General features: G+C 55.0%; 99 protein-coding genes, 2 pseudogenes and 1 riboswitch. Of the genes and pseudogenes, 54 read left to right on the plus strand and 47 right to left on the minus strand.

Annotation, left to right across the window (positions count from 1 at the left end):
* Nucleotides 1-245: 245 nt before the first annotated feature.
* Together murI and btuB are read right to left on the minus strand one after the other, a co-directional pair.
* Nucleotides 246-1,097 (minus strand): glutamate racemase, encoded by an 852-nt coding sequence (gene murI, locus V5P19_RS19020; RefSeq protein ID WP_334406428.1) that lies wholly within the window; start codon nucleotides 1,095-1,097, stop codon nucleotides 246-248.
* Entirely contained in the window at nucleotides 1,042-2,889 is a 1,848-nt protein-coding gene (gene btuB, locus V5P19_RS19025; protein WP_334406430.1) for a TonB-dependent vitamin B12 receptor BtuB, read from the minus strand. Before btuB ends, murI begins: the two co-directional genes overlap by 56 nt.
* Nucleotides 2,890-2,954: 65 nt before the next feature.
* Nucleotides 2,955-3,131, minus strand: a riboswitch (cobalamin riboswitch).
* Nucleotides 3,132-3,235: 104 nt separating this feature from the next.
* On the opposite strand from btuB, the gene trmA reads away from it, so the two are divergent.
* Nucleotides 3,236-4,336, plus strand: a complete 1,101-nt coding sequence (trmA, locus tag V5P19_RS19030; protein WP_334406432.1) for a tRNA (uridine(54)-C5)-methyltransferase TrmA — start codon at nucleotides 3,236-3,238, stop codon at nucleotides 4,334-4,336.
* 54 nt (nucleotides 4,337-4,390) lie between these two features.
* Here the strand turns inward: trmA and V5P19_RS19035 are convergent, their stop codons facing one another.
* Entirely contained in the window at nucleotides 4,391-4,750 is a 360-nt protein-coding gene (locus tag V5P19_RS19035; protein WP_334406434.1) for a YijD family membrane protein, read from the minus strand.
* Nucleotides 4,751-4,759: 9 nt separating this feature from the next.
* Complete coding sequence (gene fabR / locus V5P19_RS19040; RefSeq protein WP_334406437.1) at nucleotides 4,760-5,398, minus strand: HTH-type transcriptional repressor FabR; 639 nt, start codon at nucleotides 5,396-5,398, stop codon at nucleotides 4,760-4,762.
* A 196-nt stretch (nucleotides 5,399-5,594) separates the two neighbouring features.
* Between fabR and sthA the strand changes: the two genes are divergently transcribed.
* Entirely contained in the window at nucleotides 5,595-6,995 is a 1,401-nt protein-coding gene (sthA, locus tag V5P19_RS19045; RefSeq protein WP_334406439.1) for a Si-specific NAD(P)(+) transhydrogenase, read from the plus strand.
* On the opposite strand, the gene oxyR is transcribed toward sthA, so the two are convergent.
* From oxyR to argC, 4 genes are all read right to left on the minus strand, one after another.
* Nucleotides 6,969-7,895, minus strand: coding sequence for a DNA-binding transcriptional regulator OxyR (gene oxyR, locus V5P19_RS19050; protein ID WP_134347538.1), 927 nt, complete (start codon nucleotides 7,893-7,895; stop codon nucleotides 6,969-6,971). The genes sthA and oxyR overlap by 27 nt on opposite strands.
* A gap of 291 nt (nucleotides 7,896-8,186) precedes the next feature.
* Complete coding sequence (gene argH, locus V5P19_RS19055; protein ID WP_334406441.1) at nucleotides 8,187-9,560, minus strand: argininosuccinate lyase; 1,374 nt, start codon at nucleotides 9,558-9,560, stop codon at nucleotides 8,187-8,189.
* Between the two features lie 74 nt (nucleotides 9,561-9,634).
* Entirely contained in the window at nucleotides 9,635-10,411 is a 777-nt protein-coding gene (gene argB / locus V5P19_RS19060) for an acetylglutamate kinase (protein WP_334406443.1), read from the minus strand.
* A gap of 6 nt (nucleotides 10,412-10,417) precedes the next feature.
* A complete protein-coding gene (gene argC / locus V5P19_RS19065; protein ID WP_334406445.1) occupies nucleotides 10,418-11,422 on the minus strand; it encodes an N-acetyl-gamma-glutamyl-phosphate reductase in 1,005 nt (334 codons plus the stop codon).
* An 88-nt stretch (nucleotides 11,423-11,510) separates the two neighbouring features.
* On the opposite strand from argC, the gene argE reads away from it, so the two are divergent.
* The 5 genes from argE to V5P19_RS19090 all read left to right on the plus strand — a co-directional run bounded on the left by argE (nucleotide 11,511) and on the right by V5P19_RS19090 (nucleotide 18,285).
* Complete coding sequence (argE, locus tag V5P19_RS19070) at nucleotides 11,511-12,662, plus strand: acetylornithine deacetylase (RefSeq protein WP_334406447.1); 1,152 nt, start codon at nucleotides 11,511-11,513, stop codon at nucleotides 12,660-12,662.
* A gap of 247 nt (nucleotides 12,663-12,909) precedes the next feature.
* The gene (gene ppc, locus V5P19_RS19075; RefSeq protein ID WP_334406449.1) at nucleotides 12,910-15,561 is read left to right on the plus strand and encodes a phosphoenolpyruvate carboxylase; all 2,652 of its coding nucleotides are present in this window, start codon (nucleotides 12,910-12,912) and stop codon (nucleotides 15,559-15,561) included.
* A 52-nt stretch (nucleotides 15,562-15,613) separates the two neighbouring features.
* Entirely contained in the window at nucleotides 15,614-16,378 is a 765-nt protein-coding gene (locus V5P19_RS19080; protein WP_334406451.1) for a helix-turn-helix transcriptional regulator, read from the plus strand.
* 128 nt (nucleotides 16,379-16,506) lie between these two features.
* Nucleotides 16,507-17,169, plus strand: coding sequence for a fructose-6-phosphate aldolase (gene fsa / locus V5P19_RS19085; protein WP_334406453.1), 663 nt, complete (start codon nucleotides 16,507-16,509; stop codon nucleotides 17,167-17,169).
* A 12-nt stretch (nucleotides 17,170-17,181) separates the two neighbouring features.
* Nucleotides 17,182-18,285 (plus strand): glycerol dehydrogenase, encoded by a 1,104-nt coding sequence (locus tag V5P19_RS19090; protein ID WP_334406455.1) that lies wholly within the window; start codon nucleotides 17,182-17,184, stop codon nucleotides 18,283-18,285.
* 40 nt (nucleotides 18,286-18,325) lie between these two features.
* Here the strand turns inward: V5P19_RS19090 and katG are convergent, their stop codons facing one another.
* The 4 genes from katG to metB form a co-directional block, all read right to left on the minus strand.
* The gene (gene katG, locus V5P19_RS19095) at nucleotides 18,326-20,506 is read right to left on the minus strand and encodes a catalase/peroxidase HPI (RefSeq protein WP_334406457.1); all 2,181 of its coding nucleotides are present in this window, start codon (nucleotides 20,504-20,506) and stop codon (nucleotides 18,326-18,328) included.
* Between the two features lie 208 nt (nucleotides 20,507-20,714).
* Nucleotides 20,715-21,605, minus strand: a complete 891-nt coding sequence (metF, locus tag V5P19_RS19100) for a methylenetetrahydrofolate reductase (protein ID WP_334406459.1) — start codon at nucleotides 21,603-21,605, stop codon at nucleotides 20,715-20,717.
* A gap of 227 nt (nucleotides 21,606-21,832) precedes the next feature.
* Nucleotides 21,833-24,265 (minus strand): bifunctional aspartate kinase/homoserine dehydrogenase II, encoded by a 2,433-nt coding sequence (locus V5P19_RS19105; protein ID WP_334406461.1) that lies wholly within the window; start codon nucleotides 24,263-24,265, stop codon nucleotides 21,833-21,835.
* A gap of 2 nt (nucleotides 24,266-24,267) precedes the next feature.
* Complete coding sequence (gene metB, locus V5P19_RS19110; protein WP_089599282.1) at nucleotides 24,268-25,428, minus strand: cystathionine gamma-synthase; 1,161 nt, start codon at nucleotides 25,426-25,428, stop codon at nucleotides 24,268-24,270.
* Between the two features lie 276 nt (nucleotides 25,429-25,704).
* Here metB and metJ point away from each other — a divergent pair, with 276 nt between their 5' ends.
* A complete protein-coding gene (gene metJ / locus V5P19_RS19115) occupies nucleotides 25,705-26,022 on the plus strand; it encodes a met regulon transcriptional regulator MetJ (protein WP_007369220.1) in 318 nt (105 codons plus the stop codon).
* Nucleotides 26,023-26,071: 49 nt separating this feature from the next.
* On the opposite strand, the gene rpmE is transcribed toward metJ, so the two are convergent.
* Entirely contained in the window at nucleotides 26,072-26,284 is a 213-nt protein-coding gene (gene rpmE / locus V5P19_RS19120) for a 50S ribosomal protein L31 (protein ID WP_003862040.1), read from the minus strand.
* A 200-nt stretch (nucleotides 26,285-26,484) separates the two neighbouring features.
* On the opposite strand from rpmE, the gene priA reads away from it, so the two are divergent.
* The 7 genes from priA to rraA all read left to right on the plus strand — a co-directional run bounded on the left by priA (nucleotide 26,485) and on the right by rraA (nucleotide 34,431).
* The gene (gene priA / locus V5P19_RS19125) at nucleotides 26,485-28,680 is read left to right on the plus strand and encodes a primosomal protein N' (protein ID WP_334406467.1); all 2,196 of its coding nucleotides are present in this window, start codon (nucleotides 26,485-26,487) and stop codon (nucleotides 28,678-28,680) included.
* Between the two features lie 118 nt (nucleotides 28,681-28,798).
* Entirely contained in the window at nucleotides 28,799-29,824 is a 1,026-nt protein-coding gene (cytR, locus tag V5P19_RS19130) for a DNA-binding transcriptional regulator CytR (RefSeq protein ID WP_334406469.1), read from the plus strand.
* 93 nt (nucleotides 29,825-29,917) lie between these two features.
* Complete coding sequence (gene ftsN / locus V5P19_RS19135) at nucleotides 29,918-30,898, plus strand: cell division protein FtsN (RefSeq protein WP_334406471.1); 981 nt, start codon at nucleotides 29,918-29,920, stop codon at nucleotides 30,896-30,898.
* A gap of 94 nt (nucleotides 30,899-30,992) precedes the next feature.
* Nucleotides 30,993-31,523, plus strand: coding sequence for an ATP-dependent protease subunit HslV (gene hslV, locus V5P19_RS19140; protein ID WP_042322674.1), 531 nt, complete (start codon nucleotides 30,993-30,995; stop codon nucleotides 31,521-31,523).
* 9 nt (nucleotides 31,524-31,532) lie between these two features.
* Nucleotides 31,533-32,864: an HslU--HslV peptidase ATPase subunit gene (gene hslU / locus V5P19_RS19145; protein WP_334406474.1), complete on the plus strand. Its 1,332-nt coding sequence runs from the start codon at nucleotides 31,533-31,535 to the stop codon at nucleotides 32,862-32,864.
* Nucleotides 32,865-32,926: 62 nt separating this feature from the next.
* The gene (menA, locus tag V5P19_RS19150) at nucleotides 32,927-33,853 is read left to right on the plus strand and encodes a 1,4-dihydroxy-2-naphthoate polyprenyltransferase (RefSeq protein ID WP_334406622.1); all 927 of its coding nucleotides are present in this window, start codon (nucleotides 32,927-32,929) and stop codon (nucleotides 33,851-33,853) included.
* Between the two features lie 92 nt (nucleotides 33,854-33,945).
* Complete coding sequence (gene rraA, locus V5P19_RS19155; RefSeq protein WP_334406476.1) at nucleotides 33,946-34,431, plus strand: ribonuclease E activity regulator RraA; 486 nt, start codon at nucleotides 33,946-33,948, stop codon at nucleotides 34,429-34,431.
* 58 nt (nucleotides 34,432-34,489) lie between these two features.
* Here the strand turns inward: rraA and zapB are convergent, their stop codons facing one another.
* Nucleotides 34,490-34,729: a septal ring assembly protein ZapB gene (zapB, locus tag V5P19_RS19160; protein ID WP_064328207.1), complete on the minus strand. Its 240-nt coding sequence runs from the start codon at nucleotides 34,727-34,729 to the stop codon at nucleotides 34,490-34,492.
* Between the two features lie 399 nt (nucleotides 34,730-35,128).
* Here zapB and V5P19_RS19165 point away from each other — a divergent pair, with 399 nt between their 5' ends.
* The 4 genes from V5P19_RS19165 (at nucleotide 35,129) to fpr (ending at nucleotide 39,475) form a co-directional block, all read left to right on the plus strand.
* A complete protein-coding gene (locus V5P19_RS19165) occupies nucleotides 35,129-35,974 on the plus strand; it encodes an MIP/aquaporin family protein (RefSeq protein WP_334406480.1) in 846 nt (281 codons plus the stop codon).
* A 21-nt stretch (nucleotides 35,975-35,995) separates the two neighbouring features.
* Nucleotides 35,996-37,504 (plus strand): glycerol kinase GlpK, encoded by a 1,509-nt coding sequence (gene glpK, locus V5P19_RS19170; protein WP_334406482.1) that lies wholly within the window; start codon nucleotides 35,996-35,998, stop codon nucleotides 37,502-37,504.
* 117 nt (nucleotides 37,505-37,621) lie between these two features.
* Entirely contained in the window at nucleotides 37,622-38,632 is a 1,011-nt protein-coding gene (glpX, locus tag V5P19_RS19175) for a class II fructose-bisphosphatase (RefSeq protein ID WP_334406484.1), read from the plus strand.
* A 96-nt stretch (nucleotides 38,633-38,728) separates the two neighbouring features.
* Nucleotides 38,729-39,475 (plus strand): ferredoxin--NADP(+) reductase, encoded by a 747-nt coding sequence (gene fpr, locus V5P19_RS19180; protein WP_334406486.1) that lies wholly within the window; start codon nucleotides 38,729-38,731, stop codon nucleotides 39,473-39,475.
* On the opposite strand, the gene V5P19_RS19185 is transcribed toward fpr, so the two are convergent.
* Nucleotides 39,476-39,895, minus strand: a complete 420-nt coding sequence (locus V5P19_RS19185; protein ID WP_334406487.1) for a DUF805 domain-containing protein — start codon at nucleotides 39,893-39,895, stop codon at nucleotides 39,476-39,478.
* Nucleotides 39,896-40,007: 112 nt separating this feature from the next.
* Between V5P19_RS19185 and V5P19_RS19190 the strand changes: the two genes are divergently transcribed.
* Both V5P19_RS19190 and tpiA read left to right on the plus strand, forming a co-directional pair.
* Nucleotides 40,008-40,598: a DUF1454 family protein gene (locus V5P19_RS19190; RefSeq protein WP_334406489.1), complete on the plus strand. Its 591-nt coding sequence runs from the start codon at nucleotides 40,008-40,010 to the stop codon at nucleotides 40,596-40,598.
* A 111-nt stretch (nucleotides 40,599-40,709) separates the two neighbouring features.
* On the plus strand, nucleotides 40,710-41,477 hold the full coding sequence (gene tpiA / locus V5P19_RS19195) for a triose-phosphate isomerase (protein WP_334406492.1): 768 nt from the start codon (nucleotides 40,710-40,712) through the stop codon (nucleotides 41,475-41,477).
* Nucleotides 41,478-41,524: 47 nt separating this feature from the next.
* Here tpiA and V5P19_RS19200 read toward each other — a convergent pair whose 3' ends face one another.
* The 6 genes from V5P19_RS19200 to cpxP all read right to left on the minus strand — a co-directional run bounded on the left by V5P19_RS19200 (nucleotide 41,525) and on the right by cpxP (nucleotide 47,572).
* Complete coding sequence (locus V5P19_RS19200; RefSeq protein WP_334406494.1) at nucleotides 41,525-42,829, minus strand: SLC13 family permease; 1,305 nt, start codon at nucleotides 42,827-42,829, stop codon at nucleotides 41,525-41,527.
* Nucleotides 42,830-42,902: 73 nt separating this feature from the next.
* The gene (locus V5P19_RS19205) at nucleotides 42,903-43,646 is read right to left on the minus strand and encodes a CDP-diacylglycerol diphosphatase (RefSeq protein WP_334406497.1); all 744 of its coding nucleotides are present in this window, start codon (nucleotides 43,644-43,646) and stop codon (nucleotides 42,903-42,905) included.
* Nucleotides 43,647-43,757: 111 nt separating this feature from the next.
* The gene (locus V5P19_RS19210) at nucleotides 43,758-44,747 is read right to left on the minus strand and encodes a sulfate ABC transporter substrate-binding protein (RefSeq protein ID WP_334406499.1); all 990 of its coding nucleotides are present in this window, start codon (nucleotides 44,745-44,747) and stop codon (nucleotides 43,758-43,760) included.
* Nucleotides 44,748-44,881: 134 nt separating this feature from the next.
* Nucleotides 44,882-45,844 (minus strand): 6-phosphofructokinase, encoded by a 963-nt coding sequence (gene pfkA, locus V5P19_RS19215; protein ID WP_334406501.1) that lies wholly within the window; start codon nucleotides 45,842-45,844, stop codon nucleotides 44,882-44,884.
* Between the two features lie 174 nt (nucleotides 45,845-46,018).
* A complete protein-coding gene (gene fieF / locus V5P19_RS19220; protein WP_334406503.1) occupies nucleotides 46,019-46,912 on the minus strand; it encodes a CDF family cation-efflux transporter FieF in 894 nt (297 codons plus the stop codon).
* 153 nt (nucleotides 46,913-47,065) lie between these two features.
* Complete coding sequence (gene cpxP, locus V5P19_RS19225; RefSeq protein WP_334406505.1) at nucleotides 47,066-47,572, minus strand: cell-envelope stress modulator CpxP; 507 nt, start codon at nucleotides 47,570-47,572, stop codon at nucleotides 47,066-47,068.
* Between the two features lie 150 nt (nucleotides 47,573-47,722).
* Here cpxP and cpxR point away from each other — a divergent pair, with 150 nt between their 5' ends.
* Complete coding sequence (cpxR, locus tag V5P19_RS19230; RefSeq protein WP_003862004.1) at nucleotides 47,723-48,421, plus strand: envelope stress response regulator transcription factor CpxR; 699 nt, start codon at nucleotides 47,723-47,725, stop codon at nucleotides 48,419-48,421.
* Nucleotides 48,418-49,791 carry an envelope stress sensor histidine kinase CpxA gene (gene cpxA, locus V5P19_RS19235; protein ID WP_334406507.1) on the plus strand — a complete coding sequence of 458 codons (1,374 nt, stop codon included), beginning with the start codon at nucleotides 48,418-48,420 and terminating at the stop codon, nucleotides 49,789-49,791. The genes cpxR and cpxA overlap by 4 nt, the downstream gene beginning before the upstream one ends.
* Nucleotides 49,792-49,820: 29 nt before the next feature.
* Here cpxA and yiiM read toward each other — a convergent pair whose 3' ends face one another.
* The gene (yiiM, locus tag V5P19_RS19240; RefSeq protein ID WP_334406509.1) at nucleotides 49,821-50,558 is read right to left on the minus strand and encodes a 6-hydroxyaminopurine reductase; all 738 of its coding nucleotides are present in this window, start codon (nucleotides 50,556-50,558) and stop codon (nucleotides 49,821-49,823) included.
* A 7-nt stretch (nucleotides 50,559-50,565) separates the two neighbouring features.
* Nucleotides 50,566-51,186 carry a superoxide dismutase [Mn] gene (gene sodA / locus V5P19_RS19245; protein WP_010436906.1) on the minus strand — a complete coding sequence of 207 codons (621 nt, stop codon included), beginning with the start codon at nucleotides 51,184-51,186 and terminating at the stop codon, nucleotides 50,566-50,568.
* Between the two features lie 288 nt (nucleotides 51,187-51,474).
* Between sodA and rhaT the strand changes: the two genes are divergently transcribed.
* The gene (gene rhaT / locus V5P19_RS19250) at nucleotides 51,475-52,509 is read left to right on the plus strand and encodes an L-rhamnose/proton symporter RhaT (RefSeq protein WP_334406512.1); all 1,035 of its coding nucleotides are present in this window, start codon (nucleotides 51,475-51,477) and stop codon (nucleotides 52,507-52,509) included.
* Here the strand turns inward: rhaT and rhaR are convergent, their stop codons facing one another.
* Entirely contained in the window at nucleotides 52,510-53,358 is an 849-nt protein-coding gene (gene rhaR, locus V5P19_RS19255; RefSeq protein WP_334406514.1) for an HTH-type transcriptional activator RhaR, read from the minus strand. It abuts the gene before it with no gap.
* A 73-nt stretch (nucleotides 53,359-53,431) separates the two neighbouring features.
* Nucleotides 53,432-54,268 (minus strand): HTH-type transcriptional activator RhaS, encoded by an 837-nt coding sequence (rhaS, locus tag V5P19_RS19260; RefSeq protein WP_334406516.1) that lies wholly within the window; start codon nucleotides 54,266-54,268, stop codon nucleotides 53,432-53,434.
* Nucleotides 54,269-54,568: 300 nt separating this feature from the next.
* On the opposite strand from rhaS (V5P19_RS19260), the gene rhaB reads away from it, so the two are divergent.
* The 9 genes from rhaB to rhaM all read left to right on the plus strand — a co-directional run bounded on the left by rhaB (nucleotide 54,569) and on the right by rhaM (nucleotide 64,241).
* Nucleotides 54,569-56,038 carry a rhamnulokinase gene (rhaB, locus tag V5P19_RS19265; RefSeq protein WP_334406518.1) on the plus strand — a complete coding sequence of 490 codons (1,470 nt, stop codon included), beginning with the start codon at nucleotides 54,569-54,571 and terminating at the stop codon, nucleotides 56,036-56,038.
* On the plus strand, nucleotides 56,035-57,294 hold the full coding sequence (rhaA, locus tag V5P19_RS19270; protein ID WP_334406520.1) for an L-rhamnose isomerase: 1,260 nt from the start codon (nucleotides 56,035-56,037) through the stop codon (nucleotides 57,292-57,294). The genes rhaB and rhaA overlap by 4 nt, the downstream gene beginning before the upstream one ends.
* A 35-nt stretch (nucleotides 57,295-57,329) precedes the next feature.
* Nucleotides 57,330-58,160, plus strand: coding sequence for a rhamnulose-1-phosphate aldolase (gene rhaD / locus V5P19_RS19275; RefSeq protein ID WP_334406522.1), 831 nt, complete (start codon nucleotides 57,330-57,332; stop codon nucleotides 58,158-58,160).
* An 81-nt stretch (nucleotides 58,161-58,241) separates the two neighbouring features.
* Complete coding sequence (rhaS, locus tag V5P19_RS19280; protein ID WP_334406524.1) at nucleotides 58,242-59,228, plus strand: rhamnose ABC transporter substrate-binding protein; 987 nt, start codon at nucleotides 58,242-58,244, stop codon at nucleotides 59,226-59,228.
* A gap of 14 nt (nucleotides 59,229-59,242) precedes the next feature.
* On the plus strand, nucleotides 59,243-60,745 hold the full coding sequence (locus V5P19_RS19285; RefSeq protein ID WP_334406526.1) for a sugar ABC transporter ATP-binding protein: 1,503 nt from the start codon (nucleotides 59,243-59,245) through the stop codon (nucleotides 60,743-60,745).
* Nucleotides 60,745-61,749 carry an ABC transporter permease gene (locus V5P19_RS19290; protein ID WP_334406528.1) on the plus strand — a complete coding sequence of 335 codons (1,005 nt, stop codon included), beginning with the start codon at nucleotides 60,745-60,747 and terminating at the stop codon, nucleotides 61,747-61,749. Before V5P19_RS19285 ends, V5P19_RS19290 begins: the two co-directional genes overlap by 1 nt.
* The gene (locus V5P19_RS19295) at nucleotides 61,746-62,750 is read left to right on the plus strand and encodes an ABC transporter permease (protein ID WP_334406530.1); all 1,005 of its coding nucleotides are present in this window, start codon (nucleotides 61,746-61,748) and stop codon (nucleotides 62,748-62,750) included. The genes V5P19_RS19290 and V5P19_RS19295 overlap by 4 nt, the downstream gene beginning before the upstream one ends.
* A 31-nt stretch (nucleotides 62,751-62,781) precedes the next feature.
* Nucleotides 62,782-63,930, plus strand: a complete 1,149-nt coding sequence (gene fucO, locus V5P19_RS19300; protein WP_334406532.1) for a lactaldehyde reductase — start codon at nucleotides 62,782-62,784, stop codon at nucleotides 63,928-63,930.
* The gene (gene rhaM, locus V5P19_RS19305) at nucleotides 63,927-64,241 is read left to right on the plus strand and encodes an L-rhamnose mutarotase (protein ID WP_334406534.1); all 315 of its coding nucleotides are present in this window, start codon (nucleotides 63,927-63,929) and stop codon (nucleotides 64,239-64,241) included. The genes fucO and rhaM overlap by 4 nt, the downstream gene beginning before the upstream one ends.
* Here rhaM and V5P19_RS19310 read toward each other — a convergent pair.
* The 4 genes from V5P19_RS19310 to V5P19_RS19325 form a co-directional block, all read right to left on the minus strand.
* Nucleotides 64,229-65,506 (minus strand): MFS transporter, encoded by a 1,278-nt coding sequence (locus tag V5P19_RS19310; RefSeq protein ID WP_334406536.1) that lies wholly within the window; start codon nucleotides 65,504-65,506, stop codon nucleotides 64,229-64,231. The genes rhaM and V5P19_RS19310 overlap by 13 nt on opposite strands.
* Before the next feature lie 44 nt (nucleotides 65,507-65,550).
* Entirely contained in the window at nucleotides 65,551-67,674 is a 2,124-nt protein-coding gene (locus V5P19_RS19315) for an alpha-galactosidase (RefSeq protein ID WP_334406538.1), read from the minus strand.
* Between the two features lie 104 nt (nucleotides 67,675-67,778).
* Nucleotides 67,779-68,774, minus strand: a complete 996-nt coding sequence (locus V5P19_RS19320; protein ID WP_334406540.1) for a LacI family DNA-binding transcriptional regulator — start codon at nucleotides 68,772-68,774, stop codon at nucleotides 67,779-67,781.
* 17 nt (nucleotides 68,775-68,791) lie between these two features.
* A complete protein-coding gene (locus V5P19_RS19325; protein WP_334406542.1) occupies nucleotides 68,792-69,340 on the minus strand; it encodes an XRE family transcriptional regulator in 549 nt (182 codons plus the stop codon).
* Nucleotides 69,341-69,443: 103 nt separating this feature from the next.
* Between V5P19_RS19325 and V5P19_RS19330 the strand changes: the two genes are divergently transcribed.
* A complete protein-coding gene (locus V5P19_RS19330) occupies nucleotides 69,444-70,103 on the plus strand; it encodes an AzlC family ABC transporter permease (protein ID WP_045404237.1) in 660 nt (219 codons plus the stop codon).
* Nucleotides 70,103-70,426, plus strand: a complete 324-nt coding sequence (locus V5P19_RS19335; protein WP_334406544.1) for an AzlD domain-containing protein — start codon at nucleotides 70,103-70,105, stop codon at nucleotides 70,424-70,426. The genes V5P19_RS19330 and V5P19_RS19335 overlap by 1 nt, the downstream gene beginning before the upstream one ends.
* Before the next feature lie 41 nt (nucleotides 70,427-70,467).
* Here the strand turns inward: V5P19_RS19335 and V5P19_RS19340 are convergent, their stop codons facing one another.
* Nucleotides 70,468-70,680: a DUF1471 domain-containing protein gene (locus tag V5P19_RS19340; RefSeq protein ID WP_334406546.1), complete on the minus strand. Its 213-nt coding sequence runs from the start codon at nucleotides 70,678-70,680 to the stop codon at nucleotides 70,468-70,470.
* Between the two features lie 202 nt (nucleotides 70,681-70,882).
* On the opposite strand from V5P19_RS19340, the gene V5P19_RS19345 reads away from it, so the two are divergent.
* The gene (locus V5P19_RS19345) at nucleotides 70,883-71,848 is read left to right on the plus strand and encodes a hypothetical protein (protein ID WP_334406548.1); all 966 of its coding nucleotides are present in this window, start codon (nucleotides 70,883-70,885) and stop codon (nucleotides 71,846-71,848) included.
* 39 nt (nucleotides 71,849-71,887) lie between these two features.
* Here the strand turns inward: V5P19_RS19345 and V5P19_RS19350 are convergent, their stop codons facing one another.
* Both V5P19_RS19350 and fdhD read right to left on the minus strand, forming a co-directional pair.
* Nucleotides 71,888-72,100: a DUF1471 domain-containing protein gene (locus tag V5P19_RS19350; protein ID WP_334406546.1), complete on the minus strand. Its 213-nt coding sequence runs from the start codon at nucleotides 72,098-72,100 to the stop codon at nucleotides 71,888-71,890.
* 114 nt (nucleotides 72,101-72,214) lie between these two features.
* Entirely contained in the window at nucleotides 72,215-73,051 is an 837-nt protein-coding gene (gene fdhD, locus V5P19_RS19355; RefSeq protein ID WP_334406550.1) for a formate dehydrogenase accessory sulfurtransferase FdhD, read from the minus strand.
* A 371-nt stretch (nucleotides 73,052-73,422) separates the two neighbouring features.
* Here fdhD and fdnG point away from each other — a divergent pair, with 371 nt between their 5' ends.
* Genes fdnG through fdhE form a run of 4 tightly spaced genes read left to right on the plus strand, consistent with a single transcriptional unit; the run spans nucleotide 73,423 to nucleotide 78,946 of the window.
* Nucleotides 73,423-76,473, plus strand: a complete 3,051-nt coding sequence (gene fdnG, locus V5P19_RS19360; protein WP_334406552.1) for a formate dehydrogenase-N subunit alpha — start codon at nucleotides 73,423-73,425, stop codon at nucleotides 76,471-76,473.
* Nucleotides 76,474-76,485: 12 nt separating this feature from the next.
* Nucleotides 76,486-77,388, plus strand: coding sequence for a formate dehydrogenase subunit beta (fdxH, locus tag V5P19_RS19365; protein WP_014172231.1), 903 nt, complete (start codon nucleotides 76,486-76,488; stop codon nucleotides 77,386-77,388).
* Complete coding sequence (fdoI, locus tag V5P19_RS19370) at nucleotides 77,385-78,020, plus strand: formate dehydrogenase cytochrome b556 subunit (RefSeq protein ID WP_096758858.1); 636 nt, start codon at nucleotides 77,385-77,387, stop codon at nucleotides 78,018-78,020. Before fdxH ends, fdoI begins: the two co-directional genes overlap by 4 nt.
* A complete protein-coding gene (gene fdhE / locus V5P19_RS19375; protein WP_334406559.1) occupies nucleotides 78,017-78,946 on the plus strand; it encodes a formate dehydrogenase accessory protein FdhE in 930 nt (309 codons plus the stop codon). Before fdoI ends, fdhE begins: the two co-directional genes overlap by 4 nt.
* 41 nt (nucleotides 78,947-78,987) lie before the next feature.
* On the opposite strand, the pseudogene V5P19_RS19380 reads toward fdhE, so the two are convergent.
* Nucleotides 78,988-79,276: pseudogene (locus V5P19_RS19380) on the minus strand (helix-turn-helix domain-containing protein).
* Nucleotides 79,277-79,381: pseudogene (locus V5P19_RS19385) on the minus strand (type II toxin-antitoxin system RelE/ParE family toxin); the annotation flags it as partial.
* A 278-nt stretch (nucleotides 79,382-79,659) separates the two neighbouring features.
* On the opposite strand from V5P19_RS19385, the gene V5P19_RS19390 reads away from it, so the two are divergent.
* The gene (locus V5P19_RS19390; protein ID WP_334406561.1) at nucleotides 79,660-80,577 is read left to right on the plus strand and encodes an alpha/beta hydrolase; all 918 of its coding nucleotides are present in this window, start codon (nucleotides 79,660-79,662) and stop codon (nucleotides 80,575-80,577) included.
* A gap of 11 nt (nucleotides 80,578-80,588) precedes the next feature.
* On the opposite strand, the gene fabY is transcribed toward V5P19_RS19390, so the two are convergent.
* From fabY to V5P19_RS19420, 6 genes are all read right to left on the minus strand, one after another.
* On the minus strand, nucleotides 80,589-81,530 hold the full coding sequence (gene fabY / locus V5P19_RS19395; RefSeq protein WP_334406563.1) for a fatty acid biosynthesis protein FabY: 942 nt from the start codon (nucleotides 81,528-81,530) through the stop codon (nucleotides 80,589-80,591).
* Nucleotides 81,531-81,574: 44 nt separating this feature from the next.
* Nucleotides 81,575-82,012, minus strand: coding sequence for a D-aminoacyl-tRNA deacylase (gene dtd, locus V5P19_RS19400; protein ID WP_334406565.1), 438 nt, complete (start codon nucleotides 82,010-82,012; stop codon nucleotides 81,575-81,577).
* Nucleotides 82,009-82,890: a virulence factor BrkB family protein gene (locus tag V5P19_RS19405; RefSeq protein WP_334406567.1), complete on the minus strand. Its 882-nt coding sequence runs from the start codon at nucleotides 82,888-82,890 to the stop codon at nucleotides 82,009-82,011. Before V5P19_RS19405 ends, dtd begins: the two co-directional genes overlap by 4 nt.
* On the minus strand, nucleotides 82,884-83,483 hold the full coding sequence (yihX, locus tag V5P19_RS19410; RefSeq protein ID WP_334406569.1) for a glucose-1-phosphatase: 600 nt from the start codon (nucleotides 83,481-83,483) through the stop codon (nucleotides 82,884-82,886). The genes V5P19_RS19405 and yihX overlap by 7 nt, the downstream gene beginning before the upstream one ends.
* Nucleotides 83,484-83,603: 120 nt before the next feature.
* Nucleotides 83,604-84,404: a DeoR/GlpR family DNA-binding transcription regulator gene (locus V5P19_RS19415; protein WP_334406572.1), complete on the minus strand. Its 801-nt coding sequence runs from the start codon at nucleotides 84,402-84,404 to the stop codon at nucleotides 83,604-83,606.
* Nucleotides 84,405-84,438: 34 nt separating this feature from the next.
* Entirely contained in the window at nucleotides 84,439-85,335 is an 897-nt protein-coding gene (locus V5P19_RS19420) for a sugar kinase (RefSeq protein ID WP_334406574.1), read from the minus strand.
* A 155-nt stretch (nucleotides 85,336-85,490) separates the two neighbouring features.
* On the opposite strand from V5P19_RS19420, the gene yihU reads away from it, so the two are divergent.
* From yihU to V5P19_RS19450, 6 genes are read left to right on the plus strand one after another with little or no spacing between them, the layout of a single operon-like run.
* Nucleotides 85,491-86,396 (plus strand): sulfolactaldehyde 3-reductase, encoded by a 906-nt coding sequence (gene yihU, locus V5P19_RS19425; protein WP_334406576.1) that lies wholly within the window; start codon nucleotides 85,491-85,493, stop codon nucleotides 86,394-86,396.
* A gap of 3 nt (nucleotides 86,397-86,399) precedes the next feature.
* On the plus strand, nucleotides 86,400-87,275 hold the full coding sequence (gene yihT, locus V5P19_RS19430; RefSeq protein ID WP_334406578.1) for a sulfofructosephosphate aldolase: 876 nt from the start codon (nucleotides 86,400-86,402) through the stop codon (nucleotides 87,273-87,275).
* Between the two features lie 14 nt (nucleotides 87,276-87,289).
* Nucleotides 87,290-88,531 (plus strand): sulfoquinovose isomerase, encoded by a 1,242-nt coding sequence (gene yihS, locus V5P19_RS19435; RefSeq protein ID WP_334406581.1) that lies wholly within the window; start codon nucleotides 87,290-87,292, stop codon nucleotides 88,529-88,531.
* A gap of 16 nt (nucleotides 88,532-88,547) precedes the next feature.
* Nucleotides 88,548-90,572, plus strand: coding sequence for an alpha-glucosidase (locus V5P19_RS19440; RefSeq protein WP_334406583.1), 2,025 nt, complete (start codon nucleotides 88,548-88,550; stop codon nucleotides 90,570-90,572).
* A 45-nt stretch (nucleotides 90,573-90,617) separates the two neighbouring features.
* A complete protein-coding gene (locus tag V5P19_RS19445; protein ID WP_334406585.1) occupies nucleotides 90,618-92,000 on the plus strand; it encodes an MFS transporter in 1,383 nt (460 codons plus the stop codon).
* Between the two features lie 43 nt (nucleotides 92,001-92,043).
* Nucleotides 92,044-93,465 carry an MFS transporter gene (locus V5P19_RS19450; RefSeq protein ID WP_334406587.1) on the plus strand — a complete coding sequence of 474 codons (1,422 nt, stop codon included), beginning with the start codon at nucleotides 92,044-92,046 and terminating at the stop codon, nucleotides 93,463-93,465.
* Nucleotides 93,466-93,524: 59 nt separating this feature from the next.
* Here V5P19_RS19450 and typA read toward each other — a convergent pair whose 3' ends face one another.
* On the minus strand, nucleotides 93,525-95,348 hold the full coding sequence (typA, locus tag V5P19_RS19455; protein ID WP_334406589.1) for a ribosome-dependent GTPase TypA: 1,824 nt from the start codon (nucleotides 95,346-95,348) through the stop codon (nucleotides 93,525-93,527).
* Nucleotides 95,349-95,736: 388 nt separating this feature from the next.
* Here typA and glnA point away from each other — a divergent pair, with 388 nt between their 5' ends.
* The 3 genes from glnA to glnG all read left to right on the plus strand — a co-directional run bounded on the left by glnA (nucleotide 95,737) and on the right by glnG (nucleotide 99,809).
* Nucleotides 95,737-97,146: a glutamate--ammonia ligase gene (glnA, locus tag V5P19_RS19460; protein ID WP_010436828.1), complete on the plus strand. Its 1,410-nt coding sequence runs from the start codon at nucleotides 95,737-95,739 to the stop codon at nucleotides 97,144-97,146.
* A 188-nt stretch (nucleotides 97,147-97,334) separates the two neighbouring features.
* Entirely contained in the window at nucleotides 97,335-98,384 is a 1,050-nt protein-coding gene (gene glnL, locus V5P19_RS19465; protein ID WP_334406593.1) for a nitrogen regulation protein NR(II), read from the plus strand.
* A 12-nt stretch (nucleotides 98,385-98,396) separates the two neighbouring features.
* Complete coding sequence (glnG, locus tag V5P19_RS19470; RefSeq protein ID WP_334406595.1) at nucleotides 98,397-99,809, plus strand: nitrogen regulation protein NR(I); 1,413 nt, start codon at nucleotides 98,397-98,399, stop codon at nucleotides 99,807-99,809.
* A gap of 52 nt (nucleotides 99,810-99,861) precedes the next feature.
* On the opposite strand, the gene hemN is transcribed toward glnG, so the two are convergent.
* Together hemN and yihI are read right to left on the minus strand one after the other, a co-directional pair.
* Nucleotides 99,862-101,235: an oxygen-independent coproporphyrinogen III oxidase gene (gene hemN, locus V5P19_RS19475; RefSeq protein ID WP_334406598.1), complete on the minus strand. Its 1,374-nt coding sequence runs from the start codon at nucleotides 101,233-101,235 to the stop codon at nucleotides 99,862-99,864.
* Nucleotides 101,236-101,423: 188 nt separating this feature from the next.
* Nucleotides 101,424-101,939 carry a Der GTPase-activating protein YihI gene (yihI, locus tag V5P19_RS19480; RefSeq protein ID WP_334406600.1) on the minus strand — a complete coding sequence of 172 codons (516 nt, stop codon included), beginning with the start codon at nucleotides 101,937-101,939 and terminating at the stop codon, nucleotides 101,424-101,426.
* 578 nt (nucleotides 101,940-102,517) lie between these two features.
* Between yihI and yihA the strand changes: the two genes are divergently transcribed.
* Entirely contained in the window at nucleotides 102,518-103,147 is a 630-nt protein-coding gene (gene yihA, locus V5P19_RS19485; RefSeq protein WP_119938071.1) for a ribosome biogenesis GTP-binding protein YihA/YsxC, read from the plus strand.
* Nucleotides 103,148-103,460: 313 nt separating this feature from the next.
* Here the strand turns inward: yihA and polA are convergent, their stop codons facing one another.
* Nucleotides 103,461-106,253 (minus strand): DNA polymerase I, encoded by a 2,793-nt coding sequence (gene polA / locus V5P19_RS19490; protein ID WP_334406608.1) that lies wholly within the window; start codon nucleotides 106,251-106,253, stop codon nucleotides 103,461-103,463.
* A gap of 438 nt (nucleotides 106,254-106,691) precedes the next feature.
* On the opposite strand from polA, the gene V5P19_RS19495 reads away from it, so the two are divergent.
* The gene (locus V5P19_RS19495; protein ID WP_334406610.1) at nucleotides 106,692-107,600 is read left to right on the plus strand and encodes an acyltransferase; all 909 of its coding nucleotides are present in this window, start codon (nucleotides 106,692-106,694) and stop codon (nucleotides 107,598-107,600) included.
* Between the two features lie 22 nt (nucleotides 107,601-107,622).
* Here the strand turns inward: V5P19_RS19495 and dsbA are convergent, their stop codons facing one another.
* The 3 genes from dsbA to V5P19_RS19510 form a co-directional block, all read right to left on the minus strand.
* The gene (gene dsbA / locus V5P19_RS19500; protein ID WP_334406612.1) at nucleotides 107,623-108,246 is read right to left on the minus strand and encodes a thiol:disulfide interchange protein DsbA; all 624 of its coding nucleotides are present in this window, start codon (nucleotides 108,244-108,246) and stop codon (nucleotides 107,623-107,625) included.
* 27 nt (nucleotides 108,247-108,273) lie between these two features.
* A complete protein-coding gene (locus V5P19_RS19505; protein ID WP_334406614.1) occupies nucleotides 108,274-109,260 on the minus strand; it encodes a serine/threonine protein kinase in 987 nt (328 codons plus the stop codon).
* 75 nt (nucleotides 109,261-109,335) lie between these two features.
* Nucleotides 109,336-109,605, minus strand: coding sequence for a YihD family protein (locus tag V5P19_RS19510; RefSeq protein WP_010436801.1), 270 nt, complete (start codon nucleotides 109,603-109,605; stop codon nucleotides 109,336-109,338).
* A gap of 68 nt (nucleotides 109,606-109,673) precedes the next feature.
* On the opposite strand from V5P19_RS19510, the gene mobA reads away from it, so the two are divergent.
* Entirely contained in the window at nucleotides 109,674-110,258 is a 585-nt protein-coding gene (mobA, locus tag V5P19_RS19515) for a molybdenum cofactor guanylyltransferase MobA (RefSeq protein ID WP_334406619.1), read from the plus strand.
* Nucleotides 110,255-110,758: a molybdopterin-guanine dinucleotide biosynthesis protein MobB gene (gene mobB / locus V5P19_RS19520; protein WP_334406620.1), complete on the plus strand. Its 504-nt coding sequence runs from the start codon at nucleotides 110,255-110,257 to the stop codon at nucleotides 110,756-110,758. The genes mobA and mobB overlap by 4 nt, the downstream gene beginning before the upstream one ends.
* Nucleotides 110,759-110,892: the final 134 nt, after the last annotated feature.

Here is a 110,892-nt window from a genome sequence, read left to right on the forward strand (position 1 = left end):
AAAGAGCAGTGCAACGCGGCTTTCGCTCACCGTTGCGAGGTCCCGTATAATACGTTTTCCTCATTCAGAGTCAAGCGATTATTTTCACTTTTCTCTGTTGGCGTTCATCTCTGAACCCCGCTAACCCGGCGGCCTGCAAGCCGTTGTTCCGTGTCAGTGGAGGCGCATTATAGGGAGTTCTCAGACGTTGACAACCCCTCTTTTAAAAAAAACTTTCAACCGTCTCTTTTTTGCTCAAAACCGTGCTACAGCGCTAGTTTTTCGAGCGTTTCAAACCCATAACGGCGCAAGACGGGTAAAAGTTGTTCAGTTTCTTTTGTTATTGCCATACAAAAAGCGATATTTGCATCCGCCGACTTTGCATCCGGCGCTTCATGCTCCAGCAGCCAGACTGTACGACGCGCAATGGCTGCGCCAGAATCTACCAGACGCGTTCCCTCCGGCAGAACCTCTAACAATTCTTCCTGTAAGAGTGGAAAGTGGGTACAACCCAATACGACCGTATCCGGAGGCTCCGGCATCCGCAGCCATGGACGAAGGATGCGGCGCAGGTCTTCAAGCGATACCGCCTTTCCGTGCAGCTTCGCTTCCGCCATCTCCACAAGCTCAGCGGAACCCAACATGGCAATCTGGCATTCATTGGCAAAGCGATCGATAAGTTCACGCGTATAAGGACGTTTCACGGTGCCACGGGTTGCCAGTAGTCCGACAATGCCGTTCGCTGTCAGACGCGCCGCCGGTTTTATTGCCGGAACTACGCCCACAACCGGGAACGGAAATTTTTCGCGCAACGCAGGAAGGGAGACCGTGCTCGCCGTATTACAGGCAATGACCGCCAGTGCCAGAGGATAGCGCTGTTGTACCGCGGTAACGATTTCAACCACACGCTCAACAATAAAGTCTTCACTCTTTTCCCCATAAGGAAAAGCGACGTTATCGAAAGCATAGATGTAATGGAGATCCGGCAGGAGGTGCCGAATCTCGTCATAGACCGAAAGCCCACCGACGCCGGAATCAAATACCAGCACGGTGGGACGCGGATCAGAAGGTGTAGCTGCCAGACAAGTTGTATTCTCGCCCTGCAGTTTGATAGCCATAAACTGTCTCGTAATCTTTATCGAACAGGTTAGCTATTTTACCACGAACTGTCAGGTGTGAGGTGACAGGATATGAAACTGCGACATCCCACAGGCTTACACCGCCCATCTTAACCTTCTGACTAGGATAGGTACCGAAGTCGGTATCGTAACGCGTGCCCAAATAGTGATAAGTCAGACTCCAGTCAAAATCATAAATCTGCGTATCGAGCTGATACTTCACCTGCTGTTTAGCGCGGCGATCCAGTAGCTGGTCTGTTGCCGCATTACGCGCATCAACATAGTCATAACCAACAGTATGCATGACCGGGCCAGTATCAAACGAGGCGGTAGCTTCAACACCTTTAATTCGTGCTTTGCCAACGTTGTAATACTCCTGAAGGTTATTATTGAAGTCGATCAGGTTATCAACATCGTTACGATACGCCGACACGCGCCAGCTCACCCCTGCAGTAAGACCTTCAAACGCACCTTCCCACTGCTTGCTCTCTTCAGGATCAAGACGGTCATTGCCGTAGAAGCCGTACAGCTGCCCGAGATTCGGTGCTTTATAGGCCGTGCCATAAGAAGCAATGAAGCGGTAACCGTCAATAAACTCCCAGCCCGCACTGCTCTGCCAGGTTCCATGGCGACCAAATTGTGAGTTATCGTCGCTGCGTGCTGCACCTTCCAGCGTAACATCACCAAACTTCTGTAGCGCAGTCAGGTAGAGGCCTGTATTGCGAATGTCGTATCCATTCGACACGTAGTTGGTGTTAGGTTCCGTACTCTGCTTCTGCCAGTCGACACCCGCACCGATATTGCCATGCCCAACGTCCACGGCGTTAGTCCACTGGACGTTGTACTGTTTGATTTCATCCAGCGTAGCCGTGGAGTCATAACGCCCAAGATGCGGATCGTAGTTATAGTCTTTACTGTGGCTGTAACTGGAGAGCAGTTGTGAATGGAAGATGTCCTCGTTAAAGCGCAGTCCGGCGTCCCAGGTCTGGCTATATAACTGACGGGTATCGAGCAGCACATCAGGCGTAAAGGAGCTGTAATAACCGTCATAGGCAGTACGGTTGCTGTAGCCATACCCGCGTACGAAGCCACTCCATTGTTCAGAGAACGCATGCTCCAGCGCACCGTAGATCGTTTTATTCATGTAGCCATCGCGATCGGTCTGGGCAAGGCCACCGTTGTTACCGTCCGCCACCACGTCAAAGCCTTTGGTATAGGTGTAATCACCTGCCAGCGTCACGCGCGTGCTATCACCTAACGTTTGTTGAGTGCTGCCGCCGTAATTTTGATAACCGTGCGATCCAACGCCAGCATTCAGCGTCGTGCCGTCCTTCGCTCGCGTGGTAATGATGTTCACCACACCGCCAATCGCATCTGAACCGTAAACCGCAGAACGCGGACCCCGAATGTATTCGATGCGCTGTACCAACGCGATAGGGAACTGGCTGAGATCGGACGACCCTGTCACACCTGCCTGGTTAAGTCGGATCCCGTCGACGAGGATAAGAACATGGCTGGAGTTAGTGCCACGAATAAAGAGTGAAGAAAGTTGCCCCATTCCACCGTTTTGCGCGGTATCTACACCCGGCAGGCGGCGCATGACATCGATGACCGTCGTTGATTGCCAGCGATCAATATCTTCACGGGTCACTACTGACGTGGGTGCCAGAACGGTATTAACAGGTTGCTCAAAGCGGTTTGCAGTCACTACCAGCGAGTCAGCGCTATTCTGCGCCCAACCCGAAAATGCCGTGACGGACAGTGCCGTCAACAGCGATACTTTTTTAATCATTGTTAAAGCATCCATAATATAAGAAGGATGCCGCAGGCCTCATCTATAGCACGCGATGATGAAACCAAATGCGACGTGATCCCGGCAGGTCTTCGGGCTAGGTGGCGTTTAATGGATGAAGACTTCCCGCTTTCACAGTGTCTACAACGTTCATCCCGCCAATCTTTACCGCTGCGCGTCAGCTCCAGATTTACACTGGATTCCCTATTCACTCTCAGGAGACCGGAAACAGAATGCTACAATTAGACACGTATAGATGTCCAGACAGCTATGAGCCATTAACTCTGGACATCCCCATAACAATGCCTACAATCCCCGCGTAATTCTTTATCACTCAGGACGTATCATGACCCCCGAACACCTCCCGACAGAACAGTACGACGCACAGCTGGCAGAAAAAGTTGTCCGCCTGCAAAGTATGATGACGCCTTTCAACGCGCCCGTTCCCGAGGTGTTCCGCTCGCCTGTCAGCCACTACCGCATGCGCGCCGAGTTCCGCATCTGGCATGACGGTGACGACCTGTACCACATCATTTTCGATCAGCAGACGAAATCCCGCATTCGTGTGGACAGCTTCCCGGCGGCGAGTGAGCTCATTAACCAACTGATGGCGCTGACGATGGACGGCGTGCGCAACAATCCGATCCTGCGTAATAAGCTGTTCCAAATTGACTACCTGACCACCCAAAGCAACCAGGCCATTGTTTCACTGCTGTACCACAAAGCCCTGAACGATGAATGGCGCGAACAAGCTGAAGCCCTGCGTGATGCCCTCCGCGCGCAGAACATCAATGTTCATCTGATTGGCCGTGCAACCAAAACCAAAATCATGCTGGATCAGGATTACGTCGACGAGCGTCTGCCGGTGGCGGGGAAAGAGATGGTCTATCGTCAGGTGGAAAACAGCTTCACTCAGCCGAACGCCGCGATGAATGTGCAGATGCTGGAGTGGGCGCTTAAGGCGACAGAAGGGTCAACGGGCGATCTGCTTGAACTGTACTGCGGTAACGGTAACTTTTCGCTGGCGCTGGCGCGTAACTTTGAGCGCGTACTGGCGACTGAGATCGCCAAGCCGTCCGTTGCTGCCGCGCAGTACAACATCGCTGCCAACCATATCGACAATGTGCAGATCGTTCGTATGGCCGCAGAAGAATTTACTCAGGCTATGAATGGCGTACGTGAATTTAACCGCCTGCAGGGAATCGATTTGAAGAGCTACCAGTGCGAGACGATTTTTGTCGATCCGCCGCGCAGTGGTCTGGACAGCGAAACCGAGAAGATGGTGCAGGCGTATCCGCGAATTTTGTACATTTCCTGCAACCCGGAAACGCTGTGCAAGAATCTCGAAACGTTAAGCCAAACGCACAAGGTTGAACGTCTGGCGCTGTTCGATCAGTTCCCGTATACGCACCATATGGAGTGCGGTGTCCTGCTAACGGCGAAGTAATTATCAGGAGTGTCAGGCAGGTGGCGCTTCGCTTACCTGCCCTATAAACCCCACCTACTCCGGCAACTGGCGCTTACGGCTACGCATACGTGAGCCAATCCAGAATACCAACGCCACGGAAAGCACCGCAGGCAAGAAGTTAGAGCCGATATCCGGGTACTCTGCACGCACCACGGTGCTAAACAGCAGAACGCCCAAAATAAAACAGGCCGCGGCCAGCCCCGGTAATCCCACCGGCATGGTGCGATTCAGATAGCGTTGATGCAGGCAGTAGACCGTCAGCACCAGCGCAATGAGCGGGAAAATCGAGAAAGGTACGATTGAGCTGAAAATCGCCGCAAACGTGCCATTAATAGATAAGCCAGCGATCAATGCCAGCAACAACGTACCTTTATCCTGACCTGACTGTTTCATTACTCACCTTCATTCTACGATTTGATGTGCCAACTTCTCTTGTTCGCGGCGATACCAGTAGTACGCACCCTTAGAAATCATACGCAGCTGCAATACCAGCCGCTCTTCGAGTTGTTTGCGTTGTTCAATGCTCACATCCAGCGCCTCGGCACCGGCACTAAAGACGATAGTGACCATCGCATCGGCCTGTGCTTCCGTAAACGCGCGCGGCATATGGTTTTCGATTTCAAGATAGTCGGCAAGTTCCGCGATGAAATGCTGAATTTCACGCGCGACAGCGGCACGAAACGCAGCCGATGTTCCTGAACGCTCGCGCAGCAGCAGGCGAAACGCGTTAGGGTTATTGCCGATAAACTCCATAAAGGTCGACACGGAAGTGCGGATCACACTGCCGCCTTTAGCGATACGCTGACGTGCCTGCCGCATAAGCTGGCGCAGCATCAGCCCGCTCTCGTCGACCATGGTCAGACCCAGTTCATCCACATCACGGAAATGACGATAGAAGGACGTTGGCGCAATCCCGGCCTCGCGTGCGACTTCGCGCAGGCTCAGGCTGGCAAAACTTCGCTCAGCACTCAGTTGACTGAATGCGGCTTCCACCAGCGAACGCCGTGTTTTCTCTTTTTGTTGTGCTCTTACGCCCATCACGATAGTTGAATCCTTCCAAAGGCCTGATGGCACTATACCAGAGAATAAAATTAATCTGTTTGCTCTGCTTTGTGAATGATTGTTTACGTGCGGTTTGTGCTCCACTGCCCGAAAAAAGCACAACGATAATTGGGTTACTCTGGCAATGATGTTATGATTCTGTTGCTTTTATGTATAAGAACAGGTAAGCCTTGCCATGCCACATTCCTACGATTACGACGCAATAGTTATTGGTTCCGGCCCCGGCGGCGAAGGTGCTGCTATGGGTCTGGTGAAACAGGGAGCCAGAGTAGCGGTCATTGAGCGCTACCATAATGTCGGCGGCGGTTGCACCCACTGGGGCACCATCCCTTCCAAAGCCCTTCGCCATGCCGTTAGCCGCATCATTGAATTTAACCAAAACCCTCTTTACAGCGACCACTCCCGACTTCTTCGTTCCTCCTTTGCCGACATCCTGAATCACGCGGATACCGTCATTAACCAGCAGACGCGCATGCGTCAGGGTTTTTATGAGCGTAACCACTGTGAAATTTTGCAGGGCAACGCGCACTTTGTAGATGAACACACTCTGGCTCTGGAGTGCCACGACGGTTCGGTTGAGACCATCACCGCTGAAAAATTTGTGATTGCCTGTGGTTCACGCCCGTACCATCCGACGGATGTAGACTTCTCGCATCCGCGCGTCTACGACAGCGACTCCATCCTGAGCCTGCACCACGAACCCCGTCATGTGATTATTTATGGTGCGGGGGTGATTGGCTGCGAATATGCGTCGATCTTCCGGGGTATGGAGGTCAAAGTTGATCTGATCAATACCCGCGATCGCCTGCTGGCGTTCCTCGATCAGGAGATGTCAGACTCTCTCTCGTACCACTTCTGGAATAGCGGCGTGGTGATTCGCCACAACGAAGAGTACGAGAAGATCGAAGGCTGCGATGACGGCGTGATTATGCACCTGAAGTCAGGCAAAAAATTGAAAGCCGACTGTTTGCTGTACGCCAACGGCCGTACCGGTAATACCGACTCACTGCAGCTGCAAAATATCGGCCTTGAGACCGATAGCCGTGGTCAGCTGAAGGTCAACAGCATGTACCAGACCGCGCTGCCGCACGTTTACGCGGTAGGTGATGTGATTGGTTACCCGAGCCTGGCGTCAGCGGCTTACGACCAGGGGCGCATTGCCGCGCAGGCGCTGGTGAAAGGTGAGGCCACCGCACATCTGATCGAAGATATCCCGACGGGCATTTATACTATTCCGGAAATCAGCTCTGTGGGTAAAACCGAGCAGCAGCTGACGGCAATGAAGGTGCCATACGAGGTGGGTCGTGCCCAGTTTAAACATCTGGCGCGCGCGCAAATCGTGGGGATGAGCGTAGGTACGCTGAAGATTTTGTTCCATCGCGAGACCAAAGAGATCCTCGGGATTCACTGCTTTGGTGAACGCGCCGCGGAAATCATTCATATCGGCCAGGCGATAATGGAGCAAAAAGGTGGTGGTAACACCATTGAGTACTTCGTTAACACCACCTTCAACTACCCGACCATGGCAGAAGCCTATCGGGTTGCGGCACTAAACGGTCTGAACCGCCTGTTTTAACGCGCTGTCGAAATGGCCATCCATTGAACTACGGATGGCCTCTGCCAGCTGCTCATAGCGGCTGCGCAGCGGCGAGCCCGGGCGATACACCAGGCCAATGGTACGACGCGGCTCCGGCTTAATGCACGGCAGATAGACCACGCCATCACGTTTACGCTCGCGCGGTACCGCCAGTGCAGGCAACAGCGTGATTCCACTTCCCGCCGCGACCATATTACGCAGCGTTTCCAGGCTGGTTGCGCGGAAATGGGTATCCTCATCAGCACCCGCTTCGAAGCAGAAGCCCATTGCCTGATCCCGCAGGCAGTGACCATCCTCCAGCATCAGCAGCTTTTCACCGGCCAGATCGGACATCGGTACGCGATCGCGGTTCGCCCACGGGTGATCTTCATAGATCGCCAGCATCATCGGCTCATCGAACAGCGGCACTTCAATAAAGGCTTCACTCTCTTTCACCAGCGCCAGAATTGCACAGTCGAGCTTGCCGCTATCTAACTGCGCCAGCAGCTGATGGGTTTGCGCTTCATGCAGATACATTTCGAGTTTCGGGAACGTCTGGTGCAGCATAGGAATGATTTGCGGCAGCAGATACGGGCCAACGGTTGGGATCAGGCCAATATGCAGTGGGCCTGACATCGCCTCCCCCTGCTGGCTTGCCATTTCCTTGAGCACTTTGACCTCGCGCAGCACGGTGCGCGCCTGATCCACCAGCAGAAGACCTGCCTGTGTGAACAGAACCTTACGACTGGTGCGCTCCAGCAGCATCACGCCCAGCTCGTCTTCCAGCTTGCGGATCTGACCGCTCAGCGTGGGCTGGCTGACGTGGCAGGAATCTGCCGCGCGGCGAAAGTGACGATGCTCGGCTAACGCTACCAGGTATTCAAGATCACGAATATTCATTATTCATCCTCCGTCGCCACGATAGTTCATGGCGATAGATAGCATAGCAACGAACGATTATCCCTATCAAGCATTCTGTTGAATAATACGCCACATAGACGAGGCGGCACGTGTTTGACCCTTGACGTCCCCGCACCGTCAGCGAGTTTCTCTCAAAACTCGAACAACTAAAGCCAACGTGAACTTTTGCGGACCCCGTGGTCCGCTTTTTTTTGCGTAAAAAAGCCCGGCGCTAAGCCAGGCTTCGTTTTTCTCCCTCTCCGTGTGAGAGAGGGCACCAGCCCACACGGTTCAAACTAACCGGTTTTTCGCATCCGCAATCGCCTGCGCCACCTGCTTAGGCGACACGCCGCCTTTCGCTGCACGCTTGTCCAGGCAGGACTGTAGCGCCAGAATCGGATACACATCATCCCCGATAACCGCGCTGAACTTCTGCAGATCGGCAAGCGCCAGATCTTCCAGAGGTTTACCCTGACGAATCGCTTCTACCACCGCTTCGCCCACAATATGGTGCGCTTCACGGAACGGAACGCCTTTCGTCACCAGATAATCTGCCAGTTCGGTAGAGTTCGCATAGCCCTGCTGCGCCGCTTCCTGGCAGCGCGGACGTTTCACCTGAATGCCGTCCAGCACCAGCGCGCCCATATGCAGACAGTCCAGCCAGGTGTCGAGCGCGTCGAACAGCCCTTCTTTGTCTTCCTGCATATCTTTGTTGTATGCCAGCGGCAGCCCTTTCAGGGTCATCATCATGCCCGTCAGCGCGCCCTGTACACGGCCACACTTACCGCGGATCAGCTCCAGCGCATCCGGGTTTTTCTTCTGCGGCATAAGTGAAGAGCCGGAGGTCACGCGATCGGACAGCTCGACGAAGCCCGCTTCGCCAGAGTTGAAGAAGATCAGGTCTTCAGCGAAGCGCGACAGATGCACCATACCGATAGACGCATTTGAGAGCAGTTCCAGCACGTGGTCGCGGTCGGACACGCTGTCCAGGCTGTTACGGGTGGCGGAGGCAAAGCCCAGCCAGCCTGCCAGCTGTTCACGGTCGATTTCATACGCCGTACCGGCCAGCGCACCACTGCCCAGTGGGCTCACGTCCAGACGCTTCAGGGTATCCTGCAGACGGCTTTCATCACGCGCCAGCATCTCAACGTAGGCCAGACACCAGTGCGCAAAGGTCACCGGCTGCGCACGCTGCAGATGGGTATAACCCGGCATCACCGCGTCCTGGTTATTCTGTGCGGTTTCCACCAGTGCGCTCTGCAGCTGACGGTTGACCGTAAGCAGTTCGCCAACGGTATCTTTACACCACAGCTTTAAGTCGGTCGCGACCTGGTCGTTACGGCTACGGCCTGTATGCAGCTTTTTACCCAACTGACCGACTTTGTCGATCAGTTTGCTTTCCACCCAGCTGTGAATGTCTTCGGCATCGCTTTGCAGGATTTGCTGCGGATCCAGACGCACCTCTTCCAGCAGATTATTCAGCGCCTCTTCCAGCTGCAGCTGTTCATCGGCGGTCAGTACACCCACGGTGACCAGCGCTTTGGACCAGGCCACAGAGCCGATAATATCCTGTTCGGCCAGGCGGTAATCGAAGCGCAAAGAGTCGTTGAACTGTTTGAACCGCTGATCCGCTGCCTGTGTAAAACGCCCACCCCAAAGTGCCATAACATGCTTCCTTTATTCGTTAGTTCCGCCGGGTGGCGCTACGCTTACCCGGCCTACGGTCATTCAATAAAAACTTAGGCTAAAATACGCGTGCCAATCGGCGTGCCGTTAAACAGCGCCGGGAGCTGCTCCGCGTGACGCCATGAGGCGATATCCACCGGGCGACCCAGCGTGCGTGCAGCATCCAGTGCGGCGTTTACTTTGACGATCATGCCGTCGGTGATAATCCCCTGATCAATCAGCTGCTCGGCCTTCGCGGCGGTCATTTCCGCGATACGCTGGCCTTTGCCGTCCAGAATGCCGCTCACGTCGGAGAGCAAAATCAGGTCTGCACCTAGCGTTGCCGCCAGCGCGGTGGCCGCCTGGTCCGCATTGACGTTCATCAGGTCGCCCTCTTCGGTCACACCGATAGAGCTCACCACCGGCAGGAAACCGCCTTCCAGCAGGGTATTAATCAGCTTAGGCGAACCTGGCTGCGCCAGTCCAACGTGTCCGAGTTCTTCGTCGAGCTGGGTCACTTTCACGCTGTCGCCATCGCCCAAATAAAGGCCCACAGACGCGATGTGGTGTTTCTTCGCCCATGCCAGCAGCGTTTTGTTTGCCGTACCCGCCAGCGCGCCGGTGATGATGTCAATCTGATCGGCAGGCGTCACGCGCAGGCCATTTTTCTTTTTCACCGGCAGGTTGAGCCCTTTCATCAGCTCATCCACCACGCAGCCGCCGCCGTGCACAATCACCAGCGGGCGTTGGTGTGATTCGCGATAGTTCACCAGCGCCGTGAACAGACGCTCCAGCGCTTCTTCGCTGTCCAGCAGTACACCACCGAGTTTGATAATTAATGGGTTCATCATCACACCTTAAATAAGAGACTGCGCTTCAGGGAAGCCGAAACGAATATTTGCGCACTGCATTGCCTGGGCAGCAGCGCCTTTAAGTAAGTTATCTTCTGCGGTGACCACAATCAGGTGCTCGCCCTGCACGGCAAAGCCGATATCGCAGAACGGCAGGCCGACCACGTTTTTCAGCGCCGGCATGCCTTTGTCATACAGACGCACCAGCGGTTTATCCGCATAGGCCTGAGTAAACGCCTCGCCGACCTGCTCTTTAGTTACGCCCGGTTTCAGGCGGCAGGTAATGGTTTCGAGGATCCCACGCGGGAAGTTGCCCAGGTGCGGCGTAAAGATGACGTCCGCGCCCAGATGGGTGGTGATTTCCGGATGATGGCGGTGATTAAACACGCCATACGGCTGAAGGCTCACTTCACAGAAGCTGTTAGAGATTGCGGCTTTGCGACCTGCTCCACTGACACCGCTGGTAGCGTTAATCACCGGCCACTGGTTCAGATCCAGCAAGCCTGCGTCGATAAGCGGCTTCAGGGAGAGCTGCGCCGCCGTGGGATAACAGCCCGGCACGGCAATCAGATCGGCTTCTTTCAGTTTGTCTGCGCTCCACTCCGCCAGGCCATACACCGCTTTTTCAAGCAGCGCCGGATGCTGATGGGTGAAGCCGTAATATTTTTCGTAAAACGCGCCGTCGTTAACACGGAACGCGCCGGAGAGGTCGAACACCACGCAGCCGGCAGCCAGGAACTGTGGCGCCAGGTCGTGACTGACCTCGTGCGCGGTGGCTAAAAACACCACGTCGACGCCGTCGATGAACGCGCTGATGTCGGACATCGGCTGCAGCGGCAAATCGACAATGCCCCTAAGCTGCGGATGCAATTCGGAAATTAACTTTCCTGCATCATTGCTTTGCGCTGACACGGTCAAAGCGGTTATGGTCATATGTGGATGGCGATTCACGTAGCTCACAAGCTCTGCGCCCGCATAACCGCTAGCGCCTACAATCAGCGTATTCAACATCGGGTTCCTTTATGCTCAACGTTAATGTATTTTTATTCACATTTATTGCATGAATATTGATACTATCACGACCTAAGGTGTGTCAACAATGAAAATGAATTTACCGCCATTTATCGAGATCTACCGCGCCCTGATTGCCACACCCTCCATCAGTGCGACCGAAGAATCGCTGGATCAGAGCAATGAGTCTTTAATCAATCTGCTGGCGGGGTGGTTCAGCGATCTTGGGTTTAACGTTGAGATTCAGCCCGTCCCCGGAACACGTCACAAATTTAACCTGCTCGCCAGCACCGGAACCGGTGCGGGCGGCCTGCTGCTTGCCGGTCATACCGACACCGTGCCGTTTGATGATGGCCGCTGGACCCGCGACCCGTTCACCCTGACCGAGCATGACAACAAGCTTTACGGTCTGGGCACCGCCGACATGAAAGGCTTCTTCGCCTTTATCCTCGACGCGCTGCGTGACGTCGACGTGACAACGCTTAAAAAGCCGCTCTATATACTGGCAACAGCCGATGAAGAGACCAGTATGGCAGGCGCGCGCTATTTCTCTGAAAATACGGCGATTCGCCCGGATTGCGCCATTATCGGTGAACCTACCTCCTTGCAGCCGATCCGCGCGCACAAAGGTCATATTTCTACCGCAGTCCGCGTGCTGGGCCAGTCCGGCCACTCCAGCGATCCGGCGCGCGGCGTCAACGCCATTGAGCTGATGCACGATGCCATCGGCCGCATCATGACCCTGCGCGACGCCCTGAAAGAACGTTACCACTACGACGCGTTCACCGTGCCGTATCCGACCCTGAACCTCGGCAGCCTGCACGGCGGCGATGCCTCTAACCGTATCTGCGCCTGTTGCGAACTGCATATGGACATCCGCCCCCTGCCGGGCATGACCCTGAGCGATCTGGATGGCTTGCTGACCGAAGCGCTGGCCCCGGTGAGCGAGCGCTGGCCGGGCCGTCTGACGGTCTCCGAACTGCACCCGCCGATTCCGGGTTATGAATGTCCGCCGGACCATCAGCTGGTCGAAGTGGTGGAAAAGCTGCTCGGCGAGAAAACCGACGTCGTGAACTACTGCACCGAGGCGCCGTTTATCCAGACGCTTTGTCCGACGCTGGTCCTTGGCCCCGGTTCGATCAACCAGGCGCACCAGCCGGATGAATATCTGGAAACCCGCTTTATCAAGCCCACCCGAGAACTGATTACCCAGGTTGTGCATCACTTCTGCTGGCATTAATGACGTTTCCCCCTCCCGTCTGGGAGGGGAAAATCCCGCGATCTCCGTCACATTCCCATAAGCATCTCTTATCTGACGCGAAGCGAATTAAATTTAGTAAATTGTCCGCATTTATTCGTTTGCTGAACCGTTTTCGCAGCAATTGACGACGGGGGTTTTACGTGGCTTTATAAAGGGAGATGACAAAATAATGTCCAAAAGATTTTCGATTGGGCATAAACAAAAATGATGGGGTGACTGGGTTTTTATGAACGAACAATATTCCGCGTTGCGTAGTAATGTCAGTATGCTCGGCAAAGTGCTTGGAGATACCATCAAAGATGCGCTGGGGGAGAATATCCTCGATCGCGTTGAAACCATCCGCAAGCTGTCCAAATCTTCCCGTGCAGGTAACGAGGCCAATCGTCAGGAGCTGCTCACCACCCTGCAGAACCTGTCCAACGATGAGCTGTTGCCTGTTGCCCGCGCGTTCAGCCAGTTCCTGAACCTCGCAAACACCGCTGAGCAATACCACAGTATTTCGCCAAAAGGCGAAGCGGCCAGCAACCCGGAAGTCATTGCCCGCACCCTTAGAAAACTCAAAGACCAGCCTGACCTCAACGAAGCGATCATCAAAAAAGCGGTGGAATCCCTTTCGCTGGAGCTAGTGCTGACCGCTCACCCCACCGAAATCACCCGCCGCACGCTGATTCACAAAATGGTGGAAGTGAACAACTGTCTCAAGCAGTTGGATAACAAAGACATTGCTGACTACGAACGTAACCAGCTTATGCGCCGTCTGCGCCAGCTGATTGCCCAGTCATGGCACACCGATGAAATTCGTAAGCACCGCCCAAGCCCGGTAGATGAAGCTAAATGGGGCTTTGCGGTAGTGGAAAACAGCCTGTGGGAAGGGGTGCCTAACTACCTGCGCGAGCTGAATGAACAGCTGGAAGAGAACCTGGGCTACCGCCTGCCGGTCGATTTTGTTCCAGTGCGCTTCACCTCCTGGATGGGCGGTGACCGCGACGGTAATCCGAACGTGACGGCGGAAATCACCCGCCACGTCCTGCTGCTGAGCCGCTGGAAAGCGACCGACCTGTTCCTGAAAGACATTCAGGTGCTGATCTCCGAGCTGTCGATGGTTGAAGCAACGCCGGAACTGCGGGAGCTGGCCGGTGAAGAAGGCGCCAGTGAACCGTATCGTTTCCTGATGAAAAAACTGCGCGGTCAGCTGATGGCAACGCAGGCCTGGCTGGAAGCGCGCCTGAAAGGCCAGCGCCTGCCGAAGCCAGAAGGGCTGCTCAGCCAAAACGAACAGCTGTGGGACCCACTATACGCCTGCTATCAGTCGCTGCAGGCCTGCGGTATGGGCATCATCGCCAACGGCGAACTGCTCGACACCCTACGCCGCGTGAAGTGTTTTGGCGTGCCGCTGGTGCGTATCGACGTGCGTCAGGAGAGCACCCGTCATACCGAAGCGCTGGGCGAATTAACCCGCTATCTCGGTATCGGCGACTATGAAAGCTGGTCAGAAGCCGACAAACAGGCCTTCCTGATCCGCGAGCTGAACTCCAAGCGCCCTCTGCTGCCGCGCAACTGGGAGCCAAGCAACGACACCCGCGAAGTGCTCAACACCTGTAAAGCGATCGTTGACGCACCGAAAGGTTCGGTGGCGGCCTACGTGATCTCCATGGCGAAGACCCCGTCCGACGTGCTGGGTGTTCACCTCCTGCTGAAAGAAGCAGGTATCGACTATGCCCTGCCGGTTGCACCACTGTTTGAAACCCTCGACGACCTGAACAATGCCAACGACGTGATGACGCAGTTGCTCAACATCGACTGGTATCGCGGTTTTATTCAGGGCAAGCAGATGGTGATGATTGGTTATTCCGACTCCGCAAAAGATGCGGGCGTGATGGCCGCATCCTGGGCGCAATATCAGGCACAGGACGCGCTGATCAAAACCTGCGAGAAAGCCGGTATCGAACTGACCCTGTTCCACGGTCGCGGTGGCTCGATTGGCCGCGGCGGCGCGCCTGCTCACGCGGCTCTGCTCTCTCAGCCGCCGGGCAGCCTGAAAGGCGGCCTGCGCGTCACCGAACAGGGCGAGATGATCCGCTTCAAATACGGCCTGCCGGAAGTGACCATCAGCAGCCTGTCGCTTTACACCAGCGCCATTCTGGAAGCGAACCTGCTGCCACCGCCGGAACCGAAAGAGTCCTGGTGCCACATCATGGACGAGCTGTCAGATATATCCTGCGATCTGTACCGCGGCTACGTGCGTGAAAACAAAGATTTCGTGCCTTACTTCCGCTCTGCAACCCCTGAACAGGAGCTGGGTAAACTGCCGCTGGGTTCACGTCCGGCCAAACGCCGCCCGACCGGTGGCGTAGAGTCTCTGCGTGCGATTCCGTGGATCTTCGCCTGGACGCAGAACCGTTTGATGCTGCCCGCCTGGCTGGGCGCCGGTGCAGCGTTGCAGAAAGTGGTGGAAGACGGCAAACAGAGCGAACTGGAAACCATGTGCCGCGACTGGCCGTTCTTCTCTACCCGTCTGGGTATGCTGGAGATGGTCTTCTCGAAAGCCGACCTGTGGCTGGCAGAATACTACGATCAGCGTCTGGTAAAACCGGAGCTGTGGACGCTGGGTAAAGAGCTGCGGGAGCTGCTGGAAGGCGACATCAAAGTGGTGCTGGACATCGCTAACGATTCCCATCTGATGGAAGATCTCCCGTGGATTGCCGAGTCCATTCAGTTGCGGAACATCTACACTGACCCACTGAACGTTCTGCAGGCCGAACTGCTGCACCGTTCCCGTCTGGCGGAAGAAGAAGGCAAAGAGCCGGATCCACGCGTTGAACAAGCGCTGATGGTGACAATTGCAGGTGTTGCGGCAGGCATGCGTAACACGGGTTAATGCTTTATGCCGGGCGGCGATCTGCTGCCCGGCAACTTTCGGCCATCTCACCATGCCATTCGATATTCCCCGCATTCTGACTACTCTGATCAACGGCTCCTCGCCGCTGCGTCAGGTGCATTTTTCCACGCCCACCGAACAGCGCCCCCGCCCGTCACCCTTGCTGGTGATACTCCTTGATAACCCGTGCGAGGCACTATTTTCTTCATCCGGAGAGGGCCAACAGCATCCCGCCAGTTCGCTCAGCCTAAGCTTCGGTAAACAGCAGCTGACTCTTCAGCTACATCGCGATAACGCACTGTTGCAGCAGTTGCATATTCCCCGTCGTGGCCCGCGGACGGGCGCTTTTCTGCTGCAAACGCTGACAGAATTACAGATGCAACCTGATGAGCAGGAAACCGCCAGACTGGTCGTATTGAGCTTGCTCAGCCACTGTCGCGATCTGCTTGGCAGCGACATACACACGGCCAGCCGCAGCCGGGCCCTTTTTGAAGCCATTCGTCTCTACGTTGAAGAACATCATGCCTCAGCGTTGACCCGCGAGTCGGTCGCGCAGGCGTTTTACATCTCCCCCAACTATCTTTCCCACCTTTTTCAAAAAACAGGCAACGTGGGATTCAATGAATTTCTGACGCAAACACGTCTGGAACACGCGCGTCAGCTGCTCAAACGCTACAATCTCAAGATCAAGGAGATTGCCGCGCGCTGCGGCTTTGCGGACAGCAACTACTTCTGCCGCCTCTTTCGCAAACATACCGAACGCTCTCCCTCTGAATATCGCCGTCAATATCACAGCCAGCTGACCAGCAAAATCTAGCATTGTGATCGTCCTCTCACTTCGTTAAAGGCATTACATTTGTCCAGTATTTGGCAAAATTGACCTGTATCTCCGACCAACAGCCCCGCCTTATCCTTGACTCAACCTTTCTGACTTAAGGAAAAATAATGGAACTGTATCTGGATACCGCCAGCGTGGCGGACGTGGAGCGCCTGGCGCGCATTTTTCCGATAGCGGGCGTTACCACCAATCCGAGCATTATCGCCACCAGCCGTGAATCCATTTGGGACGTACTGCCGCGTCTGCAACAGGCCATTGGGCCTAAAGGCACGCTGTTTGCCCAGACCATGAGTCGGGACGCAGAGGGCATGGTTGCCGAGGCCAAACGTCTGAGTCATGCCCTACCGGACATCGTGGTAAAAATCCCGGTGACGGCCGAAGGGCTTGTCGCCATTAAAGCGCTGAAAAAAGAGGGCATCACCACGCTGGGCACCGCCGTTTACAGCGCTGCACAGGGTTTGCTGGCCGCGCTGGCGGGTGCGAAATATGTGGCACCGTATGTAAATCGCGTCGACGCACAGGGCGGCGACGGCATACGTATGGTTCAGGAGCTGCAATCCCTGCTGGAACAGCATGCGCCGGGTAGCATCGTTTTAGCTGCCAGCTTCAAAACCCCGCGTCAGGCGCTGGACTGCCTGCTTGCCGGATGCGAGGCAATCACGCTTCCTTTAGATGTAGCGCAACAAATGCTCGGCACCCCGGCGGTACAGTCAGCGATAGAGAAGTTCGAGCAAGACTGGAAAAACGCGTTTGGTAACCTCAACCTCTAAGGGAGAACTGTTATGGACCGTATCATTCAATCACCAGGGAAATACATCCAGGGTGCTGATGTTCTTACCCGTCTCGGCGACTATCTGAAACCGCTGGCACAGCGCTGGCTGGTTGTGGGCGATAAATTTGTGCTGGATTTTGCCGAAGAGACCCTGCGTGATAGCGTCAAGAAAGCGGGACTTCATGCCGAAATCGCGCCGTTTGGCGGCGAATGTTCGCAAAATGAAATCGATCGCCTGAAAAAACTGGCCGACAGCGCCGACTGCATGGCGGTGTTGGGTATCGGTGGGGGGAAAACGCTGGATACCGCCAAAGCGCTGGCCCACTTTATGGACGTGCCCGTTGCCATTGCCCCAACCATTGCCTCCACGGACGCCCCCTGCAGCGCCCTTTCCGTAATTTATACCGACAGCGGCGAATTCGACCGCTATCTGATGCTGCCGCACAACCCGAATATGGTGATTGTTGATACCAACGTGGTGGCTGGCGCACCGGCACGCCTGCTGGCCGCCGGAATTGGCGATGCGCTGGCAACCTGGTTTGAAGCGCGCGCCTGCTCGCGCAGTGGCGCAACCACCATGGCCGGTGGCAAATGTACGCAGGCGGCTTTAGCGCTTGCCGAGCTGTGCTACAACACGCTGGTTGAAGAAGGTGAGAAGGCGATGCTGGCAGCCGAGCAGCACGTGGTCACACCCGCACTGGAACGCATCATCGAAGCAAACACGTATCTCAGCGGCGTGGGCTTTGAAAGCGGCGGGCTGGCGGCGGCGCATGCTATTCATAACGGCATGACGGCGGTGCCAGATGCGCATCACTTCTATCATGGCGAAAAAGTGGCGTTTGGTACGCTGACGCAGCTGGTACTGGAGAACGCGCCGGTTGAAGAAATAGAAACCGTCGCGGCACTTTGCCACAGCGTTGGGTTGCCCATCACGCTGGCGCAGCTGAATATTAAAGAGGATATTCCAGCCAAAATGCGCCTGATTGCCGAGGCGTCCTGCGCTGAGGGGGAAACCATCCACAACATGCCGGGAGGCGCGTCGCCGGATCAGGTTTACGCGGCGCTGCTGGTTGCTGACCAGTACGGACAGCGGTTCTTGCAGGAGTGGGAATAATAGAATTACCGGGTGGCAGCTACGCCACCCGGTATGATAGTTACAGCAAGTCGAAACGATCCAACTCCATCACCTTCGCCCATGCGGCAACGAAGTCACGAACGAACTTCTCGCTGGCATCGCTGCTGGCGTAAACTTCAGCCAGCGCGCGCAGGACGGCGTTCGAGCCAAATACCAGGTCGGCGCGGGTGGCAGTATATTTCACCTCGCCATTGGCGCGATCGCTACCGGCAAACAGCTCGTTGGACTCATCTGTCGCTTTCCACTGAGTATTCATGTCCAGCAGGTTCACGAAGAAGTCGTTGCTCAACACGCCTTCGCGGTTGGTGAACACGCCATTCTTGCTGCCATCAAAGTTCGCACTCAACACGCGCAGGCCACCAACCAGCACCGTCAGTTCTGGCGCGGTGAGCGTCAGTTGCTGAGCTTTGTCGATTAACAGCGACTCGGTAGTTGATGTGTCAACCTGCGCACGGTAATTACGGAAGCCATCGGCAATCGGTTCGAGCAGGTTAAACATCTCGATATCCGTCTGATCCTGACGCGCATCCACACGGCCCGGGGTAAACGGCACGGTGACGTAAACGCCTGCAGCTTTTGCCGCCTGCTCAACGCCCACTACGCCCGCCAGCACGATGATATCGGCCAGTGACGCTTTGTTGGTGGTGCGCTGAATGGCTTCCAGAGCCGGTAACGCGCGTACTGCTGCGGCGTTAACATCCCAGTCGCGCTGCGGCGCCAGCGCCAAACGCGCGCCGTTGGCACCGCCACGCTTGTCGCCGCCGCGGAAGGTCGACGCAGCTGCCCAGGCAACAGAAACCAGTTCGCTCACGGACAGGCCTGATGCCACGATTTCCGCTTTCAGACTTTCAATGTCTTCTTTCGAAGGATTGAACACGGCCTGCGGCAGCGGATCCTGCCAAATCAGATCTTCCTTCGGCACTTCTGGACCGATGTAACGCGCTTTTGGCCCCATATCGCGGTGGGTCAGTTTGAACCATGCGCGCGCGAACGCTTCGTTGAAGGCCTGCGGATCGTTCAGGAAGCGGCGAGAGATTTTCTCGAATTCCGGATCAAAACGCAGCGTCAGATCGGTAACCAGCATGGTGGGTTTGCGTTTTTTCGACGGGTCGAACGGGTCAGGCATGATGTCTGGCGCATCCACGGCTTCAAACTGAATCGCACCGGCCGGGCTACGGGTCTGCACCCATTCGTATTTGAACAGATTCTCGAAGAAATAGTTGCTCCACTGGGTCGGCGTTTGTGACCAGATAACTTCAAGACCAGAGGTAATGGCATCTGCACCAACCCCCGTGCCGTGCGTGCTGGCCCAGCCCAGACCCTGTGCTTCAATCGGTGACGCTTCCGGATCGGTGCCGACATGGGTTGCTTCACCCGCGCCGTGGGTTTTACCGAGCGTATGGCCGCCTGCGATCAGCGCGACGGTCTCTTCATCGTTCATCCCCATATTACCGAAGGTGGCGCGAATCGCCGCCGCCGCTGACAGCGGTTCACCGCTGGCGTTTGGCCCTTCCGGGTTAACGTAGATCAAGCCCATTTCGGTGGCCGCCAGCGGGCGTTTCGCCAGCGCTTCCGGGTCACGATGGGCGAGCCAGGCTTTTTCATCACCCCAGTTCACGTCCAGATCCGGTTCCCACACGTCTTCACGCCCGGCACCAAAACCAAAGGTACGGAAGCCAGAGTTTTCCAGCGCCACATTCCCCGCGAGGATAAACAGGTCAGCCCAGGAAATTTTTTGTCCGTATTTTTGCTTGATCGGCCACAGCAGGCGGCGCGCTTTATCGAGGCTGACGTTATCAGGCCAGGAGTTGAGCGGCGCAAAGCGCTGTTGACCCCGTCCTGCGCCCCCGCGTCCGTCGACGGAACGATAGGTGCCCGCACCGTGCCATGCCATACGAATAAACAGGCCCGCATAGCTACCCCAGTCAGCAGGCCACCAAGGTTGAGAGTCGGTTAAAAGCGCTTTGAGATCGCCCTTGAGGGCAGAGTAATCAAGTTTGCTGAATTCTTTGCGGTAGTCGAAGTCTTCACCCAATGGGTTCGAACGGTTGGAATGTTGGTTAAGAAGATCGATGCGGAGTTGTTTCGGCCACCAGTCTTTACTGCTGGTGCCTGCACCCGCGCTATGATCGACGCCGCCCTGATGAAACGGGCATTTACCGGCTGATGCGGCATTATTGGTATCGTCTGACGTGCTCATCGCTATGCTCCCTTTACAGTGTTACCGTTACGATATACGCCCTTATTAATAAGGTATAGTTGGGATAACCCACAGATTCGATAGTTAATTCCGTTTAATTACGCTTTGAAAATATGTGTCTTTTGTACGTCAAAGGCAGGATTGCTGATATGAAGGGAAAAGAAAACCCTTAGAAATCAGAAAACCCTCCGAAGAGGGCTTTTAATTGTTACACGCCTGGTCTGACACCAAGCGTATGGCAAATGGCGTAACTCATCTCCGCGCGGTTCAGCGTATAGAAGTGGAAATCCTTCACTCCTTCACGACTTAAGATCTTCACCATATCCATCGCGATATTTGCGCCTACCAGCTTGCGTGTTTCCGGGTCATCGTCCAGCCCCTCGTACATTTTAGACATCCAATGCGGAATGCGCACGTTGGTCATATCGGCAAATTTCTTTGCCTGCTTGAAGTTAGACACCGGCAAAATTCCCGGGATAATTTCAACATCAATGCCCGCCGAGACGCAGCGGTCACGAAAGCGCAGATAGCTTTCCACATCAAAGAAGAATTGCGTAATGGCGCGGTTCGCACCGGCGTCGACTTTACGCTTCAGGTTCAGCAGGTCCGCCTGAGCGCTTTTCGCTTCCGGGTGCACTTCCGGGTAAGCCGCCACCGAGATATCAAAGTCGGCCACCTCTTTCAGCAGGGCGACCAGATCGGTTGCGTACATGTCAGGTTTGCCGCTGCCCGGCGGCAGGTCGCCGCGCAGGGCAACGATGTGACGAATTCCGTTGTTCCAGTAATCCTGGGCAATGGCCTGCAGTTCGTCGCGGGTGGCGTCGATGCAGGTCAGGTGCGGTGCTGCTTCAAGACCAGTACGATCTTTAATGCCTTTAATGATGCTGTGCGTGCGGTCACGCTCACCGGAGTTGGCACCGTACGTGACGGAGACAAACTTCGGCTTCAGGCTGCTCAGGCGATCGATAGAGCTCCACAGGGTTTGCTCCATTTCACTGGTGCGCGGCGGGAAAAATTCAAAAGAGACGTTAATCTGGCCGTTTACTTCAGCCAGGCTCTGATTCAGTGCTTCCCGCTGGTTGGCGTGAAAAAAGCTCATACCTTACCTCTATCATTCGCGTGTCGTTATTTGTTGTGTTGTGAACTTCTATACGTTTAGACGTCCAGATGTAAAAATGACGGAAAAGCGGAGTGGCGTCAACAGAAATAATCAACAATAACGGTGAGGATTGCTCAGTGAAGGTGAGGGATGTTCATGATGAGGGTGAGTGCGGTTGATTGCACTCACCCTAACCCTCAGCCCACAGGGAGAGGGAACACGCAGAATTACAGCAGCTTAGCCAAACGGTTGATGTCAGACTGGATCGCCCCAGCGGTAACGTCGCGCCCCGCGCCCGGACCGCGGATCACCAGCGGGTTATCACGGTACCAGCGGCTTTCAATCGCGAAGACGTTGTCACACGGCAGCAGAGCCGCCAGCGGGTGTTCAGGACGCACCGCCTCCACGCCCACGCGCGCTTTGCCGTTCGCCTCGAAACGCGCCACATAACGCAGTACCAGCCCCATCTCGTTTGCCGCTTCCAGACGTTGCACCATCTGTTCGTTCAGCTCGTCGCCGTTCTCGAAGAAGTGATCGACCGATCCCTCTTCACAGCCCGCAGGCACCAGCGATTCCACGCGAACAGCATCCGGTTCGATGTCGTAGCCCGCTTCGCGCGCCAGGATCACCAGCTTACGCATCACGTCTTTTCCGGCAAGGTCAACGCGCGGATCGGGTTCGGTTAAGCCCTGCTGCCACGCCTGGTCGACCAGGTCGGTGAACGGGACGGTGCCATCAAACTGCAGGAACAGCCAGGAGAGCGTGCCGGAGAAAATCCCGCTGAGCGCCAGAATGCTGTCACCGCTTTCAATCAGATCGCGCACGGTATGGTTAACCGGCAAACCTGCGCCAACGGTGGCGTTATAGAGCCAGTGACGGCCGGTTTTCTCAAACGCGTCGTGGATCTGGCGGTATTTATCAGTGCTGCTCGCACCGGCCAGCTTGTTCGCGCTGATGACGTGGAAGCCGTGGCTAGCGAAATCAAGATACTGGTCGGCAAGCTGCTCGCTTGCCGTCACGTCCAGCACCACCAGGTCATCGTACGGGTGCGCGCGCATCCACAGGAACAGCGACTCTTCATCCTGCTCTACGGCTTCATCATTAAAGAAGGCAAGCGCGCGGCTGGCGTCCAGCCCTTCGTAATTCAGCAGGCTGCGGCGGCTATCCACCACCCCAGCCAGAACAAATTCAAACCCGGTTCGGGCAGAAAGCGTCTCTTGCTCACGCGCGAAAAGCTCCAGCCAGCGGGAGCCAATATTGCCCTTGCCGAACAGAACCAGGCCAATCCGTTTTTCCGCGCGGAACAGGGACGTGTGCAGACCCTGAATCAGGCTCTCGGTTGGCCCCTTACGCAGCACGGCAACCAGGCTGATGCCCTCTTCCGACTGCCAGGTGAATTCAACCGGCTGGCCTTTTAACTGCTGCCAGAAACGGTGGCAGTGCAGCGGGTTGCGGGTGACGCCCGCGCCCACCATCGCCACCAGCGCCAGACCCTGACGCAAACGAAGCTCGCCCGGCAGGCCTGCTTCATCGAGTATTTTAAGCGCGCTGTCCGCCACTTCGGCGGTATAACAGAACTGCAGCAGCTGGCGATCGTTATGCACGCCAACGGCCAGCGGACGCACCTGGGCGCGCTTGAGGATCAGGTCGATATCTTTGTGCGCCAGCTTGAAGTCCTGGCCCGCAGGCACCTGGAACTCAATCAGGCAAATGTCGTCGTGGCTGGTGACAATGCGTGCGCCGGTACCAGAGGCCAGCACGCGCTCAATGCGCGTAGAACCTTGATCCGGGGTATAGCTACAGCGCAGCTGCAGGTCGATATCGCTGCCGGAGACGGGCTGAAGCGTGCGGGCGTGCAGCACCGGCGCAGCAAGACGTGCCAGCTCGCTGGCTTCGTCAAGACGCAGCAGCGGCAGCAGACAGGCATCTTTCACTTTACGCGGGTCCGCACTGTAGACCCCCGCCACGTCGCTCCAGATGGTAACGCGGGACACACCCGCCAGCGCACCGATTTGCGTCGCGGAGTAGTCAGAACCGTTACGCCCCAGCAGGACGGTTTCACCCGCACTGCTGCGGCTGATAAAGCCGGTGACCACGATACGCTTGCCTGGATGCTGCACCAGCAGCTGTTGCAGCAGCGGGTAAGACAGGCCTTCATCCACCTGCGGCTGCGCGGCGCGTTCGGCACGCAGGAAATCGCGCGCGTCGAGCCAGGCGGCTTCAACGCCGAGGTGTTGCAGAACGGCAGCCATCAGGCGCGCCGACCACACTTCACCGTGGCCAACCACTTCGGCATACACCGCATCGGTGATACCGCTGTCCAGCAGGGCAGCCAGACGTTCAAGATCGTGCGTAAAGGCACTAATCAGCCCGTCGGCGACGTCCGCAGGCAGCAAGCCGGCAATCAGCTCGCTCTGGTAGCGGCGTAAGGACTGCTGAACCTGATGCGCAGAAAGGCGATCGGTCTGGCTCAGTTTCAGCCAGCTAATCAACTGGTTGGTGGTGCTGCCCGCCGCAGAGACAACCATCATGTCACCCGGCTGTGAATACTCCGTCATGATCCCTGCGACACGCAGGTAACACTTCACATCAGCAAGACTACTACCACCAAACTTGTGCAGTTGACGACCCTTCGCCCCTGCCTGCGCTATCACACTCATGATTACCCCTTGGCTGCGACCTGGAAGCCATTTTCCAGATCGGCAATTAAATCTTCAGAATCTTCGATACCGGTCGAGATACGCAGCAGCGTCTCAGAGATCCCGGCGGCGGCACGTGCTTCTGGTGCCATACCTGCGTGCGTCATGGTCGCGGCGTGGGAGATTAAGCTTTCAACCCCACCTAAGGATTCCGCCAGCGTAAACAATGACAACCCGCTCAGGAAGCGACGCAGCGTTTGCTCGTCACCGTCCAGTTCAAAACTTAACATTGCGCCAAATCCTTTCTGCTGGCGCGCGGCAATCTCGTGCCCCTGGTTTTCCGGCAGCGACGGGTGATAAAGCTTTTTCACCAGCGGCTGCGTTTTCAGGAAATCAACAATCGCCTGGGCATTGCGCTGCGCCACTTCCATGCGCGGCGACAGCGTGCGGATACCGCGCAGCAGCAGATAGCTGTCGAAGGCGCTCGCGGTGACGCCAATGTTATTGGCCCACCATGCCAGTTCAGTGACAACGTCGGGATCTTTTGCAATCACCACACCCGCTACCACGTCAGAATGGCCGTTCAGATATTTAGTGCATGAATGCAATACCAGATCGGCACCCAGTGCCAGTGGGTTCTGAAGGGCCGGACTGAGGAACGTATTATCCACTACACTTATCGCTCCCGCATCCCTTGCGAGCTGACAAATTTTCGCAATGTCGACAACGCGCAACAATGGATTGCTCGGACTTTCCACCAGAACCAGCTTCGGCTGCTCTGCAAGCGCCTGTTTCAGGGCCTGCTCATCGTTTTGATCGACAAATAGCACGCGATAACAGCCGCGTTTTGCCAGGCTATCAAACAGGCGATAGCTACCGCCGTAGCAGTCATGCGGCGCAACCAGCAGATCGCCAGGCTTCAGGAAAACGGTGGTCACCAGGTGAATCGCCGACATTCCGGTGTTGGTCAGTACCGCTCCTGCGCCCCCCTCCAGCTCCGCCAGCGCGCGCTGGGTCACGTCACGTGTAGGGTTGCCACGACGCGAGTAGTCATGCGCGCGGGGTTCATTAAATCCGGTGAAATTATAGGTACTGGAAAGATGAATCGGCGGGACAACGCAGCCGTACTGCTCGTCATCATTCAATCCGCTACGCACTGCAATGGTGGCCTGTTTACGCGTCATGGTGAAGGCTTCCTGGCTAATGAGGTGAAAAGTCAGGCACCAGAGTAAACATTGATAGTATGGACGTCAATACATCTGGACATCTAAACTTCTTTGCGTATAGATTGAGCAAAGCGCAAATAGCCGTTAAAATTATATGCTTTAGTGCACGCTGCAGCGGCAATATCCGTGCCTCGGTATCGTCTCTACGGTAAACTACGCAAGATTACGGTTCAAAACTGACGGTTACAGGTTTTGCACCTTTAGATTAATGACTGAGAGGATTAAAGGTATCTCATGGCTGAATGGAGCGGCGAATATATCAGCCCATACGCTGAGCACGGTAAGAAGAGTGAACAAGTAAAAAAAATTACGGTTTCCATTCCTCTGAAGGTGTTGAAGATCCTCACCGATGAACGTACGCGTCGTCAGGTGAATAACCTGCGTCACGCAACCAACAGTGAACTGCTTTGCGAAGCGTTTCTGCACGCGTTTACCGGCCAACCGTTGCCTAACGATGAAGATCTGCGCAAAGAGCGTAGTGACGAAATTCCGGAAGAGGCAAAGGTGATCATGCGTGAACTGGGTATTGACCCGGATACGTGGGAATACTGAGAAGCAGATACAAAAAAGGCACCTTACGGTGCCTTTTTTTTCGGGATACTTATTTAGCGCCCGGGATGCTGAAACGCTTGTTGAAGCGGTCAACACGGCCACCGGTTGCAACATCACGCTGCTTACCAGTGTAGAACGGGTGGCATTTGCCGCACACGTCCAGGTTCAGATCGTGACCCACGGTGGAGCGGATCTGGATAGAGTTACCGCAAGAACAGTTTGCAGTAATCATTTCGTATTTCGGGTGAATATCTTTTTTCATGGGAGAACCTCAGTTAAGGCCGCGTCGCTCTTCCAGCCCTAACGCCAGACACCACGCGATGTTGAATGTAAGTTCTTTGGCGTAAAGTACACCAAAGGCGGCGAATCATACAGAATTTAACCAGCGCATGCAAACTGATCCGCACGCCGCTTTTACTAATGTGTATACTAACGCGCCACTTTTCAAGTCAGGAAGATTCGATGCCCGTTGCTCACGTTGCCCTGCCCGTTCCGCTTCCCCGCACCTTTGACTATCTGCTGCCCGACAGCATGAGCGCCAAAGCGGGCTGTCGCGTGACCGTGCCTTTCGGCAAACAGCAGCGCGTGGGGATCGTGGTGTCAGTCAGCGAGAAAAGCGAGCTGCCGCTCAATGAACTGAAATCGGTTGTGGAGGTGCTGGACAGTGAGCCGGTTTATTCGACCAGCACCTGGCGACTGCTGCTGTGGGCTGCGGACTACTATCATCATCCGATTGGCGATGTCCTGTTCCATGCTCTGCCGATTATGCTGCGCCAGGGCAAGAACGCCAGCCACGCGCCGATGTGGTACTGGTTTGCTACCGAACAGGGTCAGGCCGTGGACATCAACAGCCTGAAGCGATCGCAGAAACAACAGCAGGCGCTGGCAGCACTGCGTCAGGGGAAAATCTGGCGTCATCAGGTCGACGAGCTCGAGGTGAACGAAGCCGCACTGCAGGCGTTAAGAAAGAAAGGGCTAAGTGAACTGGGCAGTGAAGCCCCCGCCCTTTACGACTGGCGCGACAGCTTTTCCGTGTCGGGCGATCGTCTGCGTCTGAACACTGAGCAGGCCACCGCCGTAGGTGCCATTCATAGCGCCTCGGACCATTTCTCAGCCTGGCTTCTGGCGGGCGTCACCGGCTCCGGCAAGACCGAGGTTTATCTCAGCGTGCTGGAAAACGTACTCGCGCAGGGCAAGCAGGCGCTGGTGATGGTGCCGGAAATCGGCCTGACGCCGCAAACCATCGCCCGTTTCCGGGAGCGTTTCAATGCGCCGGTTGAAGTGCTGCACTCCGGCCTGAACGACAGCGAACGTCTCAGCGCCTGGCTGAAAGCGAAGAACGGCGAAGCGGCAATTGTGATCGGCACCCGCTCGTCGCTGTTTACGCCGTTTAAAAATCTCGGCGTCATCGTTATCGATGAAGAGCACGACAGCTCGTATAAACAGCAAGAAGGCTGGCGCTATCACGCCCGCGATTTGGCCGTGTACCGCGCCCACAGCGAGCAAATTCCTATTATTCTGGGTTCCGCCACCCCCGCGCTGGAAACACTGCATAACGTTCGCCAGCGCAAATACCATATGTTGCGCCTGACCCGTCGTGCGGGTAATGCCCGCCCGGCAATTCAACACGTGTTGGATCTCAAAGGCCAGCAGGTACAGGCCGGGCTAGCGCCCGCGCTAATTTCCCGCATGCGTCAGCATCTGCAGGCAGGCAACCAGGTAATTCTGTTCCTCAACCGCCGCGGATTTGCCCCCGCATTGCTGTGCCACGACTGCGGCTGGATTGCAGAATGCCCGCGCTGTGACCACTACTACACGTTCCACCAGGCCCAGCGTCACTTACGCTGCCACCACTGTGATAGCCAACGCCCGGTCCCGCGCCAGTGTCCGTCATGCGGTTCAACGCATATCGTGCCGGTCGGTCTGGGAACCGAACAGCTTGAACACGCTCTGGGGCCGTTTTTCCCGGATGTCCCTCTTTCCCGCATCGACAGGGATACCACCAGCCGCAAAGGGGCGTTGGAGCAACAGCTGGCAGAAGTGCATCGTGGTGGCGCGCGCATTTTGATTGGCACCCAGATGCTGGCAAAAGGTCACCACTTCCCGGACGTCACGCTGGTTGCCCTGCTGGACGTCGACGGCGCGCTGTTCTCCGCCGATTTCCGTTCTGCGGAGCGCTTTGCCCAGCTTTATACGCAGGTTGCCGGACGTGCCGGACGCGCGGGCAAACAGGGCGAAGTGGTATTGCAGACACACCACCCTGAGCACCCTCTGCTGCAAACGTTGCTGCATAAGGGCTATGACGCCTTTGCTGAGCAGGCACTGGCTGAGCGTCAGACCATGCAATTACCGCCATGGACCAGCCACGTCATCATTCGTGCGGAAGATCATAATAACCAGCAGGCACCGCTTTTCCTGCAACAGCTGAGAAACCTCCTGCAGGCCAGCCCGCTTGTTGACGGGCAGCTGTGGATTTTAGGTCCGGTCCCCGCGCTGGCCCCGAAACGCGGCGGGCGTTTCCGCTGGCAAATTTTGCTTCAGCACCCGTCTCGTATCCGTTTGCAGCACATCGTTAGTGGCACGCTGGCGCTGATCAATACCCTGCCAGAAGCCCGTAAAGTGAAGTGGGTTCTTGACGTCGATCCGATTGAAGGCTGAAGACCGATCGAAAAATTTAACGCGCCTCACACTTTTTATGAAAATTCTGTAACCGATTCCATTAACTATCTGTAAAAATGGTGATGGCAGAAGTTCGGTGTTCAGGCGAGGAGAAGACGTGAAGTCCAGGAAAGAGGTTGCCACTGCGACCATGAAAGACGTTGCCGAGAAAGCACAAGTCTCAACGGCAACCGTGTCCCGCGCATTAATGAACCCGGACAAAGTCTCCCAGGCGACCCGTAACCGGGTGGAGCAGGCGGCGCTTGAAGTGGGCTATTTCCCACAGGCGATGGGGCGCAACGTTAAACGTAACGAATCTCGCACCATCCTCGTGATCGTGCCTGACATTTGCGATCCCTTCTTCAGCGAGATTATTCGCGGTATCGAAGTGACGGCCGCGGAACAGGGTTATCTGGTCCTAATTGGCGACTGTGCTCACCAGAATCAGCAGGAAAAAACCTTTATCGACCTCATTATCACCAAGCAGATCGACGGCATGTTGCTGCTCGGCTCTCGTTTGCCGTTTGATGCCAGTATCGAAGAACAGCGCAATTTGCCGCCAATGGTGATGGCCAACGAGTTTGCGCCGGAGCTTGAGCTGCCGACCGTTCATATTGATAACCTGACCGCCGCATTTAACGCCGTTAACTATCTTCAGGAACTGGGGCATAAACGCATTGGCTGTATTGCCGGTCCGGAAGAGATGCCGCTGTGCCATTACCGCCTGCAGGGCTACGTTCAGGCGCTGCGTCGTACCGGCGTAACCGTCGATCCGCATTACATCGCGCGCGGTGATTTTACCTTTGAAGCCGGTGGACAGGCGCTGGAGAAGCTGTTGACGCTGCCTGCACCGCCTACCGCCGTGTTCTGTCACAGTGATGTCATGGCGTTGGGCGCGCTCTCCTATGCCAAACGCCGGGGTTTACGCGTGCCAAAAGACCTGTCGATTATCGGCTTCGACAATATTTCGCTTTCGGAATTTTGCGATCCGCCGCTCTCAACCGTCTCGCAACCACGCTATCAAATTGGCCGTGAGGCAATGCTTCTGCTGCTGGATCAGCTGCATGGTCAAACAGTTAGCAGCGGCTCACGATTGCTGGACTGCGAACTGATTGTGCGCGGTTCTACCCAGGCGTTGACTTAACGTAAATGTCTTTAGGACACCCTTATCTGGTCAAAGCCCCGCCGCTTAAGTAACATGGCGGGCTGACGAACGAATAAATACAGCGAAACGATAGTGGCACAACGAGATTATGTACGTCGCGGCCAGCCGGCACCTTCGCGACGCAAAAAGAGTAGTTCAAAAAGCAAGCAACGGAACCTGCCCGCTGTCTCGCCAGCAATGGTCGCTATTGCTGCGGCTGTACTGGTGGCCTTTATTGGCGGCTTGTACTTCATTACGCATCATAAAAAAGAAGAGTCTGAGGCACTTCAGGCTAACAAGGTTGCCGGGAATGGGTTGCCGCCGAAGCCTGAAGAGCGATGGCGCTATATTAAAGAGCTGGAAAGCCGCCAGCCTGGCGTACGTGCGCCTACCGAGCCGTCTGCCGGTGGTGAAGTGAAGAATGCCGATCAGCTGACTGACGAACAACGCCAGCTCTTGGCGCAGATGCAGGCCGATATGCGCCAGCAGCCTACGCAGCTGAGCGAAGTGCCGTGGAATGAACAGACGCCTGCGCAGCGACAGCAAACGTTGCAGCTGCAGCGCCAACGTCAGGCTCAGATCCAGCAACAGCAACAGCAACAACAGTGGGCGCAAACTCAGCCTGTGCAGCAGCCTAAAGCGCAGCCACAACAGCAAACGCGTACTGTGCAGTCGCAACCTGTTCAGCAGCAACCGAAATCACAGCCGCAAAAGCAAAGCACGCAGCCGTATCAGGACTTGCTGCAGACGCCTGCACATACCGCCGCGCAACAGCCGAAAACCCAGCAGGCCGCCCCGGTGACCAAAGAAACGGAAGCGCCGAAGCAAACGGCCGAGAAGAAAGATGAACGTCGCTGGATGGTTCAGTGCGGCTCGTTTAAAGGCGCAGAGCAGGCCGAAACGGTGCGCGCTCAGCTGGCATTCGAAGGATTTGATTCACGCATAACCACCAACAACGGCTGGAATCGCGTGGTGATTGGGCCCGTCAAAGGCAAAGAAAATGCCGATGGCACCATTTCCCGTTTGAAGATTGCGGGTCACACAAACTGCATTCGACTCGCATCCGGGGGTTGAAACCCCCGAAATCCCCCCCATCTATCATTCTATTCAGCCCTGAGCACAGGCTCAGGGCTTCTGTTTCCCGAATCTGTAACCAGGGGGTCTGCTCGTGACAACAATAGTAAGTGTACGCCGTAACGGCCAGGTGGTTATTGCCGGTGATGGCCAGGCCACGCTGGGTAATACCGTCATGAAAGGCAACGTGAAGAAAGTTCGTCGTTTATACAACGACAAAGTGATCGCCGGTTTTGCAGGCGGCACGGCCGATGCCTTCACGCTGTTTGAACTGTTTGAACGCAAACTGGAAATGCACCAGGGTCATCTGGTGAAAGCCGCCGTTGAGCTGGCGAAAGACTGGCGTACCGATCGTATGCTGCGCAAGCTCGAAGCACTGCTGGCCGTGGCCGATGAGAATGCCTCGCTGATTATCACCGGTAACGGTGACGTGATTCAGCCGGAAAACGACCTGATTGCCATCGGCTCTGGCGGCCCGTACGCCCAGGCTGCAGCCCGCGCGCTGTTGGAAAACACCGACATGAACGCACGCGATATCGCGGTGAAAGCGTTGGATATTGCAGGTGATATCTGCATTTATACCAACCACAATCACACCATCGAAGAATTACCGTCTAAAGCGTAAGGATCTCCCATGTCTGAAATGACCCCACGCGAAATTGTCAGCGAACTGAACAAACACATTATCGGCCAGGATAACGCCAAGCGTTCCGTGGCAATCGCTCTGCGTAACCGCTGGCGCCGTATGCAACTTGATGAAGAGCTGCGCCATGAAGTGACCCCAAAAAACATTCTGATGATCGGCCCGACCGGCGTCGGTAAAACCGAAATCGCCCGTCGCCTGGCCAAGCTGGCGAATGCGCCGTTCATCAAAGTTGAAGCCACCAAGTTCACCGAAGTGGGCTACGTGGGTAAAGAAGTGGACTCCATCATCCGCGATCTGACCGATTCGGCGATCAAGATGGTGCGCGTCCAGGCTATCGAGAAAAACCGCTATCGCGCTGAAGAGATGGCCGAAGAACGCATTCTCGATGCGCTGATCCCACCGGCGAAAAACAACTGGGGTCAGGCTGAACAGCAGGCCGAACCTTCTGCTGCGCGTCAGGCTTTCCGCAAAAAACTGCGTGAAGGTCAGCTGGACGACAAAGAGATTGAGATCGATCTTGCTGCCGCGCCAATGGGTGTGGAAATCATGGCACCGCCAGGCATGGAAGAGATGACCAGCCAGCTGCAGTCCATGTTCCAGAACTTGGGCGGCCAGAAGCAAAAAGCGCGTAAGCTGAAAATCAAAGACGCGATGAAGCTGCTGATCGAAGAAGAAGCGGCAAAGCTGGTAAACCCGGAAGAGCTGAAGCAGGACGCTATCGACGCGGTTGAGCAGCACGGTATCGTGTTTATCGACGAAATCGATAAGATCTGTAAGCGTGGTGAATCTTCCGGCCCGGACGTTTCTCGCGAAGGCGTACAGCGCGACCTGCTGCCGCTGGTTGAAGGCTGCACCGTCTCTACCAAACACGGCATGGTCAAAACGGACCACATCCTGTTTATCGCATCTGGCGCATTCCAGGTGGCTAAGCCGTCCGACCTGATCCCGGAACTGCAGGGTCGTCTGCCGATTCGCGTTGAACTGCAGGCGCTGACCACGGAAGACTTTGAGCGTATCCTGACCGAACCTAATGCCTCTGTAACCGTACAGTACAAAGCGCTGATGGCGACCGAAGGCGTGAACATTGAGTTTACCGACGACGGTATCAAACGCATTGCCCAGGCTGCGTGGCAGGTCAACGAAACCACTGAGAACATCGGTGCGCGTCGTCTGCACACCGTGCTGGAACGCCTGATGGAAGACATCTCTTATGATGCGAGCGACCTGAATGGCGAAAGCATTACCATTGACGCAGATTATGTGGGTAAACACCTGGATGCGTTAGTGGCAGATGAAGATCTGAGCCGTTTTATCCTATAATCGCGGTTATTGCATTTTCATCACTGTTGATGGGGGCTAATGCCCCCATTTTTATTGGCTAAATAACTATGACTGATATCAGCCGTACTCAGGCGTGGCTCGAAAGTCTGCGCCCTAAAACACTTCCGCTGGCTTTCGCTGCGATTATCGTTGGCACTGCCCTCGCCTGGTGGCAAGGGCATTTCGATCCGCTGGTTGCCGGGCTCGCGCTTATCACCGCCGGTCTGCTGCAAATCCTCTCTAACCTCGCTAACGACTATGGTGATGCGGTGAAAGGCAGCGACAAACCCGACCGTATCGGGCCGCTGCGCGGGATGCAAAAAGGGGTGATTACCCAAACGCAGATGAAGCGGGCGCTGACGATCACCGTGGTGCTGATTTGCCTGTCAGGTCTGGCTCTGGTATCCGTGGCCTGCAAAACCACGGCTGATTTCATTGGTTTTATGGTGTTGGGCCTGCTCGCGATTATCGCTGCCATTACCTACACCGTCGGCACTCGTCCATACGGATATATTGGTCTGGGTGATATTTCCGTTCTGGTGTTCTTCGGCTGGCTGAGCGTGATGGGCAGTTGGTACCTGCAAGCGCATACCCTGATCCCCGCTCTGTTCCTGCCGGCTACCGCCTGCGGTCTGCTGGCAACGGCGGTGTTAAATATCAACAACCTGCGCGACATCGACAGCGATCGTGAAAACGGCAAGAACACGCTGGCTGTGCGTCTGGGGCCGGTTAACGCGCGACGTTACCATGCCTGCCTGCTTATGGGGGCGCTGGTCTGCCTCGCGCTGTTTAATCTGATCTCCCTGCAAAATCTCTGGGGTTGGCTGTTTGTGTTGGCCGCGCCGCTGCTGATTAAACAGGCTCGTTTTGTGATGCGGGAACTCAGCCCGGCAGCCATGCCGCCAATGCTGGAACGCACGGTAAAAGGTGCGCTGCTGACTAACCTTCTGTTCGTGATAGGAATTGTCCTGAGCCAGACGCTGAGTTAACTGACAAATATCAATTAACAATTGATGATTTTGCCAACAATGCATTTCGCACGATATACTGAACACATTCGCAGCAACTGAGCGTTAAACCTATGAAATATGATACCTCCGAGCTTTGTGACATCTACCAGGAAGATGTCAACGTCGTTGAACCGCTGTTCTCCAACTTTGGTGGACGGTCGTCGTTTGGCGGACAAATCATCACGGTGAAATGTTTCGAGGATAACGGCTTGCTGTACGATCTCCTCGAACAGAACGGCCGCGGCCGCGTGCTTGTGATCGATGGCGGTGGTTCCGTGCGCCGTGCATTAATTGATGCGGAACTGGCTGGAATTGCCGTCCAAAATGAGTGGGAAGGCATTGTGGTGTACGGTTCCGTGCGCCAGGTAGACGATCTTGAAGACCTGGATATTGGCATTCAGGCTATTGCAGCGATCCCGGTAGGTGCGGCTGGCGACGGCATTGGCGAAAGCGACATCCGTGTGAACTTTGGCGGCGTGACTTTCTTCTCCGGCGACCATATCTATGCCGATAACACCGGCATTATCCTTTCTGAAGATCCGCTGGATATCGAGTAATAAAAAGCCGGGTGGCGGCGACGCCTACCCGGCTATTTCAGTTCGATGCCGACAGGAATTAAACTTCTTCCATACGTCCCAGCAGCGCCTGTAAGCGATCCTGCCAACCGTTCTGCTGCTCGCGCAGCTGGTTGTTTTCGCGCTCCAGTTCTTCGCGACCATGCTGAGCGTTCTGAACTTCCTGTGACAGGGAGTTGTTCTTCTCTTTCAGCTCTTCAATTTCCATTTGCAGCAGCGTGATGGTGTCAATCGCCTGCTGTACTTTCGATTCCAGTTTCTCAAACACTTCTAAAGACATGATCCTACCTCTCCTGAATTGCAAGGCGACGCTTTACTATAAACGCGCACAACATATGTTCCGATTGTATGGAGCACGGTCGCCCCTGTCCAGCGGCATGCCACGCAGATCGCGGTTTGCAACACTTTTCAGCCTCGTCCTGGTGCGTTCGCGGCAGATCCCCCTAAATTGTTAACTCTTTAGTTAATGAAATGATTCAGCTCACACTCGTCAATTGATGCAAAAACGCGCTTTATGGCGCGAAAACGCTCATTTTATTGACGCAGACCACACATTTTGATTTCGATATTTCTCGTTTTTGCTCGTTAACGATAAATTAACACAGTGTCTACAGGACATCGTGGTTGTCACGGGCGGCCATGCTAACAATAAACATTCAATTTCTTCAGGATTCCGATTATGAGTCAGACATCAACCTTAAAAGGCCAGTGCATTGCCGAGTTCCTTGGTACCGGGTTGTTGATATTCTTCGGAGTGGGCTGTGTCGCTGCACTGAAAGTGGCGGGTGCCAGTTTTGGTCAGTGGGAAATCAGTATCATCTGGGGTCTGGGCGTGGCGATGGCCATCTACCTGACGGCAGGCGTATCTGGTGCACATCTTAACCCGGCGGTTACCATCGCGCTGTGGCTGTTCGCGTGCTTCGATGGACGCAAAGTTGTTCCTTTCATCATTTCTCAATTTGCCGGCGCGTTTTGCGCAGCGGCGTTAGTTTACGGGCTTTATTACAATCTTTTCATCGACTTCGAACAGACGCATCATATGGTGCGTGGCAGCGTCGAAAGTCTGGATCTGGCGGGCATCTTCTCAACGTATCCAAACCCACATATCAATTTTGTGCAGGCGTTCGCAGTTGAAATGGTGATTACCGCTATCCTGATGGGCGTCATTATGGCCCTTGGTGATGATGGCAACGGCATTCCACGTGGCCCCCTGGCGCCATTACTGATTGGCCTGCTGATCGCCGTCATCGGTGCCTCTATGGGGCCATTGACTGGGTTTGCGATGAACCCGGCGCGTGACCTGGGTCCAAAAACGTTCGCCTTCTTTGCAGGATGGGGCGACATGGCCTTCACCGGTGGCAAAGACATTCCTTACTTCCTGGTCCCGTTATTCGGGCCAATCGTAGGGGCTGCACTGGGTGCATTTGGCTATCGTAAATTAATTGGTCGCCATTTACCGTGCGACACCTGTGTGGAAGACGAGAAAGAAACGACGTCCACCGCACAGCAAAAAGCTTCGCTGTAATCTGACTACGGGACACATACCATGACCGAAAAAAAATATATCGTTGCGCTCGACCAGGGCACCACCAGCTCCCGCGCTGTCGTAATGGATCATGACGCGAATATCGTCAGCGTGTCACAGCGCGAATTCGAACAAATTTATCCTCGTCCAGGTTGGGTAGAGCATGACCCAATGGAAATTTGGGCGTCACAAAGCTCCACGCTGGTCGAAGTGCTGGCGAAAGCCGATATCAGCTCCGATGAGATAGCCGCCATCGGTATCACCAACCAGCGCGAAACGACCGTGGTATGGGAACGTGAAACCGGTAAGCCGATTTATAATGCCATCGTCTGGCAGTGCCGCCGTACCGCAGAAATCTGCGAAAAGCTGAAGCGCGACGGTATGGAAGATTACATCCGAAGCACCACCGGCCTGGTCATTGACCCGTATTTCTCCGGCACCAAAGTGAAGTGGATCCTCGACCACGTGGAAGGGTCGCGTGAGCGAGCCAAACGCGGCGAGCTGCTGTTCGGTACTGTGGATACCTGGCTTATCTGGAAGATGACTCAGGGGCGCGTCCACGTCACTGATTATACTAACGCCTCGCGTACCATGCTGTTCAACATCAACACCCTGGAATGGGATGACAAGATGCTGGACGCGCTGGATATCCCACGCGCCATGCTGCCAGAGGTGCGTAAATCGTCTGAAGTGTACGGCCAGACCAACATCGGGGGTAAAGGCGGTACACGTATTCCTATCGCCGGCATCGCCGGTGACCAACAGGCGGCGCTGTTTGGCCAGCTGTGCGTCAAGGAAGGGATGGCGAAGAATACCTACGGCACAGGCTGCTTTATGCTGATGAACACCGGTGAGAAAGCGGTCAAATCGGAAAACGGCCTGTTGACCACCATTGCATGCGGTCCACGCGGTGAAGTGAATTATGCCCTGGAAGGTGCGGTGTTCATGGCGGGTGCATCCATTCAATGGTTGCGTGACGAGATGAAACTGATCGGCGACGCGTTTGATTCCGAGTACTTCGCGACCAAAGTGAAAGATACCAACGGCGTGTACGTCGTGCCTGCGTTCACAGGTCTCGGCGCACCTTACTGGGACCCGTATGCTCGCGGCGCAATTTTCGGCCTGACGCGCGGCGTGAACGCTAACCACATCATTCGCGCCACGCTGGAATCCATTGCCTACCAGACGCGCGATGTGCTGGAAGCGATGCAGGCAGACTCCGGCATTCGTCTGCACGCCCTGCGCGTAGACGGCGGTGCCGTAGCCAATAACTTCCTGATGCAGTTCCAGTCAGACATTCTGGGCACCCGCGTTGAGCGCCCTGAAGTGCGCGAAGTGACCGCGCTGGGTGCAGCCTACCTGGCTGGTCTGGCGGTGGGCTTCTGGCAGAATCTTGACGAACTGCAGGAAAAAGCGGTAATCGAGCGTGAATTCCGCCCGGGCATCGAAACCACCGAGCGGAACTACCGCTACAGCGGCTGGAAGAAAGCGGTGAAACGCGCCCTGGCGTGGGAAGAACACGACGAGTAATTGCCGTTATTCCCCTCTCCCCTGGGGAGAGGGAAAGGGTGAGGGGCTCCAGCCCCCTCGCCCCTCCCCACTCTGTGATAAACTTCGTGCAATTCCTTTTGATTGCACGAGTACCTCATGAAACGTGAACTGGCTATCGAGTTTTCCCGCGTCACCGAAGCCGCCGCGCTGGCGGGCTATAAATGGCTTGGCCGTGGCGACAAAAATACCGCAGACGGTGCGGCTGTCCATGCCATGCGCATTGTGCTTAATCAGGTCAATATCGACGGCACCATCGTGATTGGCGAAGGCGAGATCGACGAAGCGCCAATGCTCTACATCGGCGAAAAAGTTGGGACGGGTAAAGGCGATGCCGTGGATATTGCCGTCGACCCCATTGAAGGCACCCGAATGACGGCCATGGGCCAGGCCAACGCGCTGGCGGTCATGGCCGTGGGTGACAAAGGCTGCTTCCTCAACGCGCCAGATATGTACATGGAAAAGCTGATTGTCGGCCCAGGCGCAAAAGGCGCTATCGACCTCAGCCTGCCGCTGGACGAGAATCTGCGCAATATTGCCGCTGCCCTGCATAAACCCCTTAGCGAACTCACCGTGACCATTCTGGCGAAACCGCGCCACGACGCCACCATTGCGCAGATGCAAACGCTGGGCGTACGCGTATTTGCGATTCCGGATGGCGATGTTGCCGCCTCCATCCTAACCTGCATGCCGGACAGCGAAGTGGATGTCCTTTACGGCATTGGCGGCGCGCCGGAAGGCGTGGTGTCTGCGGCGGTGATCCGCGCGCTTGATGGCGATATGCAGGCGCGACTGCTGCCCCGCCACGAGGTGAAAGGCGACAGCGCGGAGAACCGTCGTATCGGTGAAGAAGAACTGACGCGCTGCGAAGCGATGGGCATCGAAGCGAATAAAGTCCTGGCGCTTGACGAAATGGCGCGTAGCGATAACGTCGTCTTTTCCGCAACCGGCATCACCAAAGGCGATCTGCTGGACGGTATCACCCGCAAGGGCAATATGGCGACGACTGAAACGCTGCTGATCCGCGGTAAATCGCGCACCATTCGCCGTATTCAGTCCATCCACTATCTCGATCGCAAAGACCCGGACGTGCAGACGCACATTCTGTAAAACCGTTTGATCGATAGAGCTTTCCGACCCAAATGGGCTGGAAATCTCCCCGGTAAGTACGGAAGATAGAACAGAGAAACAGCACAGGAGAAGATCATGGCGGACTGGGTTACAGGTAAAGTCACAAAGGTACAGTTCTGGACCGATGCGCTATTTAGTCTCACTCTGCATGCTCCCGTGCATCCGTTTACGGCCGGGCAATTCGCGAAGCTGGGGCTGGATGTCGACGGCGAACGCGTGCAGCGCGCTTACTCTTACGTCAATGCACCCGATAACCCGGATCTCGAGTTTTATCTTGTCACCGTTCCGGACGGCAAGCTGAGTCCGCGCCTTGCTGCACTCAAGCCCGGCGATGATGTGCAAATTGTGTCTGAAGCTGCTGGATTTTTTGTTCTGGATGAAATTCCGGATTGCGACACCCTCTGGATGCTCGCGACCGGCACGGCCATCGGCCCTTATCTCTCGATTCTGCAGTACGGCAAAGATCTGGAACGCTTTAAAAATATCGTACTGGTTCACGCTGCGCGCTATGCCGCCGATTTAAGCTATCTGCCGCAAATGCAGGCGCTGGAACGGCAGTACGACGGGAAGCTAAAAATTCAGACAGTGGTCAGCCGCGAAACGGCGGCAGGTTCACTGACAGGCCGCGTACCGGCATTGATTGAAAGCGGCGCACTGGAAGAGGCGGTTGGCTTACCGATGAATATCGACACCAGCCATGTGATGCTGTGCGGTAACCCGCAGATGGTTCGGGACACGCAACAGCTTCTGAAGGATACCCGGCAGATGACGAAGCATCTTCGCCGCCGGCCGGGGCATATGACCGCCGAACACTATTGGTGATCAGCGGTACTTCACCTCAAGGGTGTCTTTCCCGTATTTATTCTCGCTCTGGGTGCCAATAAACGCGCCCAGATCGATGACCATCATGACAAAGATAATCGTTGGCAGCAGCAGCCCGACGACCCACGGCAATATAGACGGAAGCATCGACCAGTTCCCCGCCACCAGCATCCACGCCAGAACAATCAGAAAGGCCCACGCGCCCGAACGGCCGCGATCGTGCAGGCGTTTCACCACCACGGCTGCGGTTGGCCACAGTAAACAGACCAGAGCAAATGCCGCGGTTTGCGTACTCAGCCACGCATTATAGGCAACGAAAAAAAGCAGCAGCATGGCGACGACCCACGTCACCATCCAGACCCAGAAATCACGGCGTCCAATACGCCCTTTGAATGAAAACAACCACTGCTGTATGGTCATGTAAGGTTCCTTATTATCATTTAGCCCGCATTTTACCCTGGAGTTGTGACCTTTTGACAAGCCGAGCAGATATCGATTTAATTATGTTCAATGACGGCCAGGGGCAATATTGATGAAATTTTGGGCACACTCTCTTTTTCTGTGTTTCGCTCTGCTGAGTACCAGCGTTTCCCTGCAGGCCGCCGAAACGCCAGCCACAGCGCCTTATCTGCTGGCGGGAGCGCCGTCGTTCGACCAATCCATCAGCCAGTTCCGTGAAGCCTTCAACAAAGACAACCCCACGCTGCCACTGGATGAATTCCGCGCCATCGACAGCGCGCGCGATACCCCAACCCTGACCCGTGCGGCGAGTAAAATTAACGAAAATTTATACGCCTCGACGGCACTTGAGCGCGGCACGCTCAAAATCAAAAGTATGCAGATCACCTGGTTGCCCATTCAGGGGCCAGAGCAGAAAGCCGCAAAAGCAAAAGCGCTGGAATACATGAGCGCCGTTCTGCAGGCCTTTACGCCAGCCATGACCAAAACACAAAGCCTGCAAAAGCTGCAAAAGCTGCTGACTGCCGGTAAAAACAAACGCTATTACACCGTCACGGAAGGCGCTATTCGCTATGTGGTGGCAGATAACGGCGAAAAGGGACTGACCTTCGCTGTTGAACCGATTAAGCTGGCACTCTCTGACTCACTCGGAGGGGCGAATTAATGACAAAAAGCAAAGCCTTTCGAGGGAAAATCTCTATACTGATTCACAGACCATGCTGCCCGACAGGGCGGCCATATTCCTTAATTCGCTTATTAAGCGTGGAGAATTGAAATGCGACATCCTTTAGTGATGGGTAACTGGAAACTGAACGGCAGCCGCCACATGGTAAACGAACTGGTTGCGAACCTGCGTAAAGAGCTGGCTGGCGTGACGGGCTGCGCGGTTTCTATCGCTCCGCCGGAAATGTACCTGGATCTGGCTAAACACGCCGCTGACGGCAGCCACATCATTCTCGGTGCCCAGAACGTTGACGTTAACCTGTCTGGCGCATTCACCGGTGAAACCTCTGCAGAAATGCTGAAAGATATCGGTGCAAAATACATCATCATCGGCCACTCCGAGCGTCGCACCTACCACAAAGAATCCGACGAGTTCATCGCCAAAAAATTCGCAGTGCTGAAAGAGCAAGGTTTGACGCCGGTTCTGTGCATCGGTGAAACCGAAGCAGAAAACGAAGCGGGCAAAACTGAAGAAGTCTGCGCACGTCAGATCGACGCAGTGCTGAAAACGCAGGGCGCGGCAGCATTCGAAGGCGCGGTAATCGCTTACGAGCCAGTCTGGGCGATCGGTACCGGCAAATCTGCAACCCCTGCGCAGGCTCAGGCGGTTCACAAATTTATCCGCGATCACATTGCTAAAGCTGACGCGAAAGTGGCTGAGCAGGTCATCATCCAGTACGGCGGTTCCGTAAACGCAGCAAACGCAGCTGAGCTGTTCACCCAGCCAGACATCGATGGCGCGCTGGTTGGCGGCGCATCCCTGAAAGCAGACGCTTTCGCGGTGATCGTTAAAGCTGCTGAAGCGGCTAAACAGGCGTAATGCTGTTGTGGCGGGTGGCGCTAGCGCATACCCGCCCTACAAAACCGTTATAAACGCCCCAGCAAACTGAACCACAAATAATCGAGCGGCAGCAGCACCAGATACGTCGCAATCGCCAGCGCCAGACACAGCAACATCCCCGCCCTGGCAGGCACCTTACCTAATCCCATAGCCACCACAATCGGCGATGCCTGATAAGGCAGCAGCGGTGTGGAATACCCCAGTACCTGAATCATGATCACCGACAGCAGCGGGAAGCCGGTTGCGTCAGAGAAACTTTGTGCCAGCGTGGTGTACAACGCCGGAACGCCGTTGGCCGTCATAATAAAGTTGAGCGCGGTGGTGATCCCGGTTAGCGCCAGGAAGCTGGTGAACGGCCTGTCGGCATCCAGCGGCATAATCTGTAGCAGCCCCTCACCCACCGCCGCACCGATTCCGGTTTGCGTCACGACGATGGCGAGCCCAAGGATCCCCGCGACGTAAATACAGGTGCGCATGTTCACACCCGTCGAAAACTCATCACCCGTAATAAAGCCAATGCGCGGCAGCAGCACGATGACCGATGCCGCCAGCCCCGTCCAGGCAGGCCCAACGCCATGCCAGCTCTCCGTTACCCACATGCCCAACACCACCGCCAGCAGCCAGGCGAGACGCTTCTCATCCCGCCCCATCGGTTCAGCTGGCGGCAGCGCCTTCGCAGGTTCGGGGCTGCCGGGGAATAACCAGCAGATTAATCCAATCAGGATGACCCCTTTGAGGATCCCGAGCACGGGCGTATGCAGCAGCAAATACGGGACGTAGTTAAGATGGATACCGTACGAACCTTCCGCCGCACCGCTCATGACCAGATTGGGCACGTTTGCAGGAAGAATGGTCGCCGAGAGCTGAAACGTGCCGAACCCGACGGCCAACGCCAGGCCAAACCAGGCGCGGGAGCCGTCGGCTATGCTGGCCCGTTTTGCCATGGCGGCGACAATCGGCATCAGCAACGCAATGCGTCCCATATTCGACGGCATGACAAACGCCAGCGCGTAGCTCAACAGCACCACGCTTGCCACCATCAACACCCAGGAGTCGGTGAGTTTTGCAGACAGCGCCCGGGCAGCCCTGTCTGCAAGACCGGTTTTACGGATCGCAACGCCAAGCACAAAACCGCTAAACACCAGCCAGAAAGCGGAGGAGGCAAAGCCGCCAAAGATGACCTCCGGCGGCGCGATTTTGGCCGTCATCGCCGCCGTAAAGAACAGCAGCGCAGTGATAAATTCCGGTAAGAGCGACGTCGCCCACAGCACGATGGTGACGCCAACGATCAGTGAGGGCAAAAGCAGAGGGTACGTTAACCAGAGCGACATTCCTGTCTCCTGTCGTTTTTTTCAGCAAGTCTACGGCGACAGGCAGGACGAGTAAACGCTATTTATGGTGGGTTCAGTTCAGGATACTGCATTGATGATCCTGCAATTCCTCAGCAGAGGCACGGTTAAGGGTAAGCAAGTTACGCTCCGTTGCCAGCAATACAAACGACCCGTCCGATTGCTGCGCCATCGCCAGCGCGAAGCGTCCCATGTGGTCACGCGCTTTCGGCAGTTCTTCCGCCAGCATCATAAAGGGGCTGCGCTGCACCAGTTCATTTTCCGTTACCCGACGGGCAAGGTACTCATGCCCTTCCAGCCCGCCGGGGAGCGGCAGCCACTGGGTGCTAATTTGGCCCTGATTCGCATTGAGCTTCTCACGCACGTCTAGGCGCAGGCAGGAGATGTGGATATGAAAATGGTTCTGCGTACGGCCGGTGGGTGAGTTAATGGTCAGCGAAATGGCGCTGTCAGGTACTTCTGCGCCCCGCTTCATGCTCATAAAGCTGCGCGACTGCCATGCCAGCCAGAAGAAATTTGGCGTGTGAGGCTCGGTCAGAAGCGGGCTTTCAGTGCCGTTGATGCGGTACGTTGGCATCAGCAGGTATTGCAGCGGCCCGTTGCGGTCTTTGAACACTACGTAGCCCGCATCGGGTTTTACCTGGGCGCAGGGGGCCGGGTTACGGTGTTGAATCTGATTCGGCACGCACTGTTCAAGAACGATATGGCGTAACGCGTTTGGGTTACCGGATTTCATCCAGAACCAGCCACCGGCAGCAAGCACGATGACAATCATAACCAGCACTATTATTTTCTTCACAACGCGTTCCCTGTTTTCGATAGAAGCGAAAGAGTAACGCAAAAAGATGACCAAATAAAAAACCCGGTGGATTTCTCACACCGGGTCACCGTGTCGTTCTTTGCGAAACGTCTAGCGCTTGCTGATCTGGTCGAAGGTACCGCCGTTAGAGAAGTGCTCTTTCTGCGCTTTCGTCCAGCCGCCAAACTCGTCATCAATAGTGAAGAGCTTCAGTTTCGGGAACACGCCTTCGTATTTCTTGGCCACAGCCGGATCGCGCGGACGATAGAAGTTCTTCGCCGCAATTTCCTGGCCTTCCGGCGAGTAGAGATACTTCAGGTAGGCTTCCGCCACCGTTTTGGTGTCTTTCTTTTCGACCACTTTATCGACCACAGAAACGGTCGGCTCGGCAAGAATAGACTCGCTCGGGGTGACGATCTCGAATTTGTCTTTACCCAGTTCGTTGGTGGCCAGCAGGGCTTCGTTTTCCCATGCAATCAGCACGTCGCCGATGCCGCGTTCAACGAAGGTATTGGTTGCGCCGCGTGCGCCAGAGTCCAAAACCTCAACGTTTTTATACAGCGCTTTCACGAATTCCTGCGCTTTGGCCTGATCGTTGTTGTTGTGGTGCAGCGCATAGCCCCAGGCTGCCAGATAGTTCCAGCGTGCGCCGCCGGAGCTTTTCGGGTTTGGAGTGATGACAGACACGCCTGGCTTAACCAGATCGTTCCAGTCATGAATTTGTTTCGGGTTGCCTTTACGCACGAGAAAAACGATGGTCGAGGTGTATGGTGCGGAGTTATCCGGCAGGCGTTTGATCCAGTTTTTATCGATACGGCCACGTTCAGCAATCGCATCCACGTCGTAGGCCAGCGCCAGGGTAACCACATCGGCTTCAATGCCGTTGATCACCGAAGTCGCCTGTTTTCCAGAGCCGCCGTGAGACTGGCGAATCACCACGTTATCGCCGGTTTCCTGTTTCCAGTGTGCCGCGAAGGCTTTGTTGTACTGGTCGTAAAGCTCACGCGTCGGGTCGTATGACACGTTCAGAAGCTGAATGTCTTTTGCCAACACGCTGGTCGATGCCAGCAATAATGTTAAACCCACGCCCCATTTATTCATCGCCCAGCTCTCTTATGTAGTGTTTTGATGAATGCAGCGTGCCAGAAAGCTAACCGATGATTAAAGAATAAAAAAAGATTGGCTATAACGTAGAGGAATAAAAGCCCTCTTCAGAAAGAAGAGGGCTCGGAGGATCAGTACAGTTTTTTCGCGCAGTCTAACCAGTCACCTTTGAACGGACGCTTCATGCTTTCAATGGCGTCGATGATGTCATGGTGAACCAGTTTTTCGTTCTGAATGCCGACGCAACGACCGCCATGGCCTTGCAGCAGCAGATCGATAGCATACGCACCCATACGGGATGCCAGGATACGGTCGTACGGGCCAGGAGACCCCCCGCGCTGGATGTGACCAAGAACGGTCGCACGGGTTTCACGTTTGGTTTCCGCTTCGATGTACTTCGCCAGCTCGTCAACGTCACAGATGTGCTCGGTGATCGCCACGATAGCGTGTTTTTTACCTTTCGCGATGCCCGCTTTGATTTCGTTAACCAGATCTTCGCGGCTGAATTCAACTTCAGGTACCACGATAAACTCACAGCCGCCAGCAATCGCTGCAGCCAGGGTCAGATCGCCACAATAACGGCCCATCACTTCAACGATGGAGATACGCTGGTGAGAAGAAGAGGTGTCACGCAGACGGTCAATCGCTTCAACAACGGTACCCAATGCGGTGAAGAAACCGATGGTGTAGTCAGTACCTTTGATGTCGTTGTCGATGGTGCCCGGCAGACCGATGCACGGGAAGCCCATTTCAGTCAGACGTTTTGCACCCATGTAGGAGCCGTCACCACCGATAACCACCAGCGCGTCCAGACCCCGTTTTTTCATGTTTTCGATAGCCACTTCACGAACGTGTTCGTCACGGAATTCCGGGAAGCGCGCAGAACCGAGGAAGGTACCACCACGGTTGATCATGTCAGATACGCTGTAGCGGTCTAGCTGCACCATGCGGTCTTCATACAGGCCCAGGTAACCGTCATAAACGCCAAACACTTCCAGACCTTCCGTCAGCGCTGCACGGACAACGCCACGAATTGCAGCGTTCATGCCCGGCGCATCACCGCCGCTTGTCAACACACCGATTTTCTTAATCATGACTACCTCTGAACTTAGGAATGCAAAATTGAAATCTGCTGCCGGAAGAAACTTTTCAACCGTCGAATACTGCAAATAGTATATCAATCACTTCCAGCTGAATTGATTCAGGTCAGGCCATATGGTGGTAATTTATCCACAAAATGCTGGCCTGGCTCACTTTTTTACAACGAATTACGAAAGTCCAACATGTCCGGGTACAACCGAGCAGGGATCCTGGTGAATAATGACGTCTGAACCAGGAAAACGCTGCAAAATCGCCTGCTCGACCTGTTCAGCGATAACATGAGCCTGAACCAACGGCAGGTTGTCTTCCATTTCAATGTGAATCTGTATAAAGCGGGTCGGCCCTGACTGCCGCGTACGAAGATCGTGAGCCCCGCTGACGCCAGGCCAGTTGGTCACAATAGCAAAAATATCATTACGTTCTGCATCAGGCAGCGCACGGTCGAGAAGCGACTGTACCGCTTCATACCCCATCCGCAGGGCGCTGTATAAAATATAGATGCCAATGCCTAACGCAAACAACGCATCGGCTCGATGCCAGCCATACCAGGCCAGACCAAGCGCAATAAGAATTGCCCCATTCATCATAACATCAGACTGATAATGAAGCATATCTGCCCGTACAGCCTGACTTTGCGTTTTACGAACAACCCAACGCTGGAACGTTACCAGAACAAGTGTGCATATAAGTGCGATGACCGTGACGATCACGCCGACACCCGGATCTTTCATCGGTGAGGGCGAAACAAGATGTTGGATCCCGGTTAAAAACAGAAACAGCGCCGAGCCAGAAATAAACATACTTTGTGCCAGCGCCGCCAGCGACTCTGCCTTGCCGTGCCCGAACGTGTGCTCTTCATCTGCCGGTTGCAGTGAATAGCGCACCACCAGCAGGTTGGTCAGTGAAGCGGCTATATCGACCAACGAGTCCACCAGCGCCGCCAGAATACTGACCGAGCCGGTGTACCACCACGCGAAAATTTTGATGACCAGCAAACACGACGCCATGACCGTCGCGGCGATCGCAGCCCGGCTTACCAGCCGTCCATAGGATTGATTCATAAACACTCCTGTCATGCCATGCCGCTAGTATAACGGATGCTTGCGGAGTCAAAGGATGAATAAACGGTTAACAAACCTGAATGAAGGACAAAAAAAACCCCCACATCATGTGGGGGAAGACAGGGATGGTGTCTATGGCAAGGAAAACAGGGTTTACTGGTTACTACGGGTACTGCTGTTGCTACTGAAAAGCGTCGTTTCTGAGCTTCGCTGCATCCGTGCAACCTCACGCAACTGGTCCATCCGTTGCTGATGTTTGTCATTTAACACCGCCTGCTGCTCGGGCGATAGCAGATGGAACATTTGGTTGCGAACCTTCGCCATTTCTACCTGGCGGGCAACCTGTTCCTGTGCCATCTTTTCGGCCTGAGCGCGTACAGCGCTTTCGTCAAAATTTTCTGCGGTGACAAGGCGATGCATTGTCTCCATTTCGCTAACATTAACAGGGGGCTGTTCGTGTCGTGCCCTCTGCATCAAATCTCGCATCTGTTGACGCTGATGTTCGGTTAAACTTATGCCGTCAAACATATGGCTTTGGCTGCTGTTCTGCGATGCGCCCTCTTGCGAGGAGCCGTTATCGCTGATGATAGCTACAGCAGCCTGGCTAAACGCACTGAACGCCAGCGTTGAGGCCATGACGGCAGCGGTAACTTTGCGCATCACTTGCTCCCAAAATCTTTCGTGTCGCGATTCAACGAGAGACAGTCTACGATTCAGGCTGCAAACATGCGTCAGGGGGTGTAAAACAACGTAAAGTCATGGATTAGATAGCCTTGATGTCGTAATTTCTGCCTCGGAGGTATTTAAACAATGAATAAAATCCTGTTAGTTGATGATGACCGAGAGCTCACATCCCTTTTAAAGGAGTTGCTCGACATGGAAGGTTTCAACGTTCTGGTCGCCCATGATGGCGAGCAGGCGCTGAGTCTCCTTGACGACAGCATCGATTTACTTTTGCTCGACGTCATGATGCCGAAGAAAAACGGTATCGATACGTTGAAAGAGCTTCGCCAGACACACCAGACCCCCGTTATTATGCTGACCGCGCGCGGCAGCGAACTTGACCGTGTTCTCGGCCTTGAGCTGGGCGCGGATGACTATCTACCCAAGCCGTTCAACGACCGTGAACTGGTCGCCCGTATTCGCGCTATCCTGCGTCGTTCTCACTGGAGCGAACAGCAGCAGAACACGGACAACAGCTCACCGACGCTGGAAGTGGACTCCCTGAGCCTCAACCCGGGTCGCCAGGAAGCAAGCTTCGACGGCGAAACGCTGGAACTGACCGGCACCGAGTTCACCCTGCTTTATCTGCTGGCGCAGCATCTTGGCCAGGTGGTATCGCGTGAACACCTAAGTCAGGAAGTGCTGGGCAAACGCCTCACGCCGTTTGACCGCGCTATCGATATGCACATCTCTAACCTGCGCCGTAAGCTGCCGGAGCGTAAAGACGGTCACCCATGGTTTAAAACCCTGCGTGGTCGCGGTTATCTGATGGTTTCCGCTTCATGATAGGAAGTTTAACCGCCCGCATCTTTGCCATCTTCTGGCTGACGCTGGCACTGGTTTTGATGCTTGTGTTGATGTTGCCTAAACTCGACTCACGCCAGATGACGGAGCTTCTCGACAGCGAGCAACGTCAGGGCGTGATGATCGAGCAGCACGTTGAAGCCGAGCTGGCAAACGATCCGCCGAACGATTTGATGTGGTGGCGCAGGCTGTTTCGCGCCATCGACAAGTGGGCGCCGCCCGGTCAACGCCTTCTGCTGGTCACCAGCGAAGGGCGCGTGATTGGGGCCGAGCGCAATGAAATGCAGGTTATCCGCAACTTCATTGGTCAGGCGGATAACGCCGATCATCCACAGAAGAAAAAGTATGGTCGGGTAGAAATGGTTGGCCCCTTCTCCGTCAGGGATGGGGAAGATAACTACCAGCTCTATCTGATCCGCCCTGCCAGCAACTCCCAGACTGATTTTATCAACCTGCTGTTTGACCGCCCGCTGCTGCTGCTGATTGTGACCATGCTGCTAAGCTCGCCGCTGCTGTTATGGCTGGCGTGGAGCTTGGCAAAACCGGCGCGTAAGCTGAAAAATGCCGCCGATGAAGTGGCGCAGGGCAACCTGCGACAACATCCGGAACTGGAAGCGGGTCCGCAGGAATTCCTGGCCGCCGGGACCAGCTTTAACCAGATGGTCAGCGCGCTCGACCGGATGATGACGGCGCAACAACGTCTGCTGTCGGATATCTCACACGAGCTGCGCACGCCGCTCACGCGGCTGCAGCTTGGCACTGCGCTGCTGCGTCGACGCAGCGGTGAGAGCAAAGAGCTGGAGCGTATCGAAACCGAAGCCCATCGTCTGGACAGCATGATCAACGATCTGCTGGTGATGTCGCGCAATCAGCAGAAAAACGCGCTGGTGAGCGAAACGGTGAAAGCGAATCACCTGTGGCATGAAGTGTTAGATAACGCGGCTTTCGAAGCGGAACAAATGGGTAAATCGTTCACCGTCAACTTCCCGCCGGGGCCATGGCCGCTGTACGGTAACCCCAACGCGTTGGAAAGCGCGCTGGAGAATATCGTGCGTAACGCCCTGCGCTACTCGCACACGAAGATTGAGGTGGCGTTTTCGGTGGATAAAGACGGGATCACCATCATCGTTGATGACGACGGTCCTGGGGTCAGCCCGGAAGATCGCGAGCAGATTTTCCGGCCCTTCTACCGCACCGACGAGGCGCGTGATCGCGAATCTGGCGGAACGGGGCTGGGGCTGGCGATTGTTGAAACCGCCATGCAGCAGCACCGTGGCTGGGTGAAAGCCGACGACAGCCCGCTGGGCGGCTTACGGTTAACGCTGTGGCTGCCGTTGTATAAGCGTTCGTAGTAGCATCCCCTCTCCCCGGAGGGGGGTAACTATCTTCCCCACAATCTCCGCGAATTATCTTCGATCTTGCCGCTTAAACGCCGCTTCTGCATCGTTCTGGTCCAGCTGGTGGATAATCCCGCAGCCGAAAGCAGGCGGTGATATTGTTCATCGTCAAACGGCATATGCCAGGCAATCGCACAGGCGTCATAGACCGACACATCGCTTAGGCGCGACGCCAGTTCGAGCGGCACGTCAGCTGAAACCTGCCCTGCCAATACCACGCGGTACAACCAGCCTGTTTTGCCCGCACGTTGCAACTGTGCGGACATATCGCTGATGCCGAAATGGACGTTGAGCTTGAAGCACGGCGAGCGCGGCTGCGTCACCTGTATCAAGGCATCGCCCCAGCGGAAGATATCGCCGATAAAAACGTTTTTCTCCGTCAGCCCTACCGTTGAGAGGTTCTCGCCAAACGCGGGGGCGACAAACAGCTCGGACTGCGCGGGGAATTCCGTTATCCAGTGCTGATAATGTTCGCGCGGATAGTGGCACAGCGCGCGGTCGGGCCCGCCGTGGATTTTCTTTTCGGCCTGCTCGTCACCCGCGAGCCCGAGGTCGGTTAACGTCAGCTCACCGTCGACCTGAATTTTTGCGATGGCGCTCGGGCGGCTGCCGTCGTAATCCCTTACCTTGCCTGTAAACACGTTCACCGGATAATGCATCGCTGCTCCTTTCTGCAGATACAAAAAAAGCGAGTCATCAGACTCGCTTCTCACAGGCGTCAATGCAACCTTATTTTTTAGCGGCGAAACGCGCTGCTGCTTCGTCCCAGTTCACCACGTCCCAGAAGGCTTTGATGTAGTCCGGGCGACGGTTCTGGAATTTCAGGTAGTAAGCGTGTTCCCACACGTCCAGACCCACGATTGGGAAACCGGAAGCGCCAGAAATAGCTTCACCCATCAGCGGGGAATCCTGGTTAGCAGTAGACACTACCGCCAGTTTGTCGCCTTTCAGTACCAGCCACGCCCAGCCAGAGCCGAAACGGGTCGCAGCGGCTTTTTCGAATTCCGCTTTGAAGTTGTCTACAGAACCGAAATCACGCTCGATAGCGGCTTTCAGGTCGCCCTGCAGGGTGGTACCGGTTTTCAGGCCTTTCCAGAACAGGCTGTGGTTAGCGTGACCGCCCGCATTGTTGCGCAGAACGGTTTTTTTGTCCGCTGGCAGCTGGTCCAGTTTGGTGATCAGCTCTTCTGCAGACAGGTTAGCGAACTCTGGCAGGCTTTCCAGCGCGGCGTTCGCGTTGTTCACATAGGTCTGGTGGTGTTTAGTGTGATGGATTTCCATCGTCTGCTTGTCGAAATGCGGTTCCAGTGCGTCGTAAGCATACGGCAGGGATGGCAGTGTATAACTCATAATCCTCTCCATTATTGTCGGGCGGCACAGCTGTTAATGCCGCGTAAGCAGTTGGTTCATTATAGTTAATTAAATGATATTGAAAATGATTATCAATGCCGTAGTTTTTATAAGGTTATTCGATTTTTGAGAAATGAAGGAATTGTGAGTCTGCTCACGCGGTTAACGTGCTGATTGCCATTCAAAACGAAAGTGCGGCAACCTTCTGAAGGTTCCCAAACCGCCTAATTTTTACACTCATCAAGTCGGCGGGAAGCCACCGACTATAAAAACGATGAGGATGTAAAAATGAATCATGCGATTACGATGGGTATTTTCTGGCATTTGATAGGCGCAGCCAGTGCAGCCTGTTTCTATGCCCCGTTTAAAAAGGTCAAACACTGGTCATGGGAAACCATGTGGTCCGTCGGCGGTACGGTGTCATGGCTGATTTTGCCGTGGACCATTAGCGCCATGCTGCTGCCCGATTTCTGGGGCTATTTCTCCTCCTTCCGCGCCTCCACCCTGCTGCCAGTATTTCTGTTTGGGGCAATGTGGGGCATCGGTAATATCAACTACGGCCTCACCATGCGCTATCTCGGTATGTCGATGGGCATTGGTATCGCGATCGGCATTACGCTTATCGTCGGCACCCTGATGACGCCGATTCTCAACGGCAACTTCGACGTGCTGATCAACACCGAAGGCGGGCGTATGACGCTGCTGGGCGTACTGGTCGCCGTTATCGGCGTAGGGATTGTCACCCGCGCGGGGCAGCTCAAAGAGCGTCAAATGGGCATCAAGGCTGAAGACTTCAACCTGAAGAAAGGTCTGGTGCTGGCGGTGATGTGCGGCATCTTCTCGGCCGGTATGTCATTTGCGATGAACGCCGCCAAGCCGATGCATGAAGCGGCTGCCGCGCTGGGCGTCGACCCGCTGTACGTTGCGCTGCCAAGCTATGTGGTGATCATGGGCGGCGGTGCGCTGGTTAACCTTGGCTTTTGCTTCATTCGTCTGGCAAACGTAAAGAATCTGTCGGTAAAAGCCGACTTTTCGCTGGCAAAATCACTCATCATTACCAACGTGCTGCTCTCCGCACTCGGCGGACTGATGTGGTATCTGCAGTTCTTTTTTTACGCCTGGGGCCACGCCAGCATTCCAGCGCAGTATGACTACATGAGCTGGATGCTGCACATGAGCTTCTATGTGCTGTGCGGTGGGCTGGTTGGGCTGGTGCTGAAGGAGTGGAACAACGCCGGGCGACGTCCGGTAGGCGTGCTGAGCCTGGGCTGCGTGGTGATTATTATTGCGGCCAACATTGTCGGCCTTGGCATGGCGAGCTGATTACGCGGCTTTTCGACTACGATGACGCCACTGAACCGGCGTCATCCCCACCTCGCGATTAAAGACTACCGAAAAGTAGTTACTGTCCTCAAACCCACAGCGCATCGCCACCTCGCTGACCATCAGCTCCGTATGCTGCAGCAGATACTGCGCGTGGCAGATGCGCAGCTGGCGCAAATAATGATTCACCGTCATCCCGGTCTGGGTACGAAACTGCTGGCGCAACGCGCGATCGCTGCACTGCTCCTGTTCGCAGAATTTCTCCAGCACGAAGCTCTTGTTCAGGCTGCCCGCCAGGGTAGCGATCAGCTTATCCAGCAGTACCTCCTGAGCCGTGGCGGAGGGGTTATCGGGGGCATAACGATAGCGTTTAAGGGTCATCACCAGCTGCGCGAAAAGCAGTTCCGCCATCTGATTAGCCACGGGATCGCTCTTCTGGCTCTCCTGCTCCAGCTGAGAAATCACCTGCCGCACCTGCGCCATGCCGTGACTGCTAAGGCGCCAGTGCGGGGTACTTTTCGCAACGTGAAAGCCGGGAATATTGGCCGCCCAGTCAACGTTGAGTTTGAGCCTGTCCGGGCAGTAAATGACGTTCTGCAACACCAGATCGTGGACCGAGGCGTAGGCGTGTTTATCTTCGGCGCGGATGTAAAACAGGTCACCACGCGTAATGCGGTAAGGTCGGTCGTTGAGCACGTGTAGGCCGTTGCCTCGCCATACCAGCACCAGCTCGCAAAATTCATGGGTGTGCTCTGCAAAGACGTTTTGCGGATAGCGATCGGCCACCGCGACGGCCTGCGCGGCGGAGACAAAAAAATCATCTTTGCGAAGAATTATCTGAGCTCCCACACCACGACCTCAACGGCGAATAACCTGACATTATTAGCCTTTTTGCGGCAATAAAACGGTGATTACCTTCGCGTTACTGAAGTGACGCATCTTTGCCCTGCCGAATATCGCGAGGTGACCAGCTAAACTCCCGGCGAAAAAGGGTCGAAAAGTGGTTACTGTCGCCAAAACCACAGCGATAAGCGATATCGGTAACGCTGTCATCCGTGTGGCGCAGGAGATGGCGCGCTTTGATCAGACGCAGGCGGTTAAGGTAGCGCTGTGGCGTGAGTCCGGTGTGTTGTTTCAGCTGACGATGCAGGGTGCGCAGAGACAGCAAAAAATCATCCGCCAGCGTTTCCCAGCAGACGTCCTCGGCAAAGTGCTCTTCCAGCCAGGCCATCAGCTGGGTCAGCCGCGCATCGTTATTTTCCAGCCCTTCCAGCAGGCTACTGCGGCGCAGCAGCACCAGCAGCTGCATAAACAGCAGCTCGCGCGTAGCAATCGCGTGCGTCTCTTGCCCCTCTTCGCTTTTCTCCATCTGGCTTATCAGCTGACGCACCTGTTGAAGCGTGGACTGATTGACCCGCCAGTGCGAAGGGTAATGCCCGTCCTTCTCCTGCGGCAGCAGCTGGTTCAGCCCCGAGAGGAACTGGAACGCTTCCGGTGAACGATAGAGCACGTTGGTCAGGCACAGGTTGTCGGTATGTTCATACAAATGCCTATCGTGATCGCGCACAAAGCACACCGTGCCGCCGCTGATGGTGTACGGCTGGCCGTTAAACACATGAATACCCGTCCCGTGTTCAACAATCACGATTTCATGAAAATCATGATGATGCTCTGGAAACGCAGCCTGAGGGAGCCGCGGCTCAATTGCAACAGGCGAACCACCCGAAGGAAAAAAATCCACGCTGTGTAGTACGGTCATAACGGCCCCACCAATGAGAAATGTTCTCAAAATAGTAATTAAGGCCTTTCAGACTCACCTTAAATTTTCGGCAGCAAACCTCGCAAAACCTGTCCGTTTTTTAAGAAACGGGCGGAAAGATCGGGAAATGCGGTAAGCGTCACACTGCCCACAAACCCCGCCATTACTGGAAACTGTGAACTTCCTCACGTTCACCTTTGCTTTCTTGCCAGCCCCGGATTTCGTCTGTCAGTGGCGAGAAGGTGGCTTTTTCTTCCCTTTCTTACACTCACCGCTAATGACTTAAAGAAGGACCCGACCATGACTTTTCGCCATTGTGTGGCAGTCGATTTAGGCGCATCCAGCGGCCGCGTTATGTTGGCTACCTGGGACTGTAACCAGCGCACGCTTTCGCTTCGTGAAATGCACCGTTTTGCTAACAGCCTGCAAAAGCAGGCGGGTTTTGACGCCTGGGATATCGACGGTCTGGAGGCCGAGATCCGCACCGGGTTAACCAACGTCTGCAATGACGGCATTCTCATCGACAGCATTGGTATTGATACATGGGGCGTAGATTACGTGCTGCTGGACAGCCGCGGCGAGCGCGTTGGCCTGCCCGTTTCGTATCGCGATAACCGTACCGATGGCCTGATGGCGCACGCCATTGCCCAGCTTGGAAAAGACGCGATTTACGGGCGCAGCGGCATTCAATTTCTGCCCTTCAATACGCTCTACCAGCTGCGCGCGCTGGTTGATCAGCAGCCGGAACTGGTCGCCCGCGTGGCGCACGCGCTGCTGATCCCTGACTATTTCAGCTACCGGCTGACCGGTAATCTGAACTGGGAATACACCAACGCGACCACTACCCAGCTGGTGAACATTAACTCCGATAATTGGGATGAACATCTGCTGAACTGGACCGGCGCCTCGCCGTCCTGGTTTGGCACGCCGACCCACCCGGGTAATGTGATCGGTCAGTGGATTTGCCCTCGGGGAAATACTATTCCGGTGGTGGCCGTGGCCAGCCACGACACCGCCAGCGCGGTGATTGCGTCCCCACTTGCGGATAGAGATGCAGCCTACCTCTCCTCCGGCACCTGGTCTCTGATGGGCTTTGAGAGCAAAACCCCCTACACCAGCGATGCCGCACTGGCCGCAAATATCACCAATGAGGGCGGTGCAGAGGGCCGCTACCGGGTGCTGAAAAACATCATGGGCCTGTGGCTGCTCCAGCGGGTGCTGAAAGAGCAGAACATTACCCACCTGCCGGAGCTTATCGCAGAAACCGAAAGGCTGACGGCCTGCACGTTCCTGATCAACCCCAACGACGACCGCTTTATCAACCCGGCGCACATGAGCGCTGAGATCCAGGCTGCCTGCGTCGAGGCCGGGCAGCCTGTTCCCGCCCGCCCGGCCGAGCTGGCGCGCTGCATTTTCGACAGCCTTGCCCTGCTGTATGCCGACATCCTGAGCGAGCTGGCCGACCTGCGCGGTAAACCGTTCAGCCGGCTGCATATCGTCGGCGGCGGCTGCCAGAACGAACTGCTCAACCAGCTTTGTGCCGATGCCTGCGGGATTACCGTGGTGGCGGGCCCGGTCGAGGCCTCCACGCTCGGCAATATCGGCATTCAGCTGATGACCCTGGATGAGCTGACAAGCGTTGATGAATTCCGCTCGGTGGTCGCGGCGAACACCTGCCTGACCACCTTCATCCCCAATCCCTGCCATGAAATTGCCCGCTATCGGGCGCAGTTTCAGCAAAAACGACTGACTAAGGAGCTTTGCGCATGACCACTCAACTTGAACAAGCCTGGGACCTGGCTAAACAGCGTTTCGCCGCAGCAGGCGTGGACGTCGAAGAGGCGCTACGCCTGCTCGACCGTCTGCCTGTCTCCATGCACTGCTGGCAGGGCGATGACGTTGCCGGTTTCGAAAACCCAGGCGGTTCGCTGACGGGAGGCATACAGGCAACCGGTAATTACCCGGGCAAAGCGCGTAACGCCAGCGAACTGCGCGCCGACCTGGAGCTGGCGCTGAGCCTGATTCCGGGGCCAAAGCGCCTGAACCTGCACGCCATTTATCTGGAGTCCAACGAGCCGGTCGCGCGTAACGACATCAAACCGGAACACTTTAAGAACTGGGTCGAGTGGGCGAAAGCCAACAGGCTGGGGCTGGATTTTAACCCGTCCTGCTTCTCACACCCGCTGAGCGCCGACGGTTTCACCCTGTCCCATGCGAATGATGAAATCCGTCAGTTCTGGATTGACCACGTGAAGGCCAGCCGTCGCGTCTCGGCGTATTTCGGCGAGCAGCTCGGCACACCGTCGGTGATGAACATCTGGATCCCGGACGGCATGAAGGACCTCACCGTTGACCGCCTTGCCCCGCGCCAGCGCCTGCTGGCCGCGCTGGATGAGGTTATCAGCGAAAAGCTGAACCCGGCGCACCACATTGACGCCGTGGAGAGCAAGCTGTTCGGCATAGGCGCGGAAAGTTACACCGTCGGCTCGAACGAGTTCTACATGGGTTACGCCACCAGCCGCCAGACCGCGCTGTGCCTGGATGCCGGTCACTTTCATCCCACCGAGGTGATCTCCGACAAAATCTCCGCCGCCATGCTCTTCGTGCCGCGCCTGCTGTTGCACGTCAGCCGCCCGGTGCGCTGGGACAGCGACCACGTGGTGCTGCTGGATGATGAAACCCAGGCCATTGCCAGCGAAATCATCCGCCACGACCTGTTCGACCGCGTGCACATTGGCCTCGACTTCTTCGATGCCTCCATCAACCGCATCGCGGCGTGGGTTATCGGCACCCGCAACATGAAGAAAGCCCTGCTGCGCGCCCTGCTGGAACCCACCGCGGCACTGAAACAGCTGGAAGAGGAAGGTGATTACACCGCGCGTCTGGCGCTGCTGGAAGAGCAGAAATCCCTGCCGTGGCAGGCGGTGTGGGAGATGTACTGCCAGCGTAACGACGCGCCCGCGGGCGCCCAGTGGCTGGATAACGTGCGAGCGTATGAGAAAAACGTACTGAGTAAGCGCGGGTAATTTTGCCCTCACCGCGATAACGGGAAAAGAAAACTATGCAGACCATCACCGAATCCTGGTTCGTCCAGGGCATGATCAAAGCCACCACCGACGCCTGGCTGAAAGGCTGGGACGAGCGCAACGGCGGCAACCTGACGCTGCGCCTGGACGACGCAGACATCGAGCCGTTTACTGCGGATTTCCACCAAAAGCCGCGCTACATCGCCCTGAGCCAGCCGATGCCGCTGCTCGCCAATACGCCGTTTATCGTCACCGGTTCCGGTAAGTTCTTCCGCAACGTACAGCTCGATCCGCAAGCCAACCTCGGCGTGGTGAAAGTCGACAGCGACGGAGCGGGCTACCACATTCTTTGGGGACTGACGGACGACGCGGTGCCAACCTCCGAGCTGCCCGCGCATTTCCTCTCCCACTGCGAACGCATCAAGGCCACCCACGGCAAAGACCGCGTGATCATGCACTGCCACGCCACCAACCTGATCGCCCTGACTTACGTGCTGGAAAACAGCGCAGATTTCATCACCCGCAAGCTATGGGAAGGCAGCACCGAATGTCTGGTGGTGTTTCCGGACGGCGTCGGTATTCTGCCGTGGATGGTGCCGGGAACCGATGAGATCGGCCAGGCGACCGCGGTCGATATGCAAAAACACGCGCTGGTGCTGTGGCCGTTCCACGGGGTATTCGGCAGCGGCCCGACGCTGGATGAAACCTTTGGCCTGATCGATACCGCAGAGAAATCGGCTGAAGTGCTGGTGAAGGTCTATTCCATGGGCGGCATGAAGCAGACTATCACCCGTGAAGAACTGATTGCGCTGGGCAAACGCTTTGGCGTTACCCCGATGCAGTCGGCGTTAGATCTGTACCCATAAAACATCGCGCCCCGCTCATTGAGACGGGGCGAAAATCACCTGCAATCCCTACAACTAACTCAATCTCGTGGAGTAAAAGCAATGAAAATAAAGACAAGCTTGATCCTCACCGTTACCGCTCTGGCGTTGTCCGGTTCCGCTTTAGCTGAAGTTAAAATCGCCCTGGTGGCGAAGTCCTTAGGAAATGGATTCTTCGAGGCAGCGAACGTCGGCGCGCAGGAGGCGGCCAAAGAGTTAGGCGATGTAAAAGTGATTTATACCGGCCCCACCACCACCACGGCCGAGGCGCAGATCGAGGTGCTGAACGGGCTGATCGCCCAGGGCGTGGATGCGATCGCGATTTCCGCGAACGATCCGGATGCCCTGGTGCCGGTGCTGAAAAAGGCGATGCAGCGCGGTATTAAAGTTGTCTCATGGGATTCCGGCGTGGCCAAAGCCGGACGCCAGATCCACCTAAACCCGTCCAATAACGCGCTCATTGGCGAGACCAACGTCAAGCTCGCCGCCGATGCGCTGAAAGCCTTGAACGTGGAAAAAGGCGATGTGGCGGTGCTGAGCGCCACCCCAACCTCCACCAACCAGAACACCTGGATCGCCGAGATGAAAAAGGTGCTGCCGAAGTACCCTTCCGTCAATCTGGTGACCGTGGCGTATGGCGACGATCTCTCTGATAAAAGCTACCGCGAAGCGGTCGGCCTGCTGAAAACCTACCCCGACCTGAAGGTGATTATTTCACCGTCGTCCGTGGGTATTGTCGCAGCGGCGCAGGCGGTCAAAGATCAGGGAAAAATTGGCAACGTGTACGTCACCGGTCTGGGCCTGCCGTCTGAAATGGCCGGCGCGGTGAAGTCCGGGGCAAGCAAGAGCTTTGCTATCTGGAACCCGATTGATCTGGGCTATGCCGCCACGTATTTAGCGGATGACCTGGTAAAAGGCACCGCCACCAAAGATGAAGCCAGCATGGGCAAACTGGGCAAGGTGAAGCTGGATGCCGACGGTAACGGGGCGATGGCCGAGCCGTTCGTCTACGATGCCAGCAATATTGATAAGTTCTCGACGATCTTCTGAGGTGGAGAACCATCATGACGCCACTCCTTCAGCTCAACGGCATCACGAAAACCTTTCCCGGCGTGCGTGCCCTTGAGAGCGTGCAGCTTTCGCTGTGGCCCGGCAAAGTCACCGCCCTCATCGGCGAAAACGGCGCGGGGAAATCGACGCTGGTCAAGGTAATGACCGGCATTTATCAGCCTGACGAGGGCGAAATCCTCTATAAGGCCATTCCTGTTCATCTCCCGACGCCGGAGTCGGCGCATAAAATAGGGATCACCGCGATTCATCAGGAAACCGTCCTGTTCGATGAACTGTCGGTTACCGAAAATATCTTCGTCGGCCAATATTGCTCCAGGGGCATTTTTAAAACCCTCGACTGGCCAGACATGCACCGCCGGGCGCAGGCGATCCTCGCCCGCCTGGAGGTACAAATCGATCCGCGCGCAACGCTCAAAACGCTGAGCATCGCCCAGCGCCACATGGTCGCCATTGCCCGCGCGCTGTCGTTTGAGGCGCAGGTCGTGATTCTCGATGAACCGACAGCGGCGCTATCGCAGCATGAAATCCTCGAGTTTTACCAGATAGTGGAGCGCCTGAAGCAGGAAGGCAAAGCCATCCTGTTTATCTCCCACAAGTTCGACGAGATCTTCGAGCTGGCGGATAGCTACACCATTTTGCGCGACGGCGGATTCGTGGGAGCAGGCGCGATGAGTGACATCACCGAGGAGAGAATGGTGTCGATGATGGTTGGGCGCGCCATTACGCAAACCTTCCCGAAAGTCGACTGCGAAAAGGGCGAGACGGTGCTGGAGGTGAAAAGCCTGTGCCACCCGACCGAGTTCGCGAATATCTCCTTCTCCCTGCGCAAAGGCGAAATTCTTGGCTTCTACGGGCTGGTCGGTGCCGGACGTACCGAGCTGATGCAGGCGCTTTCCGGCGTGACGCGTCCTTCATCCGGCGACATTGTCCTTAGCGGCAAAACCCGGCGCTTCCGCCAGCCTGCCGACGCCATTAAAGCGGGTATCGTCTACGTGCCGGAGGAACGGCAAAAGCAGGGGGCGATTATCACGCTGCCGATTGCGCAGAACATCAGCCTGCCGCAGCTCGGTAAACTCAATCCGAACGGCGTGCTGCATGACGATCGGGAGTGGCGGCTGGCGGACGAATACGCCACGCGCCTGCAGGTGAAAGCCTTTAGCTGGAAGCAGGCAGTGGAGACGCTCTCCGGAGGCAACCAGCAAAAGGTGGTGATCGGCAAATGGCTGGCCACGCATCCTGACGTGATCATCCTCGATGAGCCGACTAAAGGCATCGATATCGGTTCAAAAGCGGCCGTTCATCAATTTATGTCTGAACTGGTGGGTCAGGGTCTGGCAGTGATCATGGTCTCGTCCGAGCTGCCGGAAGTGATGGGTATGGCGGACAGGATCGTCGTGATGCACGAAGGGCTGATGGTGGCCGAATATCAGGCCGGCGACGCGACGGCGGAAACCATCGTCAGCGCGGCCAGCGGCGCAACACAGGAGGCCGCATAATGCTTAATAAACTGTTAAAGCACCGCGAAGCCCTCCTGGGCGCGGTCATTGTGCTGATGATCGTTGCCATTGGCAGCCGAGCACCGTCGTTTATCGCTCCCGGCAACCTGGTGGAGATATTTAACGACACGTCCATTTTGATCGTTCTCGCACTCGGGCAGATGATGGTCCTGCTCACCAAAGGCATCGATCTGTCGATGGCGGCCAACCTGGCGCTGACAGGCATGATTGTCGCGCTGGTTAATTTCCATTATCCGAACGTCCCCGTCTGGGCGCTGCTGATCCTGGCCAGCGCGCTGGGGCTGCTGATGGGCGCGATTAACGGCCTGCTGGTGTGGAAGCTGGGCATTCCGGCGATTGTCGTGACGCTCGGCACCATGAGCATTTACCGCGGAACAATCTTTTTGCTCTCTGACGGCGGCTGGGTGAACGCCAACCAGTTGGGCGAGGCGTTCCTTGCCCTGCCGCGCGCGGCGGTGCTGGGGCTCCCGGTGCTGAGCTGGTGCGCCATCGCCGCGCTGCTGATGGTGGGATATTTCCTGCGCTACAGCCGCACCGGACGTGCGCTCTACACCGCGGGCGGTAACGCCACGGCGGCGTACTACACCGGCATTAATGCCGGCAAGATGCAGTTCGTCAGCTTCTGCCTCTCCGGGCTGCTGGCTGGTTTCTGCGGTTATCTGTGGATATCGCGCTTCGCGGTGGCCTACGTCGACGTGGCTAACGGCTTCGAGCTACAGGTCGTCGCGGCCTGCGTGATTGGCGGCATCAGCACCATGGGCGGTACCGGGCGCGTGCTCGGCTGCCTTTTTGGCGCGCTGTTCCTCGGGGTGATCAACAACGCCCTGCCGGTGATCGGCGTCTCTCCGTTCTGGCAAATGGCGATTTCCGGGACGGTCATCGTGATTGCGGTCCTGCTAAACGAGCGCGGAAGCAAGCGTAAAGGCCGGTTGATTCTACGCGACGCGGCGCTGACACGTCAGAAACTGGCGGTGAAATCATGAGCAAAATGATGGCTTCACAAGAGATAAAACCGATGCCTGCTTCATCGGGCATTTTCCAGCGGTTGCTTTGCTGGGAAGGCTTCCTGCTGGCGGTGACGCTGGCGGTATTCGTGGGTAACGCGCTTGCCTCGCCTTACTTCCTTAACGTCTGGAACCTCTCCGACGCGACGTTCAACTTCACCGAAAAGGCGATCGTTGTGTTGCCGATGGCGATGCTGATTATCGCCCGTGAAATTGACCTGTCGGTCGCCTCTACCATCGCGCTCAGCTCAACGGTAATGGGTTTTTGTGCGGCGGCGGGCGTGGATACGCCGCTGCTGGTGTGCGTGGGATTAGGCGTGGGGCTATTGTGCGGGCTGTTCAACGGCATTCTGGTGACGCGCTTTAACCTGTCGTCCATCGTCATCACCATCGGCACCATGAGCCTTTACCGCGGGCTCACCTACATCCTGCTCGGTGATAAGGCGCTGAACAGCTATCCGGAGAGCTTTGCCTGGTTCGGCCAGGGCTACGTCTGGGGCGCCCTGTCGTTTGAGTTTGCGCTGTTTATCGTGCTGGCCGCAGCGTTTGCCTTTGTGCTGCACCGCACCAACTTTGGCCGCCGCACCTACGCCATCGGCAATAACCCGACCGGGGCGTGGTACTCCGGCATCAACGTGAAACGCCACAACCTGATCCTGTTCGCCCTGGTGGGGCTGATGTCCGGCCTGGCATCGGTGTTGCTCACCTCGCGCTTAGGCAGCACCCGCCCAACAATCGCGATGGGCTGGGAGCTGGCGGTGGTCACGATGGCGGTGCTCGGCGGGGTCAATATTCTTGGCGGGTCCGGCAGCATGGTGGGCGTGATTATCGCCGCCTTCCTGATGGGGCTGGTGACCTTTGGCCTGAGCCTGCTTAACGTGCCCGGCATTGTGATGTCGGTGATTATCGGCGCGATGCTGATCGTGGTGATTTCCCTGCCGATTATTACGCGGCGGGTGATGCAACGAAGACGGATTTGAGTTTCGCACTATCATATTAAGGAGAATTATCATGAGCTTTATGTTGGCACTGCCAAAAATCAGCCTGCACGGCGCGGGCGCGATTGGCGATATGGTCAATCTGGTCGCGAACAAGCAGTGGGGTAAAGCGCTGATTGTTACTGACGGCCAGCTGGTGAAGCTGGGCCTGCTCGACAGCCTGTTTACCGCGCTGGACGCACACCAGATGTCGTATCACCTGTTCGACGAAGTCTTCCCAAACCCGACGGAAGCACTGGTGCAAAAAGGATTTGCGGCATATCAGGAGGCGGAATGTGAGTACCTGATTGCCTTTGGCGGCGGCAGCCCTATTGATACCGCCAAAGCGATAAAAATCCTCACCGCCAATCCCGGCCCGTCCACCGCGTATTCCGGCGTTGGCAAAGTCACCCATGCAGGCGTGCCGCTGGTGGCTATCAATACCACGGCAGGCACGGCGGCGGAGATGACCAGTAACGCGGTGATTATCGACGCCGCGCGCCAGGTGAAAGAGGTGATCATCGATCCGAATATCATCCCGGATATCGCCGTAGACGATGCCAGCGTGATGCTCGATATTCCCGCATCCGTCACCGCCGCGACCGGCATGGACGCGCTAACCCACGCTATCGAAGCCTTTGTTTCCGTGGGCGCGCATCCGCTGACCGACGCCAACGCGCTGGAAGCGATTCGCCTGATCGCGCTCTGGCTGCCAAAAGCGGTCGATGAGGGTCATAACCTGGAAGCGCGCGAGCAAATGGCGTTTGGCCAATATCTGGCGGGCATGGCGTTCAACAGCGCAGGTTTGGGTCTGGTGCACGCTCTGGCGCATCAGCCGGGGGCGACGCACAACCTGCCGCATGGCGTGTGCAACGCCATCCTGCTGCCGATCATCGAAAACTTTAACCGTCCGAATGCGGTTGCCCGCTTTGCCCGCGTGGCGCAGGCGATGGGCGTGGATACGCGCGGTATGAGCGATGACGCCGCGAGTATGTCGGCCATTCAGGCCATTCGTGACCTGAGCGCCCGCGTCGACATTCCGTCCGGCTTCAGCCAGCTTGGCGTAACCAAAGGCGATATCGAAGGCTGGCTGGACAACGCTCTCGCGGATCCGTGTGCGCCCTGTAATCCACGTACCGCCAGCCGCGATGAAGTGCGCGAGCTGTATCTGGAGGCATTATGATCCGCAAAGCGTTTGTCATGCAGGTAAACCCGGACGCGCACGAAGAGTACGCACGTCGCCACAATCCAATCTGGCCAGAGCTGGAGGCGGTGCTGAAAGACCACGGCGCGCATCGTTACGCCATTTATCTCGATAACGCGCGCAACCTGCTGTTTGCAACCGTGGAGATTGAATCGGAGGAGCGCTGGAACGCGGTAGCAAATACCGACGTTTGCCAGCGCTGGTGGAAGCACATGGCCGAGGTCATGCCGTCGAACCCGGATAACAGCCCGGTGAGCGCCGGGCTGACAGAAGTATTTTACCTGGCCTGATGGGGTAACGCTGCCGCGCCCGCGGCAGCGGCAATCTCCTGCCTGCTGCTCAGCGTAAATGCTGACACCACCGTAATCGCCAGCACGAAACAGCCCAGCATCAGATAGGTCTCCTGGAAACCGATCCGGTCATACATATTCCCGGCAAACGCGGAGAGGAAAATCGCCGCCGACTGTTTGGCAAACTGGAAGCCAATTAGATAGATAGTGGCAGACAGACGCGTATCGAACACCCCGGTGATGTACTTGAACGCGCCCACCAGCAGGAACGGGACTTCCAGCGCGTGCAGCATCTTCAGGGCAATCACCTCCACGGCAGTAGTGGCAAACGACGAGCCGATAATGCGCGTCGCCATAATGATCCCGGCGATCAGCAGCGTGTTTTTCGCGCCGATGCGGTTAATGATCCACGGCGAACAGAACATGATAATCGCGTTACATATCTCTCCCGCCGTCGTGGCAAAACCAAAGGCGCGGGTCCCTTCCTGCGGGGTAGCAAAGAAGGTTTTGAAGAAGGTGGCAAACTGCTGATCGAAAACGTCATACACGCAGGCCACACCAATCACATACAGAATAAACATCCACATTCTGCGCTGGCGGAACAGGCTAAAAACGGTTTTCGCCGTGATTTGCGGCTGGTTTGCCCCCAGGGCATTCATCACCTGCGCCGTCTGGTTCGGCTTCGGTTTTGCGACCACCAGCAACAGCATCAGCAGCAGCGCCGCGGCCGACCCCATCCAGAAGACATAGGAAGGATCGATGCCAAACAGGATGCCGCCCGTTGACGCACATAACCCCCAGCCGAGACAGCCGAACATGCGCGCCTTGCCGTATTCAAAGAAACTGTTGCGGCTCACGCGTTCGATATAGGCCTCAATCGCCCCCGAACCCGCCGAGAAAACGAAGCCGATATACAACCCGCCGCTCAGCGCACCCAGCCAGATATTGGTTTTCAGCAAAGGCGCAAAGACGTACAGGAAGAACGGTGCGAATAAAAACAGCAGCACCGCGATTATCCACAGCAGGTGCTTTTTCAGCCCCAGCTTGTCCGAAACAACCCCCAGCACCGGTTGAAAAGCGATAGCCGAGAGCGAGATGCATGAAAACACAATCCCGGTATGGGTTTTATTCAGGCCGATGATATCCGAGAGCCAGATCGGCAGGAACGGAAAGCAAGTGGCCATAATGAAGAAGTAGAGAAAGAAGAACAGCCCGAAGATCCAGAAGTTTGGGTTGTCTTTGTGGGTACAGGTTGTTGTGTTCATTATTTTTATCCTCAACGGAGGGCCGGTTGCCCGGCCCGTCACCCTTATACGCGTTCCACGCCAATCAGAATGGCAGTTTCCGGATCCAGAATCGGCAGCGCAATGCCCGCCTGCATCAGCCACTCGCCGCTCACCGTTTGCGGTGCTTCCATCCACGCGGGCAGTTTGCGCATGGTGTGGCCGCCCTCGCCCGTAATTTGGATGTTCGGGTGATCGAGCAAGGTGATGCGATAGTGCGCGCTGGCCTCCAGCCCCGGCATGCGCAGCGGCATCATCAGGGTGTAATCCGGCATCGCGAGCTGGCTGACAATAAACAGCCCCTGCGCCTGGTCGTTGCTCACGATACCCTGCGCCAGCGTGCTGGCATCCGGCATATCCACGCGCCACTGGGTCCCGTGATGGATCACCTCGCGCCACTGCTTGTGTAGCGCAGCATAATGGCGATATCCCTCGCGCTCATGCTCATCAACCGCGAGCGGATCCAGCTCCAGTCCCATATGGCCGAACAGTGCCGTCAGGCCGCGAAATGCAATACTGTGCTGGCGGAAGGTGGCATGACATTTATGATGACCGATATGCGCGCCCATCACTTCAGGTGGGAAGAAATAGCTCATGCCGCGCTGGATGGTATTCCGTTCCAGCGCGTCGTTGTTGTCAGACGCCCAGAAGCGGTGGCTGCGGGTCAGGACCTCATAATCAATACGGCCGCCGCCGGACGAGCAGGATTCAAACTCGATGTGCGGAAAGCGTTCTCCGAGCACGTCTAACAGGCGATAAAACTGGCGCGTCTGCGCGTCGGCAGCCGCTTTGCCGTTGTGCCCCGGCTGCACCAGCTCGCGGTTCATGTCCCACTTCACATAGTCGACCGCGTGCTCGCCCAGCAGCCAGCTCATGCGCTCGACCAGGTAATCAAAGGCGGCGGGGATGTTGAGATTAAGCACCAGCTGATGACGTCCGGTTGCCTGCGTGTAGCCCGGCAGCGCCAGCACCCAGTCGGGATGCGTGCGATACAGATCGGAATCGGGGTTAATCATCTCCGGCTCAATCCAGATCCCAAACTCCATGCCGAGCTGTTTAACGTGATGAATCACCGGCGTCAGGCCGTTCGGGTATTTTTTCTCATCCAGATACCAATCTCCCAGTGCGGCGCGATCGTCGTTACGGCCTTTGAACCAGCCGTCGTCGATGATAAAGCGCTCCACGCCCAGCGACGCCGCCTCATCGGCCATGCGCATGATGTAGTCCGGATCGTGGTTGAAGTAGATCCCTTCCCAGGTATTGAGATGCACCGGACGCGGTTTGTTTTCCGGGAACCGGATAATGTTATCGCGCAGGTAACGATGAAACTGCTGGCTCATGCCGTTCAGCCCGCGCGAGGAATAGCTTGCATAGAGGCGAGGCGTCCAGAGCGTTTCCCCTTCATCAAGGGCCATCTCCCCAGGCAGGTACAGCGCTTCGGCCTGCAGATAGCGACGGCCGTCGGTTTTCGCTTCCGCACGCAGGCGGTGGTTGCCGCTCCAGCCCAGATGGACGCCCCAAACGTCGCCCTGCATTTCGCTGAACGAGGGGGAACCCGCGATGACGGCGGGAAAATGTTCATGGGAGGTTTTGCCTCGACGGTTCTCAATTACCACGCTGTCATGCTCAAGCTTCACGCGGTGCGGCTGGAATTCGTGGATCCAGCGCCCGTGAAACGCCATGACCTCCTGCGCGCGCTCGGCAACCGGCAGCGTGACGGCAAAGCGATCGACCTGCCAGGCCTGCGCCTTCAGGTTGGTTAAACCGTGGCGCACGACCAGCACGCCGCTGGCGTCAAGCGCCAGTTCGCTGGTCAGCCGCAGCCCGGCATGCTTATCTTCCGCTGTTATCGTCAGGGTGTGGTCCTGTTGCTGCACGTTTGTGGTGGTAAATATCGGTGATCCATCCAGCCCCTGCCGGTGCCCCTCAATGCCCGGAGAACCAAACAACCCGTGCCCCAGCTCGGCCATTAACGTAACCGGTGAGTCAACGTCCAGCCTGCCGTTGGCGACGGGACGCGTAAGGCTTACGGCATCTTGCGGCGAAAAGTGCTGAAGATGTGGTCCCCAGTAGAGAATTTCGGCGAAGGGGTGGGTTTTAAGCACTACGTCTACCGTTTTGCTATGAAGTCGTAAAAGGGAATCTTGCATCGGACATCTCCTGTCATCGGAATGTCCTGAGTGTTGATCCGAAACGTTTCGGATGAGAACCAAAACGTTTCGGATTTGTGATCGGGTTTAGAAATTTAGCGGATTTAGGCCGTCTGGCCCGGAGAGAATTCCGGCTGCCAAAGCACCTGGAGCTGCGCGATGTCGTCGCCGTTAATCAGCTGGCGCACCATATCAGCAATCTGTTTGCCGACACCCTGACGGGTAGACTGAACCACGGACGCCACATCGATATCGACAATGCTGTCCTGCGGAAGACCGTCATACACCACCAGTGAAACCGCGTTATCGCCCGTTAAGCGCTCCATCTGAGCCAGCGCCATAGCTGCGCCATCGCCGTGGGTATTGCAGTCGGTAATAATAGCCGTTGGCGGCTGTGGCAGAGAGAGTAACGCTTTCGTTATGGCATAACCCACCCGACGCGAAGGCGGCATGGCGCGCAGCCACTCGCTGGAAAGCCCGGCTTCACGCAGGGCGTCCAGATAGCCCTGGCGACGTTGCGTAATAAACGCCTGATTGTTGCTTTCACCGAGCAACGCGATGCGCTGATGGCCTTTCTCGATCAGCCAGCGGGTAGCCTGATGCGTACCGGCGTAGTTATCGAAATCAAACCACGCGTACGGCTGGGGGAGGTGGCTGCGCCCGAGAGCCAGGAAAGGAAAACCGGCGGCCTGAAGCTGCTCAAGACGCGGATCGTGGTCCAGCGTGTGCGCTACGATCAGCGCATCCACGCGGCGGCTCTGCACCATGCGCATGTAGCTGTGCTTATCGGCCAAATCATCATCGGCAATCAGCAGTAAATCGATCTCATGTCGCGCCAGTTCGTGGCTAATTTCGCCGACCATGTCCATAAAGACGCTATTATTGAGCGGAACGGGATGCACCGGGAACACCAGCCCGACGGCGTCGATTTTGCCCATTTTAAGGCGACGCGCAAAGGTGTTGGGCCGATAGCCACGGCGCTGGGCTTCCGCTTCCACACGGGCGCGCGTCTCGGCGGAGACGTCGTCATACCCGTTCAGCGCACGGCTGACGGTGGTAACGGACAGCCCCAGTTCTTTGGCAATGGCTTTAAGCGACATGATTTTCCGTATCTTCGTTAATTTTGTTCGGCCACCAGAAGCGCATGCGTATCCGGCTCCAGCGCCTTAAAGATATGCGGCTGGTCGGCGGGATAGCAAATGTAATCCCCCGGGCCCAGCTCTTGGGCGGCATCCAGCAGGCCGACCAGTGCCCGTCCTTGCGTCACGATAATATGCTCAACCGAGCCCGACGAATGTGGCTGGGAAATTCTGTCTGCACCCGGCTGGGTCAGCAGCAGATAGACATCGCGCCGCGCACCCGGCGGACAGGCAGCCAGCAGAATAGCCTCATAGTTGGCCTGACCGGCAACGACCTTCGTACCTTCACCGCGGCGTATCACCTGCGTAACAGGTTGCTGTGGCTCAAGCAGCCGGGCGAAAGGAATATCCAGCGCCACGCAAAGTGACCACAGCGTCTCCAGGCTTGGGTTACCGTTACCGGATTCCAGCTGGGACAGCGTGGATTTGGCGATCCCGGCACGGCGCGCAATCTCCGCCAGTGAAAGCCCGGTTCGCAGGCGTTCTCGCACCAGACTTTTGGCGATTACGCTAATTGGCTGCGTCATATAACGGCCCTTTTGTTCTCTATAACGAACGAATCGTTCATCTTGTAAAACGATTCTGATACGTTCATTATAATGGAAATACGTTCGATATGGCTAAAATTGTATGAAGCATCACCTCTCCTGCCTGAAAGGCGACACGATAAAAGCAATCATCCTGGTGTGCCTCGCGGTGGGCGTTGTCGGGATGTCCTACGGCTCGCTGGCCATGGCCTACGGCTTCCCGGTTTGGGTGCCGTTTGTGCTCTCTATTACCGTGCTGGCGGGTGCGTCCGAGTTTATGTTTATTGGGATTGTGGCGAGCGGCGGTAATCCGCTGGCGGCTGCGGCTGCCGGGCTACTGGTGAATGCCCGCCACGTGCCGTTTGGCGTCACGGTGCGCGAACTGGTTGGCAAACGTGGATTGAGTTTGTTGGGCTGCCACATCATGAACGATGAAAGCGTGGTCTTCGGTCTGTCGCAAAAAACGCCCGAGCAGCGTAAAGCCGCCTACTGGCTGTGCGGTCTGGGAGTGGCCATTATCTGGCCGCTGGGCGCGCTGTTGGGCGCGATGGTGGGCAAACTGCTGCCCGATCCGGAAACCATTGGGCTGGACGCGGTATTCCCAGCTATTTTGCTGGCGTTAGTGGTACCTGCGTTTAAAAACCGCACCACCCTGATCCGCGCCTGCAGCGGTGCCGCCTTATCGCTGGCCGCCGTGCCGTTTGCGCCCGTGGGCTTACCGGTTCTGCTCTCCTTACTTGGTCTTGCCGCGAGGAAAAAATAATGGGAAACATGACGGTCTTCATTCTCGGCATCGCCCTCCTTTCCGCAGGAACGTATCTGATGCGTCTTGGCGGGGCAAAACTGGGGAGCCGACTGGCGCTTTCCGAGCGTTCTCAGGCACTGCTTTCGGACGCGGCAACGGTCTTGCTGTTCTCCGTGGCGCTGGCGACAACCTTTTATGAAGGGGAACACTTTGCCGGAATGGCGCGCGTGCTCGGCGTGGGGTTTGCCGTGTTTTTGGCCTGGCGAAAAGTGCCGTTAATTGTGGTGATCGTGGCTGCGGCGGTCGTCACAGCGCTGCTGCGTCTGGCCGGGCTCCAATAGAAAAAAGCGCCCCGGGGGCGCTCTTTCGACGGTGTGGCAGTTTATTTGGTCAATTCTGCGGTCATGTGCACGCGGTTACCTGAGAACGCCTGGGTAATTTTGTAAGATGACGCACCAGCATCCTGAGCCTGTGCAGCAATTTTTGCTTCTGCGCCATCAAGCGTTGAGGCGGTTGCGGTCACAGTCTGTGCAGCAAAAGAACCGAAAGACGTTGCCAGAGCGATTACAGCGACAAAAGTTTTGATGCTTTTCATGTGATAAACCCTTTCATTAAGTTGTTTGGATAAGGCGCTTTGCCTTGATGAGACAAATAGTAGTCCTCATCCCGAATAACTAAAAGCGGAACAATTTGTCAATATCATTCAAAAATACTGAAATATAAAGGAGAGGCATGCATTGCGTTGATGTCGATTTCCTGATGTCCTGAAATTCAGGCTTTTTTCAGGGAGAACGCGGGTGCAAAGCAGAAAACAACCTTCATTCATCATCAGACACAGTACAGCCGTCCACTTTATCGCTTATGCGAGCGCCATTTTCGTCATGACGCCTTTTAACAGTAAAGCGATGCCCGTATTCGTCTGGATCGCCACGCTCATTGCATGCGCAATCATTATTTCCTCGCGCATCAGACCGCTCACGCTACTGCAGCGGTCACGAATGGATTGGGATGAATATAAAAAAATAGCGGGCTCGACGCTGATGTCTTCGCTGCTTTTTTTCGCATCGTGCGTGGCATTCAAATATTTCGCCGGAAACGGCCTGGAGATACCCGTCACGCTCGGTATCGGAACGGTGGGGTTTATCTATTATTCCATCACCCTCTATTTGGACGCTGTGGATGATGACAGAAAGAAAATTGCGAAAAAGGCATTCACGCTTGCGCGCGGTTTATGGCTGATTATCTCCTTCATCTGCTACATTCTGGCGCGAAAGGTCTTTATGGACGTCACTGATGTCACCTATGAGGCGACGTTTAATAAAATCACGTCGTTTGGATTCTTTTTAATCTTCTGCACCTTGTTCTTTTCGATGGTATTTCTTTTATTCACGATGATACTTCCCTCGTTGCAGAATTCATCGGTCCAGTTTAACGCTCTCGCGATTTGTGCCCCGCTTTTCTGCGCTGGCTATATCTTCTTTATTGCTTATAACGTTAATACCAGTCGGGTGCTTGAATACGTCCTCAATGTGACAATCGATTACGACACCCGGGATACGTTTTACTGCAACAATGAATACCGTATTCTCAACGACTATCCCAATGCGCGCTTTATGATGGTGGGTGAGGGTAATTACCGCGTGTTTACGCCGAAAAAGCATGATTATGGGATTTGGCGACTGACGTGTAAGAACGTCGCACCTTTTTATACCCTGGTAGAGATTCTGGATAGAAAAGATCTGGTGAAGCGGGATACAAAATAAAAAAGCGCCCCGAGGGCGCTCTTTCGACGGTGTGGCAGTTTATTTGGTCAATTCTGCGGTCATGTGCACGCGGTTACCTGAGAACGCCTGGGTAATTTTGTAAGATGACGCACCAGCATCCTGAGCCTGTGCAGCAATTTTTGCTTCTGCGCCATCAAGCGTTGAGGCGGTTGCGGTCACAGTCTGTGCAGCAAAAGAACCGAAAGACGTTGCCAGAGCGATTACAGCGACAAAAGTTTTGATGCTTTTCATGAGATAAACCCTTTCATTAAGTTGTTTGGATAAGGCGCTTTGCCTTGATGAGACAAATAGTAGACCTCATCCCGAACAACTAAAAGCGGAAGGATTTGCTGAATACATTCAAAATTATTGATTAATAATTAGCCGCTGAGGATGAGTGTAGACTGTCGCCTTTCCCGGCTTGCAAAATCCCACCAGCGTCAGGTTACAGCGCTCCGCCACGTCGACCGCTAGCGTGGTTGCCGCCGATACCGCAAACAGGATCTCAACGCCACACATGGCCGCTTTTTGCACCATCTCATAGCTGGCGCGGCTAGAAACGAGCGCAGCGCCCTGCTGCCAGAGTTCACCTTCGCGCGCACGGCGACCGAGCAGTTTATCCAGCGCCACGTGGCGGCCAACGTCCTCATGCCCCCCCGTAATCTCACCCGACGCGACGACCCAGGCCGCCGCATGCGTACAGCCGCTCAGTTGGCCGATGGGCTGGACATCATTGAGACACGCCAGCGCGTTATCGAGGTTCGCAAGGTCGAAGGTCTGCGTAAACGGCAACGGTGCGACGGGCTTGCCGATATCGTTAAGCTGCTCCACACCGCAAACCCCGCATCCCGTTCTTCCGGCCAGCGCGCGACGGCGTTCTTTTAAACCCATAAAGCGCCGGCTGGAGAGTTCAATTTGCACTTCAAGACCGTTACACGCCTGGGTCACATCCATCCCGTAGATCTCCTGCGGATGCGCAATAATGCCTTCCGAGAGCGAAAACCCAACGGCAAACAGGTCGAGATCTTTTGGCGAGGCCATCATCACAACGTGCGAAATGCCGTTGTAAACCAGGGCAACGGGCACCTCTTCCGCCACAAAATCGGGCATAGCCCGGGTAATGTTAGGTGGTCTGTGTACCGGCAGTTCCACGATGCCCGCAGGCAGTGGCGACGAGTGGGTAACACGGTTTTGTTTAGACACAACGGTATTCCTGAACAACCACGGAGGTGAGCCTGCTATTGCATCACAAAGCGCAGGACTTACGCATAGTATGGATCAATTTTTCAGCATCAAGTTTACCTACTCACTTGGGAGAGGTGCAACCAGAGGCATGCTACACCCCTTTAACATGCAGGGTTATTATTGTGATTGATATCACACTTTATAATCAATGGAGTGATAATACGTTCACTTTGTTTTAACGCCATTGGAACAGGCATACCGACATTGTGGTATTCTGATGATATCCCTCGGAGAAATGAGGGATTAACGCAAATTTTCTTCTTTGCGGTCAAAAAACCACCGCAAAGCTAAAACTACATATGTAAGCAATGTCGAACAAGGAGTGACCCATGCAGGTCAGCAGAAGGCAGTTCTTTAAGATCTGCGCTGGCGGTATGGCAGGCACCACGGCGGCGGCACTGGGCTTTGCGCCCGGCGTAGCGCTGGCGGAAACGCGGCAGTACAAACTGCTGCGTACCCGTGAAACCCGTAATACCTGTACGTACTGTTCCGTCGGCTGTGGGCTGTTGATGTATAGCCTCGGCGACGGCGCGAAAAACGCCAAAGCGTCTATCTTCCACATCGAAGGCGACCCGGATCACCCGGTTAACCGCGGCGCGCTGTGTCCGAAAGGCGCAGGTCTGGTGGACTTTATCCACTCCGATAGCCGCCTGAAATTCCCCGAGTACCGTGCGCCAGGCTCCGATAAATGGCAGCAGATCAGCTGGGAACAGGCATTTGACCGCATCGCAAAACTGATTAAAGAAGACCGCGATGCCAACTTTGTTGCTCAAAACGCCGAAGGCGTTACGGTCAACCGCTGGCTCTCCACCGGGATGCTGTGTGCTTCTGCCTCCAGCAACGAAACCGGTTATTTAACCCAGAAATTTACGCGCGCACTCGGTATGCTCGCGGTCGACAACCAGGCGCGTGTCTGACACGGACCAACGGTAGCAAGTCTTGCTCCAACATTTGGTCGCGGTGCGATGACCAACCACTGGGTCGACATCAAGAACGCCAACCTTATTGTGGTGATGGGCGGTAACGCCGCTGAAGCGCACCCTGTTGGGTTCCGCTGGGCGATGGAAGCCAAAATCCACAACGGTGCGAAACTGATTGTGATCGATCCCCGCTTTACGCGAACTGCGTCAGTGGCGGATTTCTACACCCCTATTCGTTCAGGTACTGACATCACTTTCCTGTCAGGCGTATTGCTATACCTGTTGACCAACGAAAAATATAACCGCGAATACACCGAAGCCTATACCAACGCCAGCCTGATCGTGCGTGAGGATTATCACTTCGAAGATGGCCTGTTCAGCGGTTACGACGCCGAAAAACGCAAGTACGATAAAACCAGCTGGAACTACGAGCTGGATGAGAAAGGCTTTGCGAAGCGCGACACCACGCTGCAACACCCGCGCTGCGTGTGGAACCTGCTGAAAGAGCACGTTTCTCGCTATACGCCGGACGTGGTCGAAAACATCTGTGGGACGCCGAAAGCAGACTTCCTGAAAGTTTGCGAACTGATTGCAGAAACCAGCGCGAAAGACAAAACCGCGTCGTTCCTGTATGCCCTCGGCTGGACGCAACACTCCGTCGGCGCGCAGAACATCCGTACCATGGCGATGGTTCAGCTACTGCTCGGCAACATGGGGATGGCAGGCGGCGGCGTGAACGCCCTGCGCGGCCACTCCAACATTCAGGGTCTGACCGACCTCGGCCTGCTGTCTCAAAGCCTGCCGGGTTATATGAACCTGCCAAGCGAGAAACAGACCGATCTGCAAACCTACCTGACGGCCAGCACGCCAAAACCGCTGCTCGAAGGCCAGGTGAACTACTGGGGCAACTATCCGAAGTTCTTCGTCTCAATGATGAAGGCCTTCTTCGGTGATAAAGCGACGGCTGAAAACAGCTGGGGCTTTGACTGGCTGCCGAAATGGGACAAAGGCTACGACGTTCTGCAGTACTTCGAAATGATGCATCAGGGCCAGGTCAACGGCTATATCTGCCAGGGCTTTAACCCGGTCGCCTCATTCCCGAACAAGAACAAGGTGGTCGCTTCCCTGTCAAAACTGAAGTTCCTGGTAACGATTGACCCGCTCAATACCGAAACCTCAACCTTCTGGCAGAACCACGGTGAATCGAACGACGTCGATCCGTCGAAGATTCAAACCGAAGTGTTCCGTCTGCCGTCTACCTGCTTCGCAGAAGAGAACGGTTCTATTGTGAACTCCGGTCGCTGGCTGCAGTGGCACTGGAAAGGTGCGGACGCCCCGGGCATCGCCATGAACGACGGCGAAATCCTGGCCGGTATCTTCTTGCGCCTGCGTAAGATGTACGCAGCAGAAGGTGGCGCGAATCCGGAACCGGTTCTGAACATGACCTGGAACTACGCGACGCCGGAAAACCCAGCGCCAGAAGAAGTGGCGATGGAAAGCAACGGTAAGGCGCTGGCGGATGTTATCGACCCGGCCACCGGTGCGGTTCTGGCGAAGAAAGGCGATCAGCTCAGCACCTTCGCGCACCTGCGTGACGACGGTACGACGTCGAGCGGCTGTTGGATCTTTGCCGGTAGCTGGACGCCGAAAGGCAACCAGATGGCCAACCGCGATAACGCCGACCCGTCGGGTCTGGGCAATACGCTGGGTTGGGCATGGGCATGGCCGCTTAACCGCCGTATTCTCTATAACCGTGCCTCCGCTGACCCGCAGGGCAACCCGTGGGATCCGAAGCGTCAGCTCCTGAAATGGGACGGCGCGAAATGGGGCGGCGTGGATATTCCGGACTACAGCACGGCTGCACCAGGCAGCGACGTCGGGCCGTTTATCATGCAGCCTGAAGGGATGGGGCGTCTGTTTGCGATCGATAAGATGGCAGAAGGGCCGTTCCCGGAACACTACGAGCCGTTTGAGACGCCGCTGGGGACGAACCCGCTGCACCCGAACGTGGTCTCTAACCCGGCAGCCCGTATCTTCAAGGGCGATTTTGACGCGCTGGGTAAAAAGGACAAGTTCCCATACGTGGGTACCACTTACCGTCTGACCGAGCACTTCCACTACTGGACCAAGCACGCGCTGCTTAATGCCATCGCGCAGCCGGAGCAGTTTGTGGAGATCGGTGAGAAGCTGGCGAACAAGCTCGGCATCGCCCATGGCGACACCGTGAAGGTCTCTTCCAACCGTGGCTATATCAAAGCCAAGGCGGTCGTGACCAAGCGTATTCGCACGCTGAACGTTCACGGTCAGGAAGTGGATACCATCGGCATCCCGATTCACTGGGGTTACGAGGGCGTGGCGAAGAAAGGGTTCATTGCGAACACCCTAACGCCGTTCGTCGGTGATGCGAACACGCAGACGCCGGAGTTTAAGGCCTTCCTCGTGAACGTGGAAAAGGTGTAACGGAGACGACTTATGGCTTATCAATCGCAAGACATTATCCGTCGTTCCGCGACTAACGGTTTCACCCCCGCGCCTCAGGCGCGGGACCACCAGCAGGAAGTGGCGAAGCTTATCGACGTGACCACCTGTATCGGCTGTAAGGCCTGTCAGGTGGCGTGTTCGGAGTGGAACGACCTCCGTGACGAAGTAGGTCACAACGTTGGGGTGTACGACAACCCGGCCGACCTGACCGCCAAATCCTGGACGGTAATGCGTTTCTCGGAAGTAGAGCAGAACGACAAACTGGAATGGCTTATCCGCAAAGACGGCTGTATGCACTGTGCGGATCCGGGCTGCCTGAAGGCGTGTCCGTCAGAAGGCGCTATCATTCAGTATGCCAACGGCATCGTCGACTTCCAGTCCGAACAGTGCATTGGCTGTGGCTACTGCATCGCGGGCTGCCCGTTCGATGTGCCACGCATGAACCCGGAAGACAACCGCGTCTACAAATGTACGCTGTGCGTTGACCGCGTGAATGTCGGCCAGGAACCGGCTTGCGTGAAGACTTGCCCAACCGGTGCTATCCACTTTGGCTCCAAAGAGGATATGAAAACGCTGGCGGCAGAACGCGTGGGTGAGCTGAAAACCCGTGGTTACGACAACGCAGGCCTGTACGATCCGGCCGGTGTTGGCGGTACGCATGTGATGTACGTGCTGCACCACGCCGACAAGCCGAACCTGTACCACGGCCTGCCGGAGAACCCGGAAATCAGCGCGACCGTGAAGTTCTGGAAAGGCATCTGGAAACCGCTGGCAGCGGTAGGTTTTGCTGCCACCTTCGCAGCGAGCATCTTCCACTACGTCGGTGTTGGCCCAAACCGTGCGGAAGAAGAAGACGACAACCTGCATGAAGAGAAAGACGAGGTGCGCAAATGAAAAGACGTGACACCATCGTGCGCTATACCGCGCCGGAACGCATCAACCACTGGGTCACCGCCTTCTGCTTCATGCTGGCGGCGATAAGCGGACTGGGGTTCTTCTTCCCGTCCTTCAACTGGCTGATGCAGATCATGGGGACACCACAGCTGGCGCGTATACTGCACCCGTTTGTTGGCGTCATCATGTTCGCGTCGTTCATCATCATGTTTTTCCGATACTGGCACCATAACCTAATCAATCGGGATGATATCTTTTGGGCGAAGAATATTCGTAAGATCGTCGTCAACGAGGAAGTAGGTGATACCGGGCGTTATAACTTCGGCCAGAAATGCGTATTCTGGGCGGCGATTATCTTCCTGGTCCTGTTGCTGGTCAGCGGCGTGATCATCTGGCGTCCGTATTTTGCGCCTGCTTTCTCAATCCCGGTGATCCGATTCGCGCTGATGCTGCATTCATTTGCCGCAGTGGCGTTAATTGTGGTTATCATGGTGCATATCTACGCCGCCCTTTGGGTGAAAGGCACCATTACCGCGATGGTGGAAGGATGGGTAACCAGTTCGTGGGCGAAGAAGCATCACCCGCGCTGGTACCGTGAAGTCCGCCAGAAACAGGAAAAGTCATCTGAATGAGTATTCGCATAATCCCGCAAGATGAGCTGGGGTCGAGCGAGAAACGCACGGCGGATTATATTCCGCCGTTGTTATTCCCCAGACTCAAGAACCTCTATAACCGCCGCGCAGAGCGTCTGCGCGAGCTGGCAGAGAACAACCCACTGGGCGATTTTTTGCGCTTTGCCGCGCTGGTAGCCCACGCGCAGGAAGTGGTGCTGTATGACCATCCGCTGCAAATGGACCTGACCGCGCGCATCAAAGAAGCGAATGCCCAGGGCAAGCCACCGCTGGACATTCATGTTCTGCCGCGTGACAAGCACTGGCATAAACTGCTGAATTCGCTGATTGCCGAACTCAAGCCCGAGATGAGCGGTACCGCGCTGGCGGTTATTGAGAATCTGGAAAAAGCATCCGAACAAGAGCTTGAAGAGATGGCGAGCGCGTTGTTTGCCTCCGACTTCTCGCTGGTAAGCAGCGACAAAGCGCCGTTTATCTGGGCTGCCCTGTCGCTTTACTGGGCGCAAATGGCAAGCCTGATCCCAGGCAAAGCGCGCGCCGAATACGGTGAAGCCCGCCAGTTCTGTCCGGTGTGCGGCTCAATGCCCGTTTCCAGCATGGTGCAAATTGGTAGCACTCAGGGGCTGCGCTATCTGCACTGCAACCTCTGTGAAACCGAATGGCACGTGGTGCGCATAAAATGCAGCAACTGCGAACAGACCCGCGATCTCAACTACTGGTCGCTGGAAAATGAAGACGCGGCGGTGAAGGCAGAAAGCTGCGGCGACTGCGGCACTTACCTGAAGATTCTGTATCAGGAAAAAGACCCGAAAGTCGAAGCGGTTGCGGACGATCTCGCCTCGCTGATTCTGGACGCCAGGATGGAGCAAGAGGGCTTTGCCCGCAGCTCTATCAACCCGTTCCTGTTCCCGGGTGAAGGGGAGTAGTCTTTATAATTGCCCGGTAAGCCTTTATGGAACCGGGCGAGTTACTGTGAAAGAGCTGAGATAACATGCTGAGGATCGTTGGCAATCGCACGTAGCAGCGCTTTAGCCGGCCCAGTAGGCGAACGTCCCCTGCTCCCAATTACGCAACGTATCAACGCTGACAGAGATGAGATTCGCAAATTTACTCTGTGGTAGCCCGGATGCGTGACGAATTTCTTTAATTTTCATCGCATCGATTTGAAAGGTACGCGATGGCTCACGTTTACCCTCAGCAATTTCGTTCATTTGCGCCATGCTTTGGGTTAGCCGTTCAAACAGCGCCTTATCCATTTACCATCTCTCAATCATCTTTTTCAGAATGGCTTTCTCACTTGCTGACAGGTCATCTTTGATTCCTTTGCGATATATGAGCAGCAGCCTAATTTCAAACTCTCGCGTACGTTGGATCACATCGCCATAATCAGGCTGCGTTTCAATGAATAACATAAATTATACGCCATTGGCTTATATTAGCCCCTGACCTATGTACGTCAATGACGTACTCTTTGTGCGTTACATTATTGGGGTTCAGAGAAATTATCCATCTGTTCCATTGGGTAAAATTGGTTTTTGCGAGCCCCTTTCCAGAGCCGGGATTCACACGATGTTGTGCTTTTCTTCGGCATTAAACCAGGTTATAAGCTGTATATGCATACAGCAAAAAGGATGTAACCATGGCACTGGAAAAGGGTATTGATAAGCTTGTACAGGATTTTATTGCAGCGGGACGACCTTCTTCGCGAGAGCAGAGTATTGATGACCGGAGAGCCGGATATGTAGCCAGCACGGTATTGGCCGGGGAGACAGAAACGCGCGTCCAGGTTGATACGCTTGTTCTTGAGGATATGACCTTTCGGGTATTTTCGCCTCTCAACGCACCCGAAACGCTACCCTCTGCTCTCTACTATCATGGCGGTTGTTTTGTCAGCGGTGGGTTTGAAACCCATGATAACCCGCTTCGCCAACTGGCGTTTTACGGCCATTGCCGGGTCATTATGGTTCAGTACAGACTCGCACCCGAGCATCAGTTCCCCGCTGCGCATGACGATGCAGAGAGAGCGGCAGATCTTGTCTGGAATAATGCAGAAAAATTAGGCGTGGATAAAAACCGGATCACGCTTTGTGGGGACAGTGCGGGAGCGCATCTGGTGCTAGTGACGGCGCTGCGGCTTAAAGCCAAAGGTCGTTGGCAACCTGCACAGCTCATTCTTATCTACCCGATGCTCGACGCCACGGCCAGCTTTGAGAGCTATACGCTCAATGGCAAAGATTACGTTATCACCCGCGATACGCTGCTGAGCGGCTATGAAATGTATCTGGAAGACACCGACCTCCAGCATCCTGAAGCCAGCCCGCTATGGCGAGATGATTTTAGCGGCCTGCCGCCTGTACACATTATTACAGCTGAGTACGATCCGCTATGCGATGAGGGTGAGATGCTGTTTCAGTATCTGACAGAGCAAGGGGTGTCGTGTACCGCACAGCGATGGCTGGGTGTCATTCACGGCTTCTTCCAGCTCGGTGGAATCAGCCAGTCAGCAAGAGACGTGATGGGGGATATCGCCTGGCGGATTCAAACCAACAGGCGATAGCAACGGGGAGATTATTCCTCCTCGTTCCCACCCTCTTCAAACGCGCCGTACGGCTTGGCAGGGAGAACAATGTAAGTTCCTTCAAACACCGCACCCGACGTTTCATCCCCAAACAGCTCAACCTGCATCTGCACGCGGGCTTTACGGCCACGCGCCAGACGGTCCAGGTCGCCTCCCAGGGCGCCAAGGTCGGCAACCGCGCTTGGCTTGCCGCTGATCGGCGCGCTGTAACGAATATGGGCATCGGCCAGAATGATAGTGCCACCAAGATGACGCTCACGCAGCATAAGCCAGATAAGCCCCCAGCCGGTGAGCGTGGCCAGCGAGAACAGGCTGCCAGCAAACAGCGTGTGGTGCGGGTTTTGATTGCCGGTTTCCGGCATGGTGGTAATGAATTTTTGCCCGGTGTACTGTTGAATACGCACTCCCATCTTTTCACTCAAGGGGATGTGCTGATACCAGGCCTGCTGAAGCTGTCCGCACCAGTCGGCACGATGCAAAATGTCATCCAGCGTGGCGATGGGTTTGATCATCAAAAAGTGACGAATCGGCGTGGTTTGCGGGGCGGTAATTTCACCCTGATTTACAAAGCCGAGCTTGGCGAAGAATTCGACGGCATCTTCGCGCGCGCTACAGGTGACGCGCTTAACGCCTTCTTGCCTGGCGACAGATTCCAGGGTCATCGCCATCAGCGTTCCCAGACCTTTATCCTGGACCGAAGGATGGACCGCCATAAAGCGAATAGAGGCTTCGTTATCAGCATTAATATACAGGCGCCCGACGGCGACCAGATTACCCTCTTCATCCACCACCATCTGGTGATGCGCCATTGCGTCCCAGGCATCGCGTTCAGATCCCTTTGGTTGATGTAAGGGTTTGCGCAGCATTTCCCAACGGAATTGGTAGTAGACCTCTAACTCGTCTTCCGTTTGCGGTACTCGAAGGTGATACATAGCTGTACTCTCTCTTGTTACCCGCGGCCGCGCCGCCAGTTGGCTCATACCTGGAGCCAGAATGTGACGGGGCCATCGTTCACCAGCGATACCTGCATATCTGCAGCAAATCGTCCGGTTTGCGTATTCATTTCCTGTTGGCGACAACGCTCAACAAAGTACTCGTAAAGTGCTTCTGCACGATCCGGTGCGGCCCCTCTGGAGAAGCCAGGACGCATTCCGCGCTCGGTGTCCGCGGCTAGCGTAAACTGAGAGACCACCAGCACACTGCCGCCAGCCTGCTGGACGTTGAGGTTCATCTTGCCGTGTTCATCGCTAAAAATGCGATAGCCCAACACGCGCTCGCACAGACGATTCGCTTTTTGTTCGTCGTCATCCTTTTCGACACCTAACAACACCAAAAGTCCTGAGCCAATTTCACCCGTCACCTCATCCTCCACGGTGACGCTGGCACGGGTTACGCGCTGTATCAATGCAATCATGATTGGTCTGCTTCTTGTTGTTTTTCAGCGTCTGCTGCTTTTTTCAGTTCGCGGTATATTCCGAGAGTGACAGTAATTTCAGCACCAAGCAAGACGATACACCAGGTCCAGTAGACCCAGACGAACAAAATGGGGATCACCGCCAGTACCCCGTAAATCAGCTGATACGACGGGAACATGGTGATGTAGAGGGCAAAGCCTTTTTTACCCAGCTCAAAGAGTACCGCCGCCACCAGCGCCCCGACAATCGCATCGCGGTTAGGCACGCGCGTGGTCGGCACAACGCTATAGAGCAGCCAAAATGAGAGCCAGGACAGAATCAGGGGGAAGATACGCAGCACGTTATCAATAACGGTGTTTAAATCACTCGCCCAGCGTAACGAAAGAAGATACGAACTGATCGCAAGACTCGCGCCGGCCAGCAGCGGACCCAGCGTCAAAATCATCCAGTAGACGGCAAAAGAATACACCTTGGGTCGCGCTTTCTTACTACGCCAGATAGTGTTCAACGCGCTATCAATGGCGTACATCAAGAGCAGTGCCGTCACGATGAGGCCGCACGCCCCCACAGCCGTCATCTTGCTGGAGTTAGCAACAAACTGCTCAATGTAGTTCTGTATGATATCGCCTGTCGCAGGGATAAAATTCGCAAAGACAAAATGGCGAAGCTGCAGGCTGACATCCGCAAACATGGGAAAGGCAGAAAAAAGAGCAAAGATAACCGCCACCAGCGGCACTAACGAGAGTAACGACACGTACGCAAGGTTACCCGCCAGTGTCGTCATGTTGTCCTCATCAATGCGCTGCCAGAGCAGCTTCAGCCACGCCCGTAGTGGGCGGGTATGATGCGTCGCTTTTTGATGAACAGTTTTTAGCATAACTGCTTCGCAAAATAGTTCGGTATCGTCTCTTTTCCGGTCACCAGAATTGACGTGATACCTAACTGGTTAGCTCCCTCTATATTATCGGCATTGTCGTCGAAAAAGACCGCATCAGCCGCGGAGAAACCCTCTGCCTGCAGAACCGCCTGATAAATTCGCGCTTCGGGTTTGCGCATCCCCATCTCCTGCGAGAGGTAGATTTTATCCGCAGCCGCACGTACTTCAGGGTACTCCTCAGGCCAGAACGTCGTGTGCAGACGGTTGGTATTCGACAGTACGACCACCCGATGTCCCTGCTCGCGAAGTTTATGCATGATGTCGATCGCTTCCGGTCGTATAGCGACAAATACCGCCTGCCAGCCGTGGGAAAACTGCTCGTAGCTTAACGGGAGATCCATTTCGTGACAGAAACGTTCAGCGAATTCTTCATCGCTGATTTCACCACGCTCGTGCTGATGGAAGGTCTCGCCCATAACGAACTTCTGTTTTAACGTCGCCAGCGGGACACGGCTAAAGTCGCTCCATGCGCCCAGCACTCGATTAAAATCGATATCGACGATTACATTTCCTAAGTCAAAGATATAAAGCATGTTTATTTCCTTTTCGCCGTGGAAAAATAACTGTAGCGGGAAAGACAAGCTTTGGCTATGCGCCAGATTCAGCGTAAAGAAAGGAACGGCCCGAAACGGAGTTGTCGAGCCGTGAAGGCGTTAGCCTGCCTGCTGTTCGTCGCCTGAATGTACCTCGACAACTTCAACTTTGCTGTTTTTGAGGTGAAGCTGCAGCGCAGATCCGGGACGTTCGTCGGTAAAGAGCGCCGTAGACTGCGCCACATTACCAATTTCAACCGCAGCAGAAGCATGGTATTTCGTATGATCGGCCGCCAGTAAAATGTGGCGTGAGTGGGCGATCATAGTTTTCACCACGCTGGCTTCATTGACATCAAACTCCATCATCGCGCCATCTTGCTCAATGGCTCCGATGCTGGTGATCAGATAATCCGCCCGAAAACCGGCAACGAACGCTGTTGCAGCAGGGCCGATAATGCCTCCGTTGTGTGGGCGCAACGTCCCGCCCGGCACCATTACCTCAAACCGCGGATTTTTATAGAGAATATGCGCCACCCGCAGGCTATTGGTGATGATACGCAGGTGGTTATGGTTCAGCAGCGCACGGGCAACGTGCTCTACGGTCGTGCCGATGGTGATGAAAAGCGTCGAACCATCAGGAATATAGTCCGCAATGGCTTCGGCAATTGCCCGTTTTTCTTCGGTCAGGGAAACTTCACGCTGCTCAAATGCGGTGTTAACCACGCTCGATGCCCGACCCGCACCACCGTGATGACGCGTAATGAGCCCCTGCTCGCTCAATTTGCGGATATCCCGGCGCACCGTTTGCGTGGAAACATCCAGCAGGTTCGCCAGTTCATCAATGTTCATGTAGCCACGCTCGGCAATCAGCGTGAGCAGCCGATCGTGTCGCGGATTGCCGGTCAGTTCGGTAAGGTTCATGGGCTGTCCTCTGAAAACCATCACGTTCCGCATTTTATACAAAAAGTGACAAAAAAGAGCGGGTTTGATCACAGTCGGGTATACCCGCACGCCCGCCCGGTTTCGTGCACTTGAGTGCCGCAACGGCATTGGCAAAGCGTACCGCCTCTTTTGACGACGCCTGCTGTGCCAGACTGACCGCCAGCGCACCGTGAAAAACATCACCTGCCCCTGTGGTATCAATCACGTCAACGGCGAATCCAGGTTGATGACATAACGCGTTGTTTTCCAGCCAGAGGCATCCTTCATCCCCTTGGGTGACATATACATGTCCGTTTGTGAGCATTTGTGCTTTTTCAAGTGCCTTTGCAGGATCGTCCACCTGCGTGAGCCGCCGCAGGCCCGGCGCAGAAAAGGCGGCGTGATCGCTCAAGGCAATGAGTTCGGCGATGTCCTGCGGGGTGACATCCGCATCAAGCAAGGTTGGAACACCCTGCTGTCGCGCCAGGCTGAAGGCCTGCTTTGCACCGTTATGCCAGCGCACGTCTGCCAGAACCATATCCCATTGTGAGAAGTCGATATCCCGGAACCAGTCCGCTGTCACAGGAAGATCCGGGCTGGGGTAGTTCACAATGACGCGCTCACCGCTGCCGTCTACCAGCACGGCGGATTGGGAAGAGCGGGCCCCCGGCACGACGAGGGTATACCGCGTATTTACCCCCAAGGACTCCAGCTCCGCGAGCAGCTTTCTGCCGGTATCGTCATCCCCCACCCGGCCAATGAAATCCACTTTCGCCCCCAGTTTCGCCGCCGCCACAGCCGCAGTTGCCGCCGGGCCACCGCCCACTTCTGTAAAATTTTTCGCGACATACTTCCCACCTTCTTTCGGTAAATCATCGAGATACCAGATGCGATCCAGCACGGTAATGCCGACACAAACAATGCGAGTCATGGTGATTCCTTCTGCGTTTTCTGATGCGTTTATTTTAATTTCACAAAATGTTTAAAAAGTGACCCGCGTCAATTTTTTGACCATAAATTACAAATACGATCAAAAACAGACAACAAATACGTTCAAAAACAGACACGATGTGACAGGAGAAACGCATGTCAGCAATTGCCTTTATTGGCCTGGGACAGATGGGCGCGCCCATGGCAAAAAACCTGCTTAAACAGGGCCATCAGCTTCACGTCTTTGATGTGAACCCGCAGGCGGTTCAGACCCTGGTGGAGAGCGGCGCGCAGGCCGCAGCCACGCCTGCACGAGCCGCAACTGACGCTGAATTCGTTATTACCATGCTGCCAAATGGCGATCTCGTGCGCACCGTGTTGTTCGGCGAGCAGGGCATTTGCGAGGGGCTGTCCCGAGACGCGCTGGTGATTGATATGTCCACCATTCACCCTCTGCAAACCGACGCGCTGATCCACGATATGGCTAAGCAGGGATTCAGCATGATGGACGTCCCTGTCGGGCGTACGTCGGATCATGCCATCGCCGGTACGCTACTTCTGCTGGCCGGCGGTACGGCAGAGCAGGTAGCGCGCGCCACGCCGGTATTAATGGCGATGGGCAATGAGCTTATCAACGCAGGCGGACCGGGTATGGGTATCCGGGTGAAGCTTATCAACAACTACATGAGTATCGCCCTGAATGCGCTATCTGCCGAGGCGGCCGTGCTGTGTGAAGCGCTCGGCCTCTCTTTCGATGTGGCGCTGAAGGTCATGAGCGGTACGCCGGCGGGTAAAGGCCACTTCACGACGTCATGGCCGAACAAGGTGTTGAAAGGCGATCTCACCCCCGCGTTCATGATTGACCTTGCGCATAAGGATCTGGGGATCGCGCTGGATGTAGCCAACCAGCTACACGTCCCGATGCCGCTGGGCGCCGCCTCCCGCGAAGTCTATAACCAGGCCCGCGCTGCAGGACGTGGGCGCGAAGACTGGACGGCCATTCTCGAACAGGTTCGCGCATCCGCCGGGCTGAAAAAAATCACATTGATACGAAAGGACTGAGGAATGACGATGTACACCCTGAAAGATATCACCCGACCTTCCGGCGGTTTTGCGATGCTGGCCGTGGACCAGCGCGAAGCGATGCGTCTGATGTTTGCCGCAGCAGGTACACCGGTGCCGGTTACCGATCGGCATCTCACGGATTTTAAAGTTAATGCCGCCAAAATACTCTCCCCATATGCCTCCGCGATCCTTGTCGACGAGCAGTTCTGCTATCGCCAAATCGTCGAGCAACAGGCGGTCGCAAAAAGCTGCGCGATGATTGTGGCGGCAGACGAATTTATTCCAGGAAATGGCATTCCCGTCGACAGCGTTGTGATTGATAAAAATATCGATGCGCAGGCGGTCAAACGCGATGGCGGCAAGGCGCTGAAGCTGCTGGTACTGTGGCGTAGCGATGAAGACCCCCAGCAGCGTCTGGAGATGGTTAACGCGTTCAACCAACTTTGCCATGCCAATGGGCTGCTGAGCATTATCGAGCCGGTGGTTCGCCCACCGCGTCGCGGCGCTGCGTTTAACCGCGAACAGGCCATTATTGATGCGGCAAAAGAGTTGGGTGATAGCGGAGCCGACCTCTACAAAGTAGAAATGCCCTTGTTCGGCAAGGGTTCTCAGCAGGAGTTGCTGGCCGCCTCGCAAAAGCTGAACGACAACATCGCCATGCCGTGGGTGATCCTCTCTTCCGGTGTGGACGATAAATTATTCCCGCGCGCGGTGAGCGTTGCCATGCAGGCAGGTGCATCCGGCTTTTTAGCCGGTCGCGCCGTCTGGTCATCCGTGATTGGTCTGCCCGACACGGAAATGATGCTCCGTGATATTTCTGTACCGAAACTGCAGCGTTTGGGCGAGATTGTCGACGAAATGATGGCTCGCCGTTAAGAAAGGACCCGAACATGAAATGGTTTAACACCCTAAGTCATAACCGCTGGCTCGAACAAGAAACCGACCGCATTCTCGATTTCGGTAAAAATGCTGCCGTGCCAACCGGCTTTGGCTGGCTAGGTAATAACGGGCAGATCCGCAGCGACATGGGGACACATCTGTGGATCACCGCCCGTATGCTGCATGTTTACTCAGTAGCCGCAAACATGGGACGCCCCGGTGCGTACGCGCTGGTAGAGCATGGCATTAATGCCCTGAATGGTCCGCTGTACGATGCCCAACACGGCGGCTGGTACGCCTGCGTCAACGATGAAGGCGTTATTGATGCCTCCAAGCAGGGATATCAACACTTCTTCGTCTTATTGGGCGCAGCGAGCGCCGTTACCACCGGCCATCCGCAGGCTCGCACGCTGCTGGACGATGCCATTGAGGTGATTGAGCGCTACTTCTGGAGCGAACAAGAACAGATGTGCCTGGAATCCTGGGATGAAGCCTTCAGCAAAACCGAAGATTACCGCGGTGGCAATGCCAACATGCATGCCGTAGAAGCCTTTCTGATTGTCTATGACGTGACGCATGACCGTAAGTGGCTAGACCGCGCCCTGCGCATCACCTCGGTGATTATTCACGACGTCGCCCGTAAAGGGGAATACCGCGTTAACGAGCATTTCGATACGAACTGGAACCCGATTCGCGATTACAACATCGATAATCCGGCCCACCGTTTCCGCGCTTACGGCGGCACGCCGGGGCACTGGATTGAGTGGGGCCGCCTGATGCTGCACCTGCGCGCCGCCCTGGAAGCCCGCTTTGAAACACCGCCTGATTGGCTGTTAGAGGACGCCAAAGGGTTGTTCCACGCCACCATTCGCGATGCTTGGGCACCTGACGGGGCAGATGGCTTTGTCTATTCAGTAGGCTGGGACGGGAAGCCTATCGTGCGCGAACGCGTGCGCTGGCCGATTGTCGAGGCGATGGGCACGGCGTATGCGCTCTACACGGTCACCGGCGAAGCACAGTACGAAACCTGGTATCAGACATGGTGGGATTACTGCATCAAGTACCTGATGGATTACGAAAACGGTTCATGGTGGCAGGAGCTGGATACCAACAACGAAGTGACCACCAAAGTTTGGGACGGCAAGCAAGATATTTATCACCTGCTTCACTGCCTGGTGATCCCGCGTTTACCGCTGGCGCCAGGACTTGCCCCCGCAGTCGCTGCCGGATTATTGGACAGCCAGGCCAAATAATAAAAACGGAGTTCGTATGCGTACCCTACATCCCATTAATCTAACGAATAACGATCGGGGGTTCACCCTGAGCTGGCAGGACCGCCTGATACTGTCTCACTCTACCGAGGCTCCGTGCCTGTGGATTGGCGCGGGCGTTGCCGATATCGACATGTTTCGCGGCAATTTTAATATCAAGGACAAACTCAACGAAAAGATTGCGCTGACCGATGCCACCGTCACGCAGCAAAACGGCGGTTGGGCGATTCGCTTTACCCGCGGTGATGCGGTAAGCGCCACTCTGCTGGTCGGTCTCGATAGCGAAGGACGCCTTGAGCTGAAACTGAAAAATGATGCCACCAGCCATAACCGTATCTGGCTGCGGTTTGCAGCTCAGCCTGAGGATCATATCTATGGCTGCGGCGAACAGTTTTCCTATTTCGACCTGCGAGGCAAACCCTTCCCGCTGTGGACCAGCGAGCAGGGCGTTGGCCGTAACAAGCAAACCTACGTGACCTGGCAGGCAGACTGCAAAGAGAACGCAGGCGGTGATTACTACTGGACCTTTTTCCCTCAGCCAACCTTCGTGAGCACGCAGAAGTACTATTGCCACGTCGATAACAGCTGCTACATGAACTTCGACTTCAGCGCCCCGCAATTCCACGAGCTGGCATTCTGGGAAGATAACGCCACGCTGCGCTTCGAATGTGCCGAAACCTATGTTGAGCTGCTGGAAAAGCTGACCGGTTTGCTTGGCCGTCAGCCAGAATTGCCGGATTGGGTCTACGACGGCGTGACGCTAGGGGTCCAGGGCGGTACTGAAGTCTGTCAGCAAAAGCTCGACACCATGCGCCAGGGCGGCGTGAAGGTGAACGGCATCTGGGCGCAGGACTGGTCCGGCATCCGCATGACCTCCTTCGGCAAACGCGTAATGTGGAACTGGAAGTGGAACAGCGAACTGTATCCGCAGCTCGGTGAACGAATTGCGCAGTGGAAGCAGGAAGACGTGCAGTTCCTCTCCTATATCAACCCGTATGTCGCCAGCGATCGTGATTTATGCGAGGAGGCAGCCAGACGCGGCTACCTGACCAAAGACGCAGAAGGTAAGGATTACCACGTCGAGTTCGGCGAGTTCTACGCGGGCGTTATCGATCTGACCAACCCGGAAGCGTACGACTGGTACAAAGACGTCATCAAGAAGAACTTGATCGAGCTGGGCTGCAGTGGCTGGATGGCCGATTTCGGTGAATATCTTCCAACCGATACGTTTCTGCACAACGGTATAAGCGCCGAGATTATGCATAACGCCTGGCCTGTGCTGTGGGCAAAATGTAACTACGAAGCGCTCGAGGAGACCGGCAAGCTCGGGGAAATCCTGTTCTTTATGCGTGCGGGTTACACCGGTAGCCAGAAGCATTCTGTAATGATGTGGGCGGGCGATCAGAACGTCGACTGGAGCCTGGACGACGGTCTGGCATCGGTGGTACCAGCAGCCCTCTCCCTGGCGATGACCGGCCATGGCCTACACCATAGCGACATCGGCGGCTATACCACGCTGTTCGAGATGAAACGCAGTAAAGAGCTCCTACTGCGCTGGTGCGATTTCAGCGCCTTCACGCCGATGATGCGCACCCATGAAGGTAACCGACCTGGCGATAACTGGCAGTTTGACGCTGACGCAGAAACGATATCTCACTTCGCACGCATGACGACGGTTTTTACCACGCTGAAGCCGTATATCAAAGCTGCTGTCGCGCAAAATGCGGCAAGTGGGCTTCCGGTGATGCGTCCGCTGTTTCTCCACTATGAAGACGACGCGCATGCCTACACGCTGAAATATCAGTATCTGTTTGGTCGCGATCTGCTAGTGGCACCGGTGCATGAAGAAGGACGCAGTGACTGGACGCTGTACCTTCCAAAGGACAACTGGGTGAACGCGTGGACGGGTGAAACACACCAGGGCGGTGAAGTCACCGTTGCCGCTCCGCTCGGTAACCCCCCTGTTTTCTATCGCCAGCAAAGCGAGTGGGCAGACCTGTTTGGCACCCTACGCCATATCTGATAAGGCTCGCCCGCGGGGAAACCTGCGGGCAAACGGAGAACAATAATGAGTCAACACACATCCAATCCGGCAACCCTACGCCTGCCATTTAAAGAAAAACTTGCCTATGGCATGGGCGACCTTGGCTCTAACATCCTGTTGGACATTGGCACGCTGTATCTGCTGAAGTTTTATACCGATGTGCTGGGTCTGCCAGGCACCTACGGCGGGATCATCTTCCTGATTGCAAAGTTCTTCACCGCTTTTACCGATATGGGTACCGGGATCATGCTCGATTCACGACGCAAGATCGGTCCGAAGGGAAAATTCCGTCCATTCGTGCTGTATGCGGCATTCCCGGTGACGTTACTGGCGATTGCTAACTTCGTCGGCACACCGTTTGAAATGACTGGTAAAACGGTGATGGCCACGGTGCTGTTCATGCTTTACGGCCTGTTCTTCAGCATGATGAACTGTTCTTATGGTGCCATGGTGCCCGCCATGACTAAAAATCCGGACGAGCGTGCCGCGCTTGCAGCATGGCGTCAGGGTGGCGCCACGCTGGGTCTGCTGCTCTGCACCGTAGGTTTTGTCCCGGTGATGAACCTGATTGAAGGCAATGACCAGCTTGGGTATATCTTTGCCGCAACCCTCTTCTCGCTGTTCGGTCTGTTCTTTATGTGGTGGTGCTACCGGGGCGTGACCGAACGTTACATTGAGTCTCAACCCGTCAGTCCGGCACAAAAACCGGGGCTGCTGCAGTCGTTTCGCGCCATTGCCGGTAACCGCCCGCTGTTTATTCTCTGCATTGCTAACCTGTGCACGCTGGGGGCGTTTAACGTCAAACTTGCCATTCAGGTCTATTACACGCAGTACGTGCTGAATGACCCTATTTTACTGTCGTATATGGGTTTCTTTAGCATGGGCTGCATTTTTATCGGCGTCTTTATGATGCCCGGTGCGGTTCGGCGCTTTGGCAAGAAAAAGGTCTATATCAGCGGACTCATGATTTGGGTGGCGGGCGACCTGCTCAACTACTTCTTTGGCAGCGGATCGGTGAGCTTTGTCGCATTTTCATGCCTGGCGTTCTTTGGTTCAGCCTTTGTGAACAGCCTGAACTGGGCACTGGTCTCAGATACCGTGGAGTATGGCGAGTGGCGCACCGGCGTGCGCTCCGAAGGGACGGTCTATACCGGATTTACCTTTTTCCGTAAGGTGTCTCAGGCTCTGGCTGGCTTCTTCCCGGGGATTATGCTGACGCAAATCGGTTATATCCCCAACGTGGTGCAATCGGCCGGAACGGTTGAAGGGCTAAGACAGCTGATTTTCATCTATCCGAGCATACTGGCGGTCATCACGATTTTTGCCATGGGTTGCTTCTACAACCTCAACGAGAAGATGTATGTGCGCATCGTAGAAGCGATCGAACTGCGCAAACGTACGGCATGAATGACTTGAGATAGCGCCTTTTAAGGCGCTATGAGGATCGACCATGACACACAAGACTGATCCGTTAACCCTGAAGTTGAGCCTGCGCGAGAAATGCGCCTATGGGATGGGCGATTTCGGCTCTAACCTGATGCTTTGCATCGGCACGCTGTATCTGCTGAAGTTTTACACTGATGAACTGGGTATGCCCGCTTTTTACGGTGGCATCATTTTTCTGGTCGCAAAGTTCTTTACCGCGTTTACCGACATGCTGACCGGCGTGCTGCTGGACTCACGGCGAAATATCGGCGCGAGAGGAAAATTCAGGCCGTTTATTCTCTATGCTTCTGTCCCTGTTGCCCTGGTCACCACGGCGCAATTTATGGCCAATGATTATAGCCTGACGGTGAAAACGGCCATCGCCACCGTACTCTTCATGATGTTTGGTCTCTGTTATAGCCTGATGAATTGCTCCTACGGCGCGATGGTTCCAGCGATGACGAAAAATCCTAATGAGCGCGCCCAGCTTGCAGCGTGGCGTCAGGGCGGCGCCACGGTCGGCCTGCTGCTTTGCACCGTCGGGTTTATGCCCATTCAGGCACTGTTCGTTAGCCAGCCCTCACTTGGCTATCTGGTTGCGGCTCTGGTGTTTGTCACCGGTGGGCTGTGTTGCATGTGGTGGTGCTACTGCGGCGTGAAAGAACGTTACCTGGAGATTACGCCCGATCATCATAAGCCCGGCATCATGAAGTCTTTCTGCGCCATCTTTCATAACCCTCCTCTGCTGGTTTTATGCATCGCCAACCTCTGCACCCTTGCCGCTTTTAACATCAAGCTAGCGGTTCAGGTCTATTACACCCAGTACGTGCTGAACGATCTGCAACTGCTGTCGTGGATGGGGTTTTTCAGTATGGGCTGTATTCTGGTCGGCGTGTTTCTGGTGCCTGGCGCAGTTAAGCGTTTTGGCAAAAAACCGGTCTATCTTGGTGGATTAGCATTATGGGCCGTGGGAGATGTAATGAACTTCCTGTGGGGAACCAACTCTTTGCTGTTTGTGCTTTTTTCTTGCATGGCCTTTTTTGGTACGGCGTTTGTGAACAGTCTGAACTGGGCACTGGTACCCGACACCGTTGATTATGGTGAGTGGAAAACAGGTATTCGCACAGAAGGGTCGGTTTACACGGGGTACACATTTTCACGCAAAATCTCCGCCGCCCTCGCGGGGTTCCTGCCTGGTATTATGCTGACTCAGATTGGGTATATTCCTCACGCTGTGCAGAGCGCAGGCACGCTGCTGGGATTACGCCAGCTCATTTTTCTCTGGCCCTGCGGACTGGCGATAGTTGCCGCCATCATCATGGGACTCTTTTATAAACTCAACGAAGCGCGTTTCGCGAGTATCATTGAGGAGATTGGCAAACGGAAAAAAGAGACGGGGTATTCGGCTGTTGTTACTCCTCCCACAAGGGCATCAGCGACTCCCTGACAGGCATAAAAAAAGCCGCTAAAAATCAGCGGCTTTTTGTTTATCTAAAAGAGACTAAATTAGTCTTCTTTTGGACCACGCATAGCGCGTTTACGATCGTTCTCGGTCAGGTGACGTTTACGGATACGAATAGACTGTGGAGTCACTTCTACCAGTTCGTCATCATCGATGAATTCCAGAGCTTGCTCCAGAGTCATCTTGATCGGTGGAACCAGAACCGTTGCTTCGTCAGTACCAGACGCACGCATGTTGGTCAGTTTCTTACCGGTCAGACAGTTTACAGTCAGGTCGTTAGAACGGCTGTGAATACCGATGATCTGGCCTTCGTAAACTTCTGCACCGTGACCCAGGAACAGCTTACCGCGGTCCTGCAGGCTGAACAGTGCAAACGCAACCGCTTTGCCCTGACCGTTGGAGATCAGAACGCCGTTGTTACGCTGGCCCACTTCGCCCGGACGAACGTCGTCGTAGTGGCTGAAGGTGGAGTACAGCAGACCCGTACCGGAGGTCATGGTCATGAACTCAGAACGGAAGCCGATCAGGCCACGGCTTGGGATCACGTAGTCGAGACGTACGCGGCCTTTGCCATCTGGATTCATGTTTTTCAGGTCGCCTTTACGCTCACCCAGAGCCTGCATGACAGACCCCTGATGCTGCTCCTCAACGTCCAGCGTGACGTTTTCGAACGGCTCTTGCTTACGGCCGTCGATTTCGCGGAAGATAACTTTAGGACGGGAAACCGCCATCTCGAAACCTTCACGACGCATGTTTTCGATCAGAACTGACAGGTGCAGCTCACCACGACCGGAAACGCGGAATGCATCAGCGTCTGGCGTTTCTTCAACGCGCAGTGCAACGTTATGCACCAGCTCTTTGTTCAGGCGATCAAGGATCTGACGAGAGGTAACGTATTTACCTTCTTTACCACAGAACGGAGAGGTGTTGACGTTGAAGAACATGGTTACAGTTGGTTCATCAACGGACAGGGCTGGCAGCGCTTCAACCGCCTGCGGATCGCAGATGGTATCGGAGATGTTCAGCTCACCCAGACCGGTGATTGCAATGATGTCGCCAGCTTCAGCAATGTCGCTTTCGATACGCTCAAGGCCCAGGTGAGTCAGTACTTTACCCACTTTACCGTTACGGGTTTTGCCTTCGCTATCGATGATAGTGACCTGCTGGTTAGGCTTAACTTTACCGCGCTTGATACGACCAATGCCGATTACACCAACATAGTTGTTGTAATCGAGCTGAGAGATCTGCATCTGCAGGGTGCCGTCGAGATCAACGTTTGGTGCAGGAACACGGTCAACAATCGCCTGGTACAGCGGGGTCATATCGTCAGCCATGTCTTCGTGGTCCAGACCTGCAATACCGTTCAACGCAGAAGCGTAAACGATAGGGAAGTCCAGCTGCTCGTCGGTCGCGTCGAGGTTAACGAACAGGTCGAATACCTGGTCAACAACCCAGTCCGGACGCGCGCCAGGACGGTCAACTTTGTTAATAACAACGATTGGCTTCAGACCATGGGCGAACGCCTTTTTGGTCACGAAGCGCGTCTGCGGCATTGGGCCATCCATTGCGTCAACGACCAGCAGAACGGAGTCTACCATGGACATTACACGTTCAACTTCACCACCGAAGTCGGCGTGCCCCGGGGTATCAACGATGTTGATACGGTAGTCATTCCATTTAATCGCGGTATTTTTCGCGAGGATGGTAATCCCACGTTCTTTCTCCAAATCGTTGGAGTCCATCACGCGTTCTTGAGTTTCGGCACGAGAGTCGAACGTACCGGATTGCTGCAGCAGCTTATCAACCAGGGTAGTTTTACCATGGTCGACGTGCGCGATGATGGCGATGTTACGCAAATTTTCGATCACAACTTTGCCTCAGGCATTTAGAAATAGCGCGTTATTGTACACGGATTAATCGCACTACAAAACAGGATCACAAAGATCTCCCGCAAACAAGTATTGCAGGGATGCTTTGTGATCGCTTTCACGGAGCGGTAAAAGGGCACTTTAACGTAAATTGCACCAATATGGTGCTCAATGTTCACATTGAAGCACTATACTGGTGCAACATGACCATCGTGGTGCAGCCCTTTTGCACTATGGTGCGCATGATAACGCCTTTTTGGGGTGTTTTAAAAGTTGGCACAGATTTCGCTTTATAAAAATACGGCAAAAAAATGGCACGCAGCCAGGCCAAAGCAGAATTTGAAGACCTCGTTACCACGACGACAATGACCAATCTGGAGAGTTAAGTATGTCCGCTGAACACGTTTTGACGATGCTGAACGAACATGAAGTGAAGTTTGTTGATCTGCGCTTCACTGATACCAAAGGTAAAGAACAGCACGTCACAATTCCTGCTCATCAGGTAAACGCCGAATTCTTTGAAGAAGGCAAAATGTTTGACGGCTCCTCCATTGGTGGCTGGAAAGGCATTAACGAATCCGACATGGTTCTGATGCCGGACGCGACCACTGCGCTCATTGACCCGTTCTTCGAAGAGCCTACTTTGATCATCCGTTGCGATATCCTCGAGCCAGGCACGCTGCAGGGTTACGACCGCGACCCACGCTCCATTGCTAAACGCGCTGAAGAGTATCTGCGTTCTACCGGCATTGCAGACACCGTTCTGTTCGGGCCAGAACCAGAGTTCTTCCTGTTCGACGACATTCGTTTCGGCGCGTCAATTTCAGGTTCTCACGTTGCTATCGATGACATCGAAGGCGCATGGAACTCTTCCACCAAATACGAAGGTGGTAACAAAGGTCACCGTCCAGGCGTGAAAGGCGGTTACTTCCCGGTTCCTCCGGTCGATTCTTCACAGGACATCCGTTCTACCATGTGTCTGATCATGGAAGAGATGGGTCTGGTTGTTGAAGCGCATCACCACGAAGTTGCAACCGCTGGCCAGAACGAAATCGCTACCCGCTTTAACACCATGACCAAAAAAGCGGATGAGATTCAGATCTACAAATACGTTGTTCACAACGTTGCGCACCGTTTCGGTAAAACCGCGACCTTCATGCCAAAACCAATGTTTGGTGACAACGGTTCCGGTATGCACTGCCACATGTCTCTGTCCAAGAACGGTACCAACCTGTTCTCTGGCGACAAATATGCGGGTCTGTCTGAGCAGGCGCTGCACTACATCGGTGGTGTTATCAAACACGCTAAAGCGATCAACGCCCTGGCGAACCCAACCACCAACTCCTACAAGCGTCTGGTCCCAGGCTACGAAGCACCAGTAATGCTGGCGTACTCTGCCCGTAACCGTTCTGCTTCTATCCGTATCCCGGTAGTTGCGTCTCCAAAAGCACGTCGTATCGAAGTGCGCTTCCCTGACCCAGCAGCTAACCCATACCTGTGCTTCGCAGCACTGCTGATGGCAGGTCTGGACGGTATCAAGAACAAGATCCACCCAGGCGAAGCCATGGACAAAAACCTGTACGATCTGCCGCCAGAAGAAGCGAAAGAGATCCCACAGGTTGCAGGCTCTCTGGAAGAAGCACTGAACGCGCTGGACGCTGACCGCGAGTTCCTGACCGCAGGCGGCGTGTTCACCGATGAAGCTATCGATGCTTACATCGCGCTGCGTATTGAAGAGAACGACCGCGTGCGTATGACGCCACACCCGGTTGAATTCGAACTGTACTACAGCGTTTAAGTTTTAACGGGTTTCGCGCGACCTTTTACGCGCGACCCGTAAGCAGTTTTTTAGTTGTTGCCGTGGAAACTTTCAGCCCATCTTCGGATGGGCTTTTTTGACCACCAACAACCTGATCTCACGGGCTTTTTACCGCAAAAAAGCTATACTGCACTAAATTAGTGCAAACAACTCCAGGAGACTGCTGAATGGCAACTGGCACGCTGCCCGATGCTGGGCAGATCCTCAATTCTTTAATTAACAGCATCTTGCTGGTCGACGACGAGCTGGCCGTACACTACGCCAACCCGGCGGCGCAACAGCTGCTCGCCCAGAGCGCACGCAAACTGTTTGGTACCCCACTTCCAGAATTACTGAGCTATTTTTCGCTGAACATTGGTCTGATGCAGGAGAGTTTGCAGGCCGGTCAGGGGTTCACCGATAACGAAGTGACGCTGGTCATCGACGGTCGCTCGCATATTCTGTCGCTCACCGCACAGCGTCTGCCTGAGGGGCTTATCCTGCTCGAAATGGCACCGATGGACAATCAGCGTCGACTTAGCCAGGAGCAGCTCCAGCATGCACAGCAAATTGCAGCGCGAGACCTGGTGCGAGGTCTGGCCCATGAAATCAAAAACCCATTGGGCGGGTTACGCGGGGCGGCACAGCTATTAACGAAAGCGCTGCCCGATCCTGCCCTGGCGGAATATACCAACGTCATTATTGAGCAGGCAGACCGCCTTCGTAATCTGGTTGACCGTTTGCTCGGGCCACAACAGCCCGGCATGCATGTTTCAGAAAGCATTCATAAGGTTGCTGAACGGGTGGTGAAACTCGTTTCGATGGAGCTGCCGGATAACGTCACGCTGGTGCGTGATTATGACCCTAGCCTGCCGGAACTGGCTCATGACCCGGACCAAATTGAACAGGTTCTGCTGAATATTGTACGTAATGCGCTGCAGGCGCTGGGGCCAGAAGGCGGGGAAATCGTTCTGCGCACCCGCACCGCGTTCCAGCTCACGCTCCACGGCGTACGCTACCGTCTGGCGGCACGCATCGACGTAGAGGATAACGGGCCAGGGATCCCGTCCAATTTACAGGACACCCTGTTCTACCCGATGGTGAGCGGACGCGAAGGCGGCACCGGCCTGGGATTATCCATCGCCCGCAGTTTGATCGATCAACACTCTGGCAAAATTGAATTTACCAGTTGGCCGGGCCATACCGAGTTTTCGGTTTTCCTGCCGATTAAAAAATAAAAGGTGACGTTTATGCAACGAGGGATAGTCTGGGTAGTCGATGACGATAGCTCCATCCGTTGGGTGCTTGAACGCGCGCTCACTGGGGCAGGATTAAGCTGCACGACGTTTGAGAGCGGCAGCGAAGTGCTCGATGCACTCACCACCAAAACGCCGGATGTTCTGCTCTCGGATATTCGCATGCCGGGTATGGACGGGCTGGCGCTTTTAAAACAAATCAAACAGCGCCATCCTATGCTTCCGGTCATCATAATGACGGCGCATTCCGATCTGGACGCCGCCGTGAGCGCTTACCAGCAAGGGGCGTTCGATTACCTGCCAAAACCCTTTGATATCGACGAAGCGGTCGCGCTGGTAGAACGTGCTATTAGCCACTACCAGGAACAACAGCAGCCGCGTAATGCTCCTGACTTTGGGCCAACGACGGACATCATCGGCGAAGCGCCGGCCATGCAGGATGTGTTTCGCATTATTGGCCGTCTGTCGCGTTCGTCCATTAGCGTATTGATTAACGGTGAATCAGGAACCGGTAAAGAGCTGGTTGCCCATGCGCTGCATCGCCATAGCCCACGAGCCAAAGCCCCCTTTATCGCCCTGAACATGGCGGCAATCCCAAAAGATTTGATTGAATCCGAGCTGTTCGGCCATGAAAAAGGGGCTTTTACCGGTGCAAATACCATTCGGCAGGGACGATTTGAACAGGCCGACGGCGGAACACTTTTCCTGGATGAAATCGGCGATATGCCGCTGGATGTCCAGACTCGCCTGCTGCGCGTATTAGCTGACGGACAGTTTTATCGCGTAGGCGGTTATGCCCCGGTGAAAGTGGATGTGCGGATCATCGCCGCGACGCACCAGAATCTGGAGCTACGCGTGCAGGAGGGGAAATTCCGCGAGGATTTATTCCACCGCTTGAACGTGATCCGCGTCCATCTTCCGCCGCTGCGTGAACGTCGCGAAGATATTCCACGTCTGGCTCGTCACTTTCTACAGGTGGCTGCCCGCGAACTGGGTGTCGAAGCCAAACTGCTGCACCCGGAGACCGATGCCGCCCTCACCCGCCTGGCATGGCCAGGTAACGTGCGTCAGTTGGAAAACACCTGTCGCTGGCTGACCGTGATGGCCGCAGGGCAAGAAGTGCTGATTCAGGATTTACCGGCAGAGCTGTTTGAAGCAACGGCCCCAGAAAGCAGCTCCGGGCACACGCTGCCGGACAGCTGGGCGACACTGCTGGCGCAATGGGCCGATCGGGCACTGCGTTCCGGTCATCAAAACTTGCTCTCTGAAGCTCAGCCTGAGATGGAGCGCACGCTGTTAACGACTGCGCTTCGTCATACTCAGGGTCATAAGCAGGAAGCCGCTCGCCTGCTGGGATGGGGACGTAATACGTTGACGCGTAAGCTGAAAGAGTTGGGCATGGAGTGAATGTCGTGCTGCGTTGTAGGCCCGGTGGCGTGACCACCGCCGGGCAATACAGCTAAATAACGCGCGAGAACTGCTGCAGACGCGCTTTCTGGCGTAGATAAGCGTCAAAGCACATGCAGATATTACGAATCAACAGACGCCCTTTTGGCGTGACCTCAATTGCACTCTCAGAAACATCCACCAGCCCATCTTTCGCCAGCGGCGCAATCAGCTTCAGGTCTTCGGCAAAGTACTCGCTAAATTGCAGATCCCATTGCGCCTCTACAGCGCTGAAGTCGAGACGGAAGTTGCAGATAAGCGCCTTGATGACGTCACGACGAATGCAATCGTCGCGGGTCAGCGCAATGCCGCGCCACAGGGCATTACCCGTTTCATCCACCTGCTGATAGTACTGCTTTAACTCTTTCTGGTTTTGCGCATAACAATCGCCAAGCATGCTGATGGCGGAGACGCCCATCCCAAGCAAATCGGTATCACCCTGGGTGGTGTAGCCCTGGAAGTTGCGGTGCAGCACCCCTTCACGTTGGGCAATCGCCAGTTCGTCATCCGGCCGAGCAAAGTGATCCATACCGATAAACTGATAGCCTGCGTCAGTGAGCGACGTGATGGTTTCCTGCAGGATATCCAGCTTCTGTTGGGCAGAAGGCAGATCGGCATCTTTGATTTTGCGTTGCGCAGCAAACAGCGTTGGCAGATGCGCATAGTTAAAGACGCTCAGGCGATCCGGGTTAAGCTCAGCCACGCGGTTCAGCGTGAAGGCGAAACTCTCCGGCGTCTGCTTTGGCAGGCCGTAAATCAAGTCGATGTTGGTCGAGGTGAAGCCAATTTCACGCGCATGGTTGAGTAAGGCAAAGATAAACGCTTCGTCCTGCTCGCGGTTCACCAGACGCTGCACCTCTTTGTTGAAGTCCTGCACTCCCATGCTCAGGCGGTTAAAACCTTCTGAGCGTAAGTGATCCAGTACATCCAGCTCTATTTCGCGGGGATCGACTTCGATCGAGATTTCGGCGTTGTCATTAAAATTAAAGTTACCCCGCAGCAGCGTCATTAAGCGGCTGATCTGGACTTTATTCAGATAGGTTGGCGTACCGCCGCCCCAGTGAAGCTGGCTGACATGACGCCCGGCAAACAGCGGCGCGCGATGCAGAATTTCCTGCTCAAGCGCATCGAGATAGTGATCGGCTTTATGCTGCTGGCGGGTAACAATTTTATTGCAGCCGCAGAAGTAGCAGAGCTTGTGGCAGAACGGAATATGGACATAGAGCGAAAGCGGTCGCTCCGGATAACGGCCGACAGCCTGCTGGAAATCCACGTCACCGAATGCATCAGAAAACTCCAGCGCGGTGGGATAAGAGGTATAACGCGGCCCGGAATAGTTATATTTCTGGATTAGGGCCAAATCCCAGTCGATAGATGGTACAGACATGCTCACTCCTTCCGTTGGTGTCGCGTTCGTTTACGGCGGCCCGGTCTGGCCCCATTCCGGGCCATCATTCGGGTGCGCAGCCACTTCCGTCGCCGCGACAACCGCCGTAGTTTAACGAATAACCACACCAGATAACATATAACCGGAAGGGTTATAAGCAGGACGAGTGTCCCAGCCGGGTGCAAATGTTAATTTCCACCCTTCAGAAGACGCATCATATCTTCCTGCTTTTCGTCTTCTTCTTCATCTTCGTCATCGTCGTACGACAGACCCAGCTTCTGCATCAGTTCATCGATGCGATCCAGTTTGGCATCTACCCATGACTGCTCTTCCGCGGTCAGGGCTTCACCCTCTTCAAGACGTTCCAGCAGCGCATCCAGGCGCTCATCGTTCTCCAGCAAATCCAGCTCAGCCTGCGGTGAAAGCATAGGTTTCTCGCTCTTAGGTTTGTGCTGCTTAATGACTGGGGTGTCTGTCACGCCCAGTGGAATGGGAGTTTTACTGCCGATACGGGGATCTTTCTGCGCCTTGCCCTTTGCAGAAGAGCTTGCAGCATCGCTACCGCTTGCACGGCTACCCGCAGCGTGACCACGGTGCTTTTTATCGCGTTTGCGATCGCGCGCTTCCTGGTTCAATTCTTCGCGCGTTTTGCGGCGTGCTTTTGCAGGGCGTTTAGCGCCCACTGCGGAGGTCGGTTTTTTCATGAGGTTTTATCTTTAAGCCGTTTTCTTCAGTATAGAATTGCGGCGAAATCTAGCAGAAAGCAAGCAAAGAAAAAAGGCGACAGAGCAATCTGTCGCCTTTTTTCCTGACTCACAACCCTTAGCGGGTCACACATTCCGTGTTTGCCAACAACAAACCCTGTTTATCCCTTGGCTAATACCGTCCGTGATACGGTTCCATTTCCTGTTAAAACGCCTCCAGGCGCTGGTCATCCTGACAATCCTGAGTCTTCGCCTCCTGGCGCTCCTGACCCTTATCCTTAAGTCAATATCCTGTTGGCATCCTCGCCTTGCCGAACACTTTACCTTGTTCCACTAAACTAACAAGCAACGAAAGAGTACAAAAACGGATTTTCAGATTATTACTCAAATATAACCATTTGATTTTTAAAAATTTGCATTTTTTTACGCCTGCGATTTCTCTTAAATCTCCTATAGTGCTAAGGGCAGATCTCCTACAGCTTGCAGGGTTTTCGCCTACAGGTTAACTGCAATGAAAAAAGTCTTTTGCCCGCATTCAGGTATAATCCCCACAGATTACGATTTTTGGAGACGACCACGTGACTACTTGGAACTACCAACAGACGCATTTTGTCACCAGTGCGCCCGATATCCGCCACCTACCTTCTGATACCGGCATTGAAGTTGCCTTTGCCGGCCGCTCCAATGCGGGAAAATCCAGCGCTCTGAATGCGCTGACTAATCAGAAGAGCCTGGCGCGTACCTCAAAAACACCTGGCCGTACTCAGCTGATTAACCTGTTTGAAGTGGCAGAAGGCAAACGCCTGGTCGACTTGCCAGGATACGGTTTTGCGCAAGTACCAGAAGAGATGAAGATCAAATGGCAGCGCGCACTGGGTGAATACCTGGAAAAACGCCTGTGTCTGAAGGGCCTGGTGGTGCTGATGGATATTCGCCACCCGCTGAAAGATCTTGATCAGCAGATGATCGACTGGGCTGTGGCGAGCGATATTGCCGTGCTGGTGCTGCTGACAAAAGCGGATAAGCTGGCAAGCGGTGCGCGCAAAGCGCAGGTGAATATGGTTCGCGAAGCGGTTCTGGCATTCAACGGTGATGTGCAGGTTGAGCCATTCTCCTCGCTGAAAAAGCAAGGTGTGGACAAACTGCGTCAGAAGCTCGATACCTGGTTTAACGAGCTGGAACCCGCGACGGAAGCGGAAGAAGAGTAATACCGAGCGCGGCAATGTCCGCGCTTTTTTTTTGCCCAATCTTTTCTTTGCCGCAATAAAAAACGCCCCAGTCATTACTGACTGGGGCGGCTAAAATATTCAGCCAAATCCGATTACGTGAAGTAAAAGGTCTGAAAGATAGAACATCTTACCTCTGTACCCTACGCCGCTAACTCTACCCCTTTTTTTTGTGTAGACAAAGCACTTTTTGTAGTTTTTTTTCATTCTTTACATAGGGAATTCTAATGATCGTCACAAAACGCACGTCGTTATGTTGCTAACTTACATAAAACGCGCGTTATTCGTTGAACCCTTAGTGAGCCTGATCCCAGTTTTCACCACTCCCCACTTCCACCAGCAACGGCACATCCAGTTTCATGCTGCTTTCCATAAGTTCGTGGATCTTCTGTGACACGTTTTTCAGGTCATCTTTATGCACTTCGAACACCAGTTCATCGTGAACCTGCATGATCATTTTCACGCGAGGTTTCTCGGTTTCCAACCAGCCATCGACAGCGATCATTGCGCGCTTAATGATATCAGCAGCGGTACCCTGCATAGGGGCGTTGATTGCAGCGCGTTCTGCGCCAGCGCGGCGCGCAGCGTTACTGGATTTAATATCGGGTAAATAGAGACGTCGACCATCCAGCGTTTCGACGTAACCTTTCTCCTTCGCCTGTGCACGGGTACGTTCCATATACTCCAGTACGCCCGGGTAACGCTCGAAGTAAAGATCCATATACTTCTGAGACTCTTTACGTGGAATGTTGAGCTGGCGTGACAGACCAAAGGCACTCATACCGTAAATCAAACCAAAGTTGATCGCTTTCGCGCTGCGGCGCTGTTCATTTGTCACGCTGTCCAGCGGCAGGCCAAACACTTCTGCAGCCGTCGCCCGGTGAATATCCTTCCCTTCTGCAAAAGCCGTCAGGAGACCTTTATCACGTGACAGGTGCGCCATAATACGCAACTCGATTTGTGAGTAGTCCGCAGAGACAATCAGGTAATCGTCTGGTGCAATGAAAGCCTGGCGGATGCGACGACCTTCTTCATTGCGGACCGGAATGTTCTGCAGGTTTGGATCGGTCGAAGAGAGACGCCCGGTTGCTGCAACGGCCTGATGATAGGAGGTATGCACGCGCCCTGTTTTTGGGTTAATCATCAGCGGAAGCTTATCGGTGTAAGTCGATTTCAGCTTCGCCAGGCCCCGATACTGGAGGATGACTTTTGGCAGCGGATAATCCAGAGCCAGCTCTTCCAGCACCTCTTCAGAGGTTGATGGTGCGCCACCAGGGGTTTTCTTCAGCGGCTTGATACCCTGCTTTTCAAACAAAATGGTTTGCAGCTGTTTTGGTGACGAGAGGTTAAACGCCTCACCAGCAAGCTCATGAGCCTTTTGCTCAAGTTCAGTTAAACGCTGTGCGAGCTCACCCGAGTGATTATGCAACACGGTGGGATCAATTTTTACGCCGTTACGCTCAATGCGTGAAAGTACAGGCACCAGCGGCATCTCAATATTCTGGAAGACGTTTAGAGGGCCTTCTTGCTTTTGCAGTTTTGGCCACATCTTCAAGTGCAGCTGCAACGTTACATCTGCATCTTCTGCCGCATAGCGACCCGCTTCTTCAAGGGCGATTTGGTTAAAGGTCAGCTGATTCTTGCCTTTTCCAGCAATCTCTTCAAAGGTGATGGTTTTGTGCTTCAGCCAGCGGTCCGACAAGGAATCCATATCATGACGTCCCGCCACGCTGTCCAGAATGTAGGATTCCAGCATGGTATCGAAGGCGATACCCCGCAGCTCAATACCGTAGTTTTGCAGAATACCGCGGTCGTATTTCAGGTTTTGCCCTACCTTTAGTACCTTGTCATCTTCCAGAATCGGCTTCAGCAGTTCTAGCACGCGGTCACGTGAGATCTGCTCCGGCGCATCCAAATAATCGTGCGCCACAGGAACGTAGGCCGCGATACCTGGCTCAATGGCAAAAGACAGACCCACCATATTGGCCAGGATGTTATCAAGGCTGTCCGTTTCCGTATCGAAGGCAAATACAGGTGCCTTTTTCAGCTTCTCGATCCAGGCAACCAGCTGCGACTCTTCGAGAATGGTTTCGTACTTGTCGAAGGAGAGCGTTACGGCTTCTTCTTCAGCCTGATCTGCAGCATCAACAACGAGGGTCTCTTTTGGCTTAGAAGACGGTTTCGCCCCTTTTGCCTGCAGCCATTTACCGTTTTCTACGTCAGTGATCCAGCGTTTGAATTCGTATTGCTTAAACAGGGCAAGAAGATCTTCTGCAGAAGGTTGTTGAACTTCAAGTTGTTCGCAGCCCAGCTCCAGTTCTACATCAGTTTTGATGGTTGCCAGCTTATAGGAGAGATAAGCCACCTCTTTGTTCTCGACAAGCTTACCGGCCATGTTTTTTGCACCGCGGAAGGTAAGCCCGGCGATTTTGTCAGATTCCGCATACAGCGTATCCAGACCACCAAGACCCTGCAGCAGCGCCTGCGCGGTTTTTTCACCCACGCCCGGCACACCAGGGATGTTATCCGAGGAGTCGCCCATTAACGCAAGGAAATCAATAATCAGCTCTGGCGGCACGCCATATTTTGCAACCACCTCTTCTGGCCCCAGAATGGTGTTGGTCATGGTATTAATCAGCGTGATCCCAGGCGTGACCAACTGCGCCATATCTTTATCACCGGTGCTGATCAGTACTGGACGACCCATTTTTTCTGCTTCACGAGCCAGGGTACCGATGACGTCATCGGCCTCAACCCCTGAAACAGCGAGCAGTGGCAGACCCATCGCTTTTACCATGGTGTGAAGTGGCTCAATCTGCGCACGCAGATCGTCAGGCATTGGCGGACGGTGAGATTTGTAATGCTCAAATAGCTCGTCACGGAAGGTTTTGCCTTTCGCATCAAACACGACTGCCGCATGCGTTGGCTGATACTGAAGGATCAGGCTACGCAGCATGTTAAGCACGCCGTACATTGCGCCAGTAGGTTCCCCAGCACTGTTGGTCAGAGGAGGAAACGCATGATACGCCCGATACAGGTAAGAGGAGCCGTCGACGAGAATAAGAGGGTTTTCTGGAATCTGAACCATAATGTCCGTGCCTTTAATCAATTTATGGGTAAAGGATGCCACAGACGAATGAAAACATCAGTTATTAGCGCCTGATACAGGAAAAGATTTTGTGATCGGGAGGATCGCTCGCAAAATTCAATCTGTGGATAAGTTTGTGCATACTTTCAATGCATATGAATAACAGAGACTAATTTTCCATATGGAATAATATTTAACCTTTTATTATCATGACATTAAGATCGTCATTTAGATCCATATTGCTAACTGATGACAATTTAGTCTATGTGGATATAAGCCCAGATTATCTCGGAAGCATAGCGAAATCTTCTGCCATAGGGTAAAAGCCGCCGTTCCCCACGTGAAAGCCCCATTGTTTACCTGTTTTCTGTTAGAATCAGCGCCCAGCGCCGGTTAGCCGGTTGCTCACTTACCGCTAACCACCTGAAAAAGCACATCATGTCGAGATTGCTCGCTACATTAACCTTACTGCTAAGCATCATTTTAACCATTCTGGTAACTATCGCCTGTTCAGTGCCGATCATTATCGCTGGAATAATTAAACTGCTTTTGCCTGTTCCGCCAGTGTGGCGAGCGGTATCTGCATTTTGTAATTTTATGATGTATTGCTGGTGCGAAGGGTTAGCGATCCTGCTTTACCTGAATCCATACCTTAAGTGGGATGTTCAGGGCCTGGAAAGACTGAATAAAAAGAACTGGTATCTGCTGATCGGGAATCATCACAGTTGGGCTGATATCGTGGTGTTATGCGTGCTGTTTCGCAAGCATATCCCAATGAATAAATACTTTCTGAAACAGCAGCTGGCCTGGGTACCTTTTATTGGCCTTGCCTGCTGGGCGCTGGATATGCCGTTTATGAAACGCTATTCACGGAGCTACTTAATTCGTCATCCCGAGCAACGTGGTAAGGATGTGGAAACCACACGCCGCTCTTGTGAGAAGTTTCGCGCGCATCCAACGACCATCGTTAACTTTGTAGAAGGTTCCCGTTTTACGGATGAGAAGCGTCAACAGACACGCTCACCCTATCACAACCTGCTACCGCCAAAGGCCGCGGGCATTGCGATGGCACTTAACGTGTTGGGAGAACAGTTTGATAAGCTACTGAACGTCACGCTTTGCTACCCGAAAAACGATAGCACGCCCTTCTACGATATGCTCAGCGGCAAGCTAACACGCATTGTGGTTCATGTTGATTTGATACCAATTAATGCAGAATTACACGGTGATTACGTTAACGATAAAAACTTCAAACGTCGTTTTCAGCTTTGGCTCAATACGCTCTGGAAAGAGAAAGACGAGCAGATAGACAATATTAAATCCGCATACAAAAACGCCGGTCATTGACCGGCGTTTTTACATCACTAGGTTACTTTTTCTCAACCAGGTATTTCACGGTGTCTGCGTACTGCTGTACGAAAATATCCATGCTGCTGGTATCCATGCCCTGCATGTTCAACTGGTATTTACCGTTAACAAACATCGCCGGCACCCCTTGCAACTGCAGGTCAGAGGCTGCTTTTTCCTGCTGAGCCACCAGTGATTTCACCACAAAGCTGTTCCAGGCAGCATCGTATTCCTCACCTTTCACACCTGCATCAACAAACACTTTACGGATATCTGCAGTTGTCTGAACTGTCTGGGTTTTCTGAACAGCTTCAAACATTGGCGCAGTGATCTTATCTTCAACGCCCAGTGCGATTGCCACTGCCCATGCCTGAGTCAGGTCTTTGCCCAATGGGCCCAGGAACTCAACGTGGTACTTGGTCATTTTGGTGCCTTCTGGCAGCTTTTTCTTCACGTTGTCAGATACATGCAGCACCTGCTCGAACTGATAGCAATGTGGGCAATAGAACGAGAAGAACTCCAGAACCTGTGGCTCACCAGCCACTGGTTTATCCAGCGTAATGAACTGCTTACCGTCGGTAAACTGTGCAGCAGATGCGCTAAATGCCAGAATCATACCTGCCAGCGCCAGCCAAATTTTTTTCATGATTAACTCTCTCCTGGGTGTGTCCAATTAATACATCGGCGTTAATTGCAGAGGGGGTTCCTGAAGAACCTTAACCTGCTCGGTAAATGTGGATATCTGGTTGCGCCAGTAATCCTCCCCGGTAAGCCACGGGAAATTTCGGGGAAATGCGGGGTCATCCCAACGCCTGATTAACCATGCGAGATAATAAACAAAACGCATCGCACGTAAAGGTTCTATCAAGGCAATTTCGTCTGAATTAAAGGGAGTGAATTCTTCATACGCTTCAATGATCGTTTCAAGCTGCATACGCTGCTCGGCTTTGTCGCCGTTGAGCAGCATCCACAAATCCTGAACGGCAGGCCCCATTCGCGCATCATCAAGATCGACAAAAAGAGGACCATCACGCCAGAGAATATTACCCGCATGGCAATCACCGTGCAGACGCAGCGTGGAAATATCATCGCGCCAGCAGGTTTTTATTGCAGCAATGAGCTTATCCGTTGCCTTAAGGAAATTAACCTTTAGCGCCTTGGGAATAAGTGCGGACGTTTCGAATACCTGGCGAGGCTCCAGAAGATACTCCTGGATACCGATAGTCGGGCGGGCGATAAAAGGTTTTTTGTTACCCGTCTGATGGATGCGCCCAAGATAGCGAGCAACCCATTCCATTTGATCGATATTGTCAGCTTCAAACTGACGGCCGCCAAGGCTGGGAAATACGGCGTAGTAAAACCCTTCGTGCGTGAGCAGCGTTTGGTCATTAAATTTCAATGGCGCAGCAACAGGGACGTCATCATCCAGCAGATCGTGGGCAAACTGATGCTCTTCCTGAATTTGTTCTGCAGACCAGCGCTGAGGACGATAGAACTTTACAACGAAGCGCTGGCGATCCTCGTCCTGAAATTGATAAACGCGATTTTCGTAGCTGTTTAAAGGGGTTAACCCGGAATCCACTCGAATACCCTGCTCGAACAGCGCATCCATAATGGTATCCGGGTGTAATGTCTGGAAAGTAAAAGCCTGGTCGTTCATCCGATCATCCGGAAATTATACGAATGATTCAGGATATCATCTTGTGGCGATTTCGGTGGCGCCGCTTACAAGCTTTTACTCTTTAATTACGCCACGAGCGCGCAGCAAAGCGGTTTTAAAATCTTCCTCATAATCTTTCTGAATACCAGGGATTACAGCATCTTTGGCAGAATCGCGCATTTTGAGGTGGTAGATCAGGATGTCGTCAGAAAGGTCCGTCAGTTCACCGTCAAAACCTGACTCTTTCGCCAGTTTCTGTAAAAATTGCATCAGATTTAGCTCTGGCTCTTTTTGCCAGGCGGGCTGGAGGAGTTCAATAACTTCATTCAGACGTTTACATTTCATGGTGGTGCTCCTTTCATTTAGAGTGACACGTTAGCAGGGTCAATCCCACAATAAAAGAGGCGATATTCGTGAATCTTAGCCAGGAAATCATCGGGGTCGTTCTGGCAGGTGGCAGAGCGACACGAATGGGGGGAAAAGATAAGGGGCTTCAGCTCCTGAACGGCAAGCCCTTATGGCTATGTGTCGCTGATACGCTCGCAGGCCAGGTGACGACAATGGTCATCAGTGCTAACAGGCATATCGACACTTACCAGCGCAGCGGATACGCCGTTTACCCAGACATCCTTAAAGATTACCCGGGACCACTGGCCGGTATGCTTTCGATCATGCAACAGTCTCACGGAGAGTGGTTTATATTCTGCCCCTGCGATACCCCGTTTATTCCGTCCTGTCTTGTCGAGCGTTTGTTTCTGCTTCGTGGTACAGCTCCTGTGGTGTGGGTACATGACGGCGAGCGTGACCATCCTGCTATCGCGTTGATGCACCGATCGCTAGCACCTGCCCTGCAGACGTATCTGGCTGCGGGAGAGCGCAGGGTGATGGTTTTTATGCGCGACTCTGGCGGCCATCCCGTTGATTTTAGCGATTTGAAATCAGCGTTTGTGAACGTGAATACGAGTGAAGATTTGCAGATGATGCAGGAGAAAAAATGATACCAGTTCTCGCCATTTCCGCCTGGAGTGGGACCGGGAAAACCACGCTACTGAAAAAGCTCATTCCCGCGCTTTATGCCAGAGGTATTCGTCCAGGATTGATCAAGCACACCCACCATAATATGGATGTCGATAAACCGGGCAAAGATAGCTATGCGTTGCGTAAAGCGGGTGCAGCGCAAACGATGGTGGCAAGTAGCCAGCGCTGGGCGTTAATGACAGAAACGCCGGATGAGGCACCGCTGGATCTCGCTTATCTGGTTAGTCGGATGGATCATTCCACGCTGGATTTGGTACTGGTTGAGGGTTTTAAACATGAGGCCGTACCTAAGATCCTGCTATTCCGAAGCGATGCCGGGCATGATGTTAGCGAGTTAACGCTGGATGAGCATGTGATTGCCGTAGCCAGTGATACTGTATTGCCGCTTGAGGTTCCGCTGCTGGATTTAAATGATGTGGATGGGATTGCGGAGTTTATTGTGACATGGAGTGCGGTCTGACTTGCCGGATGGCGGCTTCGCCTTACCCGGTCTACAAAATTCGGTTAGTTCAGAAATGCAAAAAGGCCATCCTTGCGGATGGCCTCTTCACTTGTTTGATGCCTGGCAGTTCCCTACTCTCACATGGGGAGACC

The sequence above is a fragment of the Enterobacter sp. UNJFSC 003 genome (assembly GCF_036903355.1).
Lineage (GTDB): Bacteria > Pseudomonadota > Gammaproteobacteria > Enterobacterales > Enterobacteriaceae > Enterobacter.

Excerpts from the sequence above, each read along its gene's own strand:
- murI (WP_334406428.1), bottom strand. The coding sequence starts at position 1,097 with ATGGCTATCAAACTGCAGGGCGAGAATACAACTTGTCTGGCAGCTACA.
- btuB (WP_334406430.1), bottom strand. The coding sequence starts at position 2,889 with ATGATTAAAAAAGTATCGCTGTTGACGGCACTGTCCGTCACGGCATTT.
- trmA (WP_334406432.1), top strand. The coding sequence starts at position 3,236 with ATGACCCCCGAACACCTCCCGACAGAACAGTACGACGCACAGCTGGCA.
- V5P19_RS19035 (WP_334406434.1), bottom strand. The coding sequence starts at position 4,750 with ATGAAACAGTCAGGTCAGGATAAAGGTACGTTGTTGCTGGCATTGATC.
- sthA (WP_334406439.1), top strand. The coding sequence starts at position 5,595 with ATGCCACATTCCTACGATTACGACGCAATAGTTATTGGTTCCGGCCCC.
- oxyR (WP_134347538.1), bottom strand. The coding sequence starts at position 7,895 with ATGAATATTCGTGATCTTGAATACCTGGTAGCGTTAGCCGAGCATCGT.
- argH (WP_334406441.1), bottom strand. The coding sequence starts at position 9,560 with ATGGCACTTTGGGGTGGGCGTTTTACACAGGCAGCGGATCAGCGGTTC.
- argB (WP_334406443.1), bottom strand. The coding sequence starts at position 10,411 with ATGATGAACCCATTAATTATCAAACTCGGTGGTGTACTGCTGGACAGC.
- argC (WP_334406445.1), bottom strand. The coding sequence starts at position 11,422 with ATGTTGAATACGCTGATTGTAGGCGCTAGCGGTTATGCGGGCGCAGAG.
- argE (WP_334406447.1), top strand. The coding sequence starts at position 11,511 with ATGAAAATGAATTTACCGCCATTTATCGAGATCTACCGCGCCCTGATT.
- ppc (WP_334406449.1), top strand. The coding sequence starts at position 12,910 with ATGAACGAACAATATTCCGCGTTGCGTAGTAATGTCAGTATGCTCGGC.
- V5P19_RS19080 (WP_334406451.1), top strand. The coding sequence starts at position 15,614 with ATGCCATTCGATATTCCCCGCATTCTGACTACTCTGATCAACGGCTCC.
- fsa (WP_334406453.1), top strand. The coding sequence starts at position 16,507 with ATGGAACTGTATCTGGATACCGCCAGCGTGGCGGACGTGGAGCGCCTG.
- V5P19_RS19090 (WP_334406455.1), top strand. The coding sequence starts at position 17,182 with ATGGACCGTATCATTCAATCACCAGGGAAATACATCCAGGGTGCTGAT.
- katG (WP_334406457.1), bottom strand. The coding sequence starts at position 20,506 with ATGAGCACGTCAGACGATACCAATAATGCCGCATCAGCCGGTAAATGC.
- metF (WP_334406459.1), bottom strand. The coding sequence starts at position 21,605 with ATGAGCTTTTTTCACGCCAACCAGCGGGAAGCACTGAATCAGAGCCTG.
- V5P19_RS19105 (WP_334406461.1), bottom strand. The coding sequence starts at position 24,265 with ATGAGTGTGATAGCGCAGGCAGGGGCGAAGGGTCGTCAACTGCACAAG.
- metB (WP_089599282.1), bottom strand. The coding sequence starts at position 25,428 with ATGACGCGTAAACAGGCCACCATTGCAGTGCGTAGCGGATTGAATGAT.
- metJ (WP_007369220.1), top strand. The coding sequence starts at position 25,705 with ATGGCTGAATGGAGCGGCGAATATATCAGCCCATACGCTGAGCACGGT.
- rpmE (WP_003862040.1), bottom strand. The coding sequence starts at position 26,284 with ATGAAAAAAGATATTCACCCGAAATACGAAATGATTACTGCAAACTGT.
- priA (WP_334406467.1), top strand. The coding sequence starts at position 26,485 with ATGCCCGTTGCTCACGTTGCCCTGCCCGTTCCGCTTCCCCGCACCTTT.
- hslU (WP_334406474.1), top strand. The coding sequence starts at position 31,533 with ATGTCTGAAATGACCCCACGCGAAATTGTCAGCGAACTGAACAAACAC.
- rraA (WP_334406476.1), top strand. The coding sequence starts at position 33,946 with ATGAAATATGATACCTCCGAGCTTTGTGACATCTACCAGGAAGATGTC.
- zapB (WP_064328207.1), bottom strand. The coding sequence starts at position 34,729 with ATGTCTTTAGAAGTGTTTGAGAAACTGGAATCGAAAGTACAGCAGGCG.
- V5P19_RS19165 (WP_334406480.1), top strand. The coding sequence starts at position 35,129 with ATGAGTCAGACATCAACCTTAAAAGGCCAGTGCATTGCCGAGTTCCTT.
- glpK (WP_334406482.1), top strand. The coding sequence starts at position 35,996 with ATGACCGAAAAAAAATATATCGTTGCGCTCGACCAGGGCACCACCAGC.
- glpX (WP_334406484.1), top strand. The coding sequence starts at position 37,622 with ATGAAACGTGAACTGGCTATCGAGTTTTCCCGCGTCACCGAAGCCGCC.
- fpr (WP_334406486.1), top strand. The coding sequence starts at position 38,729 with ATGGCGGACTGGGTTACAGGTAAAGTCACAAAGGTACAGTTCTGGACC.
- V5P19_RS19185 (WP_334406487.1), bottom strand. The coding sequence starts at position 39,895 with ATGACCATACAGCAGTGGTTGTTTTCATTCAAAGGGCGTATTGGACGC.
- V5P19_RS19190 (WP_334406489.1), top strand. The coding sequence starts at position 40,008 with ATGAAATTTTGGGCACACTCTCTTTTTCTGTGTTTCGCTCTGCTGAGT.
- tpiA (WP_334406492.1), top strand. The coding sequence starts at position 40,710 with ATGCGACATCCTTTAGTGATGGGTAACTGGAAACTGAACGGCAGCCGC.
- V5P19_RS19200 (WP_334406494.1), bottom strand. The coding sequence starts at position 42,829 with ATGTCGCTCTGGTTAACGTACCCTCTGCTTTTGCCCTCACTGATCGTT.
- V5P19_RS19210 (WP_334406499.1), bottom strand. The coding sequence starts at position 44,747 with ATGAATAAATGGGGCGTGGGTTTAACATTATTGCTGGCATCGACCAGC.
- pfkA (WP_334406501.1), bottom strand. The coding sequence starts at position 45,844 with ATGATTAAGAAAATCGGTGTGTTGACAAGCGGCGGTGATGCGCCGGGC.
- fieF (WP_334406503.1), bottom strand. The coding sequence starts at position 46,912 with ATGAATCAATCCTATGGACGGCTGGTAAGCCGGGCTGCGATCGCCGCG.
- cpxP (WP_334406505.1), bottom strand. The coding sequence starts at position 47,572 with ATGCGCAAAGTTACCGCTGCCGTCATGGCCTCAACGCTGGCGTTCAGT.
- cpxR (WP_003862004.1), top strand. The coding sequence starts at position 47,723 with ATGAATAAAATCCTGTTAGTTGATGATGACCGAGAGCTCACATCCCTT.
- cpxA (WP_334406507.1), top strand. The coding sequence starts at position 48,418 with ATGATAGGAAGTTTAACCGCCCGCATCTTTGCCATCTTCTGGCTGACG.
- sodA (WP_010436906.1), bottom strand. The coding sequence starts at position 51,186 with ATGAGTTATACACTGCCATCCCTGCCGTATGCTTACGACGCACTGGAA.
- rhaT (WP_334406512.1), top strand. The coding sequence starts at position 51,475 with ATGAATCATGCGATTACGATGGGTATTTTCTGGCATTTGATAGGCGCA.
- rhaS (WP_334406516.1), bottom strand. The coding sequence starts at position 54,268 with ATGACCGTACTACACAGCGTGGATTTTTTTCCTTCGGGTGGTTCGCCT.
- rhaB (WP_334406518.1), top strand. The coding sequence starts at position 54,569 with ATGACTTTTCGCCATTGTGTGGCAGTCGATTTAGGCGCATCCAGCGGC.
- rhaA (WP_334406520.1), top strand. The coding sequence starts at position 56,035 with ATGACCACTCAACTTGAACAAGCCTGGGACCTGGCTAAACAGCGTTTC.
- rhaD (WP_334406522.1), top strand. The coding sequence starts at position 57,330 with ATGCAGACCATCACCGAATCCTGGTTCGTCCAGGGCATGATCAAAGCC.
- rhaS (WP_334406524.1), top strand. The coding sequence starts at position 58,242 with ATGAAAATAAAGACAAGCTTGATCCTCACCGTTACCGCTCTGGCGTTG.
- V5P19_RS19285 (WP_334406526.1), top strand. The coding sequence starts at position 59,243 with ATGACGCCACTCCTTCAGCTCAACGGCATCACGAAAACCTTTCCCGGC.
- V5P19_RS19290 (WP_334406528.1), top strand. The coding sequence starts at position 60,745 with ATGCTTAATAAACTGTTAAAGCACCGCGAAGCCCTCCTGGGCGCGGTC.
- V5P19_RS19295 (WP_334406530.1), top strand. The coding sequence starts at position 61,746 with ATGAGCAAAATGATGGCTTCACAAGAGATAAAACCGATGCCTGCTTCA.
- fucO (WP_334406532.1), top strand. The coding sequence starts at position 62,782 with ATGAGCTTTATGTTGGCACTGCCAAAAATCAGCCTGCACGGCGCGGGC.
- rhaM (WP_334406534.1), top strand. The coding sequence starts at position 63,927 with ATGATCCGCAAAGCGTTTGTCATGCAGGTAAACCCGGACGCGCACGAA.
- V5P19_RS19310 (WP_334406536.1), bottom strand. The coding sequence starts at position 65,506 with ATGAACACAACAACCTGTACCCACAAAGACAACCCAAACTTCTGGATC.
- V5P19_RS19315 (WP_334406538.1), bottom strand. The coding sequence starts at position 67,674 with ATGCAAGATTCCCTTTTACGACTTCATAGCAAAACGGTAGACGTAGTG.
- V5P19_RS19320 (WP_334406540.1), bottom strand. The coding sequence starts at position 68,774 with ATGTCGCTTAAAGCCATTGCCAAAGAACTGGGGCTGTCCGTTACCACC.
- V5P19_RS19325 (WP_334406542.1), bottom strand. The coding sequence starts at position 69,340 with ATGACGCAGCCAATTAGCGTAATCGCCAAAAGTCTGGTGCGAGAACGC.
- V5P19_RS19330 (WP_045404237.1), top strand. The coding sequence starts at position 69,444 with ATGAAGCATCACCTCTCCTGCCTGAAAGGCGACACGATAAAAGCAATC.
- V5P19_RS19335 (WP_334406544.1), top strand. The coding sequence starts at position 70,103 with ATGGGAAACATGACGGTCTTCATTCTCGGCATCGCCCTCCTTTCCGCA.
- V5P19_RS19340 (WP_334406546.1), bottom strand. The coding sequence starts at position 70,680 with ATGAAAAGCATCAAAACTTTTGTCGCTGTAATCGCTCTGGCAACGTCT.
- V5P19_RS19350 (WP_334406546.1), bottom strand. The coding sequence starts at position 72,100 with ATGAAAAGCATCAAAACTTTTGTCGCTGTAATCGCTCTGGCAACGTCT.
- fdxH (WP_014172231.1), top strand. The coding sequence starts at position 76,486 with ATGGCTTATCAATCGCAAGACATTATCCGTCGTTCCGCGACTAACGGT.
- fdoI (WP_096758858.1), top strand. The coding sequence starts at position 77,385 with ATGAAAAGACGTGACACCATCGTGCGCTATACCGCGCCGGAACGCATC.
- fdhE (WP_334406559.1), top strand. The coding sequence starts at position 78,017 with ATGAGTATTCGCATAATCCCGCAAGATGAGCTGGGGTCGAGCGAGAAA.
- V5P19_RS19390 (WP_334406561.1), top strand. The coding sequence starts at position 79,660 with ATGGCACTGGAAAAGGGTATTGATAAGCTTGTACAGGATTTTATTGCA.
- fabY (WP_334406563.1), bottom strand. The coding sequence starts at position 81,530 with ATGTATCACCTTCGAGTACCGCAAACGGAAGACGAGTTAGAGGTCTAC.
- dtd (WP_334406565.1), bottom strand. The coding sequence starts at position 82,012 with ATGATTGCATTGATACAGCGCGTAACCCGTGCCAGCGTCACCGTGGAG.
- V5P19_RS19405 (WP_334406567.1), bottom strand. The coding sequence starts at position 82,890 with ATGCTAAAAACTGTTCATCAAAAAGCGACGCATCATACCCGCCCACTA.
- yihX (WP_334406569.1), bottom strand. The coding sequence starts at position 83,483 with ATGCTTTATATCTTTGACTTAGGAAATGTAATCGTCGATATCGATTTT.
- V5P19_RS19415 (WP_334406572.1), bottom strand. The coding sequence starts at position 84,404 with ATGAACCTTACCGAACTGACCGGCAATCCGCGACACGATCGGCTGCTC.
- V5P19_RS19420 (WP_334406574.1), bottom strand. The coding sequence starts at position 85,335 with ATGACTCGCATTGTTTGTGTCGGCATTACCGTGCTGGATCGCATCTGG.
- yihU (WP_334406576.1), top strand. The coding sequence starts at position 85,491 with ATGTCAGCAATTGCCTTTATTGGCCTGGGACAGATGGGCGCGCCCATG.
- yihT (WP_334406578.1), top strand. The coding sequence starts at position 86,400 with ATGACGATGTACACCCTGAAAGATATCACCCGACCTTCCGGCGGTTTT.
- yihS (WP_334406581.1), top strand. The coding sequence starts at position 87,290 with ATGAAATGGTTTAACACCCTAAGTCATAACCGCTGGCTCGAACAAGAA.
- V5P19_RS19440 (WP_334406583.1), top strand. The coding sequence starts at position 88,548 with ATGCGTACCCTACATCCCATTAATCTAACGAATAACGATCGGGGGTTC.
- V5P19_RS19445 (WP_334406585.1), top strand. The coding sequence starts at position 90,618 with ATGAGTCAACACACATCCAATCCGGCAACCCTACGCCTGCCATTTAAA.
- V5P19_RS19450 (WP_334406587.1), top strand. The coding sequence starts at position 92,044 with ATGACACACAAGACTGATCCGTTAACCCTGAAGTTGAGCCTGCGCGAG.
- glnA (WP_010436828.1), top strand. The coding sequence starts at position 95,737 with ATGTCCGCTGAACACGTTTTGACGATGCTGAACGAACATGAAGTGAAG.
- glnL (WP_334406593.1), top strand. The coding sequence starts at position 97,335 with ATGGCAACTGGCACGCTGCCCGATGCTGGGCAGATCCTCAATTCTTTA.
- glnG (WP_334406595.1), top strand. The coding sequence starts at position 98,397 with ATGCAACGAGGGATAGTCTGGGTAGTCGATGACGATAGCTCCATCCGT.
- hemN (WP_334406598.1), bottom strand. The coding sequence starts at position 101,235 with ATGTCTGTACCATCTATCGACTGGGATTTGGCCCTAATCCAGAAATAT.
- yihI (WP_334406600.1), bottom strand. The coding sequence starts at position 101,939 with ATGAAAAAACCGACCTCCGCAGTGGGCGCTAAACGCCCTGCAAAAGCA.
- polA (WP_334406608.1), bottom strand. The coding sequence starts at position 106,253 with ATGGTTCAGATTCCAGAAAACCCTCTTATTCTCGTCGACGGCTCCTCT.
- V5P19_RS19495 (WP_334406610.1), top strand. The coding sequence starts at position 106,692 with ATGTCGAGATTGCTCGCTACATTAACCTTACTGCTAAGCATCATTTTA.
- dsbA (WP_334406612.1), bottom strand. The coding sequence starts at position 108,246 with ATGAAAAAAATTTGGCTGGCGCTGGCAGGTATGATTCTGGCATTTAGC.
- V5P19_RS19505 (WP_334406614.1), bottom strand. The coding sequence starts at position 109,260 with ATGAACGACCAGGCTTTTACTTTCCAGACATTACACCCGGATACCATT.
- V5P19_RS19510 (WP_010436801.1), bottom strand. The coding sequence starts at position 109,605 with ATGAAATGTAAACGTCTGAATGAAGTTATTGAACTCCTCCAGCCCGCC.
- mobB (WP_334406620.1), top strand. The coding sequence starts at position 110,255 with ATGATACCAGTTCTCGCCATTTCCGCCTGGAGTGGGACCGGGAAAACC.